The sequence below is a fragment of the Acinetobacter modestus genome (assembly GCF_014636095.1).
Lineage (GTDB): Bacteria > Pseudomonadota > Gammaproteobacteria > Pseudomonadales > Moraxellaceae > Acinetobacter > Acinetobacter modestus.
On sequence record NZ_BMDV01000007.1, the window covers coordinates 1 to 115343 of the forward strand.

A 115343-nucleotide genomic window follows, 5' to 3' on the forward strand; every position below is an offset into this window, starting at 1 on the left:
CTTAGCGCTGATGGTAGTGTGGCGTTTGCCATGTGAGAGTAAGTCATCGCCAGCTTTTAAATACTAAACACCCCCTCCGCTAATGCAGAGGGGGTGTTTTTTATTCGAGGGAGAAAAGAAAATAGGAAAAGAATGGATTAAAATAAATGAACTTTCTAAAAATATTAATTTATGACAAACGTATATATTATTGGCTCTGGTAAATTAGCAACTGAATTACTCAACGGATTAGATCTGAATCAAGCGTATAAAGTCCTTGCTTGGCCAGACCGAAATAATCTTGAAGCTGAAGGCGCTATTGTTGTACATGCTGGTTCTGGCAGAGAACTCAATGAAGCGATTTTGTATTGTAAAAAGACAGGTTGTCGTCTTATTGAGTTATCAACCGATAGGGATTACAAGCAAGAAAACTGGGATATTCCCGTTTTTTTATGCCCAAAATACCAATATATTAATGCTTAAATTTATGAATATGATTGAAAAAAGTGGGCACACTTTCAGCCAATATCAAATCAGTATCATCGAATCTCATCAAGCAAATAAGACTTCTGTACCAGGAACAGCTGTAGCAAAGGCGACAGCTCAAGACGTTTAGAAATAAATGGCGCTGTTTTTCAAAGATAAAATCTAGCATGCTATAACAAATCGTTTTGCCAATATTTTATGCAAGAAAGACCTTATATCAGAGCTGTGAAGTTTAAATCACCTGAGTGCTTGTATTGGGCCAGTTATCCTTATGTCGTTCCTGCTGTGAATGATTTAGAAAGCATTGAGTTCTATCTAGAAATCACTTTCTTAGTTGGGGAAAATGGTTCAGGAAAGTCGACCATTCTTGAAGCCTTGGCGTTTGCTTTGGGTTTTTCAGAAGAAGGTGGAACGCGTAATGTACAATTGAATACTGCGACAACGGCTTCTGATTTGCATCAGGCAATTCGAACGATAAAAAGCTATAAGAAGCCTCAAGCTTATTATTTTTTGCGTGCTGAGAGCTTCTATAACGTTGCAACCTATATGAAGCAAGTGAACTACTTGGTGGAGTATGGGGGAGATATACATTTACGCTCACATGGGGAGGCTTTCTTAAAATTATTAACAATGAAATTAAAAGGGAAAGGTTTATACCTTTTAGACGAACCAGAAGCAGCCTTGTCTCCAACGATGTTGATGACAACCTTATCGGTTTTAGATAGTTTATGTCAGCAGCAATCTCAATTTATTATTGCTACCCATTCTCCTATTTTATTGGCTTATCCAAATGCCAAAATTTATCAGTTTTCCGACACTGGGATTAGAGAGATATCTTATGAAGAAACAGAGCATTTTCGGGTAACAAAGGATTTTTTAAATAATTATCAAAAGAGAATTCAGCAGTTGCTAGAGAAAGAATAGACAAAAAGAAGCCCCATCATCCTGACGGGGCTTCTTCATATTCAACTTATGTCGTTGATATCCTATTAACGACCACGTTCTGTGTCTGTTCTTATTCTCAATGAGACTTCATGTCTCTATGCTTTATATATTAGCCATCAAGTCTAAAGTGGAATAGACATAAATCAACCTAATCAACGTATGCTTAGGCGTACAACTAAGCGATATGATATTTCTGTAATTTGGCAACGAGAGCCGCTAATCCTTTCACTTCAAACTCATTGGCTTCAAAATTTTCGTCTTTATTACGTTTAAAGATATCGCGAATTTCAATCACAGCATTTGGATCAACTATACCTAAGCTTGAGGTTACTTGGCGAATTTGACTGATTGAACGTGAGCCATTGGTTGAACCATAGCCGATAAAAGCGGCGGGTTTACCTTGCCATTCTTTACCGACATAATCTAAGGCATTCTTGAGTGCTGGACTATAGCCATGGTTATATTCAGGGCTAATAAAGATAAATGCTTGTGCTTGTGCAATTTTATCGGCCCATTGCTGTTGTTTAGGTTGATCATAGATGCCTGTCGCAGGTGGGTGAGACCCGGCAAAGAGTGGTAAGTCCCATTCTTTAAGATCAACAACTTCGGTTTGAACATCTTTTAATGCGAGTTCAGTTGTCGCTTGCTGTACCCAATTTGCGACTTTGATCGCTGTACGACCTTCCCGAACACTACCAACAATAATATAAATGAGCATATTGAAATTCCTATGTGTTATTGCTTTGATTTTAAAAATGAATACTTTTAATGATCTTATACTTTTCTTTAGCGTAAAAAAAAGCTCTCATTTGAGAGCTTTTTTGTTACATCAATTTGATACCTTGCTGACCAGCCGGGGTGACTCTGAAAATTTCTACTTCAAAGGTAATATTTTTACCAGCAAGAGGATGGTTAAAATCAATTTCTGTAGTGTCATCATTGACGCATTTTACGATGCCGAACAACGTTGCTTTGGCTTTGTCTTCAAATTCTATCATATGACCAACGATTGGACGTTGCTCAAATTTTACAGTATCGAAGATTTGGATATTTTCAGGATTCCAAGGACCAAACGCATCTTCAGGGGGTAAATGTACGGTACGACGATCGCCAGCACGTAAACCAAATAATGCCTTTTCAAAGCCAGGTAACAGGTTACCATCACCAATCACAAGACTGACGGGTTCTTCACGATTACGTGTATTGTCAATCTCAACACCATTTTCAATAGAAACAGAAAAATGTAAGTCGACTTTTGAGCCATCTTGAATACGAATTTCTTCGTTTGGTTGGATAATTTCAGTCATCTTAATTTTCCATGTTTGGGTTGCGTTTCTTTTCAAGGAAGAAGGTATCAATCAGTAGTAAAATAGTACCTAAAGTAATGGCACTATCCGCAAGATTGAACGCAGGAAAGTGGTTATTTTGATAATAAACGTGGATGAAATCGACCACATAACCTAAGCTAACACGGTCAATTAAATTGCCAATTGCACCACCAAGAATTAACGCAATCGCCATTGGTAATACAATCATTTTCTTTGGCATACGCATCAACCAAAAAATAAAAATGATGGATACCACACCCGCCAAAGAGGTAAATAAATAACGTTGCCAACCACCTGCATCAGATAAAAAGCTGAAGGCTGCACCATGATTGTGGAGTAAAGTCCAATTCAAAAAAGGCAGTACTGGAACGGGATCTGCATAATTTAAATGTGAGCTCGCAATCCATTTAGTCCATTGATCCAACACAATGGCAAGGACTGATAGCCCGAGCCAAAGTAAATTGTGCGGATAAAATTGAAACAAGCCTTTTTTTGCTTGTGTATTAGGCATACTTTCTCACTTCGCCACTGCCAGTGACGTTGACGATACAACGAGCGCATAATCCAGTATGACCAACGTGTGTATTTACATCTGGCAATACATGCCAGCAACGTACACATTTTTCACCATCTGCTGCGGAGACTTGGACACGTAATCCTGAGAGATCCGTGTTTTCACCTTGTTCAGCATAAGGGTGAACGATGACTTGAGAAGTGATCAAGACAAAACGTAATTCATCAGCCAATTGGTTTAACAATGTTTGTAATGCTTCATCTGCCCAAAGTTCAACTTTTGCAGATAAGTTACTGCCAACAAGTTTAGCGTTACGCGCTGCTTCAATCTGTTTGTTTACTGCTGATTTTACGCTAATCAATGTTTGCCAATCTGCTTCAGACAGTAAGTTTGCTGTTGATGCAGTTGGAATGTCATACCATTCAGCGGTAAATACATATTTGCCAGTTTGTTCTGGGATTAATGGCCAAGCTTCTTGTGCGGTAAAGCTCAAGATTGGTGACATCCAACGAACAAAAGCTTGCACGATATGATATAGCGCTGTTTGAGCAGAACGACGTGCTTGTGAATCTGCTTTGGTGGTGTACTGACGATCTTTGATGATGTCGAGATAGAAACCACCTAAATCATTGATACAGAAGTTGGTCAATGCGTTGGTCACAATGTGGAAATTCATCTCTTCATAGGCTTGCTGGATAGTTTTTTGAACTTCAGCAGCGCGTTGTAAGATGTATTGATCTAATGCAATCAATTCATTTACAGGTAGAGCATCAGTTGAGGGTTTGAAGCCATTCAGGTTTGCTAACAAGAAACGTAAGGTATTACGAATACGACGATAACCATCTGATGCGCGGCTAAAGATTTCTTTACCCGCAGTCATTTCATAGCGGTAATCTGCCGAAGCAATCCAGAAACGTAAGCCATCTGCACCCATATCTTTGATGATGTCTTGTGGGGTGATGATGTTGCCTAATGACTTAGACATTTTACGACCTTTCTCATCCACGACGAAACCGTGGGTGAGAAGACCTTTGTATGGTGCACGTTGATTAATCGCAATTGAAGTTAACAACGATGATTGGAACCAGCCACGATGTTGGTCTGAACCTTCAAGATATAAGTCTGCTGGATCTTGTAATTCTTCACGTTCACGCAATACTGCGTAATGTGTTGTACCAGAGTCAAACCAAACGTCTAGCGTATCGCGTACAGCATTGTATTGTTCAGCATCTGCACCAATGAAGTCGCTGGCCTCACAGTTATACCAACCGTCAATGCCTTCTTGCTCGATCAGTTTAGCTACTTCTTCGATCAATTCAGGCGTACGAGGATGCAAAGCATTGGTATCTTTGTGTACAAAGAATGGAATTGGCACACCCCAAGTCCGTTGACGTGAGATACACCAGTCAGGGCGTCCTTCAATCATGGATTGAATACGATTTTTACCCCAATCTGGGACAAACTCGATGTCATTTTCAATCGCATTCAAGGCTGTTTGACGTAAACCTTTAGCATCCATGCTGATAAACCATTGAGGTGTCGCACGGAAGATAATCGGGGTTTTATGACGCCAGCAGTGTGGGTAGCTGTGTTTGATTGGCTGATGCGCCCATAGACGACCGACAGCACCCAAAGCTTCGATAATTTTTGGATTAGCTTTATAGATATGTTCGCCTGCAAAAATCGGCGCTGTTGGTAAATATACGCCATTACCACCGACAGGATTATCTACTTTTAGGTTGTACTGTAAGCCAACTTTATAGTCGTCCACACCGTGTCCAGGAGCGGTATGTACTGCACCCGTACCGCTGGTTGCGATAACGTGTTCACCTAAAATAACAGGCACTTGGCGATCAGTAATCAGAGGATGTTGTAATAAGACATTCTCGATTGCTGAACCTTTAAAATCAGCCAGTACCACTGGATTTTCGAGCTTATAACGTTCGATTGCCGATTCAACCAGATCTTTGGCCAGAATAAAGTTCTGTGTACCACGTTCAGTCGTGACTTGAACTAATTGATAGTCGATTTCAGCATGGAGTGCTACTGCTTGGTTGGCAGGCAGTGTCCAAGGTGTAGTTGTCCAGATCACGATGTCTGTCACATCTTGGACATTTACACCAAGACGGCTGCTTAAATCTTTAAGATCAACAACCGTAAAACCAACATCAATTGCATCTGATTTTTTATCTTCGTATTCAACTTCTGCTTCTGCCAGTGCAGAACCACAGTCTAAACACCAGTTCACAGGCTTTAAGCCCGGTTCGATATGACCTGCTTTTGCAATTGCGCCAAGCGAACGAACAATGTCCGCTTCTTGCTTAAAGTTCATGGTGAGGTATGGATTATCCCAGTCACCAAATACGCCCATACGCACAAAATCTTTTTTCTGTAATTCGACTTGAGTATAGGCATATTCACGACACGCTTTACGGAAAGTGGAGGCATCGACTTTAACACTTACTTTACCGACTTTTTCTTCGACCTTAAGTTCGATTGGAAGACCGTGACAGTCCCAACCTGGTACGTATGGCGCATCGAAGCCATCCATAACTCGGCTTTTAATAATAATGTCTTTGAGGACTTTATTGACGGCATGACCTAAATGAATTTGACCATTGGCATATGGAGGGCCGTCATGAAGAATATATTTTTTCTTGCCAATACGCGATTCACGAATCTGCTGATAAATGTTGTCGGCATACCACTCTTCTAACCATTTGGCTTCACGCACAGCCAAATTTGCTTTCATGGCAAATTCAGTATCTGGTAAATTGAGTGTGGCTTTATAATCCACTGCATTTTCAGGAGTTTGCTTATCGCTCATGCAAGTTTTCTTCCAGTTTTATCAGTCTAAACTGACATGTATTACAAATGAAATTTAAATTTAAAAAGGAAATTCTGGTGTGCGTTCACGATAGTCTCGTAATTTTTGCACATCATCATCGATTCCAGCTTTGAGTGCTTCAAGCGAAGGGTAATTCAGTTCACCATGTAAATAGTGAAGGAAAGTCACCCGCATCAATAAGCCATACAGATTAGCAGAAACATCAGGAAAATGTACTTCTAATCGCCACTCTGGATGCTCTTGTTTGATGGCAGGGCGTGTCCCGACATGACCTGCACCAAATAAACTGTCAGCTTGATAGCCTGTAATCCCGTTCAAAGAAGGATCAGTGTGCTTTGTTTTTGCTGTAAGTGAGGCATTTTCACAGACTACATCCACCGCATAAATGCCGTTTAAACACGGTTTGTGGCGGTTTAAGCGCACATTAATGGTTGGAAAATCAAGGGTACGGCCAATCTGATCACCATATTGCACGCGACCTGTGATGCTATAAGGACGGCCTAATAATTTTGCCGCTAATACCAGATTACCTTCTTGTAGAACCTGACGAATACGGGTTGAACTAACGCGTTCATTATTTAAAGCCACGGTATTTAAATTAGTGACATCAAAGCCGTAGTTACGTAAGAATTCGCTGTTACCTTGGCGGTCTTTACCAAAATGAAAATCATCACCCAGCACTAAGCTTTGCGCATTGAGTTTTAATTTAAGTAGGTCAGCAAATTCTGTGGCATTTAAACTTCTAAAATATTGGTCAAATTTCGCAACTGCAATGTAGTCCACACCGAGCTCTGTTAAATATTCTACTTTTTCTCTGAGCGAGCTGATGCGTGGAGGCGCATCATAACCTTTAAAGAATTCAAGTGGTTGTGGCTCAAAAATCATCACTAATGTTTTTAAGCCTTGCGCTTCAGCCAACGTTTTGAGTTGGGCAATCATCGCTTGATGGCCGAGGTGGACACCATCAAAATTGCCAATCGTTACCGCAGTCGGAGGTAACTGAAAATCTGGCGATAAAGCGTTGAGACGAAGCAACTTCATGGGCGTTAAATACAGTGATTTTGCAAAGGCTATATATTGCCATATTCTCAGCGTTTCGTCTTGTTGTTGTGTTTTTACACAGAAAAATTTCAATATTTAAAGTTTTGTTATCAATTAAATTGATTTGTTAAATAAAGATAAATCAATTTTTCTTATTTATGGATTGACCTAAAATAGCTGCATAGTCGCTTGATATTGAGAAAGAGATGAAAAAGCCGTTTTATCTGCTAGAGCAGAGCACCGATGTGATTCGCCATTTTACCCCGAACTGGTTTACTGCAACCATGGGAACGGGTGTGGTGGCGATGATTTTAGCACAGCTGCCTTTCGCCTCATCTGTTTTGTTTATGCTTGCGACCAAATTATGGCAGTTTAATATTATGTTATTTAGCACTTTTAGTGTGCTTTATATTTTACGCTGGATTTTATTTCCGACAGAAGCAAAACAGATTTTTAGTCATCCGAATATGAGCCTATTTTTAGGGGCGATTCCGATGGGCTTAGCGACGATTGCCAATGGTTTTCTCAGTTTTGGTACCCATTTATATGGCGATATTGCTGTTCAAATTGCCACTTACCTTTGGTACATTGATGTTGTTCTTGCGGTGGTGATTGCTTGGGTGGTGCCATTCTGTATGTTTAGCTGCCAAGATCATCAATTACAACGGATGACTGCGGTATGGTTACTCCCGATCGTAGCGTGTGAAGTCGCTGCCAGCTCTGCGGGGCTGCTATTACAGCATTTAGCAGCAGATCAGCATGCATTAACCATCTTGATCACAGGCTATGTGTTGTGGGGCATTTCTGTATTACCTGCTTTTGCGATCTTAACCATTTTGATGTTGCGTCTGGCTTTACACCAGTTACCTGAAAAAGAGGTCGCAATTTCTAGCTGGTTATGTTTAGGGCCGATTGGAACAGGTGCATTAGCGTTATTATTGCTGGGTGAACAAGCGCCACGTATTATGCAGGCGATGGGCTTTGAAGGCTTAGCGACCTTACTTCCAGCCTTGGGTATTGTGGCAAGTTTGGTGCTATTAGGTTTTGGTTTATGGTGGTTTGGGATTGCGATTTTGACCACACTGCGCCATATGCGTACTGGCATTCCATTTAACTTAGGTTGGTGGGGACTGACTTTCCCATTTGGTGTCTTTATTTTAGCGATCTTTAACTTGGCGCATCAGTTACATATCGAGTTCTTACAGTATGTGGCTGTGGTTTTAAGTCTGTTGTTGGTTGGTCTATGGACATTGGTAATGAAAAAAACACTGGCAGGAGCGTACAGCGGTCAATTATTTTTCTCTCCCTGTTTGGTCGCCTTACAGCAGAAGATGCAATAATATCGAGGTGTGCTGAAGCACACTTTTTTGTGTCTCTATTTTGATTTGAACGAGTCTTTTTTATGAATGCTGATATTGCTCTGATTATGGCCTTACCGAATGAATCCAAAGGTTTGTTTGAACAAGCAGGCATTGACGTTCATTACAGTGGCATCGGCAAAATTAATGCAGCATTCAAGGCATTTGAGGTGATTCAAAAGACAGGCTGTAAAACGCTGATCAATCTAGGCAGTGCAGGTAGTTCACATTTCGACGCGCACAGTCTGGTTGAGGTGGTCACTTTTGTACAGCGCGATATGGATGTGTCTCCCTTAGGTTTTGCCGTAGGCGTGACACCGATGGATGATGAGATTCCTGCGGAGATCCATACCCAAGCCCATTTTGAGCTTTTACCCAAAGGGGTCTGCGGCACGGGTGATTCGTTTGAAACAGGCGTTCCAAAGGTCAGTTGTAATCTCGTCGATATGGAAGCCTATGCTTTAGCTAAAGTGTGCCAAAAATTGGGTGTACGTTTGATTTCAGTCAAATATATTACTGATGGTGCCAATGATACTGCGCATCTGGATTGGGAAGAAAATCTACTAGTTGGTGCACAAAAATTACTGGCGTTGTATCAAGCTCATTTTTAAATGCAAAGGTCTAACGCTGTAGTGTATGCAGGTAAACTTTATATTGTTGGTAGGTTTTTTAAATTAAATATTATTATTTTTTATTCGTATGGCGCCTATTATGCTAAATGACCAATTACTACTTTACTGACTTGAATCTGAAAGTGGAGATACATTCCATTTATCAAGAAGCTCCCATATCTTAGCTTCTATTTTTTTCCAATTTTTTAATTCACTTCGGTCAAACACCCAATAAACTTTTACCCCAGCATAAATATGCTCCCATGAATTAACTACAATTTTATTCTTATCTTCAAAATTGAATGAAAGTCCTGATATCAACTTATTATTAGATTCACCAAAACACCAAAGGTTTTTATCTTCTATCGAGTAACAGGACAAGCCATACTCCTCAGAAATATTCTTTTCAAAGTCTCCTTTTTTACTTTCCAAAAACTTCTTATATGTCTCTTTGGTTGTGTAATTTATTTTACTTTCATTCTCAACAAAAACCTTAACTTGACTAATATCATCTAATGGTTGATTAGAGTAAAAAGATTTATCAGTTGCCTTAACAGTTGAACCATTCAGCATCAAGTTAAATTCAAGCTGATTAATTGCATATGGTGGGGGTAACATAGTTGCTTCTTCATGACTAATAGGCGGAAATGTCTCGGGTACATAATCTATTGGAAACTGTCCCAAATAATGTTCATGTTCTGGTCGATAAAATTCTGCTTCACATCTTTTACAATGTGTATCTGGAATGTGAATACGCCTTGGTCCTAACTTAGCCTTAACAACCAAATGATCATTTTGCTTCCATGTCACGATATCTCCCTCTTGGAGAATCTCGGGCTTATCTCGCTGAAAACATCCAGTGAGAAAAACCAAACATAAAGAGACTACTATATTTTTCTGCATTATTTCTCTCTTTAATGGATTTTATTTTTTTAAGTCTGGATCAGTTTAGTTTCTCTAAAATTAACATAATACGCTTTATACGGAATGTTTGAGATTTTGTATTTCGTATCAATATCTCATTCAAAACCGTTCTATAGTTTATAGCACTAGAACGGTTTTTCTATGATGGCTTATGCCCCATAATTTTGTTTAGGTTAACTTAATAATTTTCTCACTTATTTAACAAAAAAAGCGACTCACAAAGTCGCTTTTTAGTGTATTTCAATCGCTAAAATTCAGGCTTTCAGAAGAAAATTTAACGTGGTAATACGCCGTACAACATCATATGCACAGTGTGCTCAACCGTACGTTGAAACATGCTACGGTTACGCAAAGTTTTGCCTGTGACCATTTCCATTTGCGTCGAAAAATCAGCGTAATTCTGGGTAATTGCCCAAATATTGATAATCAACAATTCAGGGTCAATCTCTGCCGACAATTTACCGTGCTCTTGCCAAGTTTGAATCACCTTGGTTTTACGCTTAAACAGTTTTTTTAATGGCCCTTTTAAGATCGGTAAAATATGCGGCGCACCTTGAATAATTTCGAGGGCAAATAAACGAGAAGCTTTTGGCTGATCACGTGAGCTTTCAATTTTCTGAATTAAATAGTGAGTCAGAGCTTCAGTTGGCTCAAGTTCTGATTCTAAGATTTGTAAAGGAGCGAGCCATTTTTGCAGTACGGTTGTCAGTACTTCAACATAAAGAGACTCTTTATTTTCATAATAATAGAAAATATTAGATTTATGCATATTTGCGAGCTGGGCAATCTCATCCAGACTAGCACCACTGAATCCATAGACGGAAAAAACATCGAGGGCAGCATTCAGCAGTTGATTGCGCTTTTGTGTACTTTTTTTCTGTTCCATCTGCGAGCTTGATTCAAAAAATGTCATTGACATTGTAAGATAAATTGTCCGATTTGTGCACAATAACACAGTTTTTTTGTCGAAAAATACGCAGTTCTAAGATGAATTGAAGCGATCTAATTGATAATACTTGAAATCTAAAAAATGAATTACATATTTTGTAAACAATTCAGTGTTAAATGCTGATCAATAAGCTCACTTTTTGATGCATATCCAGTGGGTTTTATGATCATAGTGCGGTTTTAAGTTGCTAAAACCGCATCTAACACTTGTTGTTCCAACTGCGCAAATGCAATAGTTTTCTTACGTGGTCGTGGTAAATTCACTTGAAATTGATGTGCAATATGTCCTTGATCTAGCAAAATAATTCTATCTGCCAATTGTATCGCTTCACTCACATCGTGTGTGACCAAAATTGCAGTAAAACCTTGTTCTTTCCAAAGGCGTTCAATCAGGCTTTGCATTTCTAAACGCGTTAGAGCATCTAGCGCACCTAAGGGTTCATCCAGTAATAAAATACGTGGTGCATGAGAAAGTGCTCTGGCTAATGCTGCACGTTGACGTTGACCTCCAGAGAGTTGAGTTGGCCACTGTGTGGATTTGTCTTTTAAGCCTACTTTTTCTAATAAATTTTCAGCAAGTAGGTGTTGATCTTTTGGTAAACCTAATTGCACGTTGTGTAAAATATTTTTCCACGGAAGTAAGCGTGGATCTTGAAACATAACGCGAATATCATCGTTTGTGATGCCTTCACGAAAGTTTCTTTCGGATTGAAATTTAATCTCGCCATAGCTGGGTTTTTCAAGTTGGGCGATTAAGCGGAGTAGGGTACTTTTACCACAACCACTGCGACCTACTATTGCGACAAATTCACCTGCTTGAATATTTAAGTCTAAGTCCTCAAGCACTTTGACTTCGCCATAAAACTTATACAGTTGTTCAATCAGAATATTTGCACCATTGCTATTGTTTGCAGTATTCGATGCTTCAGATTCACCAAGGGGTTGAATCAAGGGATTTTCATAGAAATTTAAATTTAGATTGCTCATATAGTTGACCTTTTTATTTTTGATAGCCTGCATGCCAACGTAATAAATATCGCTCTAGCGCTCGCGCCAACACATCTGCTAATTTTCCAAGTATGGCGTAAAGTAAAATACCGACCAAAACGATATCGGTCTGCAAGAACTCACGTGCATTCATGGTCATATAGCCGATCCCTGCTTGAGCGGAAATTGTTTCTGCCACGATAAGCAGTACCCAAACCAAACCTAAAGCAAAGCGAAGTCCCACTAAAATAGAAGGCATTGCGCTGGGTAGAATGATCTCTTTATACAATTGCCAGCGATTGAGTCCGTAACTTTTACCCATTTCAATCAACTGAGGGTCTACTGAGCGAATGCCATGATAGGTATTGATGTAGATTGGAAAAAATACACCTACCGCGACTAAAAAGAGTTTGGCTGTTTCATCAATACCGAACCACAAAATTACCAGCGGAATGAGTGCCAGCGCAGGGATATTACGGATCATTTGCAATGTAGTATCAAGTAAGGTCGATGCAATGCGTGATGAACCATTAAGTAGTCCTAAAAGCAGTCCGAGACCACCACCGACTAACAAACCAAGCAGAGCACGGCCTGCGCTGACTTTGACATGGTGCCAAAGTTCACCGCTGATCAGTAAGTGCCAAAAAGCACTCACTACAGCAGTTGGAGCAGGTAATACACGGCTTTGTAATAGACCTGAGCTTGAAGCAGCTTGCCAAATTAGCAGCAACAAAATTGGAAACAACCAAGGCAGGAGACCTTTGCCTAATTTTTGTGTTCCACGTGAAACATTATTTAGAAATGGCGTTGCACTCATGCCTCCTCCTTAACCAAGCCTTTCTGTGTTTTGACCTCAGGCACATAGTTATTGGCAATGATTTCACCAAAAGGACCTGTGAGATGTGGCTGTGCCAATTTCTCACGAGTTTTGAGTGGCAGAAGTGGAAATACTAATTCAGCAAAGCGGATCGATTCTTCCAAATGTGGATAGCCAGAGAAAATAAAGGTATCAATTCCCAAGTCAGCATATTCTTGAATACGAGCAGCAACGGTTTCTGGATCGCCGACTAAAGCTGTACCTGCACCACCACGAACTAAACCGATACCTGCCCATAAGTTTGGTGAGACTTCTAATTGATCTTTACGTCCGCCGTGCAAAGCTGCCATACGTTGCTGTCCGACAGAGTCCATTTGTGCAAATTTTTTCTGCGCTGCTGCAATAGTCTCATCATCTAAATATTGAATGAGTTCATCGGCGGCAGCCCAAGCTTGTTCACTGGTTTCACGAACAATCACGTGCAATCGGATACCATAATTTAGAGTACGTCCTTTGGCTGCTGCTTGAGCACGTAAATGATTAATTTTTTCTTCCACCGCAGCAGGTGGTTCACCCCAAGTTAAATAAGTATCAACCTGTTCAGCGGCGAGTTCAGTTGCTTCTGTTGATGATCCACCAAACCATAAGGGAGGATAGGGTTTTTGCACAGGCGGATAAAGTAATTTTGCTTCATCTACACTGAGTCGTTTCCCATGAAAAGTAAAAGATTCGCCTGTATGGGAACGAGTCAGAATCTCACGCCAAATTTTGACATATTCAGAGGCAGTCTGATAACGAGTGCTGTGATCTTCATATAGACCATCGCCCTTGAGTTCCTGTTCATCACCACCTGTTACAAGATTGAGTAAAATACGACCATTGGATAGGCGATCAAAGGTAGCAGCCATGCGCGCCGCCAATGCCGGTGTTGTAATTCCGGGACGTAGCGCCACCAAAAACTTTAATTGTTTGGTTGCATCAATGAGGCTGGCTGCTGTAATCCATGGATCTTCACAAGAACGACCTGTTGGAATCAATACGCCAGCATAACCAAGATTGTCAACAGCAACGGCGATTTGTTTCATATAAGCATGATCGACCTGACGTGCGCCCTTGCTGGTGCCTAAGTAACGGCTGTCACCATGAGTGGGGATGAACCAGAAAATATTCATGTCGATATTCCTTATGAAGAATGAGATCATGTGAATGAGACAGATTGCATCGTGTTTTAGATTGCAATCTGCATGGGGGATAAAGCACTTTGATTGATCACAATCAAAACCGATGAGAAATTAGCTAAAGTAGACTCTCAATTATTGAACTTGGTTTTTTAATACAGCATCTGCAATGACCAATTGCTTTGGAATTAATTTCTGAGCAAAAAAGGCATCAGCTACGTACTGCTGTTCTTTTGCAACTTTTTCAGAAATTGGCTGAACGCCAAAACCCATACGAGAAATTGAAGTTTTTAAAACATCGAGTTCAAGTGCGGTTGGTTTTTCGAGTAATTTTGCAGCATCATCAGGATGGGTCTTTACCCAATCTGTGGTTTGATTCAATGTTGTCACCAGTGTTTTTAGAACTTCGGGATGTCCTTCCGCAAACTTACGATCAGCTAAATAGAATTGATGATTGCTGACCAAATGCTCGCCGTTTGCGATCACACGGGCATGGATTTGATGCTCTGCTGCTGCGAAGAATGGGTCCCATATCACCCAAGCATCGACTGCGCCTTTTTCAAATGCTGCGCGAGCATCTGATGGTGGTAAATAAACAGGCTGAATATCATTTAAAGTTAAATTATTGGCTTCTAGTAATTTCAATAAAAGATAATGAACGTTTGAGCCTTTGTTCAATGCAATACGTTTACCTTTCAGGTCTTGTACAGATTGTATAGGTGAATCTTTTTGAACGATTAAGGCTTCTGCAGTAGGTGCTGGTGGCTGATTTGCAACATAGACCAAGTTAGGATTTGCTGCTTGGGCAAAGATCGGAGGCGCTTCACCAGCCTCGCCAAATACGACACTACCTACATTTAAGCCTTCTAAAAGTTGAGGGCCGGCTGGAAATTCAACCCATTTTACATTGACGCCCTGAGCAGCAAGATTCTTTTCTAATTCACCTTTTGCTTTGACAATCGGCAAAATGCCATACTTTTGAAAGCCGATATTTAATGTGGTGGTTTCTTGTTTTGGTGTTGCTTGCTGCTCAGGTTTTTTTGCACAACCTGCAACGCCCATTAAGCCAGCAATAGTTGCTGCGATGATGGTTGAAGTTGCCCATGAGCGATTGATAAAAATAGCCATGTTGATTGTGCTCCCCAGAAAATTACAAGATCTAAATAAGTTGAGCAATTAAGCTAAAACTTTTTTTAATGCATAAAAAATAAATAATTGGGCTTTGCTTATGATGAAAAGTGCAAAATAGAAAAATAGATAATGTTATTGAGAAGATGAATAAGCATTGAAATTTAATTAATACTTAAGTTTCTGTTTTATATTTATATTTTTAAAAATTCAGTGCGCTTATTTTTCTAATGAGCTGAATAAAAATAGAAAAGAAAGAAGTCAAAAGATATCTTTATCAGAAATAAAGATATCTTCAGGTCAAATATAATTAGAACAAAATTTTTTTGAAGACTAAGGAATTACGCTGATAATTGTACAGCGCTTGTCGAGCATTCGGTAAATCATCAACACTTGCTGGGCTGAAACCCTGCTCTAAAAACCAATGTGCGGTACGGGTCGTGAGAACAAACAGTTGTTGAATACCTTGTTGTTTCGCTTTGGTTTCCAAAAATTGCAAAATTTGGCTACCACGATTCGATTTACGATAACTCGAATCGACAGCGACACAGGCAATTTCAGCAGATTTAATTTCACCTGATTCAGCAGGAATAGGATAGAGCGCTGCACAGGCTAAGATCATGCCATCTCGTTCAATTACCGCGAACTGTTCTATTTCACTTTCAAGACGTTCACGAGAACGATAGACTAAAATACCGTCCTGTTCGAGTGGACGTAATAAGTTGATTAAACCGCCGACATCATGAATATTGGCAATACGTACTTCTTCATAGTGAGCATCTGTGATTAAAGTGCCAATCCCGTCGCGTGTAAATAGTTCTTCAATCAAAGCACCATCATAAGTATATGAAATGAGGTGAACACGGTGCACCCCAGACAATGAAGCTTGTTGAGCTTGTTTGAGGTGTAAGGCGAATTCTGGATATTGTGTTTGGTATTGTTGAATATAAGGTTCAAGTTGATACGAGCTTAATTCACGTAATAATTGTTGTTGCTCATTCATTAATCCTTGTTTTTCACCCAAGAAAATCAATTTATCGGCTTGTAATGCAGTTGCTGTTTTGGTCGCGACTTCTTCCGCCAATAAGTTAAATACTTCTCCAGTGGTTGAATAACCTGTAGGTCCTAGTAACACAATATTGTGATTATTTAAGTGGCGTTGAATCGCATCGGTATCAATTGAACGGACTTCACCTGTGAGCTGAAAATCAACCCCATCCCGAATGCCATAGGGTTTAGCCGTTACAAAGTTACCCGAAACCACATCAATGCGAGCACCATACATAGGTGAATTTGCTAAGCCCATTGATAGAAGAGCTTCAATTTCTAAACGAATCGATCCAACTGCATTCATGACACTACGTAGTGATGCACGAGTTGTCACACGACGACTTTGATGAAAAGGCGTTTCAATTTGGCTTTCACGTAGATTTTGATTAATTTGTGGGCGTGCGCCATGCACCAAAATCAAACGAATCCCTAAAGAATGCAATAGGGCAATATCATGAATAATATGCTGAAAGTTCTGGTGTAAGACGGCCTCACCGCCAAACATAAGCACAAAGGTTTTATCACGATGGGCATTAATATATGGTGCTGAGTGGCGAAACCAATGCACATAATCTTGCGTTGTGCTATGTGAAGTTTCAGTCATTTGGTTCGCCATGTTCATCTCAGATATACATCAATTTATCTGATTCTAACGAAAAAAATAAAAAGATAAATCTATTCCTAAAATAAGGCTTAAACTTTGTACAGTCATCGTCTGAGAATGTGTTTAGAACCCCATGATTCGGATAATACTATTATCATCAGAGTTGACTAAAATAAAATCATTATTGATTTTATACCATTGCTCATTACGACCGGGACGTGGGAGATTATTATCTTTATAATCAACTTTGTAGCCGTTTCCGCGATAATGCTGTGGCATGACGTAACCTGCTTGCCAGCGATGTTGTTTTAAACGCTCAACACCACGTTCTTCACGCATACGACGTTCACGTATACGGTTTTCATCATCTGGACGGTCAAAGTTACGACCTTGCCAGCCACCACCGCGTGAGTCATCATCACCATCAAAATGTGGACCAGCGAAACTACCCATACTACTCAATAGGGTTGTTGAACCTAAAACCAAGATAATGAAAATTTTTTTCATGATGCACCTTATGGACTTCGGATGTCTCTCATGTGAAAACTGTACCTTAAAAATGCAGAGAAACTGTGAAGATCAATTCATTATTCCATTAAAAAGATGGAGATCCTTAAGCAATTTCTCTAGAAAAGCATCATCGAAGCCCGTATTTAATAGTGTTTAAAGTTATTATATTCAATTAGTTAAGATTGAGCATCAATACTTTGCCCATTCATATCTAAACTATCATCACCCATCAGATAAAGATAAGCAGGCATAATACTATCCGGCGTTGGAAGAATTTTTGGATCTTCTTCTGGGTAAGCCTTCGCACGCATCGCTGTACGGGTACCGCCTGGATTAATGCAGTTAAAACGAATATTTGGATAGGTGTTTTCTGCTGCAAAGATCTTACTCATTGCTTCGGTTGCAACTTTAGAAACAGAGTACGCTCCCCACAAAGCACGAGCTTCACGACCTACACTCGAACTGGTAAATACCACCGAAGCATGCTCAGATTTTTCAAGCAATGGTAATAATGCTTGAGTTAATGCAAAAGGTGCACGTAAATTTACGGCCATGACATCATCCCAAACATCAACAGGATAATCCGCTAATTCAACTCGATCACCGAGCATGCCCGCATTATGTAAAATTCCATCCAGACGACCAAATTGTTGCTCAAGTGTGTTGACCAATAATTCATAGTCGTGACTTGATGCAGTTGAAAGCTGTAACGGCAAGATTGCAGGCTGTGGTGCGCCTAAACCTTCAATTTCATCATAAATGACTTCAAGTTTATTCAGCGTACGTCCATGCAAAACCACAGTTGCACCATGAAGGGCATAACTAAGAGCAGCAGCTCGACCAATTCCATCACCTGCGCCCGTGATGAGAATGATACGATCTTTGAGTAGATCTGGACGAGGTTGATATTCTGAATATTTCATTGTTATGCCTCCTAGTTCTTATGTTGAATGTTTAGCTCATCATACCCTGATTTTCTGATAAAGCAGAGATTTTCTGTTTGAGCAGTTGATGTAACTCAGTAACAGTTTGGATAATTGCATCTGCTTGCCAAGCGTTCAGATCATCACGAGATTCTATTGGTAAATACCCGTAAGCTGCCAAAATGGTATACATCTCTGCATTTCGACCTGCATCAATATCACGTGGATGATCACCCACATAAATAATTTCTTCTGCGTCGATACCGAGATGTTGAGCGGCTAAATACATTGGTTCTGGATCGGGTTTGGTATGCGTGACATCTTCAGGGCAAACCAAAACTGCACAGCGTTCAGTTAGATTTAATTCAGCCAATAATGATTCACTTAAACCACGTGGTTTATTGGTCACAATTCCCCAAGGAATCTGGTTTGCTTCAAGTTCTTCGAGCAGAGGATACATCCCAACAAATAAATCCGTATCCACCACAATATTGTCACCGTATACATCTAAAAAGCGCTGGCGATGGGCTAGAAAGATCGGATCGGTCACATCCAATTCTGGATACACTAATTTGACCATTGCCCGTGCGCCTTCAGAAACTTGAGTGCGAATGGTCGCTGCGTCAACAACTGGACGCTGTTCATCACGGCACATTTGTTGAATGATGCGAATAAAATCAGCAGCAGTGTCGATCAAAGTACCATCAAGATCAAATAAAACGGCTTTCATCAGACACCTGTATTTGTGGTATGAACCATATAATTCACATCTACATTGGGTGCTAACCAATAATGCTTAGTGATTGGGTTGTAATGTAGGCCTGTCATTTCTTTTAGACTCAAGCCTGCGTTACGAATATCATGCGCCATTTCTGAAGGGCGGATAAATTTATGATAATCATGTGTGCCTTTTGGCAACAAACGTAGGACATATTCTGCGCCAATAATTGCGAATAAATATGATTTTGGATTGCGATTAATGGTCGAAAAGAAGACGTGTCCACCTGGTTTAACCAGTGTTTGGCAGGCTTTGACAATTGAGGCTGGATCAGGCACATGTTCCATCATTTCCATACAGGTCACTACGTCATATTGTCCTGCTTGTTGTTGCGCTAACTCCTCGACTGGGATTTGACGATATTCAATATTTTGCACATTGTCTTGCTGTGCGTGTAAACGTCCTACAGCAAGCGGGGCTTCGCCCATGTCGATTCCTAAAACATCAGCGCCACGACGAGCCATACTTTCTGCCAAAATACCGCCACCACAGCCAACATCAAGCACTTTCTTACCTGCTAAGCCACCAACACGTTCGTCAATCCAATTTAAACGTAAAGGATTGATTTGATGAAGTGGGCGGAACTCAGAATGTTGATCCCACCATTTGGCAGCCAATGCTTCAAATTTTGCGATTTCTTGTGGGTCAACATTCAATTGTGACATGGAAATACCTCTATATTAGGATGATTATTTCGGTTTAATCTGTTGTTAGTGTAGCGCTTCTTGAAAAAAAAGCGATAAATCCAATAAAAAACTTCACACAAGCAAAACGAATTAGTCGTGTTTGATTTATATTTAGCATATAAACTTACGAAAAATGCTTAGAGGAAAAGCAAACTCAATGAAAAAGTTAGTATTAGGTGGTTTAAGTGCAGCTGTAATGGCATTTTCGATGAATGCAATGGCTGCTGATTTTGTTGCTGGTAAAGATTATACCGTGGTTGCCAATCCGGGTAAAACATCTGCCCCAGCGGGAAAAATTGAAGTACGTGAATTCTTTTGGTACGGTTGCCCACACTGCTTTAAGCTTGAACCACATATGCAAACGTGGTTAAAGAAGATTCCAAGCGATGTATATTTCCTCCGTACGCCTGCAGCTATGAATAAAGTATGGGAGCAGGGTGCTCGAGGTTACTATGTGTCTGAGGCACTAGGTGTACGTAAGAAAACCCATATTCCATTATTCCATGCTATCCATGACGGCGGACAACAAATTTTTGATCAAGCATCACAAGCAAAATTCTTTGCTCGTTATGGTGTGCCTGAACAGAAATTTAATAGTATGTTTAACTCTTTCCCAATCACTGCAAAAGTGGCTGAGTCAAATAAATTGGCACAGCAATATCAACTTACGGGCGTACCTGCCGTTGTTGTAAACGGTAAGTATGTTGTGCAAGGTGAAGATGGCAAAGTGACACAAGTTGTTGATTACTTATTAGAAAAAGAACGCAAAGCGAAATAGTTCATACTATGAGCAATAAAAAGGACTGCTACTGCAGTCCTTTTTATTTAGTTTTGATCGATTTGTAAATCTTTTAAATCGATTTGAACTTTTTGTGTCGGTAAAGACAGAGCTTGGTTTACATACAGGTTAATCAGCTTTTCACGAGAACCAATTGAACGCTGGTAATAGCTTGAATTCAATAGCAAAGCTGCGCCGTAAGTCAGAGACCAAATATAAGAAAGATAATCACGAATCGACATATCATAATTCTGTGATTTTAAATATTTTTCAGTCATATCTTTAAGCGAAATAATACGCTGTTGACGGATCGCATAAAGCTCATCGAACAAATGTTTGAGCTTGGACTCGGTCATCGTCAGATGTTCTTCTAACTGATGCAGTAAAATCGTACGACTCGGTGAGGTTAAATGATAAAGCATATAGCGAGGCGCATATTCTTTAACATCAGTGTTATATTTTTCTGAAATCTTGAGGATTTCTTTTTCATTTTGAATAATCAGTTCCAACAGTAATTCATTTTTACTGCGGAAATGTTTATATAAAGTACCTTTAGCAATATCTAGCTCGGCAACCAGTTCATCCAAGGTCATTTCTTGGTTGTTTTCTAGTAAAAGTTTTTCTGCAACCTGCAAAATTTTTTCTTTACGAATTAAGAACTGAGTATGACGATCAGGATTCATGATGCTTATAGGCTCCTCATAGTGTTCTAAACGGCATTTGCATTAGTGTGTTATTAATCATAACGCTAAGCAATGCTTTTATATATCAAACTTTAGCTTTGATAAGATCAGGCGTTTTGTGGTTCCCAGTTCGAGATACCTCGGAAAAGTAAGCGGACTTGAGTCGCTGCATTGTCAATAAATAAGTTTTGTTGTTCTAACAAACGATCAATTGGAAATTGTTTCGGTAAGTTGATCCACGTCATTGCCCATGTAAATGACATATTAATCAAAATCGTTGATAACACTTGTAAATCTTTGGCTTCTTGAATGTGTTTGAAGGTCTCGAGTTTGCATAAATCGATTGCGAGATCTTCAATTAAAAATTCGATTTCTCGTGCAATTGCGATACGAACGGTTTCAGAACCACCCCAGCGCTCAGCAATCATAAATTGCCATTGTTGTGGGCTGTGATTTACTGCCTGTACAAACAATTCAATACTGGTACGTGTCTTAGCCGTACCACTATGTTGTAAATAGCTTTGTCCTAATTGATGAATTAGGCTTTTTAAATGCAAAGACACTTGGTCAACCAGTTCTTGCCCTAATGCCTCCATATCTTGGAAATGACGATAAAATGCCGTTGGGACTAAGCCAACTTCACGTGCAACTTCACGCAAACTAATACTACTAAATGAACGTCCAGAAGTACTGAGGTGGAGCGCTGCATCAAGTAAAGCCTGACGACTCTGTTGTTTTCGTTCATCTCTAATCGACATGAATAAGATCCATTAAAACCATACGGTAGAGTCTAGCAAAAAAAACATCATTTTTTTAGCCCTAATCCATAGCTAAATCAGACACATTTTCAATTAGACAAAGAAATATGAGGAATCGTTTTTGGAGTGGTGAAGCCTAAGAATAATTATTTTATTAATATTTCTAATTACTTATAAAAAAAGCATAAAAAATATTCAAAAAAATAGTGAACAAGTGTTGACTCAGTGAACACAAATAAATATAGTGTACACATGTTCACTACACGAACATTTGTTCACTCAAAATAAATAGCCAGATACAAAACGAGGAACGTATGAACGCAGAGTTAAGTTATCAGCCACATTGGATTCGCGAAGATTTTGTTGATTTTGTTTTGCAAAAAATAAAACCAACGTTTGCTTGGAAACGCATTCTTGCAGAAGTTACTGCTGTAGAGTCGTTAAGCTCAGATATGGTTTTACTCACAATAAAACCAAACTACAACTTTGATTTAATTGAAGTTGAAGCCGGTAAAAGTGTTTTGATCACGCTAATGATCAATGGGGTTTATCACCAACGTAGTTATTCAATTGTCGATATTACTAAAAATGGTGAAATCCGATTAGGCATTAAAGTTCAAGGCTTAGTGTCAAAAGCAGCACAACAATTGCGTGTAGGGGATCGTTTTGAAATCTCTCAAGCACAAGGCGATTTCGTGCTACATCAAGGACAACAGTCTGCACTCTTGATTGCTTCTGGTTCTGGGATTACTGCAATTTACTCATTGTTAAAACAAGCAGTTGCTCAAAAGCTTAAAGAAATTCATGTAGTGTATTTTAACCGTGCTGAAGTGTTCCATCAGGAAATATTGGCTTTAGCAGAACAATATCCACAACTGAAATATCACTTTTTTAATACAGCACAGCAAAAGCAGCATTTAGATACCGCTTTATTAGAAAAGTTAGTTCCGAACTTTAAAGAATTACAGGCATATGCTTGTGGTCATCACAGCATGATGCGCCAAGCACAAGAGATTTATGCTCAACATGATGCGGTAGGAAATTTTCATCAAGAATTTTTCCAACCTGTACAAATTGAGCAGTCTAACGAAGCTCAACCGATTACTTTCCGTCGTGCACAACAGAATTTTATTGCAACGACCAATCTATTAAGTAGTGCGGAGCAAGCAGGTTTACGCCCACAGCATGGTTGTCGCATGGGGGTATGTAATCGCTGTAGCTGTACCAAAGTTAGTGGTGTAACACAGAACGTGATTACGGGTGAGATTGATGATCAGCCTAATCGTGCGATCAAGTTATGTGTAAGCCAAGCTCTTAGCCCAGTCACGATTGACCTATAAAAACAAATATTGAGGATAATTGAAATGAATATGGCATTAGAATTTAAAGCAGCATCAAAGTCAGCACATTTAACGCCAGAGCAAGTTGAAGAATTTGGTCGTCGCGTAGAAGAGATTCGTTTGGCTGTTATGCAGAATTTAGGCGAAGAAGATTCAAAATATATCTATAAAGTCCGTAATTTTGTGCGTTATACCGAGATAGCATCTCGTGGCATGTTGATGTTTGGTGGTTGGATTCCACCTGTATGGTTATTAGGTACAGCAATGTTAGGCGTATCTAAGATCGTCGAAAACATGGAACTTGGACACAATGTCATGCATGGTCAGTTTGACTGGTTGAATGACCCAAGTTTACGTGGTGAAGATTATGACTGGGACAATACGTGTTCAGGGAATGATTGGCGTTTTACCCATAACTATATGCATCATACTTATACCAATATTGTGGGCAAAGACCATGACGTTGGCTATGGCATCTTACGTGTCACGGAAGATCAAAAATGGGAAGTTCGTCATTTGGCGAATATTCCATTGGCATTACAGTTAATGTTCTTTTTCCAATGGTATGTGGGCGTACAAAACCTACATTTGGAAGATGCGCTAGTGTATAAAACCAAAACATGGAAACAAGTGTGGGCAGATGCAGCCGAGTTTCGTAAAAAAGCGACTCGCCAAGTCCTCAAAGATTATGTGTTTTTCCCTGCGATTGCGACCATTAACTTTATCCCAGTATTGGCAGGCAATGCTGTAGCCAATGTGATTCGTAACTTATGGTCTTCGGCAGTGATTTTTAATGGTCATTTTACTGAAGATGCAGAAACCTTTGAAGCCGATAATACTGAGAACGAAAGCAAGGCAGAATGGTACTTACGTCAGATCCGTGGTTCAAGCAACTTCACAGGTGGTAAGTGGATGCACTTTATGAGTGGTAACTTAAGCCATCAGATTGAGCACCATTTGTTCCCAGATATGCCAGCAAATCGTTATGAGCAAGTGGCACCACAGATCAGAGCTTTATGTGCTGAATATGGCGTGAACTATAACGAAGCTAATTTCATGAAGCAATTTTGGACAGTTTGGGTACGTTTAGCAAAATGTTCATTGCCAAATGATATGTCGGCACAATTGGCGCAAGGTTGGACTAATTTAAAAGCGAGATTTAAATTTGCTTAAAGGATTGCTTATTCGTGGAATTGTAACGAATAAGTAAAACTGAAAGCACGTGTAATTGAGCTATACTATGGCGCAATCATATTTGTGCCATAGTTTTAAGGAATCGTTATGCGTATTGACCAAAGAGCATTAGACCAATTACGTGAAGTAAAAATCACACGTAACTATACCCGTTACGCAGAAGGTTCAGTTTTGGTTGAGTTTGGTCATACCAAAGTGTTGTGTACAGCAAGTATTGATAACTCAGTTCCACGTTTCTTGAAAGGTCAAGGGCAAGGTTGGGTGACTGCTGAATACGGTATGTTGCCACGTTCGACACATACACGTAGTGACCGTGAGGCAGCGCGCGGTAAGCAAACAGGACGTACCCAAGAAATCCAACGTCTCATTGGTCGTAGCCTTCGTGCCATGGTGGATTTGAAGAAGTTGGGTGAGAACACGATTACGATTGACTGTGATGTCATTCAAGCAGATGGCGGTACTCGTACAGCAGCCATTACAGGCGCAGCAGTGGCTTTAGTTGATGCTATGAATGTGTTACTGAGCAATAAAAAGATTAAACAAGACCCATTAAAAGGTCTCGTAGCAGCAATCTCAGTAGGAATGTACCAAGACGAAGTCCTACTCGACTTGTGTTACGAAGAAGATTCAAATTGCCAAACGGATTTGAATGTGGTGATGACACAAGCGGGCGAATTTATTGAAATTCAAGGAACGGCAGAGGAGAAACCGTTCACTCGCCAGCAGTCTAATGCCATGTTAGAGCTTGCAGAAAAAGGAATCGCGGAATTGATTCAGAAGCAACAGCAGGCACTCGGTTGGTAATCTCCAGTTGATAGTGCGGGCGGTCTGGTATGTTTAGACCGCCTTTTTTTTATCTATTTTTGTCATCGAATTGCGATCAAATCATCATCGAATTGTCACTTATTTTGTATTGACTATCTGCACGAATATTTAACGGATAGTAAAATGCGAAATTTCCTTTTGGCAGTGCTGACCAGCAGTTGCTTCTTCATCAGTGCGTGTAACGATAGTGATAACACCAATAATAATACGCCCACGCCAGATCCAAAGCCGCCTACATCAAATTGTAAAATCCATTGTGCTCCCTAATTGATAAAAATAAGGAAATTAGAAAAATGAATCGTCGTGATTTTTTATTAAATTCAACTAAAGCATTGTTTGGTACAGCTGCACTCACCAGTTTTCCAATGAGCATCCAAAAAGCACTTGCGATTGATGCTAAAGTTGAAACAGGGACCATTAAAGACGTGAAACATGTGGTGATTTTGACTCAAGAAAACCGCTCCTTTGATAATTATTTTGGGACATTGAAAGGGGTACGTGGTTTTGGTGATCGTTTTACCATTCCTTTAAGTCAAGGACGTAAGGTATGGGAACAATATGATGCCAATAAGAATAAAGTTTATCCTTATCATCTAGACAGCAGTCGTGGTAACGCACAGCGTGTCAGTGGTACGCCGCATTCATGGACAGATGGTCAGTTTGCTTGGGATCATGGTCGTATGGGCAATTGGGTGCAGTATAAGCAGCCACAATCTATGGGATATTATAAACAGCAGGAAGTTGATTTTCAGTTTGCTTTAGCCAATGCATTTACTCTTTGTGATGCTTATCACTGCGCGATGCATACGGGAACAAACTCAAATCGGATGTTTATATGGACGGGCACCAATGGCCCAACAGGTGCCAATGTTGCGAGTGTGGTGAATGATTTAGATGATATTGGTCCGTCAACCGTGGGTTATGATTGGACAACATATCCAGAACGTTTACAGCAAGCAGGCGTTACGTGGAAAGTTTATCAAAATATGCCTGATAACTTTACCGATAACCCATTGGCAGGTTTTAAACAGTATCGCCGTGCCAATGAATTGTCTGGTAAACCTGTGAACAATAATTCAGACTGTCCTGCTTATGATCCTGCGATTGATGCGACACAACCGTTGTATAAAGGGATTGCCAATACCATGCCTGATGGCGGTTTTTTGGGAACATTCAAAGAAGATATTGCTAAAGGTCAATTACCACAAGTGAGTTGGTTGGTTGCACCAGCAACTTATAGTGAACATCCTGGCCCTTCAAGCCCTGTTCAAGGGGCGTGGTATATTCAGGAAGTATTAAATGCTTTAACTGAACGACCAGAACTGTGGAGCCAAACCGTTTTCTTGATTAATTTTGATGAGAATGATGGTTTCTTTGATCATGTTCCTTCTCCAAGTGCACCATCAATTGATGTGTCTGGTGAAGTATGTGGTAAATCAACGTTAACAAAAGAACAAATGTCGTATGAGTACGCGACGCATGCGAAAGCTTCTGCGGGGCAACCAAATTTTACTGATCCTAAAGTAAGCAACGGTGTTGGAGTCTATGGACCTGGTATCCGTGTACCGATGTACATTATTTCGCCTTGGAGCCGTGGTGGATGGGTAAATTCACAAGTCTTTGATCACTCTTCTGTGATCCGCTTCTTAGAACAATGCTTTGGAGTGCAAGAACCGAATATTAGCCCATACCGTCGAGCTGTCTGTGGCGATTTAACTTCAGCTTTTAACTTTAAAACGCCTAATTTTCTCCCGCTTGATAATCTATCGGGTAAAAAGAGTAAATCCGAAGCCGATGCAATTCGTAAAGCACAGGAAGGGATGGCACAAGTCATTCGTCCTTTAAGCCAATCTTATCCTGTACAGGAAATTGGTGTTCGACTATCACGCGCATTACCTTATATTTTGCATACCAGTGCCAAAGTAGATGCTGCAAAGAAAACGGTAAAATTGATGTTCTCTAATACAGGAACACATGCTGCTGTCTTTCATGTTTATGATAAGTTGAATTTAGATGCTATCCCACGCCGTTATATGGTGGAAGCAGGCAAACAACTTGATGATGTTTGGAAGACTAAAGATAACCAATATGATTTATGGGTTTTGGGTCCCAATGGTTTCCATCGTAGCTTTACGGGTAATGTTGCTCAAGTAAGTCAGTTTGAAGCTTTGCCAGAAATCCGTGTGTGTATGGAAGAATGTGATCCGAAACTGTTCTTGAAAGTACGCAATGATGGTACACAAACAGCAAAATTGATTGTAAAAGCGAATGCTTATTTACCGAATAAGACATGGCAGATTGAAACGACTACAGCTGAAAAAGAGTTGAGTTGGGATATGTCTGAATTTGGTGGTTGGTATGACTTTACAGTGACGATTCAAAATGAACCAAGTTTTAGTCGCCGGTTTGCGGGTCGTATAGAAACTAATGAAGATTCAATTTCTGATCCATATATGGGTGTGATAGGTGTATAGGATTTCGATCTACTGATAAAAAAGCGGCTAAAGAGTAATCTTTAGCCGCTTTTTTATAGGTTAAAATTATTGCAGTAAAAATCAATATATAGAACTGAATTAGCATCAGAGTGGGAAAACCAAAAAGAAATACTTGTGCGGGATGATCGATCTGTTGTCTAAAACAAGAATAATGTACAACCCTATAGCCGATCGTGAATGATGTTAAAGCACATACGAAATAGAGCGTGTCTATCATTTTTATTTGAATAAATTGAGCTACTGAACATACTGGGCTTTTCGGTTCAAAATGAAATTAAATATCATTATATGATTGTAAACAATAGCTCACAGAGTATTTGCATGCAGTAACACAACACTCAATTTTTTCTCATTTTGGATTGATAGACTCGAAAAATTAAGAATAAATAAGGAAGGGGAACATGGTACAAGTTTTTCTAGTGTTATTAACTGCAGTGACTTTTGTGCTAATGGCAGCAGATCCACGACCTACTGATTCAGCTGAAGCTAAATCAGCGTGGACTGAGAAAGTCGAAACAACAAAAATTTCGACTTCTGATGCACTTAAAACACAGCCATCGGATGATGATGCTTAGAATATTTAAGCATTAAAACGCATAGATAAGTCTACAGCGCGAACATCTTTAGTGAGTACGCCCATTGAAATATAGTCGACGCCTGTGGTTGCAACTTCGCGCAAGTTTTCAATTGTAATATTACCAGAAGCCTCTAATTTACAACGCCCCGCAACATGCTTGACCGCATCAATCATTTGTTGCTGGCTAAAATTATCTAACATCACGATATCTGCACCAGCCTCAAGTGCTTGGTTTAACTCGTCCCAAGTCTCAACTTCTACTTCGACAGGTTTACCCGGTGCAATATCATGTGCCTTAGCAATTGCTTGAGCAATACCACCAGCTGCCATGATATGATTTTCTTTAATTAAGAATGCATCAAATAGACCTAAACGATGGTTCTGTCCACCACCCACAGCAACTGCATATTTTTGTGCAATACGTAGACCGGGTAAAGTTTTACGTGTATCAAGCAATTTGGTATTTAAACCCTCAAGTTGTTGCACATAATTTGCAGTTTTAGTCGCAACAGCAGAAAGTGTTTGAATAAAGTTTAAAGCAGGGCGTTCCACAGTCAGTAAACTACGCGCAGAACCCGCGAGTTTTAAAAAGGCCTCATTTGCAGCAACATGCTCACCTTCTTGTTTAAGCCATGTAATTTGTACTGAGTCATCATACGCTTGAATCAGCGCATTTACCCAAGGTTGACCAGCTAAAACCATGTCTTCACGGGTAATGATCGTTGCGGTTGCTTGCTCTTCTTCAGGGGTAAGCATTGCGGTAATATCACCATCCCCAATATCTTCTTGTAATGCTTGTTGAATATTGATTTGAATAGATTGTTCAAGCAAAGATTGAGGAATACTCATACCTGTTCCAGTATATTTATGACCAAAAAACTTGTGCGATATATTAGCACCCTCCTCATAAAAAATAAGTATTTCATCTCGATTATTCGTGATAAAGCATGTCAGAATGCAGTAGATAAAGATTAAATTGCTAATTCGGGTCATAATGCAACAGACTAAATTTACTCAAGTGCAAGCTGGAAAATTAATCGGTGCGACCCAGATTGCATCACCTAATTTTAATACTCGTCCTGATGATACAGACATTCAACTGATTGTTATTCATAATATTAGTTTGCCACCTTCACAGTTTGGTGGAGGCTATATTCAGCAGTTTTTTCAAAATAAATTAGATTGGTCTATCCATCCATATTTTCAGACCATTGAAGGGATGCAGGTATCCGCACATTTGCTGATCTTGCGTACAGGAGAGGTCATTCAATTTGTAAACTTTAATGACCGTTCATGGCATGCAGGACGTTCGAGTTATCTGGCTCAAAAAGAATGTAATGACTATTCGATTGGCATCGAATTAGAAGGCAGCGATGATTTACCTTTTGAAATTGAACAATATCAGGCTCTCGTAGAAGTCGTAACGCTACTGCGACAGGCCTATCCAAAAATTCAGAATCATATTGCAGGTCACTCTGATATCGCCCCAAAACGTAAAACTGATCCTGGGTTATATTTTGATTGGCAATTATTCCGTCAATTACTATCTAAAAAAACTTCGTCGAATTTATGATTTCACAACGAAATCTATTTTGACTTTCATTACAATAACGCTTTTTAAAAGATAAGCCGTAGGTGAATGCGATGGCATTGTGGCGATCGACTGTCATTGTCAGTGCAATGACGATGTTATCCCGAATTTTGGGATTAGTGCGTGATGTTGTGCTACTCAATGTATTTGGTGCGGGCAAGGACTTCGATACTTTCGTCGTTGCCTTTCGTATTCCCAATTTTTTTCGGCGACTCTTCGCAGAAGGGGCTTTTTCTCAAGCATTCATTCCTGTTCTAACAGAATATAAAACCAGTCGTGCGCATGCCGAAGTTCAGATTCTCATCAGTCGAGTTTTTGGTTGTCTACTCACAGCAATGTCATTATTGACGTTTGTCGCAATGGTTGCTGCACCTGCAATTATTTATATCTACGCACCCGGATTTCATAACGATCCTGAAAAATTTGACCTTGCGGTTGATATGTTTCGTCTAACGATTCCCTATTTGATGTTCATGTCATTAACGGCTTTTGCCAGCAGTATTCTCAATAGCTATGGTTCATTTGCATCACCTGCTTTCTCGCCTGTATTACTCAATGTCGCAATGATCGCAGGTGCATGGTGGTTAACGCCGTATATGGCAGAGCCTATTATGGCATTAGGCTGGGCAGTTGTCGTGGCAGGCGTTTTACAGCTCGCGATTCAGATTCCTGAATTATGGAGTAAAAACTTACTAATTCCCCCAAAAGTTGATTTTAAACATGAAGGTGTTGACCGTATTTTAAAACTGATGTTACCTGCTTTATTTGGTGTATCAGTCACGCAGATCAACTTATTGCTGAATACGATCTGGGCCTCATTCATGCAAGATGGTTCAGTGTCATGGTTATATAGTGCTGAACGTATGACAGAGCTGCCATTGGGTTTAATTGGTGTAGCAATCGGTACAGTAATTTTACCTTCGTTATCAGCACGTCATGCAGAACAAGACCAAGCTAAATTTAAGAGCATGATCGATTGGGCTGCTAAAATCATCATGCTTGTTGGTATTCCTTCGAGCATTGCATTATTTATGTTGTCTACACCGATTATTCAAGCCTTGTTCCAACGTGGTGAATTTACGTTGGAAGATACACGAATGACAGCATTAGCTCTACAATGTATGAGTGCAGGGGTTATTTCATTTATGTTGATCAAAGTGTTTGCACCTGGGTTTTACGCTCAGCAAGATACCAAAACCCCAGTTCGTGTCGGTTTGATGGCTGTCGCTGCCAATGCTATTTTAAACGTCGTTTTTATCGGTTTCTTTAAATTAATTGATTGGCATGCAGAACACATGGCTTTAGCTTTAGCATCATCAGGCTCAGCTTTGGTGAATGCGGGTATGCTATATTTTTATTTGCATAAACGGAATATTTATCGATTTGGTGCGCATTGGAAGAAACTAGCGTTCCAATATGCAATTGCGAACATCACTATGATTGTCGCGCTTTGGTATGGTTTAAGTTGGTATCAAGGCGATATTTCACAATGGTTACGCATCGCTGAAGTGGCTGGTTTATGTGTAATTGGTGTTATTGCGTATGCTATTGGGCTTTTTGCAACAGGTTTTCGCCCAAGACAACTTAAGCATTAATATAAAAACCTCCTGTACAGGAGGTTTTTTCTTATTTCACTTCTAGTAATTCAATATCGAAAATTAGTGTGCTATTTGGCGCAATCACATCACCCGAACCCACTTCACCATATGCTAAATTTGCTGGAATAAAGAAACGACTCTTACCACCCACTTTCATGGTTTGAACACCTTCAGTCCAACCTGCGATGACTTGGTTAAGTTTGAATTCAACTGGATGATTTCGTGCAATTGAACTGTCAAATACTGTATCGTCTAATAGTCGTCCTTCGTAATTTACTTTCACTGTTGAAGTTGCTTTAGGTGATTTGCCTTTGCCTTCTTGGATCACTTGGTACTGTAAACCTGATTTGGTGGTTGTAATCTCAGCTTTCTTTGTGTTTTCAGCTAAAAACGCTTTTCCAATTTGCTCATTTTTTTGAGCAAGTTCCTGAAATTCTATTAGTTGTTTTGCTTCGAGACGCTTTTTATATTGGCTTAATAGATTAATCATTTCTTCATCAGTTAACGATGCAGACTTACCTTGTATGGCTTCTTCTAGACCTTGTGAGATTGTTGCAATATCAAGATCTTTTAATGTCTCAGCGTAACTCTTACCAATTAAATAACCGTAACTATATCCTAACTGATCTTTTTGAGGGCTTTTTAAAGTAATTGGTGCTGCATATGCTGTCCCCATCATTGAGGCAATTAAAATCAAACTTAGTTTTTTCATTATTTCTTCCAAAATAAAGGAGAGCGTATGCTCTCCTAGGTACTATTTATTTTACAGCGATTAATTCGACATCAAAAATTAATGTGCTATTTGGTGGAATAGAACCAGGAACACCTTGTTCTCCATAAGCAAGTTGAGAAGGGATATAAAGCGTTGCTTTGCCACCTTCTTTCATTAATTGTAAACCTTCTGTCCAACCTGGAATCACTTGGTTGAGTGGAAACTCGATTGGTTCACCGCGGTCATAAGAACTGTCAAAGACCTTACCATCGGTTAATTGACCTTTATAGTGAACTTTCACAACAGACGTTGCGACAGGTTGTTTGCCAGTACCTTCTTTAATAATTTTGTACTGTAAACCGGAAGCCGTTGTTTTCACACCTTCTTTTTTCGCATTCTCAGCTAAAAAACTATTGTTTGTGGTTTCAGCTTTTTTTGTTTCATTAAGTTGTTTTTGCTGAAGTTCCTTTTGGAATTCCATATAAGCAGCTTGTAATTCTTCTTCGGTGTATGCAGCAGGCTTTTTGGCATGCCCATCACGGAAACCCGTGATAAATGCAGCTGTTTCCAATTCAGGTGGTGTTTGTTTTGCAACTTCATAGCCTAAGGCATAACTGATTTTTGCAACAGGTGCTGCATTCTTATCCGCTTTTGATCCAAGTTCAGTCGTTGGATGCTGAGTAGCATAGTAAACAGGAACAAGGGCTGCGCCACCTAAAACGACTGCTGCAATGACAGGTAAAGCTTTACTCATGAGATGTCCGAAGTAAGTTTTTAATAAAAAATATGGTCATGATCTTAGCATGTCTAAGCTTAAGCATTGAATAACTCAGCTAAAAAATGCGTGTATTTTTTATATAGTTTATGTGTTTATCAATAAAAAGCCAGACTTTGAGATCTGGCTTTTTGAGATGATTATTGTGATGGATTTTTAATCATCTTTATTTGCTTTGTAAGCATATGAATAATTGTATCCATACCCATAACCAGCACCAGCACGTTGAATATCATTTAAAATGAAGCCATTTACTTTGACATTTGCTTGTTCAAAGCGACTTAAACTTAGTTCAAGCTCTTTCATTTGTGATTTAGCATAGCGTGCTACAAGTAAGTTCACACCCGCATATTGAGAAATGATAATTCCATCTGTTACAGCAAGTACAGGTGGTGTATCAATGATAATATGATCATATTCTTGGCTTAATTGGTTAAGTAATAATTCAAACTGCTCAGATCCTAACATTTCCGATGGATTCGTTGGACTTTTACCTCGCGTAATAATACTTAAGCCATCTACTTCAGTTGTATTAACTACTTGGTTTAAATCAGCTTGATGACTTAAAAATTCAGATAAACCAGGCTTTACGTCTAAATTAAAATATTTATGCATATAGCCACGACGCATATCTGCATCAATCAAGAGCACTTTCTTATTGCTTTGCGCAAAGATAGTCGCCAAATTGGTTGAAATAAATGATTTACCAACCTCAGGAGAAGGACCTGCAATAACAATAATATTATTCTTCGCATTTACGAGTGCAAAATGAATCGCTGTTCGAATACTACGTAAACTTTCGATCGCAATATCATCATTATGTTTAACTGCAAGGATAGGAATGGTTTTCTTTTTCTTTAAAATACTGATACGTGTCTCTTGAATTGGAGATCGAGGTACAGTTGCATAAACAGGTAGATTGAATTCGTTTTCAATTTGCCCAGTATCTTTGATTCCCGTACGTAACATATTACGAAATAGTGCGATTAGGGTGCCAAGAAAACCGCCAAAGAAAATAGCAAGAATAAGTACTTGTAGTTTTTGTGGTTTGATTGGCTCTACAGGTGCTACAGCAGTATCTACAATACGGACATTACCAATTTCTCCAGCTTTTGCAATTCGGAGTTGTTGATAAGAATTTAAAAGTGCTGTGTAAAGTTGAGTTTTGACCTCAACTTCACGATAGAGTTGCAAATATTGTCTTTGTAAATCAGGTAATTGTTTTAAGGTACTATTAAGCCCACCAATCTGTTTATTAATTGCAGTAATTTGAGCAGTAATTTCCCGCATCGCTGGATGTTCCGCAGTATATTTTGCTTCTAAATCAGCTTGTTGTTGTTGTAATTCTATTTTCTTGGTTTCCAAATTGATACTTTGGGTCAGATAAAGTTCAGATTCTTTCGTTACATCAACAGTATTATATTTTTGACGGAATTTATTGAATTCACGCTCAGCATCATCAAGCTGTTGTTTCAGCTCAGGCAGTTGCTCATCTAAGAATTTAAGTGTTTGAGCTGTTTCTGCGGAACGACGTGCGACGTTTTGTGCGCTATACGCAGATAAGATAGCGTTTAAAACCTTGGTAATATGTTGTTTATCTTGCCCTTGAAAAGTAAGACCAAGAATTCCTGTCATTTTTCCTTTTTCTGCCACAGAATAACTTGAACTGATAGAGCTTACGGCAGCTGGCAAGGATTTTTTGTGAATTCTATAGATGCTAGTTAAATTATCTTTTGTAAAAATACCTATTTTCCATGAGCCATATTTATTTTGGGTGGAATTTGGCTGATTAAGTATGCCAGTAAATATAACCTGATCATTTTTGGGATCAATTAAAAAGAATTTCTGATCTTTGAAATTGAGCGTCAAACCTTTATCAAGGAATTGACTAGGAATTAAAAAATCTCTTACTTCAAATTGCTTGGTATTATCTTTGAAGATAATAGATTGAGGGTTATATTCGGTGGTATAGTGTGGTTTTTTGAGTAATCGATTACGTAAATTATCTTCTGTACTGGAAATATTGAGATCGAGATGCAGTGCTTGAATTACTGATCCTAAAACTAAACGAGATTTTAAAATTTCGATTTCAGACTGAGCAGGTGATTTTTGATCAATCATTTGTGACAAGTCGCCTAATAAAGCAGCTGAGGCTCCCTTACTGTCTTCAACTTGAACTAAGGCATCAACTGAATAAGTATCAGGTGTTGCACGAAGGTACAAAAGTGCACATACAAGGCTAAGAATAATAAATAAAGCGATTAATTTCCATTGAGCAATAAGAGAGAAAAAAAGCTCTTTCAAGTCAATTGTGTCTTCAGTATTGGTATTTTGGCTCATAATCTTAATCTAAAAGTTAAATATAATTTTTCCAATCAGTGACACACTGTTGAATAAGCTGACATGTCTCATCGAAAAAGGTCTGATCATGCTGATATGGGTCTGGCACATTTTTATTCTGCCAGTGACCTAATCTAAAAACTTTTCCTTTAGCAAAAGGCCAAGTTTGTTCAATATGAGCTTGCTGATTTTTGCTCATCACGAGAATTAAATCCGCTTTTTTTAAATGTTCAGCATTTAATTTTTTTGCGATATGCCCACTTATATCAATACCTAAATGTTGCATACATAATTGTGCTTTGTCATCGGCAGGATGACCTGAAAGTCCAGAAATACCAGCTGAATCTATCATTAGCTGAGGGTAATCCTGTTTTAGTAGGTATTCTGCCATAGGACTACGACAAATATTACCAACGCAAACCACTAAAATACTTCGAATCTGCATGATTACTTACCTAGCTGATCAAAGCTATAAAGTGCACTCGAGAACGGTACAATCTGGTTCATAACACGTTGCCAGCGAGTTAAGCCTGTTGCATCAATATATACAATATCATTACTACGTAAACGGAATTGATTTGCCAACCCAAAGTCACCTAGACTCATTAAATTCAAATGATAAAGTTCAGTTCGTCGATCATTTGCGTTAGTGCGTAATACATAAATTCGGCTGGCACTTGCTGATAAAGGATTCAAACCTAAACCTTCACCGAGAGCATCGCTCAAAGTCATGCCCTGATCACGCATTGGCAGAGCTTGGTTTTTACCAGACTCACCCATAATATATATTTTCTGATTGTCTTTAGTACTTACGTAAATTGTATCGTTTGGTTGAATTAAAAGTTTGTGTAGCGAATAGCCTGCTTTTTCTAATTCAAGTGTATTGATATTATAAGTAGTACCATTACGTACTAATTGTATATAGGTATTATCACCTAATTCAGATACACCACCAGCCATACCAAGAGCCGTATATAAATTGATAGGTTGGTCATTTAAATAAAATTGACCACCTTTTCTTACACTTCCTTGTACAGAGTAACGTTGCCCTTGATAGTTTAAGACTCTGACAATTACGTCAGGGGTTTTTAAATAATGAGCAAATTGATTTCGTAATTCTGAATTTAATTGACTTAACGTTTTACCAGATGCCTTGTATCGACCGACTAAGGGCAATTGGATGAACCCATTATAATCAATAGGGTATCCGTTCGCTTGAATCGATTGATCATTCGTCAGATTGTTTACAGGTGGAGTGATTTCAGGATATGCCCAGAGTTGAATGGATAAAACATCACCTGAACTTAAACGGTATACCTGCTGAGGCTTGTTGAATAAATCAGTATAGTTTTGTTGGTAATTCAACTGGGTTGGTTTTATTGATTGTAATGTATTTTGAGTTATTTTTATAACACTTACAGTCGTCCCAAGATCAGTTTTATAAACCCCTTCATTTGGAATATCGTAAGTTTGAAGACCAGAAGTGACAGCACATCCGACAGCGCTAATGCTAATTGCAAGGATGGAAAATAGTTGATAATGCTTCACACTTTACCCTTGAATATTTATATCTAATTAATATCAGTTTAGACACAATTCTCTGTGTTTAGACTTAGAATTTTGCCAATTCTAGCTCAAAAAACCTAAAAAATCACCGATTAATCGCATGGCTTTGTATGCTAAGTTTATCTCATAGAAAGAGAGAGATTTGTTAATTATTGATAATATTGCATTTTAGTTAAATTTATGAATAAAGAGCTTAAAAGAAAAAATACGTTATACAATTTCGTTATAGTGTCGAGCAAAACTCTGCTATATTGTGCCCAGAAAAATTGATGGTTTCTATTTCTTTCATTTGAATTTTAAATACATTGTAGGGATTAAGGCTAATTTTATGAAACTTACCGAATTAAAAATAGCAATTATTGGTTTGGGATATGTAGGTTTACCGTTAGCTGTTGAGTTTGGGAAAAAAAGTTCAGTTATTGGGTTTGATATTAATCATAATCGTATCGATGAGCTGAAGCGTGGAGAGGACCATACTTTAGAAGTCTCGTCCGATGATCTTAAAAAAGCAGATCAGCTCAACTTTAGTGCGAATTTACATGATTTAAAAGAAGCTAATTTTTTTATTGTTACAGTTCCAACGCCAGTTGATCAAGTAAATCGTCCAGATTTAACACCTTTGAAAAAAGCGAGTGAAACAGTAGGTCAAGCCTTAAAAAAAGGTGACATCGTTGTTTACGAATCAACAGTTTACCCTGGCGCAACAGAAGAAGTTTGTATTCCAATTTTAGAGAAAATATCGGGTTTAAAATTTAATCAAGATTTCTTTGCAGGTTATAGTCCTGAACGTATAAATCCTGGGGATAAAGTTAATACTTTAACTAAGATTAAAAAAATAACCAGTGGCAGTACGCCAGAAATTGCGGATATTGTTGATGCCGTCTACGCTAGTATTATTACGGCAGGTACTCATAAAGCCTCTAGTATCAAAGTTGCAGAAGCAGCCAAAGTAATTGAAAATACACAACGTGATTTAAATATTGCTTTAGTCAATGAGCTTTCAGTGATTTTTGACCGTTTGGGTATCGATACTATCGATGTACTTGAAGCAGCTGGAAGTAAATGGAACTTTTTGCCATTTCGTCCAGGTTTAGTCGGTGGGCATTGTATTGGTGTTGATCCATACTATTTGACACATAAAGCGGAAGAGGTGGGTTATCACCCACAAGTGATTCTGGCTGGTCGCCGTATCAATGACAACATGGCACGTTATGTTGCACGTAATACTATTAAGAAAATGCTTCAAAATGGTATCGATGTCCCTCGTGCAAAAGTTGGGGTGCTAGGGGTAACTTTTAAAGAAAATTGCCCTGATATCCGTAACAGTAAAGTTGCAGACTTAATTAAAGAGTTTGAGGCTTGGGGGGCTCAAGTGGTTGTGTCCGACCCATGGGCTGATGCTGACGAAGTGAAGCACGAGTATGGTATTGAGTTGGGGCTTGTTGATGCTGAACACCCTGTCGATGCACTTGTTGTCGCTGTTGGGCATAATGAATTCCGTAACTTGTCTGCTGCCGAACTAAAAACATATGTGCGCAGCGATAAGCCGGTTCTTGCGGATGTTAAAGGTCTATTTAATCGTACAATCATAGCTGAACATGGTTTTACAGTATTCCGTCTATAATTTAGAAATTGAAAAGAAGTGAAATGATGAAAAAATTTGCTCTTATTGGTGCAGCTGGATACATTGCACCACGTCATCTTAAAGCGATTAAAGAAACAGGCAATACTTTAACTGTTGCTATGGATGTGAATGACTCTGTAGGAATTATGGATAGTCATTTTCCTGAGGCTGAGTTCTTCACTGAGTTTGAAGAATTTGAAGCATATGTAGAAGACCAAAAATTAAAAGGCGAAAAGCTAGATTATGTTGCAATCTGCTCACCGAACTATTTACATGCACCTCATATGAAATATGCTTTGAAAAATGGCATTGAGGTCATTTGTGAAAAGCCATTGGTGCTGAATTCAGAAGATTTAAATATGCTATCTGAATATGAAAAACAATATGGTGCCAAGGTAAACTCGATTTTACAACTACGTTTACATCCATCAATTATTGCATTACGTGATAAAGTTCAAGCTGCTCCAGCAGATAAAGTATTCGATGTTGACCTAACTTACCTGACTTCCCGTGGGAAATGGTATTTAAAATCATGGAAGGGAGTGGACAATAAATCAGGTGGTGTAGCCACCAATATTGGTGTGCATTTCTATGACATGCTGCATTTTATTTTTGGCAAAATTGTTAAAAATGAAGTGCATTTCCGTGATGAGAAAACCGCTTCGGGTTATTTAGAATATGAGCGTGCGCGTGTACGTTGGTTCTTGTCAATTGATGCGAATAACCTACCAGAAAATGCTGTACAAGGTGAAAAGCTAACCTACCGTAGTATTACCATTGAAAATGAAGAGCTTGAGTTTTCAGGCGGTTTTACTGATTTACATACACAGAGTTACCAACGTGTATTAGAAGGTAAAGGTTATGGCGTAGAAGAAAACCGTGCAGCGATTGAGACGGTTGAAGTGATTCGCGTTTCTCCAATTGTTGAAAACCCAAAAAATCCACATCCACTATTGGCAAAGGTGAAAAAAGCATGAGCTTTTATCAACATGAAACAGCTATAGTCGATGATGGTGCACAAATTGGTGAGGGTTCCCGTGTTTGGCATTTTGTTCATGTCTGTGGCGGAGCAAAAATTGGTAAAGGCGTTTCTTTAGGCCAAAACGTATTTGTGGGTAACCGAGTGGTAATTGGTGACCATTGTAAAGTCCAAAATAATGTATCGGTTTACGATAACGTTACTTTGGAAGAAGGGGTTTTTTGTGGCCCAAGCATGGTATTTACAAATGTATATAACCCACGTTCTTTAATTGAGCGTAAAGACCAATACCGAGATACCTTAGTGAAAAAGGGCGCTACGCTAGGCGCAAACTGTACTATTGTCTGCGGTGTTACCATTGGTGCTTATGCTTTCGTTGGGGCTGGTGCTGTAGTGAATAAAGATGTACCAGCTTATGCGTTGATGGTAGGTGTACCAGCTAAACAGATCGGTTGGATGAGTGAATTCGGTGAACAGCTTGATTTACCTTTACAGGGGCAAGCTCAGGCTATCTGTTCTCATACAGGAGCTGTTTATCAACTCGATGGAATGACATTAACAAAGCAGAGTTAATATGATTGACTTTATTGATTTAAAAGCACAACAAAATCGAATTAAAGATAAAATTGATGCAGGTATTCAAAGTGTATTGACTCATGGTCAGTATATTTTAGGGCCAGAAGTTACGGAATTAGAAGAAAAGTTAGCTGCTTACGTTGGTGCGAAGTATTGTATTACTTGCGCGAATGGGACAGATGCTCTGCAAATCGCACAAATGGCATTTGGTATTGGACCAGGTGATGAAGTAATTACTCCAGGGTTTACTTATATTGCTACTGCTGAAACTGTTGCATTATTAGGTGCAAAGCCTGTTTATGTAGATGTAAATTCTAAGACCTATAATTTAGATGTGGAAAAATTAGAAGCAGCAATTACACCTAAAACAAAGGCTATTATTCCTGTGAGTTTATATGGTCAGTGTGCTGACTTTGATGCCATCAATGCGATTGCCACTAAGTATAATCTTCCTGTGATTGAAGATGCTGCACAAAGTTTTGGAGCGACTTATAAAGGTCGTAAAAGCTGTAATTTAAGTACAGTTGCTTGTACTAGTTTTTTCCCAAGTAAACCATTAGGTTGTTATGGTGATGGTGGTGCAATTTTCACTAATGACGAGGAGTTAGCTAAAGTCATTCGACAAATTGCTCGCCATGGACAAGATCGTCGTTATCACCATATTCGAGTTGGCGTTAATAGCCGTTTAGATACTATTCAAGCAGCAATTTTATTGCCAAAATTAGAAATTTTGGATGATGAAATGCAGGCACGTCAAAAAGTAGCTGAAATCTATAAGCAGTTATTTAATCAAGCCGGTGTTCACACCACACCATACCTAGAGCCACATAATACCAGCGCATGGGCACAATATACGATTCAGGTCGATAATCGAGCAGAAATCCAAAAAAAGTTACAAGAGCAAGGTATTCCAACAGCTGTACATTATCCAATTCCATTGAATAAACAACCAGCAGTTGCTGATACAAATGTATGGTTACCTGTAGGTGATGCGATTGCAGAAAGAGTCATGAGTTTGCCTATGCATCCTTATTTAAACAAGACAGATTTAGATTTTATTATATCTGGATATCTAAATGTCTAATTTATTAATGCTGACAGCAAGCTTTCCTTATGAGGGTGGGGAGCAATTTATAGAACCTGAAATAAATTTTTGGGGAGAAAGTAGTTTTAATAAAAAATATATTTTACCCGAAACTGGCTCTGTAAATAAGAGATATTATCCAGATAATATTTGCTTATTAAATGATTTAATAAATAGAAATAAGCATTTTATATTTATATTTATATTTATATCTTTTTTTAGTTCTATTTTCTGGAAAGAAGTTAAATATCTGGTTCTAAAAAGAGATTTAAACTTTGCAATATTTTTTTCGACTCTTTTTTTTGTTGCGAGAGTGCTTTTTTATAAATTATATTTAAAAAAAATTGTTAAGAGGCTTAAAGGTGAAATTCTAATATATTCTTATTGGAATGATATTGGGTATTATGCATCATGTTTATTAAAAAAAGAATATAAAAGAATAAAAATCATTTCAAGAGCACATGGTTTTGACTTATATGAAGAACGTAGGAAGTTTAGCTATATGCCTCTAAAAAGGCAGTTTAAAGATAATGCTGAAAAAATTTATTTACTTTCAGAAAGTGCTTTGGCGTACTATCGTGATAGATACTCCTATTCGGAAGAGAAATTAGATATATCTCGTTTAGGTGTATTTTTGCCTAATAAAATTAAATATTTTAATTCAGATAAAAAGACATTTACTGTTTTGAGTTTGTCATCATGTATTCCAATTAAACGGGTAGATAAAATTATAGATGCTATAAATCAATTTAGTATAAAAAATAATATCAGAGTGAACTGGGTACATATTGGTGATGGAGTGCTATTTGATCAGCTGAAAAATAAAACAAAAAAACTATCAGATTTAAATAATAATTTTAGTGGGACATTTTTAGGGCAATTAAGTAATAAAGATGTCCATGAATGGTTATCTATAACAAATGTAGATGTAATTATTAATGCTAGTGAGTCTGAAGGAGTTCCTGTTTCACTTATGGAAGCTATGAGTTATGGGATTCCTGCTATTGCTCCAGATATAGGGGGGATTTCAACTCTAATTGAAGAAAATAATGGTTATTTAATGTCATCTGCTGCAGATGTTTATGAAATTATAATGGGTTTAGAAACAATTTTTTCTTTACAAGATGTTAATTCATATAGAAATAGTGCGCGGAATATGATTGATAGGAAGTTTAATGCAGAAAAAAATTATAAAGCATTTATTTCTCAAGCAGAAAAAATGATAGAAAATGAATAAGAAAAAAATATTAGCTTATGCAATAGGTCCTGTGGGTTCAGGAATATTCAGCGTTGCGACCTTACCAATAATTACATGGTTTTATAATGTTGATGATGTAGGGCGCATTTCTATGTTGCAAGTATTTACATCATTTGCCATATTATTTTTTTGTTTAGGTTTAGATCAGTCGTATGTTAGAGCATATCATGATTCAGATAATAAACCCCTATTATTGAAACATGCAATGTTTCCAGGGGTTTGTATATGTATCTTGTCTTCTTTATTGATTTTCATATACAAACCAGATTTTATTTCTAAGATATTATATAGTGTTGAAAGTGTATATTTAAGTTTTTTAACATTTTTTTGTTTTATTGTTGCTTTAATCAGTCGATTTTTATCTCTTACTTTAAGGATGCAAGAGAGAGCAATAGCTTTTTCTATGAGCCAAGTGTTGCCTAAAATACTATTATTGCTATTTGTAATAAGTGCCGTAGTATGGGCTGGACGTGGAGATAGTAAACAACTATTTACTGCAAATGCGCTGGCTTTATTTGTTGCTTGCCTAATCTTTGCATGGAATACCCGTAATGATTGGATACCAGCATTTGCTCAGAAATTCGATAAGATAGAGTTTCAGACTCATTTATCCTATGGTTTTCCTCTTTTAATAGGAGGTCTTGCTTCATGGGGATTAAATGTATCAGATCGTATATTTTTAAGATTATTCTCTTCTTATACTGATCTCGGTGTTTATTCTGTAGCAATGAGTATTGCATCTGCTGCAACTATATTTGCAACCATTTTTAATACAATTTGGGCTCCCTTAGTCTTTAAGTGGGTGAGTAGTAGTGAAATTGATTTAAAGAAAATAGACGATATTTCAGAATATATTTTGATGGCTATATATTTTATAGTTGTTGTAGCAGGTTTGTTTTCATGGCTTTTAGACTTCATATTACCTAATCAATATCTTTCAGTTAAATATTTGATAATAACATGTATAATCGGACCTTTATTTTATACATTATCTGAAGTAACAGGTATAGGTATTGCAATAGCTAAGAAAACTAGATTTTCTATGTATGCTTCTATTGCGGCTATGCTCACAAGTATCGTTTTAAATTTTTTCCTAGTGAAAAAATTAGGTGCTTTAGGGGCAGCTATATCAACAGCTTTCTCATTTTGGTTTTTTTATATTTTACGAACGGAATTTTCTCAACTTGTTTGGCGGAAAACAATTAAAATTAGAGGTTATTTAATAACTTTTTCAATTTTATTAATTTCATCTATTTATTCACTTTTGATGATGAGTATAGGGTTGCAGATGGCTTATTGGGGAATGTTTTTAATCTTAGGTATGTTTATCTTCAAAAGGGAGATTAACTCTATTTTAAATCTTTTTAAGAGGCGAAGATGAGATATAAAAAATTTTCCTATTTTTTTCTGTTGGTATATATTTTTTTCTTTCATATATTAGAGAGTTATTCAAACTCTGCCGTACAAATAGGCACTTACTTTCTTGCTTTTCCCTTATTTCTATGTTGGATTTTGGAAAGCATTTTTTCTAAAATAGGTGTATTTTATAGATCAGAATTATTGCTGATTTTCTATATTTTTTATGCACTTCTAACATGTATTTGGAGTTGGGATATAGATTATTCATTTAATTATTTTTTTAGATTTTTTAGTGTTGCTCTTTTATATGTAATCATGCTGGATTTGATACGAGATTCTAATAGATTATTTCAGACTTTACTTGCATATGTTTTGGGGGTGTTACTAATAGCCTTTAGTGGTCTGAAGAATATTATTTATAATCAAAGTTATAATGAATGGACTGGTCGATTTTCAGCTGATGGGTTTGATCCAAATAATTTTGGTATTATTTTAAATATTGCGGTAATTTTTACTTATTTATTGATTTTTAATAAAAAAATAAAATTTATTTTTGCAGTTCCAATAATATTTTTATCCTCATTCTTAATTTTGTCTACGGGCTCAAGGGCATCTTTAGGTATATTTATTTTAGGTTTATTTCTAATTTTGTTACTTGTTGGTGTTAGAAAACCAATAATATTATTTATGCTTCCAGTTTTCTTATTCATATTTAGTGATGTTTTATTTGAGTATATCCCAATTGATTCTTTAAATAGAGCTACTTCAGGTGTTGATATGCAAGATGAAGATAGATTTCTTATTTGGAGATTAATTATAGATAAAGTTGATGGATTTAATTTTTTAATAGGTCATGGCTTTGGTACAACAGTTCCATTAATTGGTATGAATGCTCATAATACTTTTATTTCTAATTATTTTGAAGGCGGTTTTTTGGGTTTGCTCTTGTGGTCTGCTTTTATTTTTTATCATTATATAATCATTATTATTTCAATAATAAATACAAAGAATTTTAATGCTATTTTTATTTTTATTGCATTAACAAGTTTATTGGGAGCATTGTTAACATTGAATTGGGAGTTTAGGAAAGATCTTTTTATAATATTTGCTGTATCTGTTTTGATGTTTAAATTCATTAAACAATCAAAGTTAAACACGATTAATTAAGTATGTTGAGTGTTAAATGAAAATTCTACATTGTGCTATAATGCTCTCTTATTCTTCTGGTATATACCAACAAATGTGCTGGGAGCAAAAAGCAGCTAATATACTGGGTAAAGATTTAACGGTTAAAATTTTCTGCCCTCAGAATACTTATCCTAATCATGAGGTGGTTTTTCCTAGCCGTATGTCTAAATCGACAGGCTTTATTAAGAAAGCTCATGCATGGTTTCAGATAAGAAAAGAGTTTTATAATTGGCTATTAAACGAAAGCTCTAATTATGATGTGATTCTTTTAAGATATAGTGTTCATGATCCCTTCTTATTAAATTTTCTAAATAAGATCAAAATACCAGTTTATTTAGTACATCATACTCTCGAGCTACCTGAGCTTGATAGCCTTGGAGTTTTAGGTAAATGTCGTAGTCATGCAGATAGTTTATTAGGAAAAGCTTGCATATCCAGAGCAACAGGTATAATTGGTGTGACTCATGAGATTGTTGAATTTGAGCAAACGCGCATTATAAAGAAAAAAGAAAAAACATTAGTTTATCCTAATGGTGTATTTCTAGAATCAAAACTTTTTAATGATAATAGATCAGATATTCCAGAAATTTTATTTGTGGCAAGTTACTTTTTCGAATGGCATGGACTAGATCTATTATTGTCTAATTTGAAAAAGACAGATAAGAAATTTATTCTTCATGTGGTTGGTAATGTAGAGCAAGCTGATAAAGAACTAGCTATAAACGATAAACGTGTTATTTTTCATGGTCAACTTACTACAAAAGAAATTAATGATTTAGCAAAAAAATGTTGGGTTGGTTTATCCTCTTTTGCTTTATATCGAAAAGGTATGCATGAGGCCTGTACATTAAAAGTTAGAGAATATCTTAGTTTAGGGCTTCCTGTATATTCTGGGCATAGGGATATTTTTCCTGAGGACTTTTCTTATTATAAGAATGGAGCTCCTGATTTCGACTCTATTTTAGAATTCAGTGAAGATGTAAGAGATTATTCTAGAGAGCATGTGTTTAATTGTTCTGAGAGTTTTATTAATAAAGTTAATTTGGTTGATGATTTAATTAATCAATTGGAAAGATTAAACTATTCTTGTGAATCTCATGACTAAGAAAATTGTTATTATTGGTACAATTGCATCAAGCTTTTATGGTTTTCGTGCAGATTTGATTAAATCTTTACGTTGTAAAGGGTACGTGATCTATGCTTTTATTTCAGAGTATAAAGATACTGATTTAGAAAAAATAAGCTCTTTAGGTGCAATTCCTGTAATTTATGAATTAAATCGTGGAGGATTGAATCCTTTATTAGATTTAATAGCAACTTATAAGCTTTCCAATAAAATTCGTGAAATTAAACCTGATATCGTTTTTTCATACTTTAGTAAACCTGTTATTTTTGGAACTTTAGCTGCTAAATTGGCAGCAGTGCCTCGTCGAATTGGTATGTTAGAAGGTTTAGGATATACATTTACTGATCAGCCTAATGGAATATCTTCTAAGGCTAAGTTAATACGGAATATTCAAATCTTCTTATATAGAATCACATTTCCCTATTTAGATACGTTAATTTTTTTAAACCCTGATGATCCTGTAGATTTAGTAAAAAAATATTCTTTAACAATAAAAAGTGTAAGTATCTTAGGTGGAATCGGATTAAATTTGAAAGAATATCCTTATCGACCTGCTGCTACGATAAATGTACAAAAAATGCGATTCTTATTTATCGGTAGGTTGCTGAAAGAAAAAGGTATACATGAATTTGTAGCAGCAGCAAAGCTTGTAAAAAAAGAATATCCAGATAGTCAATTTACTGTACTAGGGGCGATTGATAAGAGTAATTTAGGGGCTTTATCTGAGACTGAGTTACTAGATCTAATAGAAACGGGAATTATAGAATACCCTGGTCATGTTGATAACATTCAGGAATGGATTGCCAATAGTGATGTTTTTGTTCTGCCGTCTTATCGTGAGGGTGTCCCTAGAAGTACCCAGGAAGCAATGGCAATTGGTCGAGCAATTATCACTACAGATGTCCCAGGATGCAGGGAAACTGTCGTTAATGGTGTGAATGGTTTTATTGTTCCAAAGTGGAATGCCGAAGAGTTGGCAAAAAAAATGATTTATTTCATTGAGCACCCAGAGCAAGTTCGTATGATGGGCGATCAAAGCCATAAAATTGCGATTGAAAAGTTTGATGCAGAAAAAGTAAATCAGCGCTTATTAGAAATATTGGGAATTTAAAAATATGAAGGTCTTACTCACAGGCAGCAACGGTTTCCTCGGTCAATATTTGTTACAATTTTTGGCTGAAAAAGGCGATTCAGTTTTAGCGCATACACGTAAAGCCCAAACATTTGATCATCCAAATATTAACAATATCAATTTTGACCTAAACGACAATTTAGACAACATTGATCTGAATCAAGTTGAGGTTGTTATTCACTGTGCAGGTCGTGCGCATGTCATGCATGAGACTGCCGTATCACCACTGGAAGCATATCGTCAAACCAATGTGCAAGGCACTTTAAACCTTGCACAAAAAGCGGAAAAAAGTGGCGTTAAACGATTTATCTACTTAAGCAGTATTAAAGTGAATGGTGAACAAACCACTACGCAAGCCTTTCACCCCAATGATGATGTGCATACAGATGACCCGTATGGTTTATCAAAATATGAAGCAGAACAAGCTTTACTTGAGCTATCTCAACATACAGGTTTAGAAGTTGTGATTATTCGCCCAGTACTTATTTATGGGCCGAACGTAAAAGCTAATTTTAAGAGTATGGTCTCTCTTGCGGCTAAGAAAATTCCTTTGCCTATCGGTTGTCTGGACAATAAACGTAGTATGGTTAGTGTCTTTAATTTAACAGACCTTATCCATATTTGTATGACCCATCCAAATGCTAACCGTGAAGTATTTCTAGCCAGCGATCAAGATGACATTTCAGTCAAACAGTTGTTTGAAAAGTTAGCGAAATGGCAAAATAACCAATTACTGATGCTACCTGTACCTAAAAGCTTAATTGTTTTTCTTGCAAGTTTGGCTGGAAAAAGAGCGCTTGCATCACGTCTATGTTCTGAATTGTTGGTAGATACTACGAAGAATACTCAACTTTTAGGCTGGACAGCACCTTATAGTGTCGATGAGAGCCTAGAAAAAATGTTTAATACACGTCATAAAAATTGAGTTTAGCCATAGATATGTCCATTCTAACGATCCTGATTTTCTTTATTCTTACGTTCAGTATGACCTATTTTATGCGAGTATATGCTTTAAAGAAAAATATTATAGATAATCCAAATGAGCGTAGCTCCCACAATATTCCGACCCCTAGAGGAGGAGGAGTTGCTGTTGTTGTTAGCTATATTATAGGAGTGATATTACTGATTTATTTGGATCAGTTATCTCAACACATTGGTTTAACACTTATTGTTTCTGGTTTCATAATAGCATTGTTAGGCTTCTTAGATGATCATGGGCATATTAACTCTATGCTCCGCTTAGCAATTCACTTTATGGTAGCTATAGGTGTTGTGGTGAGTTTAGGTGGTTTCTCAGAAGTCAAGATATTTAATGATTTTTCGTTGGGTTTTAGTGCAAATATAATTGCGGTTCTTTTTTTAGTTTGGTTGTTGAATTTATATAATTTCATGGATGGAATTAATGGTATTGCTAGTGTTGAAGCAATCACAACGATGATGAGCATGGCCGTAATTTATTTTATATTTAATCTCAAATTAAATATGGAAATACTGTGGTTATTGTCCGCATGTGCATTTGGTTTTTTACTCTGGAATTTTCCAAAAGCCAAGATTTTTATGGGGGATGCTTGTAGTGGTTTCCTTGGCTTGACACTAGGTATCTTAGCGTTAATAGCTCTCAAAGAAAATTTAGCATTATTTTGTGCTTGGATCATTTGTTTAGGGGTATTTATTGTGGATGCTACTTTTACATTGATACGTCGTGTGTTGGGTGGTTATAAAATGTACGATGCTCATCGTAGTCATGCATACCAAATTTTATCTAGGAAACTTAGTAGCCATACCCCCGTAACAATAGCAGTTGCTTTGGTTAATATTCTTTGGCTATTGCCTGTCGCATACTGGACAGTAAATACAGAATTTAATTATCCTGAGTTTGGTGTATTGGTTGCTTATCTCCCATTAATATTAGTCACGATATATTTGAAAGCTGGTGCTTCTAATGAATAATAAAAACAAGCCAAATTTACTGATTTTAGGGGCTGGTGGTTTTGGGAAATCCGTTGCGGAAGTGGCAACGTCGCTAGGTATTTGGCACGAAATTTTTTTTGTTGATGATAGTTGGCCTAGTACAACAGAAATAAATAATTATAAGATTATCTCAGATATTTTGAACCTAAGTGAGCTAAATTTATATGCTTATCAAGCAATTGTTGCCGTAGGGAATAATGGATTAAGACACAAATGGTATAAGATATTAGATGAATTAAATATACCGTTAGCCTCTGTTATAGACCCTACCTCTATCCTTTGTTCAAGCGTAAAGGTAGCGGATGGTGTAATTATTATGGCTGGTTGTGTAGTCGGTGCGGCAGTAAAAATTCAAAGCGGAGCTATTTTAAATCTCGGGACTTTAATTGATCATGATGTAGAAATTGGTTCGTGTGCCCATTTAAGCATTGGAGTTAAGGTAACTGGTGGTACGAAAATAGCCCCTCTCTCTTTTTTAAAGGCTGGTACTATTGTAGCAGGCTAAAAATTCATAAATTTGATTAAGAAGATATTTAATGTTTATTAAGGCAATAATACAAAAGTTTTCATTAGCACCAAGGCTTTTTAAACAAGCTTTTCTTGTCCTTTTAGATTTATTTGCTTTTCCTGTAATCCTATGGCTGTGTTATGTCATTCGCTTATTTGATTTAGGAGCAGAAGTTATACCTGGGCTTAACCACGGTGTACTTTTAATCACATTTTTTTCAATTATTAGCTTATTGTTGACAGGCGTTTATCATTTTATTGTTCGAACATTTGATGAAGTCTTTATCATCAAACTGGCATTTGCTGTATGCAGTATGATGATAATACTGTATGGATTTAATGCATTTAGTCATGCATATATTCCGATGTCGATTCCATTTATGTTTGGCTTTATGATGTTTGCATGGATATGGTGCAGTCGAGCATTTATTCGTTTTATTGTGAAAGCAACATTGCACACACATGGGGGCTGTAAAAGGGTTGCAATCTATGGTGCAGGTGATGCTGGTCAGCAAATCGCAGCAGCTTTACATCGCTCAGATGACCATACGCCAGTTTTCTTTATTGATGATAAAGTTTCATTACAAGATCAAATTGTAGGTGGCTTAAAAGTTTATTCTACTGCGAAAGCACTGCGGAATTTTAAAAAATATAAGATAGATGAAATCTTACTTGCTTTACCTTCTGTGGGGCGTGTACGAAAAAGTGAAATTATTCAACAACTAGAACCAGCGTTTGTGAAAGTCACAGAACTGCCAGGGCTCACAAAACTTGTTGATGGTGATATTCGAGTTTCAGATATCCGTGAGGTTGATATTATTGACCTTTTAGGACGAGATCCTGTTCCACCTATTGCCCATTTATTGGCTAAAAATATTCAAAATAAAATTGTTATGGTGACAGGTGCTGGCGGATCGATTGGTTCAGAGCTTTGTCGACAAATCATAAAAAATCAACCTAAAATGCTGGTTTTATATGAATTAACTGAGTTTGCATTATATGATATTGATAAAGAGTTAAGGCAAATTGCCAGTTGCGACATTGTTCCCATTTTAGGGACTGTACAAGATCAACAAAAATTAGAACGTATCATCGAACAATATCATGTGCAGACAGTCTATCATGCCGCCGCTTATAAACATGTTCCATTGGTTGAGTGTAATCCAATTGCTGGATTAAAAAATAATGCAATTGGAACCGCAAATAGTTTAAATGCCGCTGTAAAAAAAGGCGTGGAAACCTTTGTATTGATTTCAACGGATAAAGCAGTTAGACCGACGAATGTCATGGGTGCATCGAAACGGATGGCGGAATTGTATTGTCAAGCGGTGGCTGAGACGAAACCAAATACGCAGATTAGCATTGTGCGTTTCGGAAATGTATTAGGTTCATCAGGTTCAGTTGTACCTTTATTCAGACAGCAGATTGCAAAAGGTGGCCCAATTACGGTGACTCATCCTGATGTAACACGTTATTTTATGACGATTCCTGAAGCTTCTCAGTTAGTCATTCAAGCTGGGGCATTAGGTTCAGGTGGTGATGTGTTCTTACTCGATATGGGTGAACCTGTTCGAATTCAGGATTTAGCACGACAAATGATCGCTTTAAGTGGTTTAAAAGTTCGAGAAGCAAATACAACGGATGGTGATATTGAAATCGCTTATAGTGGTTTACGTCCGGGAGAAAAACTTTACGAGGAACTACTCATTGATCAAGATAACACAGATTATACCGAGCATACTCGTATTTTACGTTCTTTTGAAAAGCATTATCCGTTACAAGAGATTCAGTCTGTATTCAGTCGAATCAATCAAATGACTGCAGTAGATCATGATGTAGATTGGGCTTTAAGTCAGTTAGAATATTATGTTGATGGCTATAAACGTAGCGGCGAAGTACGAGTTAATTAAGAGAGTATTGTATGATCAAAAAAGCAATTTTACCCGTCGCAGGTTTAGGCACTCGTTTTTTACCTGCAAGTAAATCCATTCCAAAAGAAATGGTGACAGTTGTAGATCGTCCAGCAATTGAGTATGTAGTACGAGAAGCGGTTGAAGCGGGTATTGAGCAAATTATTTTGGTGACGCATTCATCTAAGGCATCAATTGAGAACTATTTTGATCGTAACTTTGAGTTAGAAACAACTTTAGAGCAAAAAAAGAAATTTGACCTGCTGAAAGAAATTACTGATATTTTACCGAAGCATGTCAGTGTGGTCAGTGTACGCCAACCACAAGCCCTAGGACTAGGTCATGCGGTATTGTGTGCGAAAGATATTGTGGGCGATGAAGCCTTTGCGGTGTTATTGCCTGATGTACTGGTTAAGAATCAAAGCTGTGATAATGATTTGTCCTTAATGATTCAGCGTTTTGAACAGTCGCAAGCAGCACAGATCATGGTAGAAGCAGTGCCTGATCATCTAGTCGATCAATATGGTATTGTGGATGTTGCAGTTACACCGAACGAAGGTGAAAGTATTACGATGCAGGGAATTGTTGAAAAGCCTGCTGTCGGCACAGCTCCTTCAAATCTATCGGTGGTGGGACGTTATATTTTACCCGTTCAGATTATGGGTCTATTAGCAGATACACCCCGTGGAGCAGGCAATGAAATTCAGCTCACGGATGCGATTGCAGCATTGCAGCGATCAGAAACTGTGGAAGCCTACCGTATGAAGGGGCAAACCTTTGATTGTGGTAGTAAGCTTGGATATTTAAAAGCTGTATTACACTATGGTGTCGAGCATCCAAAATTGGGCGCAGAGTTTAAGGGCTTAATCAAAAAATTAGCTCTATAAGTTAGGGCAAATATTGATGAAAGTTGCTATCTTTGGTAATACTTTATATGCAGGCGTGATGTCTGCATTATTGTCTGAATCTGGACATTTTGTATATTGGTGTTCCCACCCCAACCCAAATGAAAATGGTCAGCAATATTCTTTTCATGATGAAAGTGTCAGTCGTTTACTAGAAAAACAACTCAGTAGCGGTTTTCTAAATTATCGTCATTTTGAAGAGATTCCTTTAGACATTGACGCTTACTTATTTAGTTTTAATCAAACTCAAGAACAACAAGTTTTTCAATTACTGGCATCTTTAAAACAGCGACCGATTATTCATCCCAAGCTCATGATTAATACCTCGACTTTTGGTTTACAGGGTACTCAAAAGTTTAAGCAGATCTTGTCTGATGATGATTGGGTCTATTTACCAGATACCATCCAAGAGGGAAATGCCTTACAGAGTCTGACCCAAGCAAAGCAGTTGATTGTTGGATGTTCCCAAGCTGAAGTTCAAGTCAAAGTCAGAGAGCTTTTAAGACCGTTTTTTCCTTTGGAACAACAATATCTATTTATGCCGATTCTAGATGCTGAATTTACCAAACTCAGTATCTCAGGCATGTTGGCAACACGGATCAGCTATATCAATGATCTTGCTGTTGTGGCGGAAAAGTTGGGCATTGACATTGCTTCAGTACGTCAGGGAATGGCTGCCGATAATCGTATTGGTTCAGCTTATTTATCTCCAGGCGCAGGTTTTGGTGGGGAAAATTTCTCTCATGATATTTTGACATTGGCAAATACCGTTGCAAATACGGGAGTTAAGAGTCAATTGTTATCGCAGGTTTGGGAAATCAACGAACAACAAAAAGAGATCCTGTTTCGCAAACTATGGAATTATTACCATGGCGATTTGCAAGGTAAATCAATCGCAATCTGGGGAGCTTCCTTTAAGGAAAATACCTCAAGTATTCAGCAATCACCTATTCACCAAATGCTTGCAGCACTCTGGGCGCAAGGGGTAACGGTTCATCTTCATGATCCTCAAGCTTTAGATGAAATAAAGCTAATGTATGGTCAACGTGACGATCTGATTCTTTGTGAAAATCAGTATGATGCGGTAAAAAATGTGCATGGTCTTTGTGTACTTACGGCTTGGAAACAATATTGGAGTCCAGATTTCAAACAATTAATTGAGCTGATGCACCATCCTCTTATTTTGGATGGTCGCAATATTTATGATCCTGACTATGTCAAAGCACAAGGTTTTGTATATATGGGCGTGGGACGTTAAAGATGATCGAGCAGATTCAGCCTTTTGCTGTAAAAGAGCAGGCTTCCGTCGTGGAGCACCTGATATCTTTACAACAGCAATTTAAAGAGGTTTATCTAAATACATTATTTGCAGCAGATTCTGCACGCTTTAAACGTTTTTCGGTTGAGTATGACCAAATTGTTTTGGACTTTAGTAAGCATCGCATTGACCAGAATGTCTTAAATAGTTTAATAGAGCTGGCTCAGGCACAAGATTTAAACCAATGGATCAAAAGATTATTCTCATCTGAACAGATTAACTGCACAGAGCAACGTGCTGCGATGCATTGGGCATTACGTTTACCCAAGTCAAGTTCTGTGGTGTCTTCGGCTTGTCAAGATGTTCATCTGCAACTTGAGCGAATGAATGCCCTGGTTGAAAAAATCCATGCTGGACAGTATCGAGGTGCCACAGGTGAAGTGATTCAGGATGTCGTCAATATTGGCGTGGGTGGGTCTGATTTAGGCCCATTGATGGTTACGCATGCGCTTTCTGATTTTAAGGTAAAAACCGCCAAACCTTTAACAGTACATTTTGTTTCAACGATGGATGGGAGCCAGCTTTCTGAGCTACTGCATCAGCTTCGACCTGAGACGACTTTATTTATTATTTCTTCAAAATCGTTTGGTACGATTGATACTTTGTCGAATGCCCAAACAGTACGACAATGGTTGGAAAAAGCATTGGGGCATAATGACAAGATTCTGAAAAATCATTTTATCGGGGTTTCGACTAAGCCTGACAAGATGACAGAGTGGGGCATTGCTGCTGATAAACAGCTGTTGCTCTGGGATTGGGTTGGGGGGCGTTATTCCTTGTGGTCATGTATTGGTTTACCAATTGCCCTGACCATTGGCGTTGAAGGATTTAAGCAACTGTTAGCAGGGGCTTATGCAATTGACCAGCATTTTCAATCCGCACCATTTCAGCAGAATATTCCTGTTTTGATGGGGCTTTTAGGCGCGTGGAATAACAATTTTCTGGATATCCAGACCCATGCAGTTTTACCGTATGATGGCCGTCTCAAATATTTTGCAGCTTATTTGCAGCAGCTTGAAATGGAATCTAATGGTAAATCGATTCAACGCAATGGAGAAAAGGTCAGTTCAGCCACTTGCCCAATTGTGTGGGGAGAGGTTGGGCCCAATGCACAGCATGCCTTTTATCAGTTGCTGCATCAAGGTACGCACTCCGTCAGTTGTGACTTTATTGCCCCTGTGAAACGCTATAATGCTAATCAGTTTACCTATGCTGAAAGTGCAGAGGCCTTGGCTGAGCAGCATCATTTGGCTTTATCCAACTGTTTGGCACAGTCGCGCCTGTTGGCCTTTGGGAATCAAGCCTTGGCAGCAGATGAACTGGAAGATTTACCAACGTATAAACAATATGAAGGCAATCAACCCAGCTCCACTATTTTACTCAAAGAGCTGAATCCTTATAGCTTAGGGATGCTGATTGCGATGTATGAACATAAGGTTTTTGTGCAGTCGGTGTTGTGGAATATTAACCCCTTTGACCAATGGGGCGTTGAGAAAGGCAAAGAAATTGCCAATCAGCTGTTACCGATTTTGAACCGTGAACAGGATGATCTCTCTAAATTTGATGCATCAACACAAGGTTTGTTGAAAATATTATTAGGAAAAACAGATGGCTAAAATTTTAGTGACGGGTGGTGCGGGCTATATTGGCTCCCATACTTGTTTAGAGTTGCTTACTGCAGGTCACGAGGTGATTGTTTTCGATAACCTCTCAAACAGCTCAGATGAATCTTTAGGTCGAGTACAAGCATTAGCAAATAAAAGTTTGGTGTTTGTGCAGGGTGATATTCGCAATCAGGCTGAGTTAGATTCAGTTTTCCAAGACCATCAGATTGATGCGGTCATTCATTTTGCTGGTCTGAAAGCGGTTGGTGAAAGCCAGCAGATTCCATTGGCTTATTTTGATAATAATATTGCGGGTAGTATCCAGCTGGTCAAGGCGATGGAGCGCGCAGGTGTATTTAGCCTAGTATTCAGCTCATCTGCAACGGTTTATGACGAAGCCAATGTGTCGCCTTTGAATGAAGATATGCCAACAGGAATGCCAAATAACAATTATGGTTATACCAAACTGATTGTTGAGCAAATGCTGCAAAAACTGGCACAGGCAGATTCACGTTGGTCGATTGCTTTACTTCGTTATTTTAACCCTGTTGGTGCGCATAAAAGTGGTCAGATTGGTGAAGATCCGCAAGGAATTCCAAATAACTTAATGCCTTATGTCACACAAGTCGCAGTCGGTCGTCGCGAAAAATTGTCCATTTATGGCAATGATTATGACACTGTAGATGGTACTGGTGTTCGTGATTATATCCATGTGGTGGATCTGGCGAATGCTCATCTGTGTGCTTTGAATAATCGTTTATCTACACAAGGCTGTCGTGCTTGGAACATTGGCACAGGCAATGGCTCATCGGTATTACAAGTCAAAAATACCTTTGAGCAAGTCAATGGTGTGCCTGTTGCATTTGAATTTGCGCCACGTCGTGCAGGTGATGTTGCCACTTCATTTGCAGACAATACGCGTGCATTGAGCGAGCTCGGTTGGCAGCCTCAATATACCTTGGAAGATATGCTGGCGGATAGCTGGAATTGGCAGAAGCAGAATCCCAACGGCTTTAATTGAATGCTAGTCCAATAAAAAAGGAGCCATACGCTCCTTTTTTATTGGGCTAAATTAGCTTTCAATCAAAGCTGTTAATTCATTTACATAATGTTGCATCGGTTGTGGATTCTTATCAGCACGGCTTTCAATATTTAAACGAAGTAATGGTTCTGTATTCGACGCGCGGACATTCAAACGCCATGCACCAAAATCAAGGCTGACACCATCGGTATGATCAACCTGTGGATTCTGATCGGCATAATGATTAAAAATCTTTTGTACCGTTGCTTGTGTATCCGCTACTTTAAAATTGATTTCACCGCTACATGGAAATTTGGTAATCATATTCTCAACTAATGTTGAAAGTGATTGACCTGTTTCAGAGAGTAGGGCAATGGTGAGTAACCAAGGAATCATACCGCTATCACAATAAGCAAAGTCTCGGAAATAGTGGTGAGCACTCATTTCCCCACCGTAAACAGCATTGTGTTCGCGCATCACATCTTTAATAAAAGCATGTCCAGACTTTGATTGCACCGCGATACCCTGATATCGCTCTACGATATCAAAGGTATTCCATACTAGACGTGGGTCATGCACAATCTTCTCACCTGATTGTTTGATCAAGAATGCTTGTGCCAATAAGCCAACGATGTAATAACCTTCGATGAATTGACCTTTTTCATCGAATAGGAAGCAGCGGTCAAAGTCACCATCCCATGCAATGCCCATATCTGCATGGTGCGCAAGCACAGCATCACGGGTGCTGTCACGATTTTCAATTAAGATTGGATTTGGAATCCCATTTGGAAAAGTGCCATCTGCTTCATGATGAATTTTAATAAATTCAACTGGAATATTGAGTTCTTGAAATTTCTGTTCAATGGCATCAATCACATGACCTGCTGCACCATTGCCAGCATTTACCACCAGCTTGAGGGGTTTAATTTTTTGTGGATCAATATATGTTAATAGGTGATCGATAAACTCAGGCAAAACATTATAGTTTTCAGTTGAACCTTTCTGCTCAACTTCGATAAAAGTACCTGATTCAGCGAGAGCTTGGATGTCTTTTAAGCCTGTATCAGCACTGATTGGACGTGCATTTTCACGAACCAATTTCATGCCATTATAGTCCATTGGATTATGGCTCGCCGTGACTTCAATGCCGCCCTGAACATCAAGATGAAAAGCACCGAAATAGACTTCTTCAGTACCCGTCATGCCTAAATCTAGAACATTGACACCCGCATCATTGAGACCTCGAATGGTTGCTTGTTTTAACCCTTCGCTAGTCAAACGGATATCACAACCAATCACCACTTTTTTAGGTTGGTAGATTTGTCCGTATGCACGACCAATTTTATACGCGATTTCTTCATTCAATTCTGTGCCTAATTTTCCGCGAATATCGTAGGCTTTAAAGCAAGTCAGTTGAGTCATTTTGAGAAGGGCTATTTGTAGTTTGTTAATGTTTTGCAGTATACAAAGAGATAGAGGAGTTGAACATTCATAGATACACATTTAATGAGGCAGAGGTTTCTCTATGCTTGGGTTTAGTGGTCAATTTTTAAGTTAGATCGCTTCGATTTTATAAAAAATAAAAAAGGTTGTTTCACGTGAAACAACCTTTTTGATCCATAAAGCCTCCCTTTTAAAAGGGGAGATTTAGAGGGATTTTAAGCTGATTTTGCTAGAACTTCAGCCATTGCTGTGGCAACTTTATAAATATTATTCATATTTAAACCTGCAACGCAGATACGACCACTACGTACAAGGTAAATTGCATATTCTTCACGCAACGTATCGACTTGCTCACCTGTCAAACCTGTGTAGCTGAACATACCTTTTTGGTTTACAAGATAGCTAAAGTCACGGTCAGGAAGTGCTTTAGTCAGTTCATCTTTTAAGATGCTACGCATTTTGATAATACGCTCACGCATCTCTTTGACTTCGCCTTGCCATTGTTGATTTAGATCAGCGTCATTTAACACTTGATCAACCAACCATGCACCAGTTGTTGGTGGGCTAGAGTAGATACGTCGTACCGTTGCTTTTAACTGACCGAATGTGCATTTTGCTGCTTCAGCATCATCACACACGAAAGTTAAACCACCAACACGCTCACCATACAGTGAGAAAATTTTAGAGAACGAGTTGCTGACGATGAAGTTCAAACCAGCTTGATCTAAAGCACGAATTGCATAAGCATCTTGTTCCATGGTATCGCCAAAGCCTTGGTAAGCGATGTCAAGGAATGGAATCAAGTTACGCTCTTTTAATACAGCAATCACTTCATCCCACTGTGCTGGATTTAGATCCGCACCTGTTGGGTTGTGACAGCAAGGGTGTAATAACACGATGCTTTGCTCTGGCAAAGTTTTTAAAGTCGACAACATGCCGTCAAAATCAACGCCACGTGTTTCAGCATCGAAATATGGATAGTAGTTGCTCTTGATGCCAGCACCGTTAAAAATCGCAACATGGTTATCCCACGTTGGTTGGCTCACCCACACTTCTGAATTTGGGAAATAAGTTTTTAAGAAATCTGCACCAACTTTTAATGCACCTGAACCACCAAGAGTTTGGATGGTAGCAACACGACCTTGTTGAATAGCAGGGCTGTTTGCGCCAAACAATAGCGCTTGAATTGCGTCACGATAAGGCTTAAAGCCTTCCATTGGAAGATAAAGTTTGGTTTTATCATTTTTAGGTGCAATACGTTTTTGCGCTTCGATAATGGTATCAAGCTGAGGAACAATACTGTCTTCGTTATAGTACAAACCAATACTTAGATTAACCTTTTCAGCGCGTGGATCAGCATTAAACTGTTCCATTAAAGAGAGAATTGGGTCGCCTGCATAAGGTGGGATATGTTGAAACATTAACAATGTCCTTTTATTCAACAAGGTGCATGGATGTGTCTTGCGGAGCATGACTCCAGATGCCCAATAATGTACCAATAAAGCGCCTATGAAGCACGCTGTTATTTACATTTCTGGTGCAGTATTTACTTACAAAAATTCGTAGAAAATCGATCGATTATAAGGATTGTCTACAATCAAGCTGTCATACCATGGTCGTAGCATACGTAAGATAAATACTGGGAAAAATGCCTTGAATCAATCGAAATAAAGTACTTAAATTTTAGTAAGAGTATGTTTTATATATAATTATTTTATATTTTTAGTACCTTTTTTAGAACATTCTATTGTGAGGCAATCGAATAGTATTGACTGGATCAGTCTATTTTATTGTCGACAATCCTATTGCATTTTTTCTTATATCTCGTTATAAAATCATCAAAACTGTAGAGATTGTCGACAATATGCAAGATACCCTTGTTCCTCAAGCCATCAGCACAAGTCAGAGTATTACCCTGACGGAACATGTATTTAAGCAAATTCAATCAGCAATCGTGTTAGGACAAATTCCTGCGGGCAGCAAAATTTCAGAACCCGAGTTGGCACGTATTTACGGGATTAGTCGTGGTCCATTGCGTGAGGCGATACATCGTCTTGAAGGACAGAGATTGGTTGAGCGTACGGCACATGTCGGTGCGCGAGTTGTTTCCCTTTCTCTACAACAGTTTCAAGAACTCTATCAGATTCGCGCTTCGCTTGAGGGTTTAGCCTGTAAATTAGCAGCTCAGCATATTGATAAGAAACAAATTTTAGCATTGCGTGATGTGTTGCGGATGCATGCTGAAGATGAAAATTTTAAAGCAGGTAAGGGCTATTATCTGCAAGAAGGTCAAGACGATTTCCATTACTGCATTATTAAAAGCAGTGGTAATAAAACCCTCGAAAAAATGTTATGTGATGAGCTGTATCACCTCATCCGTATGTATCGAATTCAATTTTCAAATACCCCAGATCGACCAAGCAAAGCTTGGGATGAACATATCCGCATTTTAGATGCGATTGCAGAGGGTGATGGTGAGCTTGCTGAAATGCTAATGCACCGTCACATCAATGCATCCTACAAAATTGTTGAGCAAACATTGCTGCAAACCCAAGGAGAACATCAACATGGCTAAATCTGCTGGTCAGCTATTCCGCGACGCGGTCGCAAATGAAAAACCATTACAAGTGGTCGGTGCGATTAACGCCAACCATGCATTGTTAGCAAAACGTGCTGGCTATAAAGCTATTTATTTGTCAGGTGGTGGTGTTGCGGCAGGTTCGTTAGGTTTACCTGACTTGGGAATTAGCAACCTTGATGATGTATTGACCGATGTACGCCGTATTACGGATGTCTGTGATCTACCATTATTGGTTGATGTGGATACAGGTTTTGGTGCTTCAGCGTTTAATATTGCACGTACCACCAAGTCGATGATCAAGTTCGGTGCGGCAGCAATGCACATCGAAGACCAAGTTGGTGCTAAGCGTTGTGGACACCGTCCTAACAAAGCGATTGTTACGCAACAAGAAATGGTTGATCGTATCAAAGCGGCAGTGGATGCGCGTACTGATGAAAATTTTGTGATTATGGCACGTACCGATGCTTTAGCGGTTGAAGGCTTACAAGCAGCGATTGATCGCGCAGGTGCTTACATTGAAGCAGGTGCGGATATGTTATTCCCTGAAGCAATCACTGAATTGGCAATGTACAAGCAGTTTGCTGATCTGACCAAAGTTCCAGTATTAGCGAACATTACTGAATTTGGTTCTACACCATTGTTTACGACTGAAGAATTGGCTTCTGCGGATGTAAGCATTGCGTTATATCCACTTTCAGCATTCCGCGCGATGAACAAAGCAGCGGAAAATGTGTATGAGACTCTGCGTAAAGAAGGCACACAGAAGAACGTTGTTGACACCATGCAAACCCGTCAAGAATTGTATGAGCGCATTAACTACCATGCGTTTGAACAGTATCTTGATGGAACTTTTGCGAAGAATAAATAAGTTTAAAAATCTCCCCGCTTGCGAAACCATGTTCCTCATCTTTAAAAAAAGAGAGGAATAGCCTAAATCTTGGATGATTTAGGATGAGTGGAAAGCCCCTCTTTAGAAAGAGGGATTTAGGGAGATTATGAACTTTGTAAGTTTTAACCTAAGAATATAAAAAGGACAATCTTATGAGCAGTAATGAAACACCAGTCGGCTTCAAGCCAAAAAAATCAGTTGCATTAAGTGGTCAAGTTGCAGGCAATACTGCACTTTGTACCGTAGGTCGTAGTGGTAATGACTTGCACTACCGTGGTTACGACATTCTTGATCTTGCTGTGGGTAGCGAATTTGAAGAAGTTGCTCACTTATTGGTACATGGCAAACTGCCAAACAAAGCTGAGTTGAAAGCCTATAAAGCAAAACTTAAAGCACTTCGAGGCTTACCAGCAGCATTGAAAACTGCACTTGAGCAGTTACCGCCATCTGCACACCCAATGGATGTAATGCGTACAGGTGTGTCAGTTTTAGGTTGTTTAACGCCTGAACATGAAGACCACAATGAAGCAGGTGCAAAAGACATCGCTGACAAATTGATGGCAAGCTTGGGTTCAATGTTGTTGTATTGGTACCATTTCAGCAACAACGGTCGTCGTATCGAAGTTGAAACGAATGACGATTCAATTGCTGCGCATTTCCTCCATTTACTTCATGGCGAAGCGCCATCTGAAGAATGGATTCAAGCAATGCATACGTCTTTGATTTTGTATGCTGAGCATGAATTCAACGCTTCTACATTTACGTCACGTGTTGTTGCAGGTACAGGTTCAGACATGTATTCAGCAATTACAGGTGGTATTGGTGCGTTGCGTGGTCCAAAACATGGTGGTGCAAACGAAGTTGCATTCGTGATTCAACAACGTTATGACAACGCTGACGAAGCAGAAGCAGACATCCGTAGCCGCGTAGAGAAAAAAGAAGTGATCATCGGCTTTGGTCACCCTGTTTATACCATCTCTGATCCACGTAACGAAGTGATCAAGAAAGTTGCGTATGACCTTGCTGAAGCGCAAGAGAACAACAAGATGTACCTCATCGCTGAGCGTTTAGAGTCAGTGATGAAAGAAGTGAAGAACATGTTCCCGAACCTAGATTGGTTTAGTGCAGTAAGCTATCACTTGATGGGTGTTCCAACGGCAATGTTCACTCCATTATTCGTAATCGCTCGTACAGCGGGTTGGTCAGCACATGTGATTGAACAACGTCAAGACGGTAAGATCATTCGCCCAAGCGCGAACTACACTGGTCCTGAAAACCTAGAATTCAAACCATTGGCGGAGCGTGGTTAATGTCAAATCAATACCGTAAACCGCTGGCAGGTACCCAGCTCGAATACTATGACGTGCGTCAAGCCGTTGAAGACATTCAGCCAGGCGCATATGAAACTTTGCCATACACTTCGAAAGTGTTGGCAGAACAGCTTGTGCGTAAAGCTGATGCAGAAAATTTAACTGATTATTTAACGCAATTGATCGAACGCCGTCAGGACTTGGATTTTCCTTGGTATCCTGCGCGCGTGGTGTGTCATGACATCTTAGGTCAAACGGCATTAGTTGATCTTGCAGGCTTGCGTGATGCGATTGCTGAAAAAGGTGGTGACCCATCTAAAGTCAATCCAGTGGTTCCAACTCAGTTGATCGTGGATCACTCTTTGGCGGTGGAGTTTGGTGGTTTTGATCCTGACGCGTTTGAGAAAAACCGCGCGATTGAAGATCGTCGTAACGAAGATCGTTTCCACTTTATTGAGTGGACGAAAACTGCTTTTAAAAATGTTGACGTGATCCCTGCGGGCAACGGCATCATGCATCAAATCAACTTGGAGAAAATGTCTCCAGTAATTCAAAACCGTGATGGCTTGGCTTTCCCTGATACCTGTGTTGGTACAGATTCTCACACACCACATACCGATGCGCTTGGCGTAATTTCAATTGGCGTAGGTGGTTTAGAAGCTGAAAACGTCATGCTCGGTCGTGCATCGTGGATGCGCCTACCTGACATTATTGGTGTTGAGTTTGTTGGTCAGCGTCAAGCAGGCATCACAGCGACGGATATCGTATTGGCACTCACTGAATTCTTGCGTAAAGAACGTGTCGTTGGTGCATACCTTGAGTTCTTCGGTGAAGGCGCAGACACCATGTCGATTGGTGACCGTGCAACCATCTCGAACATGACACCTGAATACGGTGCAACGGCTGCGATGTTCTACATCGACCAAAACACGATTGATTATTTACGCCTGACAGGTCGTGAAGATGCACAAGTGGCATTGGTTGAGCAATACGCAAAAGAAATCGGCCTTTGGGCATCGGATATGACCAAAGCGCAGTACCCACGTGTACTCCGTTTCGATCTTTCAACAGTCACTCGTAACATTGCAGGTCCATCAAACCCACATGCACGTGTATCTACTGCTGACTTGAAAGAAAAAGGTATCGCAGGTGTTGTTGAAAACCGTACTGATGGTTTAATGCCTGATGGCGCGATCATCATTGCTGCGATCACGTCTTGTACCAATACCTCAAACCCACGTAACACGGTGGCAGCAGGTCTATTGGCACGTAAAGCCAATGAACTTGGTTTAGTGCGTAAACCTTGGGTGAAATCTTCATTTGCACCAGGTTCTAAAGCGGCTGCACTTTATCTTGAAGAAGCTGGCGTACTGAAAGACCTAGAGAAACTTGGTTTTGGTATCGTGGCGTATGCATGTACTACATGTAACGGGATGTCAGGTGCGCTTGATCCAGTGATTCAACAAGAAATCATTGACCGTGATTTGTATGCGACAGCGGTACTTTCGGGTAACCGTAACTTCGATGGTCGTATCCATCCTTATGCAAAACAAGCGTTCTTGGCATCGCCTCCACTTGTTGTCGCGTATGCGATTGCAGGGACAATTCGTTTTGACATCGAAAAAGATTCATTGGGTACAGACAAAGACGGTAATCCAATTTACCTGAAAGATATCTGGCCATCTGATGCTGAAATCGATGCACTGGTAAAAGAAGCTGTGAAGCCTGAACAATTCCGTAAAGTCTACATTCCAATGTTTGACCTCGGTGAAGTTGAGCAAGCGGAAAGCCCACTTTACGACTGGCGTCCTATGAGTACTTACATTCGTCGTCCGCCGTATTGGGAAGGGGCGTTGGCTGCACCACGTACTTTGACCAACATGCGTCCGCTTGCAATTTTAGGTGATAACATCACGACTGACCATTTATCGCCTTCCAATGCGATCATGATGGATTCGGCTGCGGGTGAATACCTACACAAAATGGGCGTACCTGAAGAAGACTTCAACTCATACGCGACACATCGTGGTGACCATTTGACCGCACAACGTGCAACATTTGCTAACCCGAAATTGTTTAATGAAATGGTGGTTCGTTCTGACGGCACGATTAAACAAGGTTCAAAAGCACGTGTAGAGCCTGAAGGCGAAGTGATGCGTATGTGGGAAGCGATTGAAACTTACATGAACCGTAAGCAACCGTTGATCATTGTTGCAGGTGCGGATTATGGTCAAGGTTCAAGCCGTGACTGGGCAGCGAAAGGTGTTCGTCTTGCAGGTGTTGAAGCGATCGTGGCTGAAGGTTTTGAGCGTATTCACCGTACTAACTTAGTGGGTATGGGGGTGTTACCGCTTGAGTTTAAACCAGGTGTGAACCGTAAAACGTTGAAGTTAGATGGTACTGAGCTTTATAGCGTGATTGGTAATATCTCACCGCGTTCGACTTTGACTTTAGTAATTGAGCGTTCAACTGCTGATGGTAAAGAAGAAATTCTTGAAGTGCCTGTAACTTGCCGTTTAGATACAGAAGAAGAAGTTTCTGTATATGAAGCGGGTGGTGTACTTCAGCGCTTTGCACAAGACTTTTTAGAAGGTCAAGTGGCTTAATACTTTAGCTAAAAGTAATTGATATTGTTTAAAAAAGACCCTATCTTGATGATGGGGTTTTTTTATAGAGAATAATAATGGAAAGATATTTAGATTTAGATGGTGATTCTGGAATCCTTGCATATGAAATTGGTGAAACTTATATAAGGGTAAAGTTTGATAGAACATTTAAAATTTATACTTATAGTTATCAAAGTGCTGGAGTTAATAATGTCGAAGAGATGAAAAGATTAGCTAGACATGGCGATGGTTTAAACTCTTATATTAAGTTAAATGCAAATAACCTTTACTAAAAATAAAAAATTATGAAATTCAAAAGTAAAAATTTAAGAGAAATTGCTGAATGTATTATTGGTGATAAAAATTACTTTGATTATAAAAGTAGTCGATATATTTCAGAGTTTTTTGAAGATTGTGGCTTACCCTTTACGCATGATGGTTCAACACGTTGGGCTTGGACATCAGACAGATTGGCAGAACTGTTGGAAGAGTCTTGTCCTCCAAATGCATTGCCACCAACGTTTGTACATGTATTAAGAGCTTTAATGCATAAATCTGATGCGACAGAAGATGATCCTGAACGTATAAATGCCTTAATTGAATTAAATAAGCCTTTAAGTAGAGAAGGGTATGAGGCTTTTTACGGTACAGACAATAATTTATATATTAAAAATTTACATAATAATCAGACTATAAAACCTGTTGAAAATCCACATAGAATATTTTCTGAAATTGAGATTAAAAAAAGAGAGCGATTAATAAGTTATTTGGATATGTGCTCTGAGGATCAACTTATAGAAAATGTATTATTGCCATTATTTCGAATTTTGGGCTTTCAGCGAATTACTGTGGCTGGACACAAAGATAAAGCACTCGAGTATGGAAAAGATATTTGGATGAAATTTATATTACCAACACAGCACATAATTTATTTTGGTATACAAGTTAAGAAAGGAAAGCTTGATTCATCAGGAGTGACAAAAACAGGCAATCATAATATTGCTGAAATCTACAATCAGACGACTATGATGTTAGGTCATGAAATTTTTGATCCTGAAACAAATAAAAGAGTTTTAGTTGATCATGCCTATATTATTGCTGGTGGTGAGATAACAAAAGCCGCTAGAAATTGGCTGGGAGGCAAATTAGATGCTCATAAGAGAAGCCAAATCATTTTTATGGATAGAGAAGATATTTTAAATTTATTTACTGTTAACTCGATTGATGTACCTGAAATAATTTAGGTAATAAGTATTTTAACCTTTCCGCCATCACCATTTGTCAGAAAGGTCAATAAATAATCAAAACTATCACGCTATAGTATATGAACCATTTCTAAAATCTATGGAGAACAAAGATGGTTACTGCTGGCGAAAGACCTGGAACTGGCTTCTATTTTTGTGTCCAATGCGGACATCGCACCTATTTAGAAATTGGTACTGATCGTTTACCTCCGTGTACCAAATGCCTTGGCAATCAATTCAACAGTAAGAATGCCTAAGCCGCAAACACCAAACAGTTATCCACTGTTTTGATGAAAGCCCTGTCACTCGATAGGGCTTTTTTGTTACTGTAAAATATGAAATAACAAGATAGCGATATCTGACAAAAATAAGGAAAACCCAGATGGAAACAATATTAGGACTTTGTATCGGCGTAGGATTAAGCGCAGCCTGTGGTTTTCGTGTCTTTGTTCCTTTATTGGTGATGAGCATTGCAACCCTGATGGGCTGGTATGAACCTGCAAAAGGCTTTGAATGGTTAGCGATCCCTACTGTATGCGCGGCACTTGGATTTGCAACCATCTGTGAAATCGCAGCTTACTATGTGCCGTGGGTCGATAATCTCTTAGATACCATCGCCACACCTGCTGCTGTAGTGGCAGGCACACTCAGTACGATGGCAGTCAGTAGTGGAGAAATGTCACAGTTTGCAACGTGGGCAGCCGCGCTGATCGTGGGTGGCGGAACAGCAGGTGTGGTGCAAATGAGTACGGTAGCTGCACGAGGTGTCTCAACAGCAACCACTGGTGGACTGGGGAATTTTGTAGTGGCAACAGGTGAGTTGATTGGCTCAATTGTCTTGTCGATCTTGGCATTTGTGATGCCTGTTGTGATTACGGTATTTGTGATTATTCTCGTGATTGTGGTCGCACGTTGGGTGAGCCAAAAAAGCAAGAAAAGATCAGTCATTCAACATCGTGAGTTTTAAATTCAGTAGAATCAGGAAACTTAGACCTAATTTTATAATCTAAGTTTCCTAAATGTATTACCATTTCACACGTTTTAATAAGATATCTTTATACATAATAAAATCGCAGGCGAGGCTAAAGAATGGCTGCTTAAAGGTTGCAGGTTTATTATGCTCATAAAAGAAATGACCCACCCAAGCAAAGCCATATCCGACTACAGGTAAAGCCCAAAGTAATTTGGCATTTCCAGTCACAACAGATGCAGCAGCTATACCGATCACACAGCTTGTCCCCACGAAATGCAGACGACGACAAGTCGCATTTTCATGTTGCGAAAGATAAAAAGGATAAAATTCAGCAAGGGTTTTATAACGAACTTCACTGGCTTCCATCTGCACAGTATTGTTTTTCATCAGTTCTTGAGTATTGTGAGACATACGACTATTCCTTTCGTTTAAAGTCGTCTTCATTTTGAACACTCCAACCGAAATGGTCTTGAACGAATATGCTATCTCAACACACGGAATTAGACTCGATCACACCGCATAAAAGCTTGGTCTATGCGTGGGATGGCGTGATTGTGTATGTGACTCAAGATCATTTGAATAAAGCACACGCGCATTTTCCAGCACTATTACAAATCGGTTTGGGCACTGCTTTTGCATTGGCTGTTGAAGATCAGCCTGCGAACTATCATGAAATTGTGGTGATGGCACCCAATATTAGCCACAGTACCGATTCACAGAATCAACCTTATATTGCAATTCTGATCGATCCTGATCATGTACTTTATGCTTATCTGCATCCTTTATTGAATGGACAGACATTTAATTCATTATCTGCTGATCGACTTCAATCTTTTCAAAAACAGTTTCAGCAATTGATGACTGCTCAACTCTGCTTAGAACAAGTAAAGCAATTGCTGATGGATGTGTTATTGGTACTCAATCCTCAGCCATTAGTGGCTTTGCCGTGGGATCAACGGATTCAACTCGCATGTGAATACATCAAACGCTGTGTACCCCATCAAATTCCAACCATCGCAGATGTTGCGTTACAGGTTGGACTATCAGAGTCACGCTTGATGCATCTGTTTAGTCAGCAACTCGGACTATCTATGCGGCAATATATCTTGTGGTTGCGTATCTGTTATGCCATCAAGCTGTGGATGCAAGGCAAAACTTTGATTGAAATAGCGCTTGAATCAGGCTTTTCAGATCAAGCACATTTCACCCGAACTTTACGCCGTATGGTGGATTTTGCTCCATCGATGCTGAAAGCCAATACCTTGTTTATGAGTGCTTGATGATTTAAGTGTAAAGCACTTTTTCACCTTGAAAATAATCTATTTTTTCCTAAGCAATGCTCGAAAAATCACAATGAAGCGAGTAAATTACACACACATTTTGATAGTGCGTTGGCGTTTATGGCATTTACTTGGATTCTATTCACGATCATGGCTGCATTTATGCAGGCGTGGCGCAACGCATTTCAAAAACAGCTCAGTACCACAGTCGATGCGTATGGTACGACATTGGCTCGATTTATCTTTTCTCCGATTTTTGCGTTTAGTTACTTAGCATTCCTTTATCTGCATCAACCTGTCACTGCTCAAGTCCATTTTTCCAATATATTCTGGCTTTACGTGGTGATTGCAGGAATCAGCCAAATTTTTGCGACAGCTTTGATGGTGAAACTATTTCAACAAAAGAATTATGCGATTGGTATCGGGTTGGCTAAAAGTGAAGCGATTTTGGCAGCCTTGATTGCAGTGGTTTTTCTACAGGAACGGTTGACCACATGGGGCTGGGTTGGCGTGCTGATTGGAGCAATCGCAGTTTTTTTATTGAGTAAAGGTCGACATAGTACGCAACTTTCCTTTAATACTTTAATCATTGGTTTAGGCAGTGGTTTATGTTTTGCCATTACTTCACTTCTGGTACGTGAAGCTAGTTTAGAGCTGAGCATGTTGCCATTTTTGCATCGTGCAGGATGGGTGTTGTGCAGTTTGATTAGTTTTCAGTGCATCGCATTATTGCTGTATTTGGGAATCTTTAGTCGCAGTACGCTGTATAACATGTGGCAACGTCTTGGTCTGACCTTTCGTGTGAGTGTTTGCAGTTTTTTAGCATCTGTGGGATGGTTCAGTGCCATGAGTATGCAAACTGTGGCGATAGTGAAAACACTGGGTCAGGTCGAAATTCTATTTAGCTTACTGATCTCAGCATTTTTCTTTAAAGAAAAGTTAGCAAAGACGGATCATTTAGGGTTATGGCTGGTAATTGTGGCAGCTATTATGGTGATCTGGGCATAAATTTAGGTTTTAAATGAAAAAATACACATCTAAATTGGAATATATTGAAATTTAAATGAGCTATTTTTTATTGAAATGGAAAATAATTCTGATTGTGACATGAGATATGCGAAATTATTTCATTAGTGGCGAAAAATACCAGTTTTTAGGAAAACAATCCCGCACTGATCTGCCTAAACTATGTCTCAAGGGTGTGAAAGGGATCGAAAAGAGTAGCATGCACCGATGCTTATAAAGCAAGTGTGTACAAACCCAAAAGGTCTCGATTCGGCTTAGGACGCTATAGATCAAAAGTCTATAGGCAAAGGTTATGGCTTATAAAGTCATAGGTGTTGAAGTAAACAACATGTTTTCCCTTGATACCCTAAAAAATTTAATATAAACAGAATATGACCAATCAGATATAAATAATAAAAACCCGATCAATGAATTTAAATGTAAGTGTGAAATAGGTCTTAGAATATTTATTTTTTGAATATAAACTCCTATTTTTATAATAAAAAACAAAATGATATAATTGAAACTAGAAAATTGATCATATTGGAAGAGGTCATAAAAATAATGAAAGAATTCGATCTTAAAATACGTTATCCGCATCAAACTAATCGAAATGAAGCTGATCATTTGGGTGCTTTTGATTTAGAAACGATCGTTGCTCGTTTCGATGAGATGGGATGGCGTCAGCAATTGGTTCGTCAGTTACAGCTAGATGGTGCAAGTACCAGCTTTATTGTACGAGATGATTACACTGAACAAACCTTACGCATCACAATAGATGCCTTTTCACAAACACAGCAGCTTGAATTTAAATTAGAAAGCGATATTCCGGTGTTTATTCCTAAAAAAGATTTATTCGGATTGGTGACACGTAAGAGTAAAGACACGATTTCTTTTAATCATTTAACGTTGAGTCGTGCGAAAGAATATTTGATTACTTTTTTAAATCGAGACATTGCAACTTTAGAGCAGCTGTATAAAGACAGTTTAAATAAAGCGATAAAAACAGCATCATAAAAATATACGAGTTAATGTCGCAACAATAATAATCAAAACAGGCAACGGCATTAACTCTAGACATCTTCAATAACATTTCAATAAAACGAGTTCTCTGTTCAGGATTTCATCTCAAAATTCGTTTTTGGCTGAGAACTCGCTATAATTGCTCCGCTTTATTTAGAACGTTTACTGCTCATGCCCCTAAATGACAACTTTATTTATCTGCCGCCGCAAGATCCACTTGAGATGATCTATGAAGATGAAGATTTAGTGGTGATTAATAAGCCAGCAGGGCTATTGTCGGTCATGGGGCGTTTGCCTGAACATCAAGATAGTGCGTATTTGCGCGTTTTAGCACAATATCCTTCTGCTAAAGTGACACATCGTTTAGATATGGCAACATCAGGATTGTTGATGTTCGCAAAGCATAGAGATGCTGAAGTTGCGATTAGCAAAATGTTCCAAGCACGAACGGTTAAGAAATATTATGTGGCACTTGTAAAAGGACAGATTCAGCAAGACGGCAGTGTGGAAGTGCCCTTGATTACAGATTGGGAAAATCGCCCTCGTCAGATGGTGCATTTTGAATTGGGAAAGCCTGCCAAAACGCTATTCCAATCGATTGAGTATGATGTGACAACAGATCAAAGCAGAGTGCGTTTAGAACCAGTGACAGGACGCTCACATCAGCTTCGTGTACATATGATGCATATTGGACATCCCATTATGGGCGATAAACTTTATCATCCTGAACCTGCCAAATTCCATTTTAAACGTATGGCATTGCATGCCACCTATCTTGCTTTTCAACATCCGTTAAAACAATCTGCAATCGAGCTTGAGTCGGTAGTTCCTTTTTAAAGTTACCCACACCAGCATTCTCAAAGAAAAGTATAGTATGGCTAGCCAATTTTGAAGATTTATAATAGATTATAAAATCATATAATGTTTTTGAGCCTTTGAATGAACCAAGACTTAGTAAGGCATTGGCAAAATATTTACACCGCTAAACAACCCACTGAACTAAGTTGGTTTCAGGCTGAAGCAGAAACCTCATTGCAATTAATTGAATCTGCACGTTTAACTGCCGATGCACAGATCATTGATGTGGGTGGTGGGGCTTCTGTGTTGGTTGATCATTTACTGATGCAAGGATTTGAACACATCACCGTTTTAGATTTGGCTGAAGCTGCTCTCCAGCGAAGTCAGCAACGTCTAGGCGTAAATGCAGATCAAGTAAATTGGCTTGTAGCAAATGTATTAGATGTTAACTTTAGCGCAGCGCAGTTTGATTTATGGCATGATCGTGCAGTTTTCCATTTCTTAATTAAGGAGCAGGATAGACAGCAATATTTAGCACAGGTGTTACATGCGTTGAAATCAGGTGCCTATCTAGCAATCTCCACTTTTGCAGAAGATGGCGCATTAAAATGTAGTGGCTTGGATGTACAGCGCTATAGTCCGCAGCAGCTCATTGATTTTTTTGGATCAATTGAATTTGACGTGATTCATCAAGGCAAAGCACTTCATATGACCCCAGCAGGAAATCAGCAAAAATTTAGTTATGTGCTTTTGCAGAAAAAATAAGGAGTCGTATTTTGACGATCTTTTATAGCATAGACATATTGCAATGGTCTGAGCTATCGGATTTAAACCAAAATCAATTAAAAGAATTATTACTTAGTGCTGACCCAGATTGGCAACACGTTCTTAGCTATCTGCCAGATGTCAGCTTATTTATCATGTTCAATCAGCAGCAGGATGTGATTGCAGAACTTTGTTTATTGCAGTGCAATCACGATGAGTTTGAAATTAAAAATTTAAGTGTCAGACAAGATCATCAAGGTTTGGGTTTAGCCAAATTATTAATCAGTCATGCAATTGAGTATGTGAAAAAATCTTTAGGAAGCAAAGTTTGGGTTAAAACTGGAAATTCTAGCCTTAATCAACTAGCGCTTTATCAAAAATGTGGTTTTCGTATGTCGCATATTCAACGAGATGTATTTAAATCCTATCCTGAACCGATTTATGAGCAAGGTATTCGCTGTATTGATCAGGTGGTGCTGTCAATTCAATTGGATGAGATGGATGCGAGTAGTTAAAAATTTCTATCCTTTTTTGATGATAATATAATTGTTGCGTCTAAAAACTGACATAAAAATAGGTTAATCTATAGCCAATAATGAAATCAAAACATAACAAAGGATATTGATATGACACGCGACTATGAACAATTTCCAGACAATGATAATGGTAATGTCTTGTGGCAGATGGTTGAAGATGGGAATGATCTCACTGAGCCACATGAAGTTGAATTTTCGATTGTGTTTGAAAAACAAGAGCAAGTTGAAAAATGTGCACTCCATCTGTTGCACCAAGAACAAAAGATCTCACTTTATCAAGAAGAGTTACACTCAGATGGTTCAGATATGTGGGTGTTGAATATCCATATTAATATGATGCTTGAATACGATGATATTGCAGACTTAGAAGAGTGGATGACACGTATTGCACAAGAGTTTGATGGTGAATATGACGGTTGGGGTTGTATGAGCTATATCTATGATGATGAAGACGAGTAATCATACCTATTCAGCCTGCATCTGCAGGCTGAAACATTTTTAATCGTTGGTAGGACGCAATTTAATCTTATTTACTCACATCCAAATAAAGACTTTCTTTGACTTCTTCCATCACGACATAGCTATGTGAAGATGCCGAAGCAGGCAGCTTTTTAAGTAAATCACCTAATAATCGTCGATAGGCACTCATTTCTTTTAGTCTTGCTTTGACTAAATAATCAAACTCTCCTGAGATCAAATGACATTCCAAAACTTCGGGAATATCAACAAGGTCACGTGCAACTTGATCAAAAACATCACCAGATTTGGCTGAAAGTTTAATTTCTAAAAATACCAAAAGACTGCGGTCAACATGGGCAGGATTGAGCCGTGCGTAATAACCCATGATGATCCCTTCACGCTCTAAGCGTTTAACACGTTCTGAACACGGGGTTGTGGACAAATTGACACGTGAAGCCAGCTCACTAATCGCAATCCGACCTTCACGTTGCAGAATATCTAAAATCAGGCGATCAATACGGTCTAATTTACGCATAGATTATTCCCTTTTATTTTAATTTTTTCACGACGAAAACATGAAATTACCTAGATTATAAGCATAAAAATAGTGAAAAAAACTATTGATGCAAAAATATACTAGTTAAATAAACTAGTGTGCGTGAGGGATTGTTATGCGCGTCATCGTCTTAGGAAGTGGTGTTATTGGTGTAGCAAGTGCTTATTACCTTGCACAGCAAGGTGCTCAAGTGACTGTGCTTGATCGTCAATCGGGTCCTGCCAAGGAAACCAGCTTTGGTAATGCAGGGCAAATTTCCCCAGGATATTCGACACCGTGGGCAGCGCCAGGAATTCCTTTTAAAGCAGTTAAATGGATGTTTCAACATCATGCACCACTAGCCATTAATATTGACGGCAGTATGTGGCAGTTACAGTGGATGGCTCAAATGCTGAAAAACTGTAATCCACAAAGCTATGCAGTGAACAAAGAGCGCATGATGCGTGTTGCGGAATATAGCCGTGACTGTCTGCGTGATCTAAGAACAAAAACCGGCATTAATTATGAAAATCGTTCTAGAGGTACGTTGCAAGTATTCCGTAATGACGCTCAGCTAGAGGCGGTCCAACGTGATATTCAAGTACTCAAAGAATGTGGTGTGGATTTCGATTTACTTAATGCACAAGAGTTAGCGCGTGTGGAACCTGCTTTAGCACATACCGATAGATTAGTGGGTGGTTTACATTTGCCAAATGATGAGACAGGTGATTGTTATTTATTCACCAATGCCTTGGCAAAACTGGCACAAGATTTGGGTGTGGAGTTTAAGTTTGATCAGAATGTTGAAAACTTAATTGTTGAAGGTGATGAAATTAAAGGCGTCATGGTCAATGGAGCAGTTTTAACAGCCGACCGTTTTGTTCTTGCTTTTGGTAGTTATTCTCGTGACTTCCTCAAACCATTGGCGCTCAATTTGCCTGTATATCCAGTGAAGGGCTATTCATTAACAATTCCAATTGTTGATCCTGCACTTGCACCACAATCCACCGTTTTAGATGAAACTTACAAAGTTGCGATTACACGTTTTGATCAACGTATTCGTGTTGGTGGTATGGCGGAATTGAGTGGTTTTAATCTGGGCTTGAATGAAGACCGTCGTGCCACTTTAGAAATGGTGACTCAAGATTTATTCCCCGGTGGTGATTTACAGCAAGCTTCGTTCTGGACGGGCTTACGTCCAATGACACCTGATAGTACCCCGATTATCGGTGCGACTCAGTATAAGAATTTATTCTTGAATACTGGACATGGCACTTTAGGTTGGACGATGGCATGCGGTTCAGGAAAATTAATTAGTGATCTGGTGATGAATCATCGCCCAGATATTAGTACGGATGGTTTGTCCATTCAGCGCTATTCACACGCAGCATAATTACAGCGTACAAGGAAGTTTATTATGCCTCGCCCAATTATTGCGGTCATCCATACTCAGGCTTTGCGTCAAAACCTCGAGATTGTGAGAGCTAGTGTTCCAGATAGTAAGGTGTTTGCTGTAGTCAAAGCCAATGCTTACGGACATGGTATTGAACGTGTTTATGAATCATTTAAAACAGCAGACGGTTTTGCTTTACTGGATATTGAAGAAGCAAAACGACTACGAGCACTCGGTTGGGCAGGACCTATTCTACTGCTCGAAGGGATTTTCGCTCCTCAAGATTTATTTGATTGTGTCCAGTATCAACTCAGTTTTACCATTCACAATGAGCAACAAGTTGAGTGGGTGCAGCAGCACATTTACCCAGCACAGTTTGATATTTTCTTAAAAATGAACAGTGGTATGAACCGATTAGGTTTCAAGCCACAACAATACCGCAAAGTCTGGCAGCATCTGCAACGCCTTAATCATGTTGCTAAAATCACCCATATGACGCATTTCTCTGATGCAGATGGGGAGCGTTTTGATCAAGCTGGCGTGGACTATCAACTCACAGAATTTGAAAGCACCATTCAAGATTTACCTGGGGAAAGATCGGTGAGCAATAGTGCCGCCATCCTCAGATATTCATCTCAACTACACTCCGATTATGTCCGTGGCGGCATCATGCTGTATGGAAGCTCTCCCGACTATCCTCAGCATAGTATTCAAGATTGGGGGCTTGCGCCGACCATGAGTTTGCGTAGTGAACTGATTGCAATCCAACAGTTAAATGCCAATGAAAGTGTGGGCTATGGCTCGAATTTTGTCGCTGCGCATGCGATGACCATTGGCATTGTGGCGTGTGGCTATGCAGATGGTTATCAGCGTATTTCTCCTACAGGCACCCCTGTTTTAGTCAATGGAATTCGTACTCGAACTATTGGACGAGTCAGCATGGATATGTTGGCAGTTTATTTAACGCCAGTACCGAATGCTGAGATTGGCAGTGAAGTTGTACTTTGGGGAACCTCCAAAACAGGACAAATTCTATCCATTGATGATGTTGCAGCAGCCTCAGGCACAGTTGGCTATGAACTCATGTGTGGTGTAACTGCACGAGTTCCATTTATCACTCAAGACTAAGGAAGTCATCATGTCACATTCAGATATCCAGAAAATCAATAGCACCGAAGTGATGAGTGCTGTCACCGTCTTTAATCAAGTGGTGTATTTATCAGGACAAGTCCCTAAAAATCCAGATTTAGATATTGAGGGGCAAACGAGAGATATTCTTGCAACGATTGAACAGTTACTTGCTTTAGCAAATAGTGATAAATCGCGTTTACTTTCAGTTCAACTTTTTCTCAAAGACCTTGCTGATTTTCCAAAGGTGAATGCGATTTATGTGGATTGGTTAAAAGACAGTGTTGCACCATCGCGTGCCACCATTCAAGCCGATTTGGTCAATCCAAAATGGCTGATTGAAATTGCAGTTATTGCAGCACAAAAATAAAGCGATCAGCTTTATTTTTGTTTAAATAGGCTTAAAAACAAGAAAATTCACGTATTCGTAATCGCCAAAATGGATTCAGATACGTATTTTCGAGTAATCAAAATAGATCCGTTATTTAAAAAGACAGCTGGCTAAGCTCATAAATTATCGGCGGATTTATTTTAGGAAATAGTAAAAAGGAACTTTTATTATGACGGTGATTCAAAATCAGTCAGAGGACGAACAAGCGCCTCAAGACTTACAACGGAAACTTTCCAATCGCCATTTGCAATTGATTGCGATCGGTGGTGCGATTGGTACAGGACTCTTTATGGGTTCAGGTAAAACGATCTCCCTTGCAGGCCCATCTATTCTGTTCATTTATATGATCATTGGTGGGATGTTCTTTTTCCTGATGCGTGCATTAGGAGAGTTATTACTAGCAAACTTACAGTACAAATCTTTTGTAGATATGGCACATGATCTGATTGGTCCATGGGCCGGTTATTATTTGGGTTGGACTTATTGGCTAGGTTGGGTTTTGGTCGGTATCGCTGACTTAGCGGCTGTGATTAATTATCTTGGCTTTTGGTTGCCTGACGGCACAACCTTTACACCAATTGGCCAAGCGATGATTAGTGCGGGCTGTGTCTTATTTGTCTTAGCATTGAATTTGCTTACAGTCAAATTGTTTGGTGAAGTCGAATTTTGGTTTGCTTTAATCAAAATTTTGGCAATTATGGGATTAATCGCTGTTGGCGGTTATATGATTTTCAGCCATTTTGTTGCGCCACATGGCACCGTTGCTTCATTTAGTAATATTTGGTCGCACGATGGGATGTTCCCCAAAGGTTTAGATGGCTTCTTAGCAGGATTCCAAATCGCAGTTTTTGCTTTTGTTGGTGTGGAGTTAATCGGAACAACAGCCGCTGAAACCAAAGATCCTCACAAGAACTTACCCAAGGCGATTAATGCTATTCCGATTCGTATTATTTTGTTCTATGTCTTGGCTTTACTCGTGGTGATGTCTGTGACACCTTGGGATCATATTCGTGCGGATAAAAGTCCTTTTGTTGAATTGTTCTTAAATGCAGGGATTGTCACCTCTGCGATTATCATGAATCTTGTGGTGTTATCTTCGGTGATGTCATCCATGAATAGTGGTGTGTTCTCAACGAGTCGGATGTTATTTGGTTTATCGAAAGATGGTCAGGCGCCTAATGCTTTTGGTCGGTTATCAAAGAGTGCTGTTCCAGCCAATGGTTTAATCTTCTCTTGTGTATTCATCATGGGGGGCGCGGTACTACAATACTTCGTGCCAAACACGATTGAAGCATTTACCTTAGCAAGCTCTTTATGCGTGATTCTATTTATCAGCGTCTGGAGTCTGATTATGGTGTGTTATATCCGCTACCGTAAGTTACGTCCTGAATTACATGCCCAATCAACATTCAAAATGCCGGGTGGGGTGTTCATGTCTTATGTCGTGATCGCATTCTTGATGTTTACTTTAGTGATTTTGGCGCTTGAACCCGATACCTTGAAAGCCTTATACATTAGTCCGTTATGGATTTTGATTTTAAGCGTGACTTATCGTGTGCTATATAAACCGAGAATGCGCCGATTAGATGAAAAGTCAGTCGCTTAGTCAGATAGATTGACCGAACTAAAACACGGGTGTCTCTATCTCAATGAGGCACCTTTTTTATTGACGAGATGATGTATTAAAGAAATCTCAGCAAAAAAAAGCCCTAATCTTTCGACTAGGGCTTTTTAAATTTGGAGCGGGAAACGAGACTCGAACTCGCGACCCCAACCTTGGCAAGGTTATGCTCTACCAACTGAGCTATTCCCGCATATTGAGCAGTTTTTACTAAAACTTACACTTAAAAAACCAAACTGGAGCGGGAAACGAGACTCGAACTCGCGACCCCAACCTTGGCAAGGTTATGCTCTACCAACTGAGCTATTCCCGCGTGCCGCTTATAATACATTAAGCAAAACAAGGGTCAACAACTTTATGCAAATAAATTAATTAATTGCATAAAATTAAAGCATTTCTGCGGTTAAAAAAGTTAAAAGGCAAAATTTTGTACAAAATTTTCTCTTCATCTAGGGTCATGTATACTAAGGCACTATCACAATCTGACTTTATAGAGTGGCTGATGAAATTAGAGCAACAGTTGATTGAGCGTTTGCAAACCTTAACACCGACCCATTTGGAGGTATTGAATGAGTCGGCTGGACATGGAGGCTATTTCCCAGGAAAAGAATCACATTTTAAAGTGATTGTGGTGAGTGAGGAGTTTCAGGGTTTACGTTTAGTACAGCGTCATCAAAAAATCTATGCTGTGGCTGCTGAACTAATGAGTCCTGGTAAAATTCATGCTTTAGCAATTCATGCTTACGTTCCTAGTGAATGGCAAGGTCAAGCGCCAGCCAGTCCTGAATGTGCACACGCACCTAAAAGTTAAGGATTGATCATGGATGCACATTTACTCACCAAAATTATTCATATGTCCGCTGTGAGTTCGCTGATTATTGCTTTTGTTTTTCGTGCAGCAACTTTATTTGTTGGTGTTCAGGATCAGCAGCCAAATCCAAAGGGATTTAAAGCACTCGTTGGCTTACAACATTTATCATTGACGCTGATTATTGTGACAGGTGCTATTTTAGTGGTGATGAAAAACTTTGAGGTTGCGCCTTGGTTTTATGCCAAAGTGATTCTCTTTTTTGTACTTTGGTCATCTTTAATCAAAATTTATAAAAAAGATAACAGCGTGTTGTTACAACAGCGCCGTGCAGGTTTGTTGGTCGGTACAGTGGCATTGGTTGGTATTATTGGCTTAGTCATCATTAAACCTGTTTTTGCGTAATTGTTTGACATTGTTTTAGTAATTGTTTTTGCACTAGGTTAAACTGCGTGCAGTTTACAAAAATCTTGTAGAGGGAAATCATGTTAACTCGTGTGGTATTTAACCAAAAAGGTGGTGTAGGGAAATCAAGTATTACAGTCAACTTAGCTGCAATTAGTGCTAAGCAAGGTTTAAGAACTTTGGTGATTGATCTTGATCCACAAGCAAATTCAAGCCAGTACCTTTTAGGTGAAGATGCAACATATTCTGCTGACAAAGCAGCATTAGAGCCAAACATTGAAAATTTCTTTGAAGATATTTTGGGAAGCACGCAGCAAAAGGGCCTGATTGGTAACGCAATTGGTTCCATTTTGAAAGCACCACGTGGTAAGGGTTTAGAAAGTTACGTTCATCGTTCATCTTTTGAAAACTTAGATGTGATTCCTGCAAGTCCAAGTCTTGGTGCTTTGGAGCATGCATTAGAAAGTAAGCATAAAATTTATAAGTTACGCGACTCGATTCAGTCCCTGAGTGCGCGTTATGACCGTATTTTTATTGATACTCCTCCAGCTTTTAACTTTTTTACGTTATCAGCATTAATTTCAGCAGACCGAGTATTAATTCCTTTCGATTGTGATGTCTTCTCGAAACGCGCGTTACAAACTTTGATTGAAAATGTACTCGAAACCCAAGATGATCATAATGATCGCTTGGAGATTGAAGGAATCGTCGTAAATCAATTCCAGTCTCAAGCAAAGTTACCGCGTGAAGTGGTTCAGCAATTAAAAGATGAAGGTTTGCCTGTTTTAGAAAGCATGTTACCGCCATCCGTGTTGATGAAAGAATCACATCAAAAGAATTTACCCTTGATTCACTTGGCATCAGAACATAAATTGACCTTAGCTTACGTCACTTTATTTGGTGAGATTGAATCAAAAAAATAAGAGAATCTTATGAAACGCTTATATTGGATGCCTGTGTTAGCACTCAGTATGTTATTAGGTGCTTGCGCATCAACGGTTAAGCCGTCTTATGTTTCACCAACTCAGTACCAAGCTTTAAACTGCCAACAGTTGCAAGCTGAATATAATCGTATTCAACAGTACATCGATAATGGTGTGCAGACACCTAAGCGGACTGGAGTTGGTGTCGGTGTTGGACTTGGTGGTGGTTGGGCAAGAGGCGGTGGTTGGGGGATTTCGCCAACAATCTCATTAAATATGGGACAGTCGATGAATACCAAGAACACAGAGCTCGCTAACTTATTAGGTCAGCAGGATGCAATTGTGCAAGCCGCACAGTTCAAAGGTTGTGCAATTGTGGTCAAGCCACGTTCAAAATCATAAGTTGAAATTCATTTATCACTGTAATTTATTACAGTGATAAATAACTAAATTTTAGCAAAATGTTTCAATATAAAAGTATACAAAACAATATCTTAGTAATATTTATATTCATTTCTTTAATTTTTATAGCCTAATTTTCTCCACTAAATTTGTTTTTTTGCTTCAAATTCGTTTAAGGTGGCGAGCATATTTTGTCATCTGGTCTGTCTATGATTGAGAGTTGGTTTTTTGTTTTGGCGATGTTGGCGGTGTTATTAATACCCGGTCCAACCAATGCATTGCTCGCCAGTGCAACTCATCAACAAGGGGCTTTTAAGACGATAATCTTCATTCCAATTGAATGGTTGGGATATGTATATGGCATAAGTTTGTGGGCATTATTTATTCATCTCTTTGAGCCGATTTGGCCAGCTTTAGATGTGATTTTACATACGGTGAGTTTAGCATTGGTACTTTGGATGGCATTTCATCTTTGGAAAAGTGCGCATTTGCAAAAATATGATCAACGCCATCAGAAGATACGTAAGACAAAATTATTTAGCGCTACTTTAAAAAATCCAAAAACAGTGCTTTTAGCGGTAGGTATTTTTCCTGTTGAAACGTGGAATTCGATTGAAAATGCAGTGCTGGTTTTTGCGATTTTTAGTGTGATTTTAATCCCTATAAGTGTTTTTTGGATGTACTTTGGACGAGCACTTCTGGTTGGGAGTTTTAATGGAATTACAGCCGACCATTTATATAAAGGGTCGGCAATGTTATTACTGATTTGTATGTTGCCAATGATTTTTCGATTATTTTAATTTATTGAGCTTTACGCTCATTTAGTTTTTGCCGAACAAAACCAATAACGCCCGGCAAGATACTGATGATAATAATGCCAAAAATTAAATAGGTGAAGTTATCTTTAACGATTGGCATATTACCAAAGATATAACCTAACGTAATAAATGATGCGATCCAACAAAAAGCACCAATTACGTTATAGGTGAGGAAAAATTTATAATTCATACTGCCTGCACCTGCGACAAATGGTGCAAAGGTACGTGCAAACGGAACAAAGCGGGCAAAAATAATGGTTTTACCGCCATGACGTTGGAAGAACTGCTGTGTTTTGAGTAAATGTTGTTGATTGATAAATCGTGAATTCATTTCAAAAACACGCGGGCCGATATAACGCCCAATGTGGTAATTTACGGTATCACCTAAAACTGCGGCAATAAATAATAAAATACCGAGTACCCACGGATCCATCGCACCAGTTGATGCTGCTAGTGCACCCGCAGCAAATAATAAGCTATCTCCGGGTAAAAAAGGCATCACTACGAGGCCTGTTTCAACAAAGATAATTAAAAATAAAATGGCATAAATCCATACGCCATAATTCGTAATAAATTCTAAAAGGTGTTCATCAACGTGCAGAATAAAATCAATAAGTTCCATGAAGCTGTTAACAGTATGAATTTGAGCTAAATCCTAGCAGTGCAACTATAGAATGTCAGTATAAAAACCAATTTAATTGGTAACATTCATTGAGTAGCGACATGATTAATTTTGATCTGGAATAATAATGTTTGTTGCAAATATAGAACGATGCATTAACTAATAGAATGTTTATTGCAAAATAAAACACACATAAACTGTTTCTATATTAAAAAACAACTAGTGTGGAATCAATTATGTTTAATCCAAATGTTATCGTAAAAAATATCGTAACGCAGTCAGGTGTAGAAAATATCGTTACGCTTGTTGCTCGGATCCTAATGGCCTATATTTTTATCATTGCAGGATGGGGCAAGCTCAGTGCTTATGGCGCTACAGCGGGTTATATGGAATCGATGGGTGTACCTGCCGCATTGTTACCAGTAACGATCTTGGTTGAGTTTGGCGGTGGACTTGCGCTGTTATTTGGTTTTCAAGCCCGTTTAGCTGCATTTGGTTTAGGTATCTTTAGCATTATTACCGCATTTATTTTTCATGGCGCAGATGATCAAATGCAACAAATCAACTTTATGAAAAACTTAGCTATGTCTGGTGGTTTATTTTATTTAATGTTGCATGGTGCTGGTCGTTTGAGCTTAGATCATGTGATTGAGAAATAATGAGCCATTTAAAATAATCCCCACGTTAGTGAGTGGGGATCGGTTTTTATACACATAAAGTTAATGCTTAATTACAAACAGAAGCTGAGACAAGGGCTTATCTCTGTTTAGATAATAATAAAGAGAAAAGCTGGAGGAAGTATTCAATGAAACAAATTTTGATGCCTTGTGGAATAGCGATTTTAATTGGCTTATCAACATCAACTTGGGCAGGTAAAGATGATCATGTGCTTGTGCAAGAAGCAGCAAAAAATGTGATAACGGTGAATCAGATTGCTCAACTGGCTGATGAAACGGGTGTTACTTTAACAGGCCAAATTACGAAACATTTGCGAAGTGATCATTACGAATTTAAAGATCAGAGTGGCACGATTGGCATTGAAGTTGATGATGATATTTGGCGTAAAGCAGGCTTGAAAGTGGGCGATCATGTTCGGCTAGTGGGCGAGGTGGATACCCACCGCTATAAACCCACTGACATTGAAGTGATTCAAATAGAAAAGCACTCACATTAAGAAGCATAAACAAAGGAAGCCTTAGCTTCCTTTTCTAATCCTATTTTTTAAAGCATAAAGTGGATCTGCATTTCCCCTACAAGGAAACCTAATACAGCACCAACAATAATTAATGACCATTCATCTTCTTTAAAGGCAGGGCGGAGCATACCTTCAAATTCTTCAGGGCTTAACTGCTGCATTCTTTCGACCAAAGTATTGCGGACATTCATCGCATCTTCAGCATAAGACTCTACATAACGCATTGTTTCAGGGAGCTGTTGTAAAATGCGTTCCGCAACTTCAGCTTTTAAATTCTGATATTTTTCACCACCAATCGCATAAACAACCAATGGACGAACAATACCTGCTTGTAAATCAATTTCTTGTTTCACATGGCGACTGACGAGTTCGATCACTTTATCTGAATTGGTTCCAGAAAAAAGCTCTTCCATCATATTACGGGATGTGAGTAATTGTTTAGAAATGAGCGCTGCATAGTCTGCCGCGACTTCATTTTGACGCTTGATGAACAAACCTTGCCATGTGTAGCCCAAAATCTTCTTTGGGTACAATGGTCTAAACATCATTTGTAAAGCCATCCAGTCACTGAAAAAGCCGACAAAGCCACCGAACATTGGCAGCATCCAAGGATATTTTCCTTGAGTGACCACCCAACACAACATTTGCACTACACCAATGGCGAAACCAAAAATAAAGCCGACATTACTAAAGAATTTGAATTCTTGTTTGCCGACTTTTTTGAAAATTTCGTTGAGAAGACGCTTATCTTTGAGGAGATTGCTAATCACCATGTGCTTGATGTCAAAGTATTTGATCACATCTTTTTGCACTTCGCCCATGATATGTTCAACAATCTCAGGGGCTTTGGCTTGAACTCGCTTAATTAATTTCTTTCGTGCGAACTCAGGCATACCTTCCCATAAACCCGGTTGATATTGTTGTGCAACTTCACGGGTAATGTCTTCGGCAGCAGCCATTAATGGTTTTTCAATTTCTTGAGCAATCCTTTTCGGATCAAGTCTGGCAAAAATTTCTTGGGGCTGAATTAACTTTGAGGTCATTAACTCAACGGCTATGGTCGCCATTTTTTCAGCTTTTCGCGGGACGATGCCTTGCCATCCGATTGGAAGACCAAATAACCTTAGTCCCTTAAATTCAAGTGGTGCAAACATCATTTGAATGGCAATAACTTTCGTTACATAGCCAATAAAGCCACTAATAAATGGGATCGAAATATATAACCAGAAATTCTGTTGAAAATCCGCAATCATTTCTTGAAACATTATTTTATTGGTCCTTCAAGTCCTAATTGTTGCTCGTGATAGGGCAAGCCATAGATGATAGTGAAATATTTTAGAATATTGACTGAGCCAATATCTTTTAGGCTTTTAGTTACCTTTTTATTTTCCTCTTTCCAAGGATAGTGCAGTCGCACAAAAAGGAAACGATGATGCCGACAGCATACCTTTCCGTGGTAATGCCTATTTTCGACTCATCATCTTAGCACCAATTTTTGCTTTTTGTTGATCGGAATCAGCAAGAATTGTTGATTTAATTCTCTTTTCCAACACGTGCTTGGGGAATTTTAGTTTAAATATCAGTCGCAATTGATCATACATGCTAAAAAATAAGATAGATGATGAATTGCGATGCGCCAAAGCGTGAAAAATGTTAGAATATGGCGCTTAATTCATTTGCCTTTAATGTTTAGCCATGACGACCAATACTCAAATTACTGAAGATCGTATCCTTATTTTGGATTTCGGCTCTCAATATAGCCAGCTGATTGCACGTCGCGTACGTGAAGCGGGTGTTTATTCTGAAATGTATGCTTTCGATATGTCTGAAGAAGACATTCGTGCGTTTAATCCGAACGGGATTATTTTGTCAGGTGGCCCTGAGAGCGTACATGAAGAAGGTAGTCCACGTGCGCCACAAGTTGTATTTGAACTTGGTGTACCGGTATTGGGTATTTGCTATGGCTTACAAACCATGTCTGAACAGCTTGGTGGTAAAGTAGAGCCAGGTACAGTTCACGAATTTGGTTATGCCGCTGTTGATGTATTGGTTCGCGATCAATTGTTGGGTGATCTCAATGATGGTGACGACAAGCTTAATGTTTGGATGAGTCATGGCGATAAAGTCAGTGTGATTCCTGAAGGTTTCTCTGTTACTGCAAGCACACCAAGCTGTCCATTTGCCGCGGTAAGTGATGAAGCACGTCGTTTCTATGGTGTTCAATTCCACCCTGAAGTGACCCATACAGCGAAAGGCGCAGAGTTATTATCGAACTTTGTGCATGGGATTTGTGGATGCCGTAATCTCTGGAATTCTGAAAACATTATCGACTTGCGTGTTGAACAATTACGTGAGCAAATTGGTGATCAAAAAGTTCTGTTAGGTCTTTCTGGTGGTGTGGATTCTTCAGTTGTTGCTGCATTGCTTCATAAAGCAATTGGCGATCAATTGACATGTGTATTTGTAGACAATGGCTTACTTCGTTTAAACGAAGGTGAACAAGTGATGGACATGTTCGCAAAAAACATGGGTATCCGTGTGATTCGTGCTGATGCTGAACAGCGTTTCTTAACAGCATTAGCGGGTGAAGTTGATCCTGAGAAAAAACGTAAAATTATTGGTCGTGAATTCATCGAAGTTTTTGCTGAAGAAGCTCGTAAACTTGATGGCGTGAACTTCCTTGCTCAAGGTACGATTTACCCAGATGTGATTGAATCTGCTGCAACCAAAAATGGTAAAGCACATGTGATTAAATCTCACCACAATGTGGGCGGTTTACCTGATGACTTAGCTTTTGAATTGGTTGAGCCGATTCGCGATTTGTTTAAAGATGAAGTACGTCGTTTAGGTACAACTTTAGGTTTACCACATGAAATGCTTTATCGCCACCCATTCCCAGGCCCAGGTTTAGGCGTGCGTATCTTGGGTGAAGTGAAAAAAGAATATGCGGATATTCTTCGTCTTGCTGATGACATCTTTATGCAAGAGCTTCGTGCAAGCGGTTGGTATGATAAAACTGCGCAAGCATTTGCAGTATTCCAACCAGTGAAATCTGTGGGTGTTGTCGGTGATGGTCGCCGTTATGCATGGGTGATTGCACTTCGTGCGGTTGAAACGGTTGACTTTATGACAGCCCGTTTCGCTCATTTACCGTATGATTTGGTTGATAAAATCTCAACGCGTATCATGAATGAAATCAAAGATGTTTCACGTGTTGTATATGATGTGTCATCTAAGCCACCAGCAACGATTGAATGGGAGTAAAACTGGGGCTTCATGAAGCAGCGCTTCATGCCAGTTTTATTCTAAGAGCTATGCTCGTATCAAGATAAAAATTACCTTTAAAAAAGAGCGCTTAGGTGCTCTTTTTTTGATTTATAATTTATAAAGATTAAGCTTATAAGAGAAGAAATATGACTTTGCCTAACCATCAAGAATTGATGTTACCGTTATTAAAAGTCTTAAAAAAACAAAGTCAACCAATTCAAATTAGTCAAGCTGGAAAATTATTGGCTGAACAGTCAAATTTAACTACGGAAGAATTAAGTAAGATGATTCCTAGCGGTAAAAGAACAGTTTTTTATGATCGTGTTGGGTGGGCGAAAACATATTTGGTTAAGGCAGGATTAATTTATCAACCGGATTGGGGACTATGTGGGTTATCTGAGGAAGCTAAGAAATTAAACCTAGAAACATTGGATAAGATAGATAATGATTTTTTAATGAAATATGAGAGTTTCCGAAACTTTAAAATGCCATCAAATAATAAAGGTGATAAACAGGTTGTTGTTACAGCAGAAAAATCAGATTTAGAAACACCAGAAGAGTCACTTCAAAGAATAAATGAAATTTTATTATCTAGTTTGAAAGATGATTTGCTGAATCTTGTAAAAGCAAAGCACCCTTCATTCTTTGAACGATTAGTTGTAGATTTGCTTGTTGCTATGGGCTATGGGGGTTCACATCAAGATGCTGCACAAGCAATAGGTAAAACAAGTGATGGTGGTATTGATGGAATCATCAGTGAAGATCGTTTGGGTTTAGACAAAATTTATATTCAAGCAAAGCGCTGGGAAAATACCGTTGGTCGCCCAGATATACAACAGTTCAAAGGTGCATTAGCCGATCAGGTTGCTAAGAAAGGTGTATTTATTACGACCTCAAGTTTTAGCAAAGAAGCAGTCGAATCTGCAAAAAAATCTGGAATTGTCCTAATTGATGGAGAAAAGCTAACTTCTTTAATGATCGAGTTCGGTTTAGGTGTGCAAGTTGAGCGAAGTTTTTATATTTATAAAATAGATCAAGATCGGTTTGATGAAGATAATTTTTAAGAGCGCTCAGTCGCTCTTTTTTATTACTTAACTTTATAAAATTTCTCTATAAAAAATTAATAAATCATTAAATATCAAAATTATAAAATTTAAAGATATATCTTAACTTGCTATAAGATTAATTAAGATATATCTTATTAATCGTAAGTTAATCAGTATGAGAAAAATAAAGATGAGACATCAATCAGATCATCGTGAAAATGAACATGATAAACATCATCGAGAGCATCACCGTTCAGGTCGCCGCGGTCGCTTATTTGAATCAGGTCGAATGAAATTGTTAGTGCTGCATTTGATTCAGCAAAATCCCAAACATGGTTATGAAATTATTAAAGAAATTAGTGATCTTGTTGGTGATGGTTATACACCAAGTGCAGGAACAATTTATCCAACTCTCACCAGTTTAGAAGAAATGAACTGTATTTCTTTGCTCGATGCCGAGCGTAAACAATACCAAGTCACTGAATATGGCGAAACGTATCTGAAAGATCAGCAGGAAATGTTGGCAGCTTTGTTAGAAAAACTACGCATTAGACGTGAAATCCATAACAACGATCAACTGATAGAGATCCATCGAGCAATGGAAAATCTAAAAACAGCATTACGATTAAAACTCAATATTGCTGATCTACAGCAAGAACAAATTTATCAAATTGCTGAAAAGATTGATCAAGCCGCCATTGCGATTGGACGTTTATAAGTTGGGAGCAAAAGATGTTAGTGCTACAACAGAAAATTAAACAGGTTGGACTGAGAGTAACGCATCCGCGTATGGCGGTTTTGTCATTATTGGCGCAGCAGTCAGAAGATCTTACTGTGAAGCAAATTTACCAAAATTTGAATCTGCAAAAACAGCAGCTAAATTTGGCAACCGTCTATCGTGTGGTGAGTGATCTCGTTTTGGCGGGGGTGTTGGTGAGTTATCAATTCCATCGTGCTGAAACGAAATTTAGTCTTCCACGAGTTCCTAAAAATCAATTACTACAAATTCGCTGTGCCGATTTAACCACAGCAAAACAAGCACGATTTTTACAGTCCTTAGAAGCCCTATTTACCCAATTTCAAATTGATTTGATGCAGATCGAAATCAAAGAAAATCCTTAATTAAAAATTGATTGGAGCAAATGATGAAACAACATCAATACCATGTCACCGTACAACATTTAAAAGATGCGAAAGGACAAGCGTCAACTTACACCGAACGTTTAGAGTTTTATACTGGAAATCATGATGATATTTTTCAGATCGTTGAACGTTTAAATAGTGCTGAATTTTTTGATGATCAAACCACTAAAGCTTTTGCGGTGGGTCTAAAACTTTTCAGCGAAGTGATGCTAGAAAATAAAGATCATCCACTATTCGAAGAATTCTTGCCGCAGTTCGGTCAATTTATGAAGAATCTAAAGCAACATGTAAAGAAACAGGCTGAATGAGTATGGGGGCAAATGGCATGCAACAAACAAAGAAGACGTTCTTTACTAAATTACCTGCAAAATATGCTGCTTGGATTATGCCATTATTATTATCAGGGTTGATGAGCGCAACATTATCATTGGTGAACTTACTAATGAATGTTGGGCTAATAGATGGATTCGCAACGAAGTGGCTGTCAACATGGCTGTTTTCATGGTTGATTGCCTATCCTGTCGTGCTTATGTTTTTGCCTGTTGTTCGACGTTTAACAAGCCTTATTGCGGAAATGTCACCATATTGATATATCAGGCTGTTGAATAACAATACAGATTGTCTCATGCATAGCACTCTGCGTATTACCAAAAGACTATATTGAATATTGTTGATATTGTTAAGATCAATAAAACAACTCATTGCAATAGCATAGGTAAAAGAGAGTAATATCATGAGTAATAATAACGATTACGATATTTCTGATTCAAAAGATTGTGAAACTTATATCAATCAATTTATTCAAGAATTCACCATTCGTTCAGCTGAGATTGGCAAGGGTACAATCATTAAACGTGCCTTACCTAGTCGCCAAAAACGTTTGGTGGGGGCATGGTGTTTTCTAGATCATGCAGGGCCAGTGAGTTTTCCTGCTGGAGATGGTTTGGATGTAGGACCGCATCCACATATTGGTTTGCAGACTTTTACATGGATGATTGAAGGCACCATGATGCACACCGATAGTCTTGGTTCAAAACAACTGATTCGTCCAACGCAAGTGAATTTAATGACGGCAGGTCATGGAATTTCTCATACCGAAGTTGCGCCAGATAGTGAAACGAAAATGCATGCGGCGCAGCTCTGGATTGCACTCCCAGATGATAAGCGCAATATGGAGCCAAAGTTTGAGCACTATCCAGAATTGCCTGTGGTAAGCAAAGATCAAGTTGAATTTACCGTGTTGGTCGGTGATTTCTTGGAAACAACCTCACCAGTTCAAGTGCATACGCCTTTGGTCGGTGTCGATCTAACTGCACAAGCCAATACGAAAACCCGTATTCCACTAAATCCAAAATTTGAATATGCATTTATGGCATTAGAGGGTGTTGCTCGTGTTAATGGGCATGAGTTAAATGCTGATAATTTGGTGATTTTGGAAACAGGCCTGACCGAAATCGAAGTTGAGCTGACAGAAGGTCATCGTGTGTTACTCATCGGTGGCGAACCGTTTGAATCACCAATTTTGCTGTGGTGGAATTTTGTTGGGCGTACTATGCAAGATTTGCAACAAGCACGAGAAGACTGGATCAATCATGATGCCCGTTTTGGTGAAATTCCTGATTATCAAGGCAAGCGTCTCGAAGCACCCGTACTGCCTGAGCAAATGAGGGCATCGAAATGAGTATTATCGCAAGTGCAAAAGTTCTAACTTTACCTGAACCGTGGAAAGGGGAAGTAACGAGTGCAACACACCAATTCCTAACAGATAAACCCGAATCTTTTGGTGGACATGACACGGGACCAGCACCTTATGATTTTCTTACTGCAAGTTTGGCATCATGTACGATGATCACCTTGCGTATGTATGCACAGCATAAGGAAATTGATTTGGATGAATTTACGGTTGAGGTGGACTTTCATACCAATCGTGAACAACAGGAACGAATCGAACGTCGAGTAATATTTAAACAACCTATTTCACAAGACTTACAAGAAAAACTTCTCAATGTATGTAGCAAAACACCAGTTACTAAAACTTTGTTACGCAGTTTAGACATAGAGACCGTGATTCTTTAAGACTAAAGTGCTATTGTGCTTGGGCAAAACATAATTCTAAGTGCAACTGTCAGAGGGATTCATATCGCAGTTGCACAGCAAAAAAGCAGGCACAAAAATGATTACCTTACATTACCTACAATGTTCACGTTCGTTCCGTATATTGTGGGCATTAGAAGAACTTGGTATGGATTATCAAGTTGAGTATTATCAAAGATTGTCCAGTTACGCAGCCCCTGAGAGTCTTAAACAAATTCATCCTTTAGGAAAAGCACCAATTCTGGTTGATGATGAAGAGGTTATTGTAGAATCTGCTGTTATTTTGGATTATTTGCAACAGCAGTATGATGGGCAGCAAAAATTTAAACCACAACAAGCAAAAGACCAGCGGCAATATTCCTATTGGATGCACTATGCTGAGGGTTCTTTAATGCCTTTATTAGTCATGACTTTGGTGATGAACAATGTCAGCAAGCATGTTCCTTGGGTGATTCGACCTATCGCTGAAAAAGTAACGGATGGTGTAAAAGCTGGATTTGTTCGTCCTCGCATCAAAGAGCACATGCTATACCTTGAACAATATTTAGGCGAGCATGATTATTTTGCTGGAGATTTTTCTTTTGCAGATATTCAGATGGCTTTTCCATTGATTGCAATTCAAAAGCGTTTACATGGAAAATATCCCAATATTCAGGCTTTTGTACAGCGTGTGCAACAACGTTCAGCATTTCAACGCGCTGAGCAAAAAAGTTTACATTCTCAGTGTGCATAGTATGCAAGGAAATAAAAAAGGGGAACCAATTGTTCCCCTTTTTTATTCGATATGGTTTAGCGCTTGATGACGATTGAATCAATACCACTATGTTGTAGCGTTTGCTGAGCAGCAAGAGCGGCATCTTGACTATCATAAGGACCAGAAAACACACGATACCATGTTTGACCATTTTCAACAGTTTTCACGACATCAGCAGATAAACCATTCAGAATAATTTCTGCACGACGTGCATCAGCACTATCAGGATCAGGATAGCTACGTACTTGTAAAATATAGCTTGCTTGAGTTGGTGCTGCTGGTTCAGTCGAAGTAATCGCTGTTGGATCTTCTGTCGTGGTTTCAGGTTTTGGTGATTCAATAATCACGACATTACCTTGTTGTTTGGTTTCAGGTACAGCTTGTTCAGGGATTGGAGTAACTTGTTGTTGTGGCAACAAATCGTAGAAACGATAATCTTTGTTGGTATCTTCTTCTTGATAATGATCGGATGTTACCTGATTTTTTGCTGGAACAGGTTGCCATGGTTGCCATAGCATGAGCATGACACCAACACATAGAATCGCAAGAATCGCGACAAGCATTCCCAACCACTTTGGAATAAGTGGTTTTTTCGGCTTGTTTGGTCGTTCAGATACACCACGTTGCGTTTTTCCAAACACCTGAAATTCCTCTTGATCCTATTAGATTATTTGTAACTTGAATCTGGTTAAAAACAAAGCATTATGTTTGAAAATAATGCTTTGTTTAAGATATTGCCGACCAATAATAGGCTAAGTTTAAAAGTAGATCTGTATAACGTTGTTAACAACAATATTTCAGATTCAAACTTTTTATTGCAACTGTGTGTATTGATTACATCGCTTCAGGAGCAGATACACCAAGTAACTCTAAGCCATTACGTAAAACTTGCTGAACATTAATTGAAAGTAATAAACGCGCTTGTGATAAAGGAATATTTGTTTCATCAACAAATTTAACGCCATCTTGTGCATACCATCCATGAAATAGCGCAGCTAAGTCTTTTAGATAATTACCAATTTGATGTGGTTCGTAGACATTCGCAGCACGAATCAAAACTTCAGGATAAGCTGCTAATTTAGCGAGAATCTCTGTTTCAGTCTCTAAAGCTAAGAGATTAGCAACTTGGCGAGCAGATGCGACATCAAATGTAATGCCTTTCTCTTTCGCACGGTTCAAAATACTATTTACACGTGCATGGGCATACTGAATGTAGTACACCGCATTGTCTTTGCTTTGAGAAACGGCAAGGTCTAAATCAAAGTCGATATGCTGTTCAGATTTACGCATCACGTAGTAGAAACGCGCTGCATCGTTGCCGACTTCTTTACGTAGATCACGTAAAGTCACGAATTGACCTGAACGAGATGACATTTGTACCATCTCGCCACCACGCCATAAACTCACGAACTGAACTAAAAGAACAGTCAGTTTTTTAGAGTCGTAACCCATTGCATCAATCGCAGCTTTTACACGTGAAATATAACCGTGGTGGTCTGAACCCCAGATATCAATTAGATCCGTATAGCCACGTTGTAGTTTATTCAAATGGTAAGCAATGTCAGATGCAAAATAAGTGGTTTGGCCATTACGACGTTTGACCACACGGTCTTTCTCATCGCCAAATTCAGTTGATTTAAACCAAATATTGCCATCTTTTTCATAGAGAAAGCCACGTTGATCAAGCGTCGCAAGTGCTTCATCAATTTTTTCGGTTAGCGAAGCTTCGCTAAACCATTCATCAAAAGTCACACCAAAGTCAGCAAGGTCATCTTTGATATCATCCAAAATGGCATGTAAAGCCGCTTGGTGAAATACGCGATAACCCGCACCTAACTGTTGTTGTGAATTGGCGATTAAGCCATCAATGTGTTTTTCTTTATCACCAGACAAAATAACTTTATTGCCTTCGGCATCAAGTTCTTCAGCATATTGAACATCTTCAGGCACATCGTTGTAAATGTCAGCAACTGGACGAACGTGTGCATCGCCATCTTTATCAATAATGCTTTGTGCGATTTCTTTAACATAGTCGCCTTGATAGGCATTTTTAGGGAAAACAAGCGTTTGCCCAGTCAATTCTAAATAACGTAAATAAGTTGATGTTGCCAAAATATCCATTTGGCGACCTGCATCATTAACATAGTATTCACGGTCAACTTGTGCACCTGTTGCTTCTAAAAGATTCGCAACAGTCATGCCGTAAGCTGCACCACGACCATGTCCCACATGCAGACTAGATGTTGGGTTTGCAGAAACAAATTCGACTTGGATTTTTTTAGCTGCATTGGCTTGGCTGCGTCCATATTGGTCTTTTTGTGCTTGAATTTGATCAAGTACAGCGAAGCGTTGGTCTGCATTTAAAAAGAAGTTAATAAAACCAGGGCCTGCGATTTCTGCTTTTGTAATGTCAGCGACTTCAGGCAGTGCTGCTAAAATTTTTTCAGCTAGATCACGTGGTTTCATACCAGCAGCTTTAGAGCCGATCATGGCAATATTAGATGCAAAGTCACCGTGACTTCGGTCTTTGGTACGGGTTAAATGGCTCGTGTTTGTCCAATCTGAAGGAAGTACCCCTTGTTGTTGAAGGGATTGTACCGCATGATCAAGAGCTGCTTGTATTGCCGTATTCATAGTTACCGAAATAAATGTCGCGGAAAAACGTCAAATATAGCAAATTTTAGCGGCTTAAGGGGAGAGTCATTGCAGCTGAATTAACATATTCCTATAAATCTTTCGAGTTTAGTGATTAGAGATGCTGTGCTTACAACATCTCTTCTCTTGTGTTATCAATTAAAGAATACGAGAACCTTTAATCCATCGCATTTTGCGACCAAATTTATAATTATCACCTTCAATACTTAAAATTAAGACGGCTTGATTTAATGGCATATTATTTTGAATTTGTTGTAAAACATCCTCAATTCGCTTTTTATTGGTGAATTGGTACCAACGAGTCGTTGAAAATGCCAAGACATAACAAGGTAAATATGTCAAATAATCAACTTTCTTTTTGACGAAATATGCTTTCTTTAAATCCTTAATTTTGCTCAACGCATCTGTGAGCTGTTGTAACTCGATTGAGCTTAAATCATGCGGAGTGAATTTATTGTTTAAGTGAAGTTGATTTCGCTCGTGTTGTGCAAAACTCTCTAATTCAAGACGTTCTACAAGTAAGTGGTGATAATGTTGTGCTTGATCTGGTTGTCCTTGTTGCCAATAAAAATCACGTAGTCTTTCATAGCAAGTTGTCATCATGAATTCATTGAGTTCTGTGGCACGAATCATGTAGACACAACCTTGATCATCATTTTTTTCTAATAATGCTCTGCCATATTCCAAACAAATTTCAGCATGTTCTGGTGCTTTTTCATGAAGTGCTGCCAATTGTTGACATGCTTGCTCTGTTTGTTTGGCAATAAATAGCGTGAGTTGAGCACGTTCAAATGCTTCATCAATATTCAAATCATCGGTCTGTTGTTTTTGATCAAGTTCGATAAGGCGCTGTTTGCCACCTTGAATGAACTGGTATCTTTCTTGCCATGAAGACGAAATATTATTTTGCCACATTTGGTCAAAAGTGGCGGTTACTTTTTCGAGTTGCTTGCCAAGTAGGCGATCTGCACGTTGTTCAGCAGAAGGATATTTAAACTCAGGAACTACCCCGATTGCTTTTAAACGATCTTGTAATGATGGATGCGTATCAAGATGCGTTGTCATTTGTTGCATCGACACTGACAACCATGCTGTAGTATTTTCTTTGTCTAATTCATGTGTCAGGGCATGGGTGAGATTAAAGAAAGGTGTCATCACTGGTTGTGGCATATCATCCGCATGTTTATAAATTTCAGTCCAATATTTTTCATCAAGATATTGGCTAATAATACTCACAGTCGTTAATGCCTCGGCTGTTGATTGCGATGAGGTTAGTTGAACCGCGATGGCATCTGCTTCATATTCATTTGCCTGTGCAAGAGGGAAAGAATAAGCCGTAAAGTACGGGACAAAGCGATTGAGAAAAGGTCTAAATAAGAAGTCTCCGCGACTTTGGTTCTGTTCTAATACCTCGACTAACTGCGTCCAACGAATACGTTGACGATAAATCCAGTTTGAAAATTGTGCATGATTTTTCGCGAGATGACCAAATTCATGAGCTAGAACCGCAGTAAATTGCGCTACGGTTAAGGACTTAAGTAATGGCAACCCTAACAATAAATAATTTTGAGAAGAGCCTAAACCCAGAAAACGAGGGATTTGAACAACGCCAGCATTTAAGTCTTCTACGATAAGCACTTTATGAAAATCAGGTGCATTGAGCTGTTGTTGTAATTTATGAATAATCTCAAATAATTCAGGAGCATCTGTAGCATTAATTGCATAACCCTGAGGTGGCATTTGCTTAACCCACAAAGATCGTAAAATGACCCAAATAAAAAAACCAACGATTAGAATGAGTTTAATTGCAAAAGCTTTTAAAAATAGAATCGACATCAGTAATAAGGGAATGAGGGCTAATAAGAATAAAATCATGATTCCTATATATAAATTTCCTAAAATAGCCAGCATAAATACTTTTAATTGATAGGCTTTAGGATTTTTTTTGATTTTCTCTTGTAGCTGGAGAATGAGCTTTTCAAATCTTTCATTTTCTGAATATTGCGTATTGTTCATATTTTTTCTTTAAACTGATTATGATTTAAATAATTCTCTTTGCAGCATATTAGATCGAGTTGGATGCTATTTATGCTGCAAAGTTTTTTTATTATATTGAACAAATTTTATTCTTTTCAATTCTAAATTTTATAATTCAATAACTTCTTCGAGTAATTCATCACTTGGTGCGAAATAATATGCCCCATCAATCGCAGTAGTGAAATGCAATAAACGGTCATGAATACCATCACCTGTGGTACCAAACATTCGTTTTAACATGGCATCAATAATGCTCAAATTGTTGGTATAGGCAACAAAAAATAGACCTTGTTCACCTTTACCATCACCATAAGGCAAACTGTGACGCAAGATTTCCATTTCTTCGCCATCCTCATCTTCTACTACGGTACGTGCGACATGCGAATTTTGGGGTTTGATGTCATCATCAAGTTCAATAGATTCAAGTTTGGTACGTCCAAAAACATGTTCTTGAGCATCGACTTTGAGTTGTTGCCATTTTGCTAAATTATGAATATAGCGTTGTGCGAAAATAAAGCTGCCATCTGCAAAAGCCCCTGCTGTTTCTGCAAGGAGGGCAGCTTCAGCACGGTCATCTGGAAATTGAGGATTCTCTGTACCATCAATAAAGCCTGTCATATCGCGACCATCAAAGAAACGGAAGCAAGCACGCTCATCTAAAACATCAACTTTGCTTTGAATACCATTGAAGAAAGCTTGACTGATCGCAAAGCAAATATCAGCACGAGCACTTGCAATATGTATAAACACATCTGCGGGTACCACAGGCATGTCAAATGCTCCCTGTTGAGGGTCAAGCTGTCTAAAGTCTTCAGGTGTCTGAGAATAAAGCTTTGACCAAAGCTCAGGACCAAAGGCAATCGCTGTTTTAATTTGATCATTAGGGTGTTGGGTAATAAGACGATCACGGGTTGAGAGCAGAGCTTCAATCTGCTGTTTGAGTTCAGAGATGCTTAAATCTTTTAAACGCAAAACAATAAAACGGGCATGATCAGAAGGTAATGGAAGAATGACGGATTGAGCAGTCATGAAGCTCTCCTTAGTTCGTTATTTTTAAATGATACAAAGATATGATTTTGCCCGATGTGAGCAGTGCTTAATAGCTTATTTTTTGACGATTTTTACGATATTGGTGATCGTTAAAATAATAGTCGACATAGCATCCAAGTATTGGATGCTAAGATTGGAAACATTTAATTGGTTTTAAAATTCGGTAAGAATTTTTGTACTGCAAAAATAACTGCGAAGCAAAGCGCCATACATAAAACGATACTGAGACCTGTGGCAATATTTAACGCCGCACTAGACCATAAGCCAACCGTCACACCCAATTGAGCCAGTAAAAATGCCCAAATCACCATTTGTTTAGGTGAATGTGCAAGCAAGCGCGCGCTTAGTGCAGGAATCACGAGTAATGCACCCATAAGGAGTGAGCCGACAGCGCGGAGCGCAAGTACCGTAAATAGTGCCAATAACAGCATGAAAATCAAGCGTTGCCAATTGGCTCTCACCCCTTCACTCATTGCAATATCGGGATCAATCGCAATTTGAATTTGTGCAGACCATGAGCGATACAAAATGATAAGTGAACCTATAATCACGACCGCAAACATGGGTAAATCAGACCATTCAATACTAAGAAGATCGCCAAATAAGTAGCTTAATAATTCGGGACGTAAACTCGGAATATGCTGAATTAATAATAAACCAGAGCACAGTAATGTCGCTGAACTTAATGCGAGTAGGGCATCATTAGGGAGGCGAGAGTCATGCAGTACCCATAAAATACCAACCAGTAAAGCAGCCAGAAAGGCGACCCCTAACCAAAAGGGTAGATGTAGTAAGGCTGCAATAGCAACGCCTAGTAGCGTGCCATGTGCCATGGTATCAGCAAAAAAAGACATTCTGCGCCAAAGCATCAGACAGCCAAGTGGTGCTGTCAGAAATACCAAAAGCGACCCCATAATCCAAGCAGGTAATAGTAGTTGTAACCATTCCATCATCGCTTAGACCTTCGGTTCAGGGTGAATGTGTGGGCGTGGATCATGGGAACAGGGTTCCGCATGATCACTATGTCCACAATGATTGTGATGATGTTGATAGAACATTCGTTGCGTACCAAAAATTGCTTGGTATTCAGGATGCTGCTGAATACTTTCAGGTAGACCACTACAACAAATGTGTTTGTTCAGACAAACAACGCGATGTGTACCTTGCATCACCCATTGTAAATCATGTGAAACCATTAATACCGCGCAACCGTAGCGTTCAGGTAGGCTTCTAACATAGTCGTAAAGCTCAGCTTCGGATTGAATATCCAAACCTTGCATAGGTTCATCAAGCACTAAGATGTCGGGTTGGCGCAGTAGTGCACGTGCCAATAAAACCCGTTGTCGTTCGCCACCTGAGAGTTGTTGTACTTTAGAGGCTTGTAATTTTTGAATGCCCGTATCTCGGATAATTTCTTCGCGTAAATCAGCAGCACAAATTTCTAAATCCAGTAAATCTTGAACCCGTAATGGAAGACTGGCAGACGGATTAAATTTCTGTGGAACGTAAGCGAGTTTTAATTTCTTGGAAAAGTGCACCTTGCCTTTATTCGGTGACATGATGCCAAGCAGTACTTTAATTAAAGTTGATTTACCTGCACCATTTGGACCAATGAGCGTCACAATTTCTTTTGTCTGTAATGCAAAATCAATATTTCTTAAAATATCTCGTTCGTCACGTCGAACAGAAATATTCTCCAACTGAATCAGTGGAGCGCTTATTGGCGAGTGTTGCACTGATGACATTTTCCAGAAATTTCAATAATGCTGTGTTGGGCAGCAAATTGGTCAGAAGCAGCAAGTTGATCGAGCTGTTGAATTAATCCTTGTGCTGAAGCCTCTTTCACTGAATGACATTCAGTGCAAATCAGAAAAGCAGCTTGATGTCCTTCACGTGGGTGGCAACATGGAATATAGGCATTGATCGAGGTCAGTCGATGAATTAAACCTTTTTCTAATAAGAAGTCTAAAGTTCGATAAACTGTAGGTGGGGCAGCAGGGCGGTCTGCTTGACCTTTTATTTTAGCCAATAAGTCGTAAGCGCCCATTGGAGCAGAAGCATTTAGAATGAGTTCAAGCACTTCTTTACGTAAAGGTGTTAAGCGAGCGCCAACTGCAGTACACAAAATTTCTGCTTCAGCAATGCGAGCCTTAATATCGTGATGACCGTGAACACCATGTAAAGCATTGTCATGTTCATGTGAACAAGAACTCATAGGTAGACCTCATTGTTTTTGTAAAATCTATTGCTTTTCATTCGCTCATCGCCTTTATGATATTGCAATAGACTCATTATCATAACACGCAATTCAATATAACCATCTATATAAGTTGAAGCTCGGCAGGCGAGTACGACAAATCTAAAAAAGACATAGGTGTTTTTTAACTTTTGTTATATTATAACACGCTTCGCTGAGCTGAGTAATGTTGTGATGTCCCGCCTAATTGTATTTGTTTTCTTTTCAATGTTAAGTGCATGGGGATGGACTCAAAGTTTAGTTGTTTCAACGCATCCAATTTATTTAATTGCTAAAGAAGTTACAGCAGGTGTAGAAGAGCCTGTTCTGTTACTTGGCGATCAAACTGGGCATGATGTACAACTCACACCTGCTCATCGTAAGGCGATTCAAGATGCTTCGCTGGTATTGTGGCTAGGTAAAGTACATGAAGCACCTTTAGATAAGTTGCTTAATCAAAACCCCAAAGCAATTGCACTTTTAGATTCGGGTATTTTAACGATTTTGCCGCAGCGTAGTTTGCGTGGTGCTGCATTGGCAAACACTGTAGATAGTCATGTCTGGTTAGAGCCAAACAATGCAGTGCGGATAGCTTTCTTTATTGCAACTTTACGTTCACAACAATATCCAGAAAATAAAGCCAAATACATGGCCAATGCAAAAGAGTTTTCGCAACAAATGCTGCAGGTTTCACAGCAATATGAAAGTTCCAATAAAGCAAAACCTTATTGGTCTTATCATGATGCCTATCAATATTTAGAAAGAGCACTCAATTTGAAATTTGCTGGAGCATTGACTGATGATCCTCATATTGCACCCACAGTAGCTCAAATTAAATTCTTAAAAGATAGTCGTCCTAAAACACAAATGTGCTTGTTGGCTGAAACATCAGCAAGTAGTGGTCAATATCAAAAGCTAAATCCAGTCGTGTTCCAACCAGTTGATGAAAGTATGCGTGGTGAAGATAATTTTGTTGCTGCATGGAAAAAATTGGCTTCAAAAACCGATAAATGCGTATTAAGTACTCAAAAATGATGAAAAAAATAAAAATGAGTTGACTCTATCGTCAGAAAATATGCTAACGAAAAAAACAGACTTAAGTCGAGAAAAGATTGCATGTTCAGGGGTGTAACTCTATAATGCCTGCGATTCGAAACGATCATCAATAAAACTTGTCAAGCAGTTATGTTGTGAGTGGATAAAAAATGAGCCAAACTAGTCGCTTGATTGACCGACGATTAGCAAAAGCTTTGGTCTTCTTACAAGCGTGTATGATTCCTGTTGCAGCTTTGCTTGCATGGATGATGAAAGACACCACTGCTGCTCTAAGTGCTGCGCTTGGGGCTTTGGTATGTTGGTTGGCACATTGTTATTTTGCTTGGCAGTCGTTTAGAACGGCAGGCGCAAGAGCATCAAAACAAGTCATGCTGAACATGTATCGAGGGATGCTCGGTAAGTTTGCAATCGTGATCGTGGGTTTTATTTTAATTTTGAGCAATGTTAAACCGCTGTCACCGGTTGCGTTGTTTTGTGGATTTATCCTCGTTCAAACGATGTCGTGGGTCGCGCCATTTTGGGTGTCACGTCTACAAAAACGAGTTTAAAACACATTTAAGATTTTTTGGAAGTGTGAGTGAGATTATTGCAGTTCGCAGAATTCGCTTCGCTTCTTTTTAATGATTGACATTGACCAGGTGTGATTTATGGCTGCTGAAGAACATGCCCTTACTTCGACCGAGTATATCAAGCATCACTTGACCAATATGACCTATGGCAAAATGCCTGATGGTACATGGAAGTTGGCTGAGACTGCTGAAGAAGCTCATTCGATGGGGTTCACTGCAATTCACTTGGATTCAATGGGTTGGTCTATCGGACTTGGTGTCATTTTCTGTTTGTTATTTTGGACAGTTGCGAAGGCTGCAAATGCTGGCGTTCCAACTAAATTCCAATCTGCAATCGAAATGATTATCGAGTTTGTGGACTCAAGTGTTCGTGATACTTTCCACGGCAAATCGCGTTTAATTGCTCCTTTATCATTGACCATCTTCGTGTGGATTTTCCTCATGAACGCAATGGACTTGATTCCTGTTGACTGGATTCCTTTCCTAGCTCAAAAGATTGGCGCAAGCGTGTTTGGTATGGACCCTCACCACGTTTATTTCAAGGTTGTTCCATCTACAGATCCTAACATTACCCTTGGTATGTCATTGTCTGTATTTGCACTGATCTTGTTCTATAGTATTCGTGAAAAAGGGATCGGCGGTTTCGTCGGTGAATTGGCACTTAACCCATTTAACCCAAGTAACCCAGTTGCAAAAGCGTTATTGATTCCAGTGAACTTGATTTTGGAATTAGTAACTTTTCTTGCTCGACCAGTTTCGTTGGCTCTACGACTGTTCGGTAACATGTATGCGGGTGAGTTAATCTTCATCTTAATCGCGTTATTACCGTTCTGGATTCAATGGGCGTTATCTGTGCCTTGGGCTATTTTCCACATTCTTGTAATCACGTTGCAAGCATTCATCTTTATGATGCTGACCATCGTTTACTTGAGCATGGCAAGCGAAAAGCATTAATGGTATTGCCTAATTATCAATCGATGGTTAGGCTTAAATTTTAGTTTAATTTGGTAATAACCTAACCTCTGAGGAATTTTTCATGGAACTCACTTTAGGTCTAGTTGCAATTGCATCTGCTATCTTGATCGCTTTTGGTGCTTTAGGTACTGCGATTGGCTTCGGTCTTTTAGGTGGCCGCTTCTTAGAAGCTGTTGCTCGTCAACCAGAATTGGCTCCACAACTTCAAACTCGTATGTTCTTAATTGCGGGTCTTCTTGATGCTGTGCCTATGATCGGTGTTGGTATTGGCTTGTTCTTCATCTTCGCTAATCCATTTGTAGGTTAATAGCTTAATTCCTAAATCCACATATTGAGGAATAGCGAAATGAATATCAACCTCACATTGATTGGTCAAGCGATTGCATTTGCGTTCTTTGTCGCATTCTGCATGAAGTTCGTTTGGCCACCACTAATCAATGCGATTAGTGAGCGTCAGCGTAAAATCGCTGATGGCTTAAATGCTGCTGAAAAAGCAAAAGCTGACCTTGCTGATGCGCAAGCACAAGTTAAGGCAGAATTAGACGCAGCAAAAGCACAAGCGGCTCAATTGATCGAACAAGCGAACCGTCGTGCAGCACAATTGGTAGAAGAAGCGCGTACCCAAGCATCTGCTGAAGGTGAGCGTATTCGTCAACAGGCGAAAGAAACTGTTGATCAAGACATCAATGCTGCTCGCGAAGAATTACGTCAACAAGTTGCTGCTTTGGCAGTTGCTGGCGCAGAAAAAATTCTGAACCAACAAGTTGACGCAGAAGCTCATAATGCCATGCTGACTCAGCTGGCTGCTAAACTTTAAGCGAGGCGAAATATGGCTGAACTCTTGACGTTGGCACGCCCATACGCTAAGGCAGCATTTGCTTATGCATCTGAGCAAAATGCAACTGACTCTTGGTCAAATGCATTACAACTGCTCAGTGCTGCGGTGCAAGATGAAGCATTTTCCGCTTATTTAAATCGCCCTGAGTTGACTCCTGCGGAGCAGGTAAGTCTTTTTGCGAAAGTTTTAGGTGAAGATCAATCACAAGCAGTGTCGAACTTTTTGACATTACTTGCAGATAATGATCGTTTAGTTTTATTGCCTGAAATTGCAGCAGAATACGAATTACTTAAATCGCAGAACAACAACACTTTGGAAGTAGAGATTGAATCTGCTTTTCCATTAGATGCGACACAAGAGCATATTTTAGCTCATGCGCTTGAAAAACGTTTTAACAGAACTGTTCATGTGACTGTTAGCGTTAATCCAGCGTTAATCGCAGGTGTTGTGATTCATGCAGGCGACCAAGTGATAGATGACTCTGCGCTTAACAAGCTTGAAAAAATGCGGACTCGTCTTCTTGCGTAATAGCAAAAAGACTGAACTTAAAAAAGATTGAGGAATAGCGCAATGCAACAACTGAATCCATCCGAGATCAGTGCGCTCATTAAACAGCGTATCGGCGATCTGGACACCAGCGCGACCGCGAAGAATGAAGGTACCATCGTCATGGTATCTGACGGTATCGTGCGTATTCACGGTCTTGCGGATGCAATGTACGGTGAAATGATCGAATTCGACGGCGGCTTATTTGGTATGGCACTGAACCTAGAACAGGATTCAGTGGGTGCCGTTGTTTTAGGTAACTACCTAAGCCTGCAAGAAGGTCAAAAAGCTCGTTGTACAGGTCGTGTATTAGAAGTTCCGGTTGGTCCAGAACTTCTAGGCCGTGTCGTAGATGCTTTAGGTAACCCAATTGATGGTAAAGGCCCAATTGATGCAAAATTAACTGATGCTGTTGAAAAAGTAGCACCAGGCGTAATTTGGCGTCAATCAGTCGACGAACCTGTTCAAACTGGTTATAAATCAGTTGATACCATGATCCCTGTAGGTCGTGGTCAGCGTGAGTTGATTATTGGTGACCGTCAAACTGGTAAAACAGCAATGGCGATCGATGCGATCATCGCTCAGAAAAATTCGGGCATTAAATGTGTATACGTTGCGATTGGTCAAAAACAATCAACAATTGCAAACGTTGTACGTAAGCTAGAAGAAACTGGCGCTATGGCGTATACAACTGTTGTCGCAGCTGCGGCAGCTGATCCTGCAGCAATGCAGTATTTAGCTCCGTACTCTGGTTGTACAATGGGTGAATACTTCCGTGATCGTGGTGAAGATGCGTTAATTATTTATGATGATTTGTCTAAGCAAGCTGTTGCTTACCGTCAAATTTCATTGTTATTACGTCGTCCACCAGGTCGTGAAGCGTATCCAGGTGACGTATTCTATCTTCACTCACGTCTTCTTGAGCGTGCTTCGCGCGTTTCAGCTGACTATGTTGAGAAGTTCACGAACGGTGCAGTAACTGGTCAGACTGGTTCTTTAACTGCGTTGCCGATCATTGAAACTCAAGCGGGTGACGTATCTGCATTCGTACCAACCAACGTAATTTCGATTACTGACGGTCAGATCTTCTTAGAAACATCATTATTCAACGCAGGTATTCGTCCTGCTGTGAACGCGGGTATCTCTGTATCGCGTGTTGGTGGTTCTGCTCAAACTAAGATCATCAAAAAATTGTCTGGTGGTATCCGTACTGCTTTAGCACAATACCGTGAATTGGCTGCGTTTGCTCAGTTCGCTTCTGATCTTGATGAAGCAACTCGTAAGCAACTTGAGCATGGTCAACGTGTAACTGAGTTAATGAAGCAGAAACAATATGCTCCTTACTCAATTGCTGACCAAGCTGTTTCTGTTTATGCATCTAACGAAGGCTATATGGCTGACGTAGAAGTGAAGAAAATCGTAGACTTTGATACTGCGTTAATTTCTTACTTCCGTTCTGAATATGCTGCGTTAATGCAACAGATCGATGAAACTGGTGATTATAACAAAGACATCGAAGCAGCAATCAAATCAGGTATTGAGAGCTTCAAAGCGACTCAAACTTACTAAGTTTACCTTTAGTTAAGTTTGGTTCACGGATCAACCTTCGAAAGCTCGAAAGGGCTTTCGAATACTAGGTTAAGCGTATGGCAAATTTAAAAGAAATTCGCGCCAAAGTAGCTAGTATCAAGAGCACGCAAAAGATTACTCGCGCGATGCAAATGGTAGCTGCTTCTAAAATGCGTCGTGCGCAAGAGCGCATGGCTCAGGGCCGTCCGTATGCCGATAATATGCGCCGTGTAATTGCTCACTTAGTTCAAGCAAACCCTGAATACAAACACCGTTATATGGTTGACCGCCCAGTTAAGCGTGTTGGCTATATCGTAGTGTCTTCAGATCGTGGCTTGGCGGGTGGCTTGAACATTAACTTGTTCAAGAAAGTTGTGCAGCATGTCAAAGCACAACAACAGCAGTCAATTGAAGTTGAATTTGCTTTGATTGGTCAAAAAGCGGTTTCGTTTTTTAAGAATTACGGCGGTAAAGTGCTTGGTGCAACGACCCAACTTGGCGATGCGCCGAGTTTGGAACAGTTAACTGGCTCTGTACAAGTAATGCTTGATGCATTTGATAAAGGCGAATTAGATCGTATCTACCTCGTTTCAAATGGTTTCGTCAATGCAATGACTCAACAGCCTAAAGTAGAACAACTTGTTCCTTTAGCACCAGCGCAAGCAGGCGATGATCTCAACCGTACTTATGGTTGGGACTATATCTACGAACCAGAAGCAGAAGAATTGTTAAATGGTTTGTTGGTTCGCTATATCGAGTCTATGGTTTATCAAGGTGTGATTGAAAACGTTGCATGTGAGCAATCTGCTCGTATGGTCGCGATGAAAGCAGCGACGGACAACGCAGGACAATTGATTAAAGACCTACAACTCATTTACAACAAGCTGCGTCAAGCCGCGATTACTCAGGAAATTTCCGAGATCGTTGGCGGTGCCGCTGCCGTTTAACATTATTAAGTTTGAATTGAGGAGACAGCAATGAGTAGCGGTCGTATCATTCAGATCATCGGCGCGGTTATCGACGTCGAGTTTGAGCGCAATAGCGTTCCTAAGATCTATGACGCTCTCCAAGTTGACGGTACTGAAACTACATTAGAAGTTCAGCAACAGCTTGGCGATGGTGTTGTTCGTACCATCGCAATGGGTTCTACAGAAGGTCTTAAACGTGGTCTTAATGTAACTAGTACAAATGCACCGATTTCTGTTCCAGTTGGCCCAGCTACGCTTGGTCGTATTATGGACGTTTTAGGTCGCCCTATTGATGAAGCAGGTCCTGTAGCGACTGAAGCACGTTTGCCAATTCACCGTCAAGCGCCTTCTTATGCTGAACAAGCAGCTTCTACTGATCTTTTAGAAACAGGTATTAAAGTCATCGACTTACTTTGCCCGTTTGCAAAAGGTGGTAAAGTTGGTTTATTCGGTGGTGCGGGTGTTGGTAAAACCGTTAACATGATGGAGTTGATCAACAACATCGCGAAAGCACACTCAGGTTTATCTGTGTTTGCTGGTGTTGGTGAGCGTACTCGTGAAGGTAACGACTTCTATCACGAAATGAAAGATTCTAACGTTCTTGACAAAGTAGCAATGGTCTACGGTCAGATGAACGAGCCACCAGGTAACCGTTTACGCGTAGCGTTAACTGGTTTGACTATGGCTGAATACTTCCGTGATGAAAAAGACGAAAATGGTAAAGGTCGTGACGTATTATTATTCGTCGACAACATCTACCGTTATACACTTGCGGGTACTGAAGTATCAGCATTGTTAGGTCGTATGCCATCTGCGGTAGGTTACCAACCGACACTTGCAGAAGAAATGGGTGTTCTTCAAGAGCGTATTACGTCTACTAAGTCTGGTTCGATCACATCGATCCAAGCTGTATACGTACCTGCGGATGACTTGACTGACCCATCACCTGCAACAACGTTTGCTCACTTAGATGCAACAGTAGTATTGAGCCGTGACATCGCATCTTCTGGTATTTACCCAGCGATCGATCCACTTGACTCAACTTCACGTCAGTTAGACCCATTGGTTGTTGGTACTGAGCATTATGAAATTGCACGTTCTGTACAGAACGTTTTGCAACGTTATAAAGAGCTTAAAGACATCATCGCAATCTTGGGTATGGATGAGTTAGCAGAAGAAGATAAATTGGTTGTTTACCGTGCGCGTAAAATCCAACGTTTCTTCTCTCAACCATTCCACGTAGCTGAAGTGTTTACTGGTGCTCCTGGTAAATTAGTACCACTTAAAGAAACGATTCGTGGCTTTAAAGGTCTATTAGCTGGTGAATACGATCACATCCCAGAACAAGCGTTCTATATGGTTGGTGGTATTGACGAAGTGATTGCTAAAGCTGAGAAACTCTAATTTAAGGAGATCATCTCATGGCGACTATGCAATGTGATGTCGTAAGTGTTAAAGAGTCTATTTACTCTGGACAAGTTACGATGTTAATCGCAAAAGGTGCGGGTGGTGAGCTAGGTATTTTACCAGGGCATGCGCCACTTGTAACTTTACTCCAACCGGGACCGATCCGTGTTCAGTTGGAAAATGGTACAGAAGAAATCGTGTATGTATCAGGCGGTGTGTTAGAAGTTCAACCTCATGTTGTTACGGTTCTTGCAGATACTGCAATCCGTGCTGACAACTTAGATGAAGCTGCAATTATGGAAGCTCGTAAACAAGCTGAACAATTGTTAGCAAATCAAAAGAGTGATTTGGACTCGGCTGCTGCTCTTGCTGCGCTTGCAGAAACTGCGGCTCAGCTTGAAACCATCCGTAAAATCAAGAATCGCGCAATGTAATTGCAGATTTAAGATTGAGAAAGCCACCGAAAGGTGGCTTTTTTATTTGCTAAAAACATAATAAGATGAGGCTTTAGAGCAGTAGATAAATCTTTGATCTAAATTTTTATTCAATCAATAGCACTTATAAAAATTTGATTAGGAAAAGTATGTTAGCAAGTAATGTCTTAAAGTTGCGTTTAGATCGCATTGAGCAACAAGGGCATCATTTATCAGTTAGAGATCAACTGAAGCTTGTTACATTAGCTCAGCCAGAATTAACAGCAGGCTTTTATTCCCACTTGCTTCAGCTGACTCTGCCTAAAATATGGCATTTTCAGCATCATACAACTGATGAGATTGTATGTTCATTACGCTTGATCGAGCTAATTATTCGTACTTTTATTCCTAAATATAAGCAACATGCTCATCGTTTTGCATGGTTTGAACAGTGCCTAGCATTTCGTTTGCAGTATGCAGATCAATCGTTTAATCAAGAAGATTTACATGATATAGCGATTCATTTAGAAAAATGCAAAGAAAGCCCTCAGAAACTTAATATTTTAAAACAATTACATGAGCAATATCATCAAATTGACATTCAACTTGTGCTGGCAAAGTCTTATAAAGCTATAGAAGATTGGTCTTCTGCAATTGAGATCTATCAGAAAGTATTCAAACAACAAGCGGTGCAATTGGAAGAAGTCCGCTATGATTTTATTTATTGTTTATTAAATCGAAATCATTCATCTAGCCAACTGAAAAATAGTGATGCCATTGAAGCATTACAATACTTAGGTGACGTAGATCAGATACAGCAACAAAGTAAACACGAGCACTTTACCCAATGGGCTGTTTCATTGATATTGCCTGAGTCTATGCAATCTGATTCGATGCACGCAACGCCATTTTTTGGTTTGCAGAAGCGTTTAAAACAAGCTGGGAATTCTTTCAATGATTGGTTAATTACCGATGAGTTTATTCTTCCTTATTCTAAAAATATCATTGAAGATGCACCTAAGCTTCTAAGTAATCAAGAAATTATCGTTAATCTTGATCGTCATAAATCTGCCAATACCGCTTTAAAGACAATTTTAACAAATCGGGATTTAAAAATTGTTAGTGGTATCAATACTGCAAATTATACGCTTGGTTTTATTTGGAATTATCTACAGATTAATCCACTGATTCTAGATGCTTTAGTTGCTGCATCAGAGAACGATGTAGATACATTTTATAATTTAAAACAAATTCCAGCTCCTGATTATGATCACGATGCAGCTTTAAAGCATTTGTCTTCCTATTTAGCAAAACAACAAGTGGCTTATAATTTAAGTCAACAAGGTCATGCGATTGAATTTGCTGAACATTCACATTTATCTGGTTTCGATTTGATTGTTGATGGAACACCAATGCAGGTGAAGTGTAGTTTAGATGTTGGTGCGATTGAACAATTTGCGCAGCAACATCCACATATCGCCATTATCGTGAATATTGAATTAGCACATTTGCAGGAAAAGTATTCTTCAATTTTTGCAGACTTAGCACTCAGTTTTGAAGCGGTACAACGAACGGCACAAGTAAGCTTGAACTATCCAGTTGGCGTGGATGGTTATTTACCCATTCCACTCATGAACACTGGATTTGCGGTATATCGTAATTTTAATTCCATACAAGGAAAACAAATCCGTCCTTATTCACAGCCTCAGTCAATGATGAAAAATAGTTTAGCAATCGGTGCTGCAATTGGTGGTGTTGTAACGGGCTCAATTGGCGCTTTTGTAGTGGGAAGTCTGGCGATATATCGGACTTGGCGAGTACAAAAAATTGAAAGACGTAAACCTTTACAACAAAAACAACAATTATTGATGCAACGAAATCAACTTATGGATTTATTGATTGATTTTGCTGAGTGGTTTAATCAATATTTATTAAAATATCGTGTTGATATATATGCTTATCAACTGCGACAGATTGAAATGAAATTGATGGGGCGGATCTCTGAAGCGGTGATTTCTACGACGTTGTTTGCTTATAAATTTGAAGCGCATCAACGTGCATACCAATTACATATCTGGATGCAAAAACAATTAGCAGATGAAAATCCCAAGCGCAGAGTACAAGCAGGTTGGGTTGCATTAGCGCAATCCAATCAGTTTATGTCAGTCGAATTAAAACAACGGGTCAGTTTGATAAATGCTGAGCTCGAAAAGTATAAACAGATGACTCAGTATGGTATGCACCGCGAGCAGTTGCCGCAACAGGATCAGAATGATGTAATTCAGAACCGCGCTATCCAAAATATGCTGATATGACTCAACCTTGATTTAAAAAACAGATTTGGGGTTAGGCCTTTGTATTGTTTGATACAGTACTGTTATTGAGTACTAGGCTAGCAAGTTTTACCATATTCATTTGAATCGTATTGAATTGTTTTTCAATTTTAGCAAAGTCAATTTTACTAAGATCTGTTTGACCATGTAACAGTGGCATCGTCAATAACTGTTGATTTGCGGAAAGTAGGCTCTGACGGATTTGATTAACTTCATGACTTTTTAAATTAAGAGACAGTAAAGTATCATGCAGGCCATGCAGTTCTTGTTTTAAATCGCCCGCAGCATGTTGTAATTGACGGGTGTTTTTATCTTGAATTGCTTGCTCAAGGCTATTCTGTGATTGCTTTAATAAAGTCACATAATCATCTGTTTCGAACTGTAATTTTGCGATATCTCGAGCAATATTCAGCATATTGCCATTACTTAAATTTTCCTCTTCTGAAATTGTAGTCTTACTCATCATCTCTTTTTCTCCATCTCGCGCTGATGGTTGCTCGAATTCACTATTTTTTTCTAAATAGCTATTTTCTGGTGGAGTCTGATCGCAAGCTGTAAGTAAAAACGATGCTGCCAAAAGTGTTATGGTTGATAAAGTGGCTTTGATAGATAAATTTTCCATCATGGCAAAAAGATACTAGCTTATGAGAAGCGAGCACTATAATGATAAAAAATGAAGAAAAAAGTGATTGTTGCAATTCACCAACATTTTGCGAGATGAAATCTATAGAAATTGGATTTAATATTTAAAATAGAAAAGAATAGATAAGCTATTCTTTTCTATAAACTTATAAAATTTATTTTGCTAATTCAGCTTCAATCGCAGTGACGATACGTTCATCATCTGCGGTAATGTCAGGTGCAAAACGCGCTACGATTTCCCCATTTTTATTGACTAAGAATTTTTCAAAATTCCAAAGTACTTCAGGCGGATTGTTTGGTGTTAAGCCATAATCAACGAGGTCTTTCCACCAAGGGCCTTCACCAAGACGTTCTGGAATTGCTTGTATGAGTGTTTGATATAAAGGATGTTTATCTTCACCTGCAACAGAGATTTTTGCAAATAAAGGGAAGTGGACGTCATAGTTGAGTGAACAGAATTGTTCGATTTCATCATTTGTCCCTGGTTCTTGCTCTAAGAAGTTATTTGCAGGGAAGCCTAAAATTTCTAAGCCCTGATCTTTTTTCGCTTGATAAAGTTTTTCTAGGCCTTCGTACTGTGGGGTTAAGCCACATTTTGAGGCTACGTTAACAATTAGTAGAACTTTACCTTGATATTGATCAAGATCAACGTCTTGACCTTTAATATCTTTAACTGGAATGTGATAAACCGACTGGCTCATGGAATACATCCTAATTTGTTGTTGTGAAAAGACTTGTTTGTTTTAACTGCTAATTTCGTAGAGTGCAATCCTCTTGATATGAATCTATACAAATTATGAGCAAAAGCACATCTTGCATTTATATCGAGGCATTTTTGAGTTGAATAGGGGTCTGTCCTGTATAGCGTTTGAAGAATTCAATAAAGCTAGAGCTATGGTGATAACCTAAAGTATATGCCAATTGTTTAATGGTCATGCCTTGACGAATTTGATTGATTGCAAAAATAATTTTGGCTCGATTGCGCCATTCTGACAGAGAGAGTTGCAATTCTTGTTGGCTCAGCCGTAACACATGGCGCTCACTGACCGTAAAGTTATATAGCACTTGTTGAAGGCTCATATTGAATTGTTCAGGATCCGCAAGTTTTTCTAAGATCGGTGCTAAGACTGGGTGATTGCTTTGAGGTAAATAGTGAGAATGTGCTGGCGCTTGCTTCAATTGGTCAAATAAAACTTGCAGTAAATGCTCGAGATATTCAGGAGAACTCTTACTCTTTTGTTGTTCTAAAATTTGAATAACTAACGCACGGAAAAAAGGTTCAATACTAAAACAACGACAAACGTCCCCTAGAAATCTTCCAAATTTGGGATGTAATCGAATGCAAATATAATGAATTTCATGTTCAACAGGTAGCGATTGATGCCCAGTGTGTGGCGGTAACCATAATCCATAGCTAGGCGGAGATAAATAATATTTGCCCTCAATATCGAACTCTAAAGTACCATTTAAACTAAAATTAAAATCACCCCAAAGTGAAGAGTGTGGACTGACAACATCATCTTTCTGATAAAGAAATTCATGTACTTCGATACCATTTAAAAAAGAGAATTTTTCAGTCTCATCATACTTCATTCGGGGTTCTCATTTAATTTTCACAAGTGACTTTAGGATTGTTCAAACCTTTTGCTAAGGTGAAAATACTGATTAATGCTAAGACAACAAAGCTGATCACACCATAAATTAAGATATTTTCATTGAAGTAATCAACTACATATCCCCCTAATAATGACCCAATAGCGATCATAACTTGGAACATACACACAAATAGTGGCATACCTTTCTCGACCGCATTCGGTGCGTGAACAAACATCCAAATATTTGCTGAAGTTGGAAATGCGCCAAAAGCAAAGCCCCATAGTGCAGTTAATACAATCGCACCAAATTCGTGAATTGCAAAGAGGGGGAAACCAAAGAATACGATTGCGAAACAGATGCCGACAAAGGCGAGTGTGTAGCGAACATTTAAGTTACCACTGTAGCCTGCAAAAGCGTTCCCGAAAATACCTGCAATGCCATATAGCAGTAGTAATGAGCTGATGGTTGTGCCATCAAATCCTGCGATATTTTTGAAAAAAGGTGCTAGATAACTATAAGCACAAAAATGTGCAAGACCAATTAAAAGTACGATCAACATACCACTACGTGCTTTCGGAATTCTGAGTAAAGCCGGTAGATCACGTAAATGAATGGCAGCGTCGGGAGTTAACTTTGGCAAGAAGATGATTTGTAATAACAGCACGATCAAGCCAATTGCTGCGGTAATGCCAAATGCGCTACGCCAACCATAAAACTCACTGAGCCAAGTGCCGATAGGTACACCTAATACCGTTGCAAATGTTACACCTGCCATGACCACCGCCGTTGCTTTGGCAATTGGAAGTTTTGCAGGTGCAAGTTTGCCACTTAGGGCAATTGCTGTTGCCCAAAAGCCACCAATCGCAATTCCGAGCACCAAACGGCTCACTAAGAGTAGATTAAAGCTATCCGCAAATGCAGTAATCGTATTGGCAACCACCATGATTGCGGTAAGAAAGATTAAAACATAGCGTCGATCAAGTTGTTTAACAAAAATAGGCAGCAGAGGTGCAGCAAATGCGGCCATGACTCCAGGTAAAGTAATGATTAAGCCAGCCGTACCAACAGAAATATGCAAGTCAGTTGCAACACTATTGAGTACCCCCACAGGTAAGAACTCACTGGTGACGAGAGCAAATGCACCAATTGCAACAGCTAAAATGGCATACCAACTGCCTTGAGTTTCTGTTGATGTACTGGGATATATTTTGGGAGGGTTAGGGTTTTGCATAAGAAATTCTCTTTATTGTTATAAGGATAACAATAAATTTTAAATAGCATTTAGTTTTTTATAACGATCGTTATTAAATAAAATAGTTGATAAAAAACGATGCGTCAATTAATTTAATAGTGATCGTTATGAAAATATCTGCGGCATTTATGAAAAATACCCATGAGTCCATCGCCATACCATGCGATGACAATGCAAAAAAAAAGCGTGGTCGCCCTAAATGTTTTAATGAGCAACAAGCTTTAGAAAAGGCAATGTTACTGTTTTGGGAACATGGTTATGAAGCAACTTCAATCAGTGATTTAACACATGCTTTACAACTAACCGCACCGAGTTTGTACAGCAGTTTTGGCGATAAAACGGGGCTTTTTTATCAGTGTATTGACTATTATCTGGCGCATGAGGCATGTCCGATTGAAGCAATATTTTTAGAAGCAAAAACAGCTAAAGTCGCATTTGAGCTCTTTCTTTATGAAAATGTACAGCGTTTAGCACAACCCAATAAACCAGCAGGTTGTATGTTAGTGGTTGCAACGATGAACTGTTCGGATAATGCTCAGGAGGTGCAACATAATATTCTTGAAAAAAGGTTGAAGACTAAGCAAAAAATGTTAGAACGTTTACAACAAGGTGTTGAAAATGGAGACATTAACAGAACTGCGCCACTTCAAGAAATAGCAGATTTCTATACAACGGTATTACAAGGGCTGACCATTCAAGCACGTGATGGTGCTACTGTTAAACAACTGCATAAAGTAGTAGAACATGCGATGCGTAGCTGGGAGTTGTTTGAGTTCTAATGTCCTAACCGCGATATAAATGTCTGAAATACGATATTTCAATTATTTTAGACATCTTTCAGAATATTCCTAATCCAGAAATATTGTGAGATGGCTGATGACTCAGTTAAGTAGATACCAAAAATGGGCATTTGTACTGCCATTGATAGCAGTCTTAATTTGGTCGTTAAATATTGCAGTGACTCGTTATGTTGCGGACTATATTTCACCCGTCAGTATTAGTTTTTATCGTTGGTTTGTTGCCTTTCTCATTTTGACACCATTTATGTTGCCTAAAGTATGGAAACAGCGAGCTTTGATTCGCCCATATATTCCTAAATTAGCAGTTCTTAGCGCTTTTGGAATGGTGTTGTATCAAGGGCTTTCTTATACAGCAGCACATTATACCACTGCAACAAATATGGGTATTGTAAATGCCTTTGTTCCAGTTTTTACCATTTTTATTTCCTATATTATTTTAAAAGATAAGCCAAATCGATTTGCGATTTTTGGCAGTTTCTTATCATTTTTTGGCCTACTTTATGTGAT

118 protein-coding genes and 2 tRNA genes (1 of these 120 running past the window's edge) are annotated in these 115343 nt (G+C 39.0%); 77 read left to right on the forward strand and 43 right to left on the reverse strand.

Features of this window, described 5'->3' with window-relative positions; translation table 11 throughout:
* Positions 1–171: 171 nt before the first annotated feature.
* Together IEV17_RS14165 and IEV17_RS14170 are read left to right on the forward strand one after the other, a co-directional pair.
* On the forward strand, positions 172–462 hold the full coding sequence (locus tag IEV17_RS14165; RefSeq protein ID WP_004665397.1) for a hypothetical protein: 291 nt from the start codon (positions 172–174) through the stop codon (positions 460–462).
* Positions 463–663: 201 nt separating this feature from the next.
* Complete coding sequence (locus IEV17_RS14170) at positions 664–1389, forward strand: AAA family ATPase (protein WP_004665395.1); 726 nt, start codon at positions 664–666, stop codon at positions 1387–1389.
* A 196-nt stretch (positions 1390–1585) separates the two neighbouring features.
* Here IEV17_RS14170 and IEV17_RS14175 read toward each other — a convergent pair whose 3' ends face one another.
* The 5 genes from IEV17_RS14175 to ribF all read right to left on the reverse strand — a co-directional run bounded on the left by IEV17_RS14175 (position 1586) and on the right by ribF (position 7141).
* Positions 1586–2128 carry an NADPH-dependent FMN reductase gene (locus IEV17_RS14175; RefSeq protein WP_004665392.1) on the reverse strand — a complete coding sequence of 181 codons (543 nt, stop codon included), beginning with the start codon at positions 2126–2128 and terminating at the stop codon, positions 1586–1588.
* 106 nt (positions 2129–2234) lie between these two features.
* Positions 2235–2717, reverse strand: coding sequence for an FKBP-type peptidyl-prolyl cis-trans isomerase (locus IEV17_RS14180; RefSeq protein ID WP_004665391.1), 483 nt, complete (start codon positions 2715–2717; stop codon positions 2235–2237).
* A gap of 1 nt (position 2718) precedes the next feature.
* Entirely contained in the window at positions 2719–3249 is a 531-nt protein-coding gene (gene lspA, locus IEV17_RS14185) for a signal peptidase II (protein WP_004665388.1), read from the reverse strand.
* The gene (ileS, locus tag IEV17_RS14190) at positions 3242–6079 is read right to left on the reverse strand and encodes an isoleucine--tRNA ligase (protein WP_004665386.1); all 2838 of its coding nucleotides are present in this window, start codon (positions 6077–6079) and stop codon (positions 3242–3244) included. The genes lspA and ileS overlap by 8 nt, the downstream gene beginning before the upstream one ends.
* A 60-nt stretch (positions 6080–6139) precedes the next feature.
* Positions 6140–7141, reverse strand: a complete 1002-nt coding sequence (ribF, locus tag IEV17_RS14195) for a riboflavin biosynthesis protein RibF (protein ID WP_004665385.1) — start codon at positions 7139–7141, stop codon at positions 6140–6142.
* 206 nt (positions 7142–7347) lie between these two features.
* On the opposite strand from ribF, the gene IEV17_RS14200 reads away from it, so the two are divergent.
* Together IEV17_RS14200 and IEV17_RS14205 are read left to right on the forward strand one after the other, a co-directional pair.
* Positions 7348–8481 carry a TDT family transporter gene (locus IEV17_RS14200; protein WP_004665383.1) on the forward strand — a complete coding sequence of 378 codons (1134 nt, stop codon included), beginning with the start codon at positions 7348–7350 and terminating at the stop codon, positions 8479–8481.
* A gap of 62 nt (positions 8482–8543) precedes the next feature.
* On the forward strand, positions 8544–9110 hold the full coding sequence (locus tag IEV17_RS14205; protein ID WP_004665381.1) for a phosphorylase family protein: 567 nt from the start codon (positions 8544–8546) through the stop codon (positions 9108–9110).
* A 123-nt stretch (positions 9111–9233) separates the two neighbouring features.
* Here IEV17_RS14205 and IEV17_RS14210 read toward each other — a convergent pair whose 3' ends face one another.
* The 11 genes from IEV17_RS14210 to ubiG form a co-directional block, all read right to left on the reverse strand.
* On the reverse strand, positions 9234–9920 hold the full coding sequence (locus IEV17_RS14210) for a hypothetical protein (protein ID WP_227505812.1): 687 nt from the start codon (positions 9918–9920) through the stop codon (positions 9234–9236).
* Positions 9921–10308: 388 nt separating this feature from the next.
* Complete coding sequence (locus tag IEV17_RS14215) at positions 10309–10920, reverse strand: TetR/AcrR family transcriptional regulator (RefSeq protein WP_004665378.1); 612 nt, start codon at positions 10918–10920, stop codon at positions 10309–10311.
* 242 nt (positions 10921–11162) lie between these two features.
* Positions 11163–11969 (reverse strand): ABC transporter ATP-binding protein, encoded by an 807-nt coding sequence (locus tag IEV17_RS14220; RefSeq protein WP_004665375.1) that lies wholly within the window; start codon positions 11967–11969, stop codon positions 11163–11165.
* A 13-nt stretch (positions 11970–11982) separates the two neighbouring features.
* Positions 11983–12786 carry an aliphatic sulfonate ABC transporter permease SsuC gene (gene ssuC, locus IEV17_RS14225; protein WP_004665373.1) on the reverse strand — a complete coding sequence of 268 codons (804 nt, stop codon included), beginning with the start codon at positions 12784–12786 and terminating at the stop codon, positions 11983–11985.
* Positions 12783–13958, reverse strand: coding sequence for an FMNH2-dependent alkanesulfonate monooxygenase (gene ssuD, locus IEV17_RS14230; protein WP_004665371.1), 1176 nt, complete (start codon positions 13956–13958; stop codon positions 12783–12785). Before ssuD ends, ssuC begins: the two co-directional genes overlap by 4 nt.
* A 141-nt stretch (positions 13959–14099) precedes the next feature.
* Complete coding sequence (locus IEV17_RS14235) at positions 14100–15092, reverse strand: sulfonate ABC transporter substrate-binding protein (protein WP_004665369.1); 993 nt, start codon at positions 15090–15092, stop codon at positions 14100–14102.
* Between the two features lie 310 nt (positions 15093–15402).
* Positions 15403–16758 (reverse strand): amino-acid N-acetyltransferase, encoded by a 1356-nt coding sequence (gene argA, locus IEV17_RS14240; RefSeq protein ID WP_004665367.1) that lies wholly within the window; start codon positions 16756–16758, stop codon positions 15403–15405.
* A gap of 111 nt (positions 16759–16869) precedes the next feature.
* Positions 16870–17253 (reverse strand): RcnB family protein, encoded by a 384-nt coding sequence (locus IEV17_RS14245; RefSeq protein ID WP_004665364.1) that lies wholly within the window; start codon positions 17251–17253, stop codon positions 16870–16872.
* A gap of 179 nt (positions 17254–17432) precedes the next feature.
* Complete coding sequence (locus IEV17_RS14250; protein ID WP_004665362.1) at positions 17433–18179, reverse strand: YciK family oxidoreductase; 747 nt, start codon at positions 18177–18179, stop codon at positions 17433–17435.
* A gap of 31 nt (positions 18180–18210) precedes the next feature.
* A complete protein-coding gene (locus IEV17_RS14255) occupies positions 18211–18912 on the reverse strand; it encodes an HAD family hydrolase (protein ID WP_171062486.1) in 702 nt (233 codons plus the stop codon).
* Complete coding sequence (gene ubiG, locus IEV17_RS14260) at positions 18909–19622, reverse strand: bifunctional 2-polyprenyl-6-hydroxyphenol methylase/3-demethylubiquinol 3-O-methyltransferase UbiG (protein WP_004665360.1); 714 nt, start codon at positions 19620–19622, stop codon at positions 18909–18911. Before ubiG ends, IEV17_RS14255 begins: the two co-directional genes overlap by 4 nt.
* Before the next feature lie 178 nt (positions 19623–19800).
* On the opposite strand from ubiG, the gene IEV17_RS14265 reads away from it, so the two are divergent.
* Entirely contained in the window at positions 19801–20421 is a 621-nt protein-coding gene (locus IEV17_RS14265; RefSeq protein ID WP_004665359.1) for a thiol:disulfide interchange protein DsbA/DsbL, read from the forward strand.
* Positions 20422–20468: 47 nt separating this feature from the next.
* On the opposite strand, the gene IEV17_RS14270 is transcribed toward IEV17_RS14265, so the two are convergent.
* Together IEV17_RS14270 and IEV17_RS14275 are read right to left on the reverse strand one after the other, a co-directional pair.
* Positions 20469–21104, reverse strand: a complete 636-nt coding sequence (locus tag IEV17_RS14270) for a TetR/AcrR family transcriptional regulator (protein WP_004665358.1) — start codon at positions 21102–21104, stop codon at positions 20469–20471.
* A gap of 107 nt (positions 21105–21211) precedes the next feature.
* Positions 21212–21862: a TetR family transcriptional regulator gene (locus tag IEV17_RS14275; RefSeq protein ID WP_004665357.1), complete on the reverse strand. Its 651-nt coding sequence runs from the start codon at positions 21860–21862 to the stop codon at positions 21212–21214.
* Positions 21863–22176: 314 nt separating this feature from the next.
* On the opposite strand from IEV17_RS14275, the gene IEV17_RS14280 reads away from it, so the two are divergent.
* The 5 genes from IEV17_RS14280 (at position 22177) to IEV17_RS14300 (ending at position 28291) form a co-directional block, all read left to right on the forward strand.
* Positions 22177–23202 carry a ferredoxin reductase gene (locus IEV17_RS14280; protein WP_004665356.1) on the forward strand — a complete coding sequence of 342 codons (1026 nt, stop codon included), beginning with the start codon at positions 22177–22179 and terminating at the stop codon, positions 23200–23202.
* Between the two features lie 30 nt (positions 23203–23232).
* A complete protein-coding gene (locus tag IEV17_RS14285) occupies positions 23233–24375 on the forward strand; it encodes a fatty acid desaturase family protein (RefSeq protein ID WP_171062485.1) in 1143 nt (380 codons plus the stop codon).
* Positions 24376–24483: 108 nt separating this feature from the next.
* Positions 24484–25200: a ribonuclease PH gene (rph, locus tag IEV17_RS14290; RefSeq protein WP_004665354.1), complete on the forward strand. Its 717-nt coding sequence runs from the start codon at positions 24484–24486 to the stop codon at positions 25198–25200.
* Between the two features lie 314 nt (positions 25201–25514).
* On the forward strand, positions 25515–27695 hold the full coding sequence (locus IEV17_RS14295; RefSeq protein WP_004665353.1) for a phosphocholine-specific phospholipase C: 2181 nt from the start codon (positions 25515–25517) through the stop codon (positions 27693–27695).
* A gap of 422 nt (positions 27696–28117) precedes the next feature.
* On the forward strand, positions 28118–28291 hold the full coding sequence (locus IEV17_RS14300; protein WP_004665352.1) for an ABZJ_00068 family colistin stress protein: 174 nt from the start codon (positions 28118–28120) through the stop codon (positions 28289–28291).
* 5 nt (positions 28292–28296) lie between these two features.
* Here IEV17_RS14300 and nadC read toward each other — a convergent pair whose 3' ends face one another.
* The gene (nadC, locus tag IEV17_RS14305) at positions 28297–29142 is read right to left on the reverse strand and encodes a carboxylating nicotinate-nucleotide diphosphorylase (protein ID WP_004665351.1); all 846 of its coding nucleotides are present in this window, start codon (positions 29140–29142) and stop codon (positions 28297–28299) included.
* Positions 29143–29287: 145 nt separating this feature from the next.
* On the opposite strand from nadC, the gene ampD reads away from it, so the two are divergent.
* Both ampD and murJ read left to right on the forward strand, forming a co-directional pair.
* Positions 29288–29866, forward strand: coding sequence for a 1,6-anhydro-N-acetylmuramyl-L-alanine amidase AmpD (gene ampD / locus IEV17_RS14310; protein WP_004665350.1), 579 nt, complete (start codon positions 29288–29290; stop codon positions 29864–29866).
* A gap of 62 nt (positions 29867–29928) precedes the next feature.
* Entirely contained in the window at positions 29929–31479 is a 1551-nt protein-coding gene (murJ, locus tag IEV17_RS14315; protein WP_171062480.1) for a murein biosynthesis integral membrane protein MurJ, read from the forward strand.
* 31 nt (positions 31480–31510) lie between these two features.
* On the opposite strand, the gene bamJ (IEV17_RS14320) is transcribed toward murJ, so the two are convergent.
* The 5 genes from bamJ (IEV17_RS14320) to IEV17_RS14340 form a co-directional block, all read right to left on the reverse strand.
* A complete protein-coding gene (gene bamJ / locus IEV17_RS14320) occupies positions 31511–32194 on the reverse strand; it encodes a BamJ family beta-barrel-assembly machinery protein (protein ID WP_004665348.1) in 684 nt (227 codons plus the stop codon).
* 46 nt (positions 32195–32240) lie between these two features.
* The gene (gene bamJ, locus IEV17_RS14325) at positions 32241–32948 is read right to left on the reverse strand and encodes a BamJ family beta-barrel-assembly machinery protein (RefSeq protein WP_004665347.1); all 708 of its coding nucleotides are present in this window, start codon (positions 32946–32948) and stop codon (positions 32241–32243) included.
* Between the two features lie 177 nt (positions 32949–33125).
* The gene (locus IEV17_RS14330) at positions 33126–35309 is read right to left on the reverse strand and encodes a polysaccharide biosynthesis tyrosine autokinase (protein WP_004665346.1); all 2184 of its coding nucleotides are present in this window, start codon (positions 35307–35309) and stop codon (positions 33126–33128) included.
* A gap of 16 nt (positions 35310–35325) precedes the next feature.
* Positions 35326–35754: a low molecular weight protein-tyrosine-phosphatase gene (locus IEV17_RS14335; protein WP_004665345.1), complete on the reverse strand. Its 429-nt coding sequence runs from the start codon at positions 35752–35754 to the stop codon at positions 35326–35328.
* Between the two features lie 2 nt (positions 35755–35756).
* Positions 35757–36857, reverse strand: a complete 1101-nt coding sequence (locus IEV17_RS14340) for a polysaccharide biosynthesis/export family protein (protein WP_004665344.1) — start codon at positions 36855–36857, stop codon at positions 35757–35759.
* A gap of 346 nt (positions 36858–37203) precedes the next feature.
* On the opposite strand from IEV17_RS14340, the gene tviB reads away from it, so the two are divergent.
* From tviB to galE, 17 genes are read left to right on the forward strand one after another with little or no spacing between them, the layout of a single operon-like run.
* The gene (gene tviB / locus IEV17_RS14345; protein WP_004665342.1) at positions 37204–38499 is read left to right on the forward strand and encodes a Vi polysaccharide biosynthesis UDP-N-acetylglucosamine C-6 dehydrogenase TviB; all 1296 of its coding nucleotides are present in this window, start codon (positions 37204–37206) and stop codon (positions 38497–38499) included.
* Positions 38500–38525: 26 nt separating this feature from the next.
* Positions 38526–39476 (forward strand): Gfo/Idh/MocA family protein, encoded by a 951-nt coding sequence (locus IEV17_RS14350; protein WP_034602142.1) that lies wholly within the window; start codon positions 38526–38528, stop codon positions 39474–39476.
* The gene (wbpD, locus tag IEV17_RS14355; protein ID WP_004665339.1) at positions 39473–40051 is read left to right on the forward strand and encodes a UDP-2-acetamido-3-amino-2,3-dideoxy-D-glucuronate N-acetyltransferase; all 579 of its coding nucleotides are present in this window, start codon (positions 39473–39475) and stop codon (positions 40049–40051) included. The genes IEV17_RS14350 and wbpD overlap by 4 nt, the downstream gene beginning before the upstream one ends.
* 1 nt (position 40052) lies before the next feature.
* The gene (locus tag IEV17_RS14360; RefSeq protein WP_004665337.1) at positions 40053–41138 is read left to right on the forward strand and encodes a DegT/DnrJ/EryC1/StrS family aminotransferase; all 1086 of its coding nucleotides are present in this window, start codon (positions 40053–40055) and stop codon (positions 41136–41138) included.
* Positions 41131–42375 (forward strand): glycosyltransferase, encoded by a 1245-nt coding sequence (locus IEV17_RS14365; protein WP_004665335.1) that lies wholly within the window; start codon positions 41131–41133, stop codon positions 42373–42375. The genes IEV17_RS14360 and IEV17_RS14365 overlap by 8 nt, the downstream gene beginning before the upstream one ends.
* Positions 42368–43777: an oligosaccharide flippase family protein gene (locus IEV17_RS14370; RefSeq protein ID WP_004665332.1), complete on the forward strand. Its 1410-nt coding sequence runs from the start codon at positions 42368–42370 to the stop codon at positions 43775–43777. The genes IEV17_RS14365 and IEV17_RS14370 overlap by 8 nt, the downstream gene beginning before the upstream one ends.
* Positions 43774–44922 carry an O-antigen ligase family protein gene (locus tag IEV17_RS14375; RefSeq protein ID WP_004665331.1) on the forward strand — a complete coding sequence of 383 codons (1149 nt, stop codon included), beginning with the start codon at positions 43774–43776 and terminating at the stop codon, positions 44920–44922. The genes IEV17_RS14370 and IEV17_RS14375 overlap by 4 nt, the downstream gene beginning before the upstream one ends.
* A 16-nt stretch (positions 44923–44938) precedes the next feature.
* Positions 44939–46048: a glycosyltransferase gene (locus tag IEV17_RS14380; protein WP_004665329.1), complete on the forward strand. Its 1110-nt coding sequence runs from the start codon at positions 44939–44941 to the stop codon at positions 46046–46048.
* Positions 46041–47180, forward strand: coding sequence for a glycosyltransferase family 4 protein (locus IEV17_RS14385; RefSeq protein ID WP_004665326.1), 1140 nt, complete (start codon positions 46041–46043; stop codon positions 47178–47180). The genes IEV17_RS14380 and IEV17_RS14385 overlap by 8 nt, the downstream gene beginning before the upstream one ends.
* A gap of 4 nt (positions 47181–47184) precedes the next feature.
* Positions 47185–48126, forward strand: coding sequence for an NAD-dependent epimerase/dehydratase family protein (locus IEV17_RS14390; protein ID WP_004665323.1), 942 nt, complete (start codon positions 47185–47187; stop codon positions 48124–48126).
* 14 nt (positions 48127–48140) lie between these two features.
* A complete protein-coding gene (locus IEV17_RS14395; protein WP_004665321.1) occupies positions 48141–49151 on the forward strand; it encodes an MraY family glycosyltransferase in 1011 nt (336 codons plus the stop codon).
* Positions 49144–49677: a PglD-related sugar-binding protein gene (locus tag IEV17_RS14400; RefSeq protein ID WP_004665319.1), complete on the forward strand. Its 534-nt coding sequence runs from the start codon at positions 49144–49146 to the stop codon at positions 49675–49677. The genes IEV17_RS14395 and IEV17_RS14400 overlap by 8 nt, the downstream gene beginning before the upstream one ends.
* Before the next feature lie 37 nt (positions 49678–49714).
* Positions 49715–51589 carry a polysaccharide biosynthesis protein gene (locus IEV17_RS14405; RefSeq protein WP_034602140.1) on the forward strand — a complete coding sequence of 625 codons (1875 nt, stop codon included), beginning with the start codon at positions 49715–49717 and terminating at the stop codon, positions 51587–51589.
* 11 nt (positions 51590–51600) lie between these two features.
* Positions 51601–52476, forward strand: coding sequence for a UTP--glucose-1-phosphate uridylyltransferase GalU (gene galU, locus IEV17_RS14410; protein ID WP_004665315.1), 876 nt, complete (start codon positions 51601–51603; stop codon positions 52474–52476).
* Between the two features lie 16 nt (positions 52477–52492).
* Complete coding sequence (locus IEV17_RS14415) at positions 52493–53752, forward strand: nucleotide sugar dehydrogenase (protein WP_004665314.1); 1260 nt, start codon at positions 52493–52495, stop codon at positions 53750–53752.
* A 2-nt stretch (positions 53753–53754) separates the two neighbouring features.
* Positions 53755–55428 (forward strand): glucose-6-phosphate isomerase, encoded by a 1674-nt coding sequence (gene pgi / locus IEV17_RS14420; RefSeq protein WP_004665312.1) that lies wholly within the window; start codon positions 53755–53757, stop codon positions 55426–55428.
* Positions 55421–56437, forward strand: coding sequence for a UDP-glucose 4-epimerase GalE (galE, locus tag IEV17_RS14425; protein ID WP_004665311.1), 1017 nt, complete (start codon positions 55421–55423; stop codon positions 56435–56437). Before pgi ends, galE begins: the two co-directional genes overlap by 8 nt.
* Before the next feature lie 51 nt (positions 56438–56488).
* Here the strand turns inward: galE and IEV17_RS14430 are convergent, their stop codons facing one another.
* A complete protein-coding gene (locus tag IEV17_RS14430; RefSeq protein WP_004665307.1) occupies positions 56489–57859 on the reverse strand; it encodes a phosphohexomutase domain-containing protein in 1371 nt (456 codons plus the stop codon).
* A gap of 236 nt (positions 57860–58095) precedes the next feature.
* Positions 58096–59301 carry an amino acid aminotransferase gene (locus IEV17_RS14435; RefSeq protein WP_004665305.1) on the reverse strand — a complete coding sequence of 402 codons (1206 nt, stop codon included), beginning with the start codon at positions 59299–59301 and terminating at the stop codon, positions 58096–58098.
* A gap of 443 nt (positions 59302–59744) precedes the next feature.
* On the opposite strand from IEV17_RS14435, the gene IEV17_RS14440 reads away from it, so the two are divergent.
* The 8 genes from IEV17_RS14440 (at position 59745) to IEV17_RS14475 (ending at position 67477) form a co-directional block, all read left to right on the forward strand.
* Positions 59745–60455, forward strand: coding sequence for a GntR family transcriptional regulator (locus IEV17_RS14440; RefSeq protein WP_004665303.1), 711 nt, complete (start codon positions 59745–59747; stop codon positions 60453–60455).
* The gene (prpB, locus tag IEV17_RS14445; protein ID WP_004665301.1) at positions 60448–61329 is read left to right on the forward strand and encodes a methylisocitrate lyase; all 882 of its coding nucleotides are present in this window, start codon (positions 60448–60450) and stop codon (positions 61327–61329) included. The genes IEV17_RS14440 and prpB overlap by 8 nt, the downstream gene beginning before the upstream one ends.
* 173 nt (positions 61330–61502) lie before the next feature.
* Positions 61503–62660 (forward strand): bifunctional 2-methylcitrate synthase/citrate synthase, encoded by a 1158-nt coding sequence (gene prpC / locus IEV17_RS14450; RefSeq protein ID WP_004665300.1) that lies wholly within the window; start codon positions 61503–61505, stop codon positions 62658–62660.
* On the forward strand, positions 62660–65266 hold the full coding sequence (gene acnD / locus IEV17_RS14455) for a Fe/S-dependent 2-methylisocitrate dehydratase AcnD (RefSeq protein ID WP_004665298.1): 2607 nt from the start codon (positions 62660–62662) through the stop codon (positions 65264–65266). Before prpC ends, acnD begins: the two co-directional genes overlap by 1 nt.
* 77 nt (positions 65267–65343) lie before the next feature.
* Positions 65344–65559, forward strand: coding sequence for a hypothetical protein (locus IEV17_RS14460; RefSeq protein ID WP_004665296.1), 216 nt, complete (start codon positions 65344–65346; stop codon positions 65557–65559).
* Positions 65560–65571: 12 nt separating this feature from the next.
* Positions 65572–66510 carry a hypothetical protein gene (locus IEV17_RS14465; protein WP_004665294.1) on the forward strand — a complete coding sequence of 313 codons (939 nt, stop codon included), beginning with the start codon at positions 65572–65574 and terminating at the stop codon, positions 66508–66510.
* A gap of 113 nt (positions 66511–66623) precedes the next feature.
* On the forward strand, positions 66624–66767 hold the full coding sequence (locus IEV17_RS14470; protein WP_004665293.1) for a zinc ribbon-containing protein: 144 nt from the start codon (positions 66624–66626) through the stop codon (positions 66765–66767).
* Between the two features lie 125 nt (positions 66768–66892).
* Positions 66893–67477, forward strand: coding sequence for a DUF4126 domain-containing protein (locus tag IEV17_RS14475; protein WP_004665290.1), 585 nt, complete (start codon positions 66893–66895; stop codon positions 67475–67477).
* Between the two features lie 57 nt (positions 67478–67534).
* Here IEV17_RS14475 and IEV17_RS14480 read toward each other — a convergent pair whose 3' ends face one another.
* Positions 67535–67894 carry an Mpo1-like protein gene (locus tag IEV17_RS14480; RefSeq protein ID WP_034602114.1) on the reverse strand — a complete coding sequence of 120 codons (360 nt, stop codon included), beginning with the start codon at positions 67892–67894 and terminating at the stop codon, positions 67535–67537.
* 68 nt (positions 67895–67962) lie between these two features.
* Between IEV17_RS14480 and IEV17_RS14485 the strand changes: the two genes are divergently transcribed.
* From IEV17_RS14485 to IEV17_RS14515, 7 genes are all read left to right on the forward strand, one after another.
* Positions 67963–68763 carry a helix-turn-helix transcriptional regulator gene (locus IEV17_RS14485; protein WP_004665287.1) on the forward strand — a complete coding sequence of 267 codons (801 nt, stop codon included), beginning with the start codon at positions 67963–67965 and terminating at the stop codon, positions 68761–68763.
* Positions 68764–68883: 120 nt separating this feature from the next.
* Positions 68884–69771, forward strand: coding sequence for a DMT family transporter (locus IEV17_RS14490; RefSeq protein ID WP_004665278.1), 888 nt, complete (start codon positions 68884–68886; stop codon positions 69769–69771).
* Positions 69772–70332: 561 nt separating this feature from the next.
* On the forward strand, positions 70333–70785 hold the full coding sequence (locus IEV17_RS14495; protein ID WP_004665277.1) for a hypothetical protein: 453 nt from the start codon (positions 70333–70335) through the stop codon (positions 70783–70785).
* Between the two features lie 177 nt (positions 70786–70962).
* Positions 70963–71628: an RluA family pseudouridine synthase gene (locus IEV17_RS14500; RefSeq protein ID WP_004665276.1), complete on the forward strand. Its 666-nt coding sequence runs from the start codon at positions 70963–70965 to the stop codon at positions 71626–71628.
* 102 nt (positions 71629–71730) lie between these two features.
* Complete coding sequence (locus IEV17_RS14505) at positions 71731–72354, forward strand: class I SAM-dependent methyltransferase (RefSeq protein ID WP_004665274.1); 624 nt, start codon at positions 71731–71733, stop codon at positions 72352–72354.
* 11 nt (positions 72355–72365) lie between these two features.
* The gene (locus tag IEV17_RS14510) at positions 72366–72869 is read left to right on the forward strand and encodes a GNAT family N-acetyltransferase (protein WP_004665272.1); all 504 of its coding nucleotides are present in this window, start codon (positions 72366–72368) and stop codon (positions 72867–72869) included.
* A gap of 111 nt (positions 72870–72980) precedes the next feature.
* Positions 72981–73349 carry a ribonuclease E inhibitor RraB gene (locus IEV17_RS14515; protein WP_004665271.1) on the forward strand — a complete coding sequence of 123 codons (369 nt, stop codon included), beginning with the start codon at positions 72981–72983 and terminating at the stop codon, positions 73347–73349.
* A 67-nt stretch (positions 73350–73416) separates the two neighbouring features.
* Here IEV17_RS14515 and IEV17_RS14520 read toward each other — a convergent pair whose 3' ends face one another.
* Positions 73417–73884 (reverse strand): Lrp/AsnC ligand binding domain-containing protein, encoded by a 468-nt coding sequence (locus tag IEV17_RS14520; protein WP_004665270.1) that lies wholly within the window; start codon positions 73882–73884, stop codon positions 73417–73419.
* A gap of 136 nt (positions 73885–74020) precedes the next feature.
* Between IEV17_RS14520 and IEV17_RS14525 the strand changes: the two genes are divergently transcribed.
* The 4 genes from IEV17_RS14525 (at position 74021) to IEV17_RS14540 (ending at position 78402) form a co-directional block, all read left to right on the forward strand.
* Complete coding sequence (locus IEV17_RS14525; RefSeq protein WP_004665268.1) at positions 74021–75277, forward strand: D-amino acid dehydrogenase; 1257 nt, start codon at positions 74021–74023, stop codon at positions 75275–75277.
* Positions 75278–75301: 24 nt separating this feature from the next.
* Positions 75302–76405: an alanine racemase gene (alr, locus tag IEV17_RS14530; RefSeq protein ID WP_004665267.1), complete on the forward strand. Its 1104-nt coding sequence runs from the start codon at positions 75302–75304 to the stop codon at positions 76403–76405.
* Between the two features lie 10 nt (positions 76406–76415).
* On the forward strand, positions 76416–76775 hold the full coding sequence (locus IEV17_RS14535; RefSeq protein WP_004665264.1) for a RidA family protein: 360 nt from the start codon (positions 76416–76418) through the stop codon (positions 76773–76775).
* Between the two features lie 190 nt (positions 76776–76965).
* Entirely contained in the window at positions 76966–78402 is a 1437-nt protein-coding gene (locus tag IEV17_RS14540; protein ID WP_004665261.1) for an amino acid permease, read from the forward strand.
* Between the two features lie 132 nt (positions 78403–78534).
* On the opposite strand, the gene IEV17_RS14545 is transcribed toward IEV17_RS14540, so the two are convergent.
* Positions 78535–78610: transfer RNA gene (locus IEV17_RS14545), tRNA-Gly, on the reverse strand.
* Positions 78611–78654: 44 nt separating this feature from the next.
* Positions 78655–78730, reverse strand: a tRNA-Gly gene (locus tag IEV17_RS14550).
* Positions 78731–78919: 189 nt separating this feature from the next.
* Here IEV17_RS14550 and IEV17_RS14555 point away from each other — a divergent pair.
* The 5 genes from IEV17_RS14555 to IEV17_RS14575 all read left to right on the forward strand — a co-directional run bounded on the left by IEV17_RS14555 (position 78920) and on the right by IEV17_RS14575 (position 81755).
* Entirely contained in the window at positions 78920–79228 is a 309-nt protein-coding gene (locus IEV17_RS14555) for a BolA family protein (protein WP_004665260.1), read from the forward strand.
* 9 nt (positions 79229–79237) lie between these two features.
* On the forward strand, positions 79238–79630 hold the full coding sequence (locus tag IEV17_RS14560) for a SirB2 family protein (RefSeq protein WP_004665258.1): 393 nt from the start codon (positions 79238–79240) through the stop codon (positions 79628–79630).
* Between the two features lie 80 nt (positions 79631–79710).
* Positions 79711–80553 carry a ParA family protein gene (locus IEV17_RS14565; protein ID WP_004665257.1) on the forward strand — a complete coding sequence of 281 codons (843 nt, stop codon included), beginning with the start codon at positions 79711–79713 and terminating at the stop codon, positions 80551–80553.
* 9 nt (positions 80554–80562) lie between these two features.
* On the forward strand, positions 80563–80955 hold the full coding sequence (locus IEV17_RS14570; RefSeq protein ID WP_004665256.1) for a hypothetical protein: 393 nt from the start codon (positions 80563–80565) through the stop codon (positions 80953–80955).
* A 209-nt stretch (positions 80956–81164) separates the two neighbouring features.
* Positions 81165–81755 carry a threonine transporter RhtB gene (locus tag IEV17_RS14575; RefSeq protein WP_034602109.1) on the forward strand — a complete coding sequence of 197 codons (591 nt, stop codon included), beginning with the start codon at positions 81165–81167 and terminating at the stop codon, positions 81753–81755.
* A gap of 1 nt (position 81756) precedes the next feature.
* On the opposite strand, the gene IEV17_RS14580 is transcribed toward IEV17_RS14575, so the two are convergent.
* Positions 81757–82395, reverse strand: a complete 639-nt coding sequence (locus IEV17_RS14580; RefSeq protein ID WP_004665252.1) for a DedA family protein — start codon at positions 82393–82395, stop codon at positions 81757–81759.
* A 236-nt stretch (positions 82396–82631) separates the two neighbouring features.
* Between IEV17_RS14580 and IEV17_RS14585 the strand changes: the two genes are divergently transcribed.
* Both IEV17_RS14585 and IEV17_RS14590 read left to right on the forward strand, forming a co-directional pair.
* Positions 82632–83054, forward strand: a complete 423-nt coding sequence (locus IEV17_RS14585; RefSeq protein ID WP_004665250.1) for a DoxX family protein — start codon at positions 82632–82634, stop codon at positions 83052–83054.
* Positions 83055–83200: 146 nt separating this feature from the next.
* On the forward strand, positions 83201–83569 hold the full coding sequence (locus IEV17_RS14590) for a NirD/YgiW/YdeI family stress tolerance protein (RefSeq protein WP_004665248.1): 369 nt from the start codon (positions 83201–83203) through the stop codon (positions 83567–83569).
* Positions 83570–83616: 47 nt separating this feature from the next.
* Here IEV17_RS14590 and IEV17_RS14595 read toward each other — a convergent pair whose 3' ends face one another.
* Positions 83617–84843, reverse strand: a complete 1227-nt coding sequence (locus tag IEV17_RS14595; protein WP_171062483.1) for a DUF445 domain-containing protein — start codon at positions 84841–84843, stop codon at positions 83617–83619.
* Positions 84844–85285: 442 nt separating this feature from the next.
* Here IEV17_RS14595 and guaA point away from each other — a divergent pair, with 442 nt between their 5' ends.
* The 9 genes from guaA to IEV17_RS14640 all read left to right on the forward strand — a co-directional run bounded on the left by guaA (position 85286) and on the right by IEV17_RS14640 (position 91873).
* A complete protein-coding gene (guaA, locus tag IEV17_RS14600) occupies positions 85286–86854 on the forward strand; it encodes a glutamine-hydrolyzing GMP synthase (RefSeq protein WP_004665243.1) in 1569 nt (522 codons plus the stop codon).
* A 149-nt stretch (positions 86855–87003) separates the two neighbouring features.
* Entirely contained in the window at positions 87004–87921 is a 918-nt protein-coding gene (locus IEV17_RS14605; protein WP_004665240.1) for a restriction endonuclease, read from the forward strand.
* Between the two features lie 172 nt (positions 87922–88093).
* Positions 88094–88621 carry a PadR family transcriptional regulator gene (locus IEV17_RS14610; RefSeq protein ID WP_004665239.1) on the forward strand — a complete coding sequence of 176 codons (528 nt, stop codon included), beginning with the start codon at positions 88094–88096 and terminating at the stop codon, positions 88619–88621.
* Positions 88622–88635: 14 nt separating this feature from the next.
* Positions 88636–89025 carry a Fur family transcriptional regulator gene (locus IEV17_RS14615; RefSeq protein ID WP_004665237.1) on the forward strand — a complete coding sequence of 130 codons (390 nt, stop codon included), beginning with the start codon at positions 88636–88638 and terminating at the stop codon, positions 89023–89025.
* A gap of 23 nt (positions 89026–89048) precedes the next feature.
* Entirely contained in the window at positions 89049–89354 is a 306-nt protein-coding gene (locus IEV17_RS14620; RefSeq protein ID WP_004665235.1) for a DUF3861 domain-containing protein, read from the forward strand.
* A 2-nt stretch (positions 89355–89356) separates the two neighbouring features.
* Positions 89357–89635, forward strand: a complete 279-nt coding sequence (locus IEV17_RS14625) for a DUF2798 domain-containing protein (RefSeq protein ID WP_004665233.1) — start codon at positions 89357–89359, stop codon at positions 89633–89635.
* 144 nt (positions 89636–89779) lie between these two features.
* The gene (locus IEV17_RS14630) at positions 89780–90727 is read left to right on the forward strand and encodes a pirin family protein (RefSeq protein WP_004665231.1); all 948 of its coding nucleotides are present in this window, start codon (positions 89780–89782) and stop codon (positions 90725–90727) included.
* Complete coding sequence (locus IEV17_RS14635) at positions 90724–91122, forward strand: OsmC family protein (RefSeq protein WP_004665229.1); 399 nt, start codon at positions 90724–90726, stop codon at positions 91120–91122. Before IEV17_RS14630 ends, IEV17_RS14635 begins: the two co-directional genes overlap by 4 nt.
* Positions 91123–91219: 97 nt before the next feature.
* Entirely contained in the window at positions 91220–91873 is a 654-nt protein-coding gene (locus tag IEV17_RS14640) for a glutathione S-transferase family protein (RefSeq protein WP_004665228.1), read from the forward strand.
* A gap of 56 nt (positions 91874–91929) precedes the next feature.
* On the opposite strand, the gene IEV17_RS14645 is transcribed toward IEV17_RS14640, so the two are convergent.
* From IEV17_RS14645 to IEV17_RS14675, 7 genes are all read right to left on the reverse strand, one after another.
* Positions 91930–92535: an SPOR domain-containing protein gene (locus IEV17_RS14645; protein ID WP_004665226.1), complete on the reverse strand. Its 606-nt coding sequence runs from the start codon at positions 92533–92535 to the stop codon at positions 91930–91932.
* A gap of 193 nt (positions 92536–92728) precedes the next feature.
* On the reverse strand, positions 92729–94528 hold the full coding sequence (gene argS / locus IEV17_RS14650) for an arginine--tRNA ligase (RefSeq protein ID WP_004665225.1): 1800 nt from the start codon (positions 94526–94528) through the stop codon (positions 92729–92731).
* Between the two features lie 159 nt (positions 94529–94687).
* Positions 94688–96565 (reverse strand): M48 family metallopeptidase, encoded by a 1878-nt coding sequence (locus IEV17_RS14655; RefSeq protein ID WP_004665223.1) that lies wholly within the window; start codon positions 96563–96565, stop codon positions 94688–94690.
* Positions 96566–96694: 129 nt separating this feature from the next.
* A complete protein-coding gene (locus IEV17_RS14660; protein WP_004665221.1) occupies positions 96695–97615 on the reverse strand; it encodes a Dyp-type peroxidase in 921 nt (306 codons plus the stop codon).
* A gap of 164 nt (positions 97616–97779) precedes the next feature.
* Positions 97780–98589 (reverse strand): zinc ABC transporter permease subunit ZnuB, encoded by an 810-nt coding sequence (gene znuB, locus IEV17_RS14665; RefSeq protein ID WP_004665219.1) that lies wholly within the window; start codon positions 98587–98589, stop codon positions 97780–97782.
* A 3-nt stretch (positions 98590–98592) separates the two neighbouring features.
* Positions 98593–99381 (reverse strand): zinc ABC transporter ATP-binding protein ZnuC, encoded by a 789-nt coding sequence (gene znuC, locus IEV17_RS14670; RefSeq protein ID WP_004665217.1) that lies wholly within the window; start codon positions 99379–99381, stop codon positions 98593–98595.
* Positions 99354–99851: a transcriptional repressor gene (locus IEV17_RS14675; RefSeq protein WP_004665215.1), complete on the reverse strand. Its 498-nt coding sequence runs from the start codon at positions 99849–99851 to the stop codon at positions 99354–99356. Before IEV17_RS14675 ends, znuC begins: the two co-directional genes overlap by 28 nt.
* Before the next feature lie 216 nt (positions 99852–100067).
* On the opposite strand from IEV17_RS14675, the gene IEV17_RS14680 reads away from it, so the two are divergent.
* The 11 genes from IEV17_RS14680 (at position 100068) to IEV17_RS14730 (ending at position 110528) form a co-directional block, all read left to right on the forward strand.
* Complete coding sequence (locus IEV17_RS14680; protein ID WP_004665214.1) at positions 100068–100907, forward strand: metal ABC transporter substrate-binding protein; 840 nt, start codon at positions 100068–100070, stop codon at positions 100905–100907.
* Positions 100908–101077: 170 nt separating this feature from the next.
* Positions 101078–101476 carry an ATP synthase subunit I gene (locus tag IEV17_RS14685; protein WP_004665211.1) on the forward strand — a complete coding sequence of 133 codons (399 nt, stop codon included), beginning with the start codon at positions 101078–101080 and terminating at the stop codon, positions 101474–101476.
* A gap of 99 nt (positions 101477–101575) precedes the next feature.
* Complete coding sequence (gene atpB / locus IEV17_RS14690) at positions 101576–102451, forward strand: F0F1 ATP synthase subunit A (RefSeq protein ID WP_004665210.1); 876 nt, start codon at positions 101576–101578, stop codon at positions 102449–102451.
* A gap of 82 nt (positions 102452–102533) precedes the next feature.
* Positions 102534–102779 carry a F0F1 ATP synthase subunit C gene (gene atpE, locus IEV17_RS14695; protein ID WP_000424060.1) on the forward strand — a complete coding sequence of 82 codons (246 nt, stop codon included), beginning with the start codon at positions 102534–102536 and terminating at the stop codon, positions 102777–102779.
* A 39-nt stretch (positions 102780–102818) separates the two neighbouring features.
* The gene (locus IEV17_RS14700) at positions 102819–103289 is read left to right on the forward strand and encodes a F0F1 ATP synthase subunit B (RefSeq protein WP_004665208.1); all 471 of its coding nucleotides are present in this window, start codon (positions 102819–102821) and stop codon (positions 103287–103289) included.
* Between the two features lie 12 nt (positions 103290–103301).
* The gene (locus IEV17_RS14705) at positions 103302–103838 is read left to right on the forward strand and encodes a F0F1 ATP synthase subunit delta (protein WP_004665206.1); all 537 of its coding nucleotides are present in this window, start codon (positions 103302–103304) and stop codon (positions 103836–103838) included.
* Between the two features lie 42 nt (positions 103839–103880).
* On the forward strand, positions 103881–105425 hold the full coding sequence (gene atpA / locus IEV17_RS14710) for a F0F1 ATP synthase subunit alpha (protein ID WP_004665204.1): 1545 nt from the start codon (positions 103881–103883) through the stop codon (positions 105423–105425).
* A gap of 77 nt (positions 105426–105502) precedes the next feature.
* Positions 105503–106372, forward strand: coding sequence for a F0F1 ATP synthase subunit gamma (gene atpG, locus IEV17_RS14715; RefSeq protein WP_004665202.1), 870 nt, complete (start codon positions 105503–105505; stop codon positions 106370–106372).
* A gap of 30 nt (positions 106373–106402) precedes the next feature.
* Positions 106403–107797 carry a F0F1 ATP synthase subunit beta gene (atpD, locus tag IEV17_RS14720; RefSeq protein ID WP_004665200.1) on the forward strand — a complete coding sequence of 465 codons (1395 nt, stop codon included), beginning with the start codon at positions 106403–106405 and terminating at the stop codon, positions 107795–107797.
* Between the two features lie 17 nt (positions 107798–107814).
* Positions 107815–108234, forward strand: coding sequence for a F0F1 ATP synthase subunit epsilon (locus IEV17_RS14725; RefSeq protein WP_004665198.1), 420 nt, complete (start codon positions 107815–107817; stop codon positions 108232–108234).
* Between the two features lie 149 nt (positions 108235–108383).
* Positions 108384–110528 (forward strand): hypothetical protein, encoded by a 2145-nt coding sequence (locus IEV17_RS14730; RefSeq protein ID WP_004665197.1) that lies wholly within the window; start codon positions 108384–108386, stop codon positions 110526–110528.
* Between the two features lie 31 nt (positions 110529–110559).
* On the opposite strand, the gene IEV17_RS14735 is transcribed toward IEV17_RS14730, so the two are convergent.
* From IEV17_RS14735 to IEV17_RS14750, 4 genes are all read right to left on the reverse strand, one after another.
* Positions 110560–111171, reverse strand: a complete 612-nt coding sequence (locus IEV17_RS14735) for a PM1805 family lipoprotein (protein WP_004665195.1) — start codon at positions 111169–111171, stop codon at positions 110560–110562.
* Positions 111172–111343: 172 nt separating this feature from the next.
* Entirely contained in the window at positions 111344–111889 is a 546-nt protein-coding gene (locus IEV17_RS14740) for a glutathione peroxidase (RefSeq protein WP_004665193.1), read from the reverse strand.
* Between the two features lie 118 nt (positions 111890–112007).
* On the reverse strand, positions 112008–112781 hold the full coding sequence (locus tag IEV17_RS14745; RefSeq protein WP_004665192.1) for an AraC family transcriptional regulator: 774 nt from the start codon (positions 112779–112781) through the stop codon (positions 112008–112010).
* A gap of 13 nt (positions 112782–112794) precedes the next feature.
* Positions 112795–114015, reverse strand: coding sequence for an MFS transporter (locus IEV17_RS14750; RefSeq protein ID WP_004665190.1), 1221 nt, complete (start codon positions 114013–114015; stop codon positions 112795–112797).
* A gap of 128 nt (positions 114016–114143) precedes the next feature.
* Between IEV17_RS14750 and IEV17_RS14755 the strand changes: the two genes are divergently transcribed.
* On the forward strand, positions 114144–114815 hold the full coding sequence (locus IEV17_RS14755) for a TetR/AcrR family transcriptional regulator (protein WP_004665189.1): 672 nt from the start codon (positions 114144–114146) through the stop codon (positions 114813–114815).
* Positions 114816–114912: 97 nt separating this feature from the next.
* Positions 114913–115343, forward strand: partial view of a DMT family transporter gene (locus IEV17_RS14760; RefSeq protein ID WP_004665186.1) — the 5' end (the start) only. 490 nt of this gene lie beyond the right edge of the window; 431 of the gene's 921 nt are visible here — the first part of the coding sequence; the start codon lies at positions 114913–114915; its stop codon lies beyond the right edge, outside the window.

What these genes read in the sequence shown, in the direction of transcription:
- IEV17_RS14165 (WP_004665397.1), top strand. Translation starts at nt 172, where the DNA reads ATGACAAACGTATATATTATTGGCTCTGGTAAATTAGCAACTGAATTA.
- IEV17_RS14170 (WP_004665395.1), top strand. Translation starts at nt 664, where the DNA reads ATGCAAGAAAGACCTTATATCAGAGCTGTGAAGTTTAAATCACCTGAG.
- IEV17_RS14175 (WP_004665392.1), bottom strand. Translation starts at nt 2,128, where the DNA reads ATGCTCATTTATATTATTGTTGGTAGTGTTCGGGAAGGTCGTACAGCG.
- IEV17_RS14180 (WP_004665391.1), bottom strand. Translation starts at nt 2,717, where the DNA reads ATGACTGAAATTATCCAACCAAACGAAGAAATTCGTATTCAAGATGGC.
- lspA (WP_004665388.1), bottom strand. Translation starts at nt 3,249, where the DNA reads ATGCCTAATACACAAGCAAAAAAAGGCTTGTTTCAATTTTATCCGCAC.
- ileS (WP_004665386.1), bottom strand. Translation starts at nt 6,079, where the DNA reads ATGAGCGATAAGCAAACTCCTGAAAATGCAGTGGATTATAAAGCCACA.
- ribF (WP_004665385.1), bottom strand. Translation starts at nt 7,141, where the DNA reads ATGAAGTTGCTTCGTCTCAACGCTTTATCGCCAGATTTTCAGTTACCT.
- IEV17_RS14200 (WP_004665383.1), top strand. Translation starts at nt 7,348, where the DNA reads ATGAAAAAGCCGTTTTATCTGCTAGAGCAGAGCACCGATGTGATTCGC.
- IEV17_RS14205 (WP_004665381.1), top strand. Translation starts at nt 8,544, where the DNA reads ATGAATGCTGATATTGCTCTGATTATGGCCTTACCGAATGAATCCAAA.
- IEV17_RS14215 (WP_004665378.1), bottom strand. Translation starts at nt 10,920, where the DNA reads ATGGAACAGAAAAAAAGTACACAAAAGCGCAATCAACTGCTGAATGCT.
- IEV17_RS14220 (WP_004665375.1), bottom strand. Translation starts at nt 11,969, where the DNA reads ATGAGCAATCTAAATTTAAATTTCTATGAAAATCCCTTGATTCAACCC.
- ssuC (WP_004665373.1), bottom strand. Translation starts at nt 12,786, where the DNA reads ATGAGTGCAACGCCATTTCTAAATAATGTTTCACGTGGAACACAAAAA.
- ssuD (WP_004665371.1), bottom strand. Translation starts at nt 13,958, where the DNA reads ATGAATATTTTCTGGTTCATCCCCACTCATGGTGACAGCCGTTACTTA.
- IEV17_RS14235 (WP_004665369.1), bottom strand. Translation starts at nt 15,092, where the DNA reads ATGGCTATTTTTATCAATCGCTCATGGGCAACTTCAACCATCATCGCA.
- argA (WP_004665367.1), bottom strand. Translation starts at nt 16,758, where the DNA reads ATGGCGAACCAAATGACTGAAACTTCACATAGCACAACGCAAGATTAT.
- IEV17_RS14245 (WP_004665364.1), bottom strand. Translation starts at nt 17,253, where the DNA reads ATGAAAAAAATTTTCATTATCTTGGTTTTAGGTTCAACAACCCTATTG.
- IEV17_RS14250 (WP_004665362.1), bottom strand. Translation starts at nt 18,179, where the DNA reads ATGAAATATTCAGAATATCAACCTCGTCCAGATCTACTCAAAGATCGT.
- ubiG (WP_004665360.1), bottom strand. Translation starts at nt 19,622, where the DNA reads ATGTCACAATTGAATGTTGACCCACAAGAAATCGCAAAATTTGAAGCA.
- IEV17_RS14265 (WP_004665359.1), top strand. Translation starts at nt 19,801, where the DNA reads ATGAAAAAGTTAGTATTAGGTGGTTTAAGTGCAGCTGTAATGGCATTT.
- IEV17_RS14270 (WP_004665358.1), bottom strand. Translation starts at nt 21,104, where the DNA reads ATGAATCCTGATCGTCATACTCAGTTCTTAATTCGTAAAGAAAAAATT.
- IEV17_RS14275 (WP_004665357.1), bottom strand. Translation starts at nt 21,862, where the DNA reads ATGTCGATTAGAGATGAACGAAAACAACAGAGTCGTCAGGCTTTACTT.
- IEV17_RS14280 (WP_004665356.1), top strand. Translation starts at nt 22,177, where the DNA reads ATGAACGCAGAGTTAAGTTATCAGCCACATTGGATTCGCGAAGATTTT.
- IEV17_RS14285 (WP_171062485.1), top strand. Translation starts at nt 23,233, where the DNA reads ATGGCATTAGAATTTAAAGCAGCATCAAAGTCAGCACATTTAACGCCA.
- rph (WP_004665354.1), top strand. Translation starts at nt 24,484, where the DNA reads ATGCGTATTGACCAAAGAGCATTAGACCAATTACGTGAAGTAAAAATC.
- IEV17_RS14295 (WP_004665353.1), top strand. Translation starts at nt 25,515, where the DNA reads ATGAATCGTCGTGATTTTTTATTAAATTCAACTAAAGCATTGTTTGGT.
- IEV17_RS14300 (WP_004665352.1), top strand. Translation starts at nt 28,118, where the DNA reads ATGGTACAAGTTTTTCTAGTGTTATTAACTGCAGTGACTTTTGTGCTA.
- nadC (WP_004665351.1), bottom strand. Translation starts at nt 29,142, where the DNA reads ATGAGTATTCCTCAATCTTTGCTTGAACAATCTATTCAAATCAATATT.
- ampD (WP_004665350.1), top strand. Translation starts at nt 29,288, where the DNA reads ATGCAACAGACTAAATTTACTCAAGTGCAAGCTGGAAAATTAATCGGT.
- bamJ (WP_004665348.1), bottom strand. Translation starts at nt 32,194, where the DNA reads ATGAAAAAACTAAGTTTGATTTTAATTGCCTCAATGATGGGGACAGCA.
- bamJ (WP_004665347.1), bottom strand. Translation starts at nt 32,948, where the DNA reads ATGAGTAAAGCTTTACCTGTCATTGCAGCAGTCGTTTTAGGTGGCGCA.
- IEV17_RS14330 (WP_004665346.1), bottom strand. Translation starts at nt 35,309, where the DNA reads ATGAGCCAAAATACCAATACTGAAGACACAATTGACTTGAAAGAGCTT.
- IEV17_RS14335 (WP_004665345.1), bottom strand. Translation starts at nt 35,754, where the DNA reads ATGCAGATTCGAAGTATTTTAGTGGTTTGCGTTGGTAATATTTGTCGT.
- tviB (WP_004665342.1), top strand. Translation starts at nt 37,204, where the DNA reads ATGAAACTTACCGAATTAAAAATAGCAATTATTGGTTTGGGATATGTA.
- IEV17_RS14350 (WP_034602142.1), top strand. Translation starts at nt 38,526, where the DNA reads ATGAAAAAATTTGCTCTTATTGGTGCAGCTGGATACATTGCACCACGT.
- wbpD (WP_004665339.1), top strand. Translation starts at nt 39,473, where the DNA reads ATGAGCTTTTATCAACATGAAACAGCTATAGTCGATGATGGTGCACAA.
- IEV17_RS14360 (WP_004665337.1), top strand. Translation starts at nt 40,053, where the DNA reads ATGATTGACTTTATTGATTTAAAAGCACAACAAAATCGAATTAAAGAT.
- IEV17_RS14365 (WP_004665335.1), top strand. Translation starts at nt 41,131, where the DNA reads ATGTCTAATTTATTAATGCTGACAGCAAGCTTTCCTTATGAGGGTGGG.
- IEV17_RS14370 (WP_004665332.1), top strand. Translation starts at nt 42,368, where the DNA reads ATGAATAAGAAAAAAATATTAGCTTATGCAATAGGTCCTGTGGGTTCA.
- IEV17_RS14375 (WP_004665331.1), top strand. Translation starts at nt 43,774, where the DNA reads ATGAGATATAAAAAATTTTCCTATTTTTTTCTGTTGGTATATATTTTT.
- IEV17_RS14380 (WP_004665329.1), top strand. Translation starts at nt 44,939, where the DNA reads ATGAAAATTCTACATTGTGCTATAATGCTCTCTTATTCTTCTGGTATA.
- IEV17_RS14385 (WP_004665326.1), top strand. Translation starts at nt 46,041, where the DNA reads ATGACTAAGAAAATTGTTATTATTGGTACAATTGCATCAAGCTTTTAT.
- IEV17_RS14390 (WP_004665323.1), top strand. Translation starts at nt 47,185, where the DNA reads ATGAAGGTCTTACTCACAGGCAGCAACGGTTTCCTCGGTCAATATTTG.
- IEV17_RS14395 (WP_004665321.1), top strand. Translation starts at nt 48,141, where the DNA reads ATGTCCATTCTAACGATCCTGATTTTCTTTATTCTTACGTTCAGTATG.
- IEV17_RS14400 (WP_004665319.1), top strand. Translation starts at nt 49,144, where the DNA reads ATGAATAATAAAAACAAGCCAAATTTACTGATTTTAGGGGCTGGTGGT.
- galU (WP_004665315.1), top strand. Translation starts at nt 51,601, where the DNA reads ATGATCAAAAAAGCAATTTTACCCGTCGCAGGTTTAGGCACTCGTTTT.
- IEV17_RS14415 (WP_004665314.1), top strand. Translation starts at nt 52,493, where the DNA reads ATGAAAGTTGCTATCTTTGGTAATACTTTATATGCAGGCGTGATGTCT.
- pgi (WP_004665312.1), top strand. Translation starts at nt 53,755, where the DNA reads ATGATCGAGCAGATTCAGCCTTTTGCTGTAAAAGAGCAGGCTTCCGTC.
- galE (WP_004665311.1), top strand. Translation starts at nt 55,421, where the DNA reads ATGGCTAAAATTTTAGTGACGGGTGGTGCGGGCTATATTGGCTCCCAT.
- IEV17_RS14430 (WP_004665307.1), bottom strand. Translation starts at nt 57,859, where the DNA reads ATGACTCAACTGACTTGCTTTAAAGCCTACGATATTCGCGGAAAATTA.
- IEV17_RS14435 (WP_004665305.1), bottom strand. Translation starts at nt 59,301, where the DNA reads ATGTTTCAACATATCCCACCTTATGCAGGCGACCCAATTCTCTCTTTA.
- IEV17_RS14440 (WP_004665303.1), top strand. Translation starts at nt 59,745, where the DNA reads ATGCAAGATACCCTTGTTCCTCAAGCCATCAGCACAAGTCAGAGTATT.
- prpB (WP_004665301.1), top strand. Translation starts at nt 60,448, where the DNA reads ATGGCTAAATCTGCTGGTCAGCTATTCCGCGACGCGGTCGCAAATGAA.
- prpC (WP_004665300.1), top strand. Translation starts at nt 61,503, where the DNA reads ATGAGCAGTAATGAAACACCAGTCGGCTTCAAGCCAAAAAAATCAGTT.
- acnD (WP_004665298.1), top strand. Translation starts at nt 62,660, where the DNA reads ATGTCAAATCAATACCGTAAACCGCTGGCAGGTACCCAGCTCGAATAC.
- IEV17_RS14460 (WP_004665296.1), top strand. Translation starts at nt 65,344, where the DNA reads ATGGAAAGATATTTAGATTTAGATGGTGATTCTGGAATCCTTGCATAT.
- IEV17_RS14465 (WP_004665294.1), top strand. Translation starts at nt 65,572, where the DNA reads ATGAAATTCAAAAGTAAAAATTTAAGAGAAATTGCTGAATGTATTATT.
- IEV17_RS14470 (WP_004665293.1), top strand. Translation starts at nt 66,624, where the DNA reads ATGGTTACTGCTGGCGAAAGACCTGGAACTGGCTTCTATTTTTGTGTC.
- IEV17_RS14475 (WP_004665290.1), top strand. Translation starts at nt 66,893, where the DNA reads ATGGAAACAATATTAGGACTTTGTATCGGCGTAGGATTAAGCGCAGCC.
- IEV17_RS14480 (WP_034602114.1), bottom strand. Translation starts at nt 67,894, where the DNA reads ATGTCTCACAATACTCAAGAACTGATGAAAAACAATACTGTGCAGATG.
- IEV17_RS14485 (WP_004665287.1), top strand. Translation starts at nt 67,963, where the DNA reads ATGCTATCTCAACACACGGAATTAGACTCGATCACACCGCATAAAAGC.
- IEV17_RS14490 (WP_004665278.1), top strand. Translation starts at nt 68,884, where the DNA reads ATGGCATTTACTTGGATTCTATTCACGATCATGGCTGCATTTATGCAG.
- IEV17_RS14495 (WP_004665277.1), top strand. Translation starts at nt 70,333, where the DNA reads ATGAAAGAATTCGATCTTAAAATACGTTATCCGCATCAAACTAATCGA.
- IEV17_RS14500 (WP_004665276.1), top strand. Translation starts at nt 70,963, where the DNA reads ATGCCCCTAAATGACAACTTTATTTATCTGCCGCCGCAAGATCCACTT.
- IEV17_RS14505 (WP_004665274.1), top strand. Translation starts at nt 71,731, where the DNA reads ATGAACCAAGACTTAGTAAGGCATTGGCAAAATATTTACACCGCTAAA.
- IEV17_RS14515 (WP_004665271.1), top strand. Translation starts at nt 72,981, where the DNA reads ATGACACGCGACTATGAACAATTTCCAGACAATGATAATGGTAATGTC.
- IEV17_RS14520 (WP_004665270.1), bottom strand. Translation starts at nt 73,884, where the DNA reads ATGCGTAAATTAGACCGTATTGATCGCCTGATTTTAGATATTCTGCAA.
- IEV17_RS14525 (WP_004665268.1), top strand. Translation starts at nt 74,021, where the DNA reads ATGCGCGTCATCGTCTTAGGAAGTGGTGTTATTGGTGTAGCAAGTGCT.
- alr (WP_004665267.1), top strand. Translation starts at nt 75,302, where the DNA reads ATGCCTCGCCCAATTATTGCGGTCATCCATACTCAGGCTTTGCGTCAA.
- IEV17_RS14535 (WP_004665264.1), top strand. Translation starts at nt 76,416, where the DNA reads ATGTCACATTCAGATATCCAGAAAATCAATAGCACCGAAGTGATGAGT.
- IEV17_RS14540 (WP_004665261.1), top strand. Translation starts at nt 76,966, where the DNA reads ATGACGGTGATTCAAAATCAGTCAGAGGACGAACAAGCGCCTCAAGAC.
- IEV17_RS14555 (WP_004665260.1), top strand. Translation starts at nt 78,920, where the DNA reads ATGAAATTAGAGCAACAGTTGATTGAGCGTTTGCAAACCTTAACACCG.
- IEV17_RS14560 (WP_004665258.1), top strand. Translation starts at nt 79,238, where the DNA reads ATGGATGCACATTTACTCACCAAAATTATTCATATGTCCGCTGTGAGT.
- IEV17_RS14565 (WP_004665257.1), top strand. Translation starts at nt 79,711, where the DNA reads ATGTTAACTCGTGTGGTATTTAACCAAAAAGGTGGTGTAGGGAAATCA.
- IEV17_RS14570 (WP_004665256.1), top strand. Translation starts at nt 80,563, where the DNA reads ATGAAACGCTTATATTGGATGCCTGTGTTAGCACTCAGTATGTTATTA.
- IEV17_RS14575 (WP_034602109.1), top strand. Translation starts at nt 81,165, where the DNA reads ATGATTGAGAGTTGGTTTTTTGTTTTGGCGATGTTGGCGGTGTTATTA.
- IEV17_RS14580 (WP_004665252.1), bottom strand. Translation starts at nt 82,395, where the DNA reads ATGGAACTTATTGATTTTATTCTGCACGTTGATGAACACCTTTTAGAA.
- IEV17_RS14585 (WP_004665250.1), top strand. Translation starts at nt 82,632, where the DNA reads ATGTTTAATCCAAATGTTATCGTAAAAAATATCGTAACGCAGTCAGGT.
- IEV17_RS14590 (WP_004665248.1), top strand. Translation starts at nt 83,201, where the DNA reads ATGAAACAAATTTTGATGCCTTGTGGAATAGCGATTTTAATTGGCTTA.
- IEV17_RS14595 (WP_171062483.1), bottom strand. Translation starts at nt 84,843, where the DNA reads ATGATTGCGGATTTTCAACAGAATTTCTGGTTATATATTTCGATCCCA.
- guaA (WP_004665243.1), top strand. Translation starts at nt 85,286, where the DNA reads ATGACGACCAATACTCAAATTACTGAAGATCGTATCCTTATTTTGGAT.
- IEV17_RS14605 (WP_004665240.1), top strand. Translation starts at nt 87,004, where the DNA reads ATGACTTTGCCTAACCATCAAGAATTGATGTTACCGTTATTAAAAGTC.
- IEV17_RS14610 (WP_004665239.1), top strand. Translation starts at nt 88,094, where the DNA reads ATGAGACATCAATCAGATCATCGTGAAAATGAACATGATAAACATCAT.
- IEV17_RS14615 (WP_004665237.1), top strand. Translation starts at nt 88,636, where the DNA reads ATGTTAGTGCTACAACAGAAAATTAAACAGGTTGGACTGAGAGTAACG.
- IEV17_RS14620 (WP_004665235.1), top strand. Translation starts at nt 89,049, where the DNA reads ATGAAACAACATCAATACCATGTCACCGTACAACATTTAAAAGATGCG.
- IEV17_RS14625 (WP_004665233.1), top strand. Translation starts at nt 89,357, where the DNA reads ATGGGGGCAAATGGCATGCAACAAACAAAGAAGACGTTCTTTACTAAA.
- IEV17_RS14630 (WP_004665231.1), top strand. Translation starts at nt 89,780, where the DNA reads ATGAGTAATAATAACGATTACGATATTTCTGATTCAAAAGATTGTGAA.
- IEV17_RS14635 (WP_004665229.1), top strand. Translation starts at nt 90,724, where the DNA reads ATGAGTATTATCGCAAGTGCAAAAGTTCTAACTTTACCTGAACCGTGG.
- IEV17_RS14640 (WP_004665228.1), top strand. Translation starts at nt 91,220, where the DNA reads ATGATTACCTTACATTACCTACAATGTTCACGTTCGTTCCGTATATTG.
- argS (WP_004665225.1), bottom strand. Translation starts at nt 94,528, where the DNA reads ATGAATACGGCAATACAAGCAGCTCTTGATCATGCGGTACAATCCCTT.
- IEV17_RS14655 (WP_004665223.1), bottom strand. Translation starts at nt 96,565, where the DNA reads ATGAACAATACGCAATATTCAGAAAATGAAAGATTTGAAAAGCTCATT.
- IEV17_RS14660 (WP_004665221.1), bottom strand. Translation starts at nt 97,615, where the DNA reads ATGACTGCTCAATCCGTCATTCTTCCATTACCTTCTGATCATGCCCGT.
- znuB (WP_004665219.1), bottom strand. Translation starts at nt 98,589, where the DNA reads ATGATGGAATGGTTACAACTACTATTACCTGCTTGGATTATGGGGTCG.
- znuC (WP_004665217.1), bottom strand. Translation starts at nt 99,381, where the DNA reads ATGTCATCAGTGCAACACTCGCCAATAAGCGCTCCACTGATTCAGTTG.
- IEV17_RS14675 (WP_004665215.1), bottom strand. Translation starts at nt 99,851, where the DNA reads ATGAGTTCTTGTTCACATGAACATGACAATGCTTTACATGGTGTTCAC.
- IEV17_RS14680 (WP_004665214.1), top strand. Translation starts at nt 100,068, where the DNA reads ATGTCCCGCCTAATTGTATTTGTTTTCTTTTCAATGTTAAGTGCATGG.
- IEV17_RS14685 (WP_004665211.1), top strand. Translation starts at nt 101,078, where the DNA reads ATGAGCCAAACTAGTCGCTTGATTGACCGACGATTAGCAAAAGCTTTG.
- atpB (WP_004665210.1), top strand. Translation starts at nt 101,576, where the DNA reads ATGGCTGCTGAAGAACATGCCCTTACTTCGACCGAGTATATCAAGCAT.
- atpE (WP_000424060.1), top strand. Translation starts at nt 102,534, where the DNA reads ATGGAACTCACTTTAGGTCTAGTTGCAATTGCATCTGCTATCTTGATC.
- IEV17_RS14700 (WP_004665208.1), top strand. Translation starts at nt 102,819, where the DNA reads ATGAATATCAACCTCACATTGATTGGTCAAGCGATTGCATTTGCGTTC.
- IEV17_RS14705 (WP_004665206.1), top strand. Translation starts at nt 103,302, where the DNA reads ATGGCTGAACTCTTGACGTTGGCACGCCCATACGCTAAGGCAGCATTT.
- atpA (WP_004665204.1), top strand. Translation starts at nt 103,881, where the DNA reads ATGCAACAACTGAATCCATCCGAGATCAGTGCGCTCATTAAACAGCGT.
- atpG (WP_004665202.1), top strand. Translation starts at nt 105,503, where the DNA reads ATGGCAAATTTAAAAGAAATTCGCGCCAAAGTAGCTAGTATCAAGAGC.
- atpD (WP_004665200.1), top strand. Translation starts at nt 106,403, where the DNA reads ATGAGTAGCGGTCGTATCATTCAGATCATCGGCGCGGTTATCGACGTC.
- IEV17_RS14725 (WP_004665198.1), top strand. Translation starts at nt 107,815, where the DNA reads ATGGCGACTATGCAATGTGATGTCGTAAGTGTTAAAGAGTCTATTTAC.
- IEV17_RS14730 (WP_004665197.1), top strand. Translation starts at nt 108,384, where the DNA reads ATGTTAGCAAGTAATGTCTTAAAGTTGCGTTTAGATCGCATTGAGCAA.
- IEV17_RS14735 (WP_004665195.1), bottom strand. Translation starts at nt 111,171, where the DNA reads ATGATGGAAAATTTATCTATCAAAGCCACTTTATCAACCATAACACTT.
- IEV17_RS14740 (WP_004665193.1), bottom strand. Translation starts at nt 111,889, where the DNA reads ATGAGCCAGTCGGTTTATCACATTCCAGTTAAAGATATTAAAGGTCAA.
- IEV17_RS14745 (WP_004665192.1), bottom strand. Translation starts at nt 112,781, where the DNA reads ATGAAGTATGATGAGACTGAAAAATTCTCTTTTTTAAATGGTATCGAA.
- IEV17_RS14750 (WP_004665190.1), bottom strand. Translation starts at nt 114,015, where the DNA reads ATGCAAAACCCTAACCCTCCCAAAATATATCCCAGTACATCAACAGAA.
- IEV17_RS14755 (WP_004665189.1), top strand. Translation starts at nt 114,144, where the DNA reads ATGAAAATATCTGCGGCATTTATGAAAAATACCCATGAGTCCATCGCC.